The following is a 113782-nucleotide window of genomic DNA, read 5'->3' as shown; positions in this document are numbered from 1 at the left end:
CAACGCGCACCGCTCACGCAGCTCGGCCTCGGTCCCGGTGTCGACGACCCGGCCCTGGTCGAGCACCGCGATCCGGTCGGCCAGCGCCAGCGTCGAGCGGCGGTGCGCGACCAGCAGCGTGGTCCGCTCGGCCGTCAGCTCGTGCAGCGTCGCGTGGATCGCCGCCTCGGTGGCGGTGTCGACCGCCGACGTCGCGTCGTCGAGCACCAGCACCCGCGGCCGGGTGAGCATCGCCCGGGCGAGCGCGATCCGCTGGCGCTGCCCACCGGACAGCGTCAGGCCGCGTTCGCCGACCTCGGTGTCGAAGCCGTCGGGCAGGTCGTCGACGAACGCCGCGACCTGGGCGGCCTCGGCGGCGGCGCGGATCTCGTCGTCGCTCGCGTCCGGGCGGCCGTAGGCGATGTTGGCGCGGATGGTGTCGCTGAAGAGGAAGGCCTCCTCGAACACCACCCCCAGCTCGGCGCGCAGGTCGTGCAGCCGCAGCTCCCGCAGGTCCACCCCGCCGATCCGCAGCGCGCCGTCCTGCGGGTCGTAGAACCGGGGCAGCAGCAGCGACACCGTGGACTTGCCGGACCCCGACGGGCCGACCAGCGCCAGGGTCTCCCCCGGCTCGACGCGCAGGGACAGCCCGTCGAGCACCGGGTCGGGGGCGGCGTCCCCGTCAGGACCGGACCCGGCCGGCTCGTAGCCGAACCGGACCTCGTCCAGCTCGACGGTCAGCGGCCCCTCGGGGAGCGCCCGCGGCCGCTCGGGGTCGGTGATCTCGGGGGTGGCGTCGACGATGTCGTAGACCCGCTCGGCGGCGGCCCGGGTGAGCTGGGCGGTCACCACCAGGGCCCCGATCAGCCGGGCCGGGCCGACCAGCATCCCGACGTAGGCGGTGAAGGCCAGGAAGGTGCCCAGGTCGATGCTGCCCTGCGCGGCCATCCAGCCGCCCACGCCGATCACCGCGACCTGACCGAGCCCGGGCAGCGCGAGCAGCGCCGGGTTCAGCCGCGCGGTCAGCGCGGCCGCCCGCAGCCGCTCCCCGTAGAGCCGGTGCGCGCGGCGCTCCAGCGACGCGGTCTCCCGGGCCTCCTGACCGAAGCCCTTCACCACCCGGACACCGGTGACGGTCTCCTCGACCTGCTGGGCGATCTCCGCGGCCCGCTGCTGGGCCGACCAGGTCGCCGGGAACAGCGCCCGGCGGATCCGGTTGGTGGCGAAGAACGCCACCGGCAGCATCACCAGCGCGACGACGGTCAGCGCCGGGGAGAGCCACAGCATCGCCGACACCGCCACCACGACCAGCACCACGGTGCCGGCCGACAGCGGGACCATCGACAGGAACCCCTGCACGAGCTGCAGGTCCGAGATCGCGCGGGAGGCGACCTGGCCGGTGCGCAACCGGTCCTGGCGCACCCCGTCCATCCGCTGCACCGCGGCGAACACGTCCCGGCGCAGGTCGTGCTGGACGTCGAGCGCCATCCGCCCGCCGAGGTAACGGCGGACGAACGCGCCGACGAACTTGAACAGTCCCAGCACCAGCAGGCCGGCCACCACCGGGACCAGCACGCCCGGGTCGCCGTCGACCGCGCCGTTGACGCCTTCCCGGATCAGCAGCGGCCCGATCGCCTCCAGCCCGACCCCGACCATCGAGGCGCCGAGCGCACCGAGGGTGACGGCACGGTGGCGCAGGCACGCCTGGGTGAGACGGCGGACCCAGCCCGGCCGGTCGGGCTGTGGGGAGCGGGAGTCGGGCACGGATCCAGGCTATGCCCGCCCCCCGACAGTCCGCCCGGAGCGGGTGCGGCGCGGAAGCCGGGCCGCCGCGACCCCGGAGCCGCGCGGCCTCAGGTGATGTCGCGGCGGCCGCCGACGACCGCGGCCAGCGCCACCGCCGCCGTGGCCCAGGCGAGCAGCACCAGCAGGCCGACCCAGCCGGGCGGCGGCGCGCTCACCCCGGCGAGGAACTCCAGGACGGTGCGGTTGTCGGCGCCCGGACCGGCCACCCGGACCGGCACCTCGTAGAGCGCGAGGTCCCCGGCGTTGCCGGGCAGGAACGAGGTGAACCGGGCGAACACCGACGGGTCACCGAGGGCCGAGTCCCCCGACCGCAGCGCCCCTGCGACGAGGTTCTCACCGGCCAGCAGGTAGCCGACGGCGAGCGCGACCGCACCCGCCTGGTTGGGCACCAGCGTCCCGATCGCGACGCCGAGCGCGCCCCACAGCGCGCACGTGACGATCCCGAGCACGCCCAGTGCGGCGAGCGGGCCGATCCCGGGCAGCTGCTGCCCGCCGAGCACGGCCCCGCCGAGCAGCGGGCCGAGCACCGCCACGACCAGACCGTAGAACCCGGCGACGGCCGCGCCCACCATCACCTTCGCGCCGAGCACCTGGGTGCGCGAGCCGGTCAGGAAGGCCAGCGTCACCGTGCGGTACCGGTACTCGCCGGCGGCGAGCAGCGCGCCGAACACGGCGCCGACGATCGAGGTCATGCTCAGCACCGAGGCCAGGCCGGTGAGCAGCAGGATCGACGAGGCCCCGGTCGCGGCCGGCACCAGGAACCCGATCAGGCCGCCGAACAGGCTCATCGCCAGCGCGAGCAGCAGGACCGGGACCAGCAGCAGCCACCAGAGCCGCACCGAGACGGTGCGCCGGGCCTCCGCGCGCAGCATCGCGGCCCACCGGTCCGCGGACCCGAGCCGTCTCACGCCGCCTCCTCGCCGGCCAGCAGGCGCAGGAACATCTGCTCCAACCCGATCCGCTCCTCGGTCATCCCGTGCACCGCCACCCCGGCGGCCAGCGCCAGGTCCCCGACCCGCACCGCGTCCGCACTGGCGACGGCCAGCCAGCCGCCCTCGACGGCGTCGACCTCGGTCAGGCCGTCCGCGACCAGCGCCGCGGCGAGCCGCTCGGGATCGGCCGGCCGCACCAGCACCCGGGCGCCGTGCCCGTCGCGCAGCGCGGCGACCGTGCCGTCGAACCGGCACCGCCCACGGTCGATCACGACGAGTCGCTGGGCGGTCAGCTCCATCTCCGCGAGCTGGTGCGAGGACACCAGGACGCTGCGGCCGGACGCGGCGAACGCGTTCAGGAACGTCCGCAACCAGGCGATGCCGTCCGGGTCGAGGCCGTTGCCGGGCTCGTCGAGCACCAGGATCCGCGGGTCGCCGAGCAGCGCCGCGGCCAGCGCGAGCCGCTGGTGCATCCCCAGCGAGAAGCCGCCCACCGCGCGGTCCGCGGCCTCGGTCAGGCCGACCAGCTCGAGCACCTCGTCGACCCGGGCGTCCGGGACCCCGATCGCCGCGGCTGCGGCACGCAGGTGCGCCCGCGCGCTACGCCGCGGGTGCCCGCCGTGGGACTCCAGCACCGCACCGACGACCCGGCCCGGCGAGTCCAGGTCCGCGAACGGGAGCCCGTCGACCAGAGCGCGCCCGGTCGTCGGCGTGACCAGCCCGAGGATCATCCGCAGCGTCGTCGTCTTGCCCGACCCGTTCGGTCCGAGGAAGCCGGTCACCGCCCCGGGCTCGACGGAGAACGAGAGGTCGCGCACCGCCTCGACCGGGCCGAACCGCTTGCCCAGGCCCTCGACGGTGATCCGCCCGGACCCGGGCGGTAGAGCCTCCGGCACGTCTCGCCTCCCGCCGTCGGACCTGGTGCAGTCGTGCACGACCATCCTCGCCGACGGGCCCGCGCCACCCCACGCCGGGTGAGCACCGTCCGGAGATGGGACACCGGAGAAACTTGACCTGTTCCAGAAAAGTCGGCAGGCTCCGGGACCGTGTCGATCGCAACGGACGACGAGGGCAGGTTGCGCGCGGCCGGGCTGCGCGTCACGCGTCCTCGGCTGGCCGTGCTGCGGACCGTGCACGCCCACCCGCACGCCGATACGGATTCGATCATCCGGACCGTGCGGGCGGGCCTCGGGGAGGTGTCCCACCAGGCCGTCTACGACGTACTCCGGGCGCTCACCTCGGCCGGTCTCGTGCGGCGCATCCAGCCGTCGGGCTCGGTCGCCCGCTACGAGGCGCGGGTCGGTGACAACCACCACCACGTCGTGTGCCGGTCCTGCGGGGCCATCGCCGACGTCGACTGCGCCGTCGGCGACGCGCCCTGCCTCACCGCATCCGACGACAGCGGCTTCGTGATCGACGAGGCCGAGGTCGTCTACTGGGGCCGCTGCCCCAGCTGCTCTTCCACCACAGTCTCCGAAGGAGTTCCGAGTGTCTGACGAGAAGGTCACCGTCGAAGGCGAGATGAACCGGGAGGAGGACGGGGGCTGCCCGGTCAAGCACGGCGGCATCCCGCACCCCACCGAGGGCGGCGGCAACATCGACTGGTGGCCGAACCAGCTGAACCTGAAGATCCTGCGCAAGCACCAGGCCGTCGCCGACCCGTTCCACGGCGAGTTCGACTACGCCGCAGCGTTCGCGACCGTCGACCTCGACGAGCTCGCGCGTGACGTCGACGCCGTCATCACCACCTCGCAGGACTGGTGGCCCGCCGACCACGGCAGCTACGCCGGGTTCTTCATCCGGATGGCCTGGCACTCCGCCGGCACCTACCGGACCTACGACGGCCGCGGCGGCGCCGGCGCGGGCATGCAGCGCTTCGCCCCGCTGAACAGCTGGCCGGACAACGGCAACCTGGACAAGGCCCGCCGGCTGCTGTGGCCGGTCAAGCAGAAGTACGGCCGCACCGTTTCCTGGGCCGACCTGATGATCTTCGCGGGCAACCGCGCGCTGGAGGTCTCGGGCTTCACGACCTTCGGCTTCGCCGGTGGCCGCGCCGACGTCTGGGAGCCGGACGAGGACGTCTACTGGGGTGCCGAGACCACCTGGCTGGGCAACGAGGCGCGCTACGGCGGCAGCAAGGACTTCGCGAGCCGCGAGCTGGAGAAGCCGCTCGGCGCGTCGCACATGGGCCTGATCTACGTGAACCCGGAGGGCCCGGACGCCAGCGCCGACCCGGTCGCCGCGGCCCGCGACATCCGCGAGACCTTCGGCCGGATGGCGATGAACGACGAGGAGACCGTCGCGCTGATCGCCGGCGGGCACACCCTGGGCAAGACCCACGGCGCCGCCAACCCGGACGAGAACGGCCACGTCGGCCCCGAGCCCGAGGGCGCCGACATCACCGAGCAGGGCCTGGGCTGGAAGCAGAACTTCGGCTCCGGCAAGGGCCGCGACGCCATCACCTCCGGTCTCGAGGTCATCTGGACCCGCACCCCGAACCGGTGGAGCCACGACTTCTTCGAGCACCTGTTCGCCTACGAGTGGGAGCTGGAGAAGTCTCCGGCCGGCGCCTGGCAGTTCGTCGCCTCCGGCGCCGAGGCGATCATCCCGGACCCGGAGGAGGGCTACCCGGCGCGCAAGCCGACGATGCTCGTCACCGACGTCGCGCTGCGGATGGACCCGATCTACGAGCCGATCTCGCGCCGGTTCAAGGACAACCCGCAGGAGTTCGAGGACGCCTTCGCGCGCGCCTGGTACAAGCTGACCCACCGCGACATGGGCCCGCGCCAGCGCTACATCGGCCCGTGGGTGCCGACCGAGGAGCTGCTCTGGCAGGACCCGGTCCCCGCCGTGGACCACGCGCTGGTCGACGACACCGACGTGGCGTCGATCAAGGCGAAGGTGCTGGAGTCCGGCCTGTCGGTCTCCGAGCTGGTGTCGACGGCGTGGGCCGCGGCCTCGTCGTTCCGCGCCAGCGACAAGCGGGGCGGCGCCAACGGCGGCCGCATCCGCCTGGAGCCGCAGCGCAGCTGGGAGGTCAACGACCCGGCGCAGCTCAACACGGTGATCTCGAAGCTGGAGAGCCTGCAGTCCGAGATCAACGACGGGCTGTCCGGCGGCAAGAAGATCTCGTTCGCCGACCTGGTGGTGCTCGCCGGCGCCGCGGGCGTCGAGAAGGCCGCCAAGGACGCCGGGCACGACGTCACGGTGCCGTTCGTCGCCGGCCGCACCGACGCCACCCAGGAGCAGACCGACGTCGAGTCGTTCTCCTACCTGGAGCCGGCGACCGACGGGTTCCGCAACGTGCAGGGCAAGGGCGACCGGCTGCCGGCCGAGTACCTGCTCGTCGACCGGGCGAACCTGCTCGGGCTGTCCGCGCCGGAGCTGACCGTGCTGGTCGGCGGTCTGCGGGTGCTGGGCGCCAACACCGGCGGCAACACCGCCGGGGTGCTCACCGACAAGCCGGGCACGCTCACCAACGACTTCTTCACCACCCTGCTCTCGGCGGGCGTGGAGTGGAAGTCGGTGGCGGGTGACGACAACGCCTTCGAGGCCGTCGACACCGCGACCGGCGGGAAGCGCTGGACCGGCACCCGGGCCGACCTGGTCTTCGGGTCGAACTCCGAGCTGCGTGCCGTCGCCGAGGTCTACGCCTCCGACGACGCCCGTGAGAAGTTCGTCGAGGACTTCGTCGCCGCGTGGGACAAGGTCATGATGGCCGACCGGTACGACGTCTGATCGTCGTACCTTCCGCGACGCCCGGGCCGGTTCGCCGGTCCGGGCGTCGTGCGGGCAACGGCCCTACTTCGCGCCGGACTGCGCGGCCTTGAGCCGGGCGGCCTCGCGGTCGGCCTCGGCCCGGACGAGGCGTTCGCGGCGCAGCCAGTCGGGCTGCTCCTCCTTCAGCGCCGCGATCTGCTCGGTGGTCAGCGGCTCGTCGATCCCGGCCCGGGCCAGCCCGGAGATCGAGACCCCCAGCCGGTCCGCGACGACCGGACGCGGGTGCGGGCCGCTGCTGCGCAGCTCGCGCAGCCACTCCGGCGGGCCGGCCTGCAGCGCGTTGAGCTCGTCGCGCGAGACGACGCCGTCCCGGAACTCGGCGGGGGTGGCGTCGAGAAGGACACCGAGCTTCTTCGCCGCCGTCGCGGGCTTCATGGTCTGGCCGGTCTTCTGCGGTGCCATCCCACCAGCGTATCGAGGAGTGAGCGGCGGATAGCCTGGGCCGGTGACCGGCCCGGGAGACACCGCAGCGTTCCGGCTCGGCTACGTCCCCGGCGTCACTCCGGGCAAGTGGGCCCGGATGTGGGCCGAGCGCGTCCCCGACGTTCCGCTGGACCTGGTCACGGTGACCGCGGCCGATGCGGAGGACGCCGTCCGGTCGGGCGCGGTGGACGCCGGCGTCGTCCGGCTGCCGATCGACCGGACCGGCCTGCACGCGATCCCGCTCTACACCGAGACCACGGTCGTCGTCGTGCCGAAGGACCACGTGGTCACCGCGGCCGAGCAGGTCACGCCCGGCGACCTCGCCGACGAGATCGTCCTGCACCCCTCGGACGGGACGCTCGTGTGGGCCGGTGACCCGCCGGGTTCGGCGGCGGCACACACCCCGGCGACGACGGCCGAGGCGGTCGAGCTCGTCGCCGCGGGCGTCGGCCTGCTGGTCGTCCCGCAGTCGCTCGCCCGCCTGCACCACCGCCGGGACCTCACCTACCGGCCGCTGGTCGACGGCCCCGAGTCGAGCGTCGTGCTGACCTGGCCGGACGCGGAGACCAGCGACCTGATGGAGCAGTTCATCGGGATCGTCCGGGGCCGGACGGTGAACAGCTCCCGCACGCCCGCACGGGCTGCGGAACGGCGTCCGGCAGCACCCGCCGCCCGCCCGGCGAAGGCCGGGCGGCGACCGGCTCGCCGTGGGAGGCCGCGGCGCTGACCGCACCGCCGAAACCTGGCCAGGTCAGCTTGGCCAGGCTAGCCTGTCGGCGTGACCGTGCAGGTGAACGTCCAGGAGGCCAAGACGCGGCTGTCGCAGCTGCTGGCAGCCGCCGAGCGCGGTGAGGAGGTCGTCATCGCCCGCGACGGCCACCCGGTCGCCCGCCTGGTCCCCACCGGAGAACCCGCTCCGCGCCGGGTCGGCTTCGTCGCGGGCTCGGTCCCGGACTCGTTCTTCGACCCCCTGCCCGACGACGAGCTGGCCCGCTGGGAATGACCACCGCGCTGCTGCTGGACACCCACGCGCTGCTCTGGACACTGCTCGAACCCGACCGGATCCCGGGCCCGACCCTCGACCGGATCCGGGACCCGCGATGCGAGCTGATCGTGTCGGCGGCCAGCGCCTGGGAGATCGCGACGAAGGTCCGGCTCGGGAAGCTGGCCGAGGCCGAGGCCGTCGTGCACGGCTACTCCGGGCACCTCGTCGGGCTCGGCGCCCGGGAACTGCCCATCACCTCGGCCGACGCCCTCACCGCCGGTTCCCTGAGCTGGGGGCACCGGGATCCGTTCGACCGGATCATCGTTGCCCAGTGCATGACCCGTTCCTACCCCCTGGCCACGGCCGACGAGACGCTCACCGCGTTCCCGGCGGTCACGACGATCTGGTGAGCTCGCGGTCGAGGTGGTGCCACACCCGCTCGAGCGCCGGCACCCCGTACCGTCCACTGCGGACTGCATTGCCGACGGTCAGTGGCTGGGGTCGAACATCGTCCCGTCCGGTAGCGCGCCCCGGCTCCAGGTGACGGGCCCCGGGCGCGCACCCCGTGCGCCCCGGGTCCGGTGCTACCGGCTGCCGCCGGACGGGGTCCCGTTGACCAGAGCAGGAGCCGGGCCGCCGTCGCGGAGCTCGGCGGGCAGCAGCGACTGCGGCAGGTTCTGGAAGGCCACCGGCCGGAGGAACCGGGTGATCGCCGCCGTCCCGACCGAGGTCGTCCCCGGTGCGGTCGTCGCCGGGTACGGCCCGCCGTGCTGCTGGGCGTGGCTGACCGTGACCCCGGTCGGCCACTGGTTCCACAGCACCCGGCCCGCCCGGTCGGCGAGCCGCTCGAGCAGCGCGGGCGCGATGCGGTCGTCCTCCTCCCCCACGACGGTCGCGGTCAGCTGCCCGGGCAGCAGCTCGGCCAGCGCGAGGAGCTCGTCCTCGTCGTCGTAGGCGACGAGCAGCGAGGCGGGCCCGAAGACCTCGTCGAGCACCGCCGGGTTGTCGAGGACGTACTTCAGGTCGGTCGCGACGAGCGACGGCGCCGGCGGGTCGGCGAGCGCCCCGTCGTCGAACCGGAGGGGCTCGACGCCGTCGTTCCCGGCCAGCGTCCCGAGCCCGGCGACGTAGCCCTGCTGGATGCGATCGTTCAGCAGTGGTGCCGGTGCCGGGAGGTCGTGCGCCGCGAGCAGCTCCCGCAGGTCCGAGTCGCGGGGATGGACGAGCACGCCCGGCTTGGTGCAGAACTGCCCGGCCCCGAGGGTGAAGGACCCGACGAAGCCCGCGGTGATCTCCTCCGCGCGCCGGCGGGCGGCCTCCCGGGTCACGAAGACCGGGTTGACCGAGCCGAGCTCGCCGAAGAACGGGATGGGGTCCGGCCGCTGCTGGGCCAGGTCGAACAGCGCCCGCCCGCCGGCGATGGACCCGGTGAAGGCACCGGCCCTGATCTGCGGCGCGAGCAGCAGCTCCCGTCCCTCGTCGATCCCGCTGACCAGCTGGAACAGGTCCTGCGGGGCGCCGTCGCCGGCCAGCGCGGCGACGACGACCGCAGCGGTCGCGGCGGAGAGGTCCGGGTGCCCGGGATGCGTCTTCACGACGACGGCGTTGCCGGCGGCCAGCGCCGACGCCGAGTCGCCGCCGATCACCGAGAACGCGAACGGGAAGTTGCTCGCGGCGAACACGGCGACCGGCCCCAGCGGCACCAGGGTCCGCCGGATGTCGGGGCGGGGCCCCATCGGCCACTCGGGGTCGGCGGTGTCGATGCGGGCGTCGAGGTAGGAGCCGTCGCGCAGGACCTCGGCGAACAGCCGGAGCTGGAAGGTCGTCCGGCCGAGCTCACCCCGCAGCCGCGGCTCCGGCAGGTGGGTCTCGCGCATCGCCGTCGGGACCAGCTCGTCGGCCGCGGCGTCGAGCCGGGCGGCGACCGCGTCGAGGGCCGCGGCCCGGACGGTCCGGTCGGCGCGGGCCCACTCCCGGGACGCGGTGGCCGCGGCCTCGGCCGTCGCGGCGACCGAGCGGGCGGTCTGCGCGGCGTTCACGCGACCGACCCCGCGAGCTCGCCGGTGCGCGCCACGTCGCCGGCGATGCCCCAGCGGTCCAGGATCGTCGTGACCTGACCCTTCAGCTCCGGGCGCAGCTCGGAGAGCGGGGCGCGGACGGTCGACCGGCAGAGTCCCAGCTGGGCCAGGGCCTCCTTGACGACCGAGACGTTGTTCTCCGACGCGTTGTCGGCGCGCATCTTCTCGAAGTCCAGGATGTCGCGCTGCTCGGCGAACGCGCGGGGGAAGTCGCCCGCGACCAGCGCCTCGTGGATCCGCAGGCTGCGCCCCGGGTCCACGTTCACCAGCCCGGAGGTGAACCCCTGCGCGCCGGCCGCGGCGAAGTAGGGCGCCCAGTTCTCGGCCAGGCCGCAGAGCCAGGTGACCCGGCCCTCCGGCACCAGGGCGAGGGTGTGCGAGAAGACCTCGACGTCGTTGATCGCGAACTTGATCGCGGTCACCTGCGGGACCGCCTCCAGCAGTCCCGCGATGGCCTGCGGGGTGACCCGGCGGTCCTTGATGTAGGGCACGATCGCGATCTCCGGAAACGCCCGCGCCAGGGTGCGGTGACCCTCGATCCAGCCCTGCAGCGACCAGAACGGGTGCACGGGCTGGTGCAACATGAAGGCGTCGGCGCCGGCAGCCAGCTGGGCCTCACCGTCGGCCAGCATCGTGGCCCGGTCGTGGCTCACGCCGGTGAGGATCAGCGAGTCGGGGACGGTGGCCTTCGTCAGCTCGACCGAGCGGAGCCGCTCGGCGGGCGAGAGCGAGAAGAACTCCCCGGTGTTGCCGTTCGGGGTGAAGATCGTGGCGCCCCGGTCTGCCGCCCGGCGCAGTACGGCCGTGTAGGCGTCGGAGTCGATCGACTCCGAGGTGGCGTCGAACGGGGTCACGTTGATCCCGACGACCCCGCGGATCCGTTCCTTCACGTCGTCGAAGCGGTGAGCGCTCATCGATTCCTCTCTCGTGGACGTGGTGCGATCGTATACCAAGATACCAATCTTTCGGACGTCGTCGCGCCCGCGGGCGACGCGCTCGCTCCGCTCAGTCCCGGCCGGCGACGGCGATCCGGTCCCGCGCCTGCGTGATGTGGTCGGTCAGCGCCGCCTCGGCCGCGTCGGCGTCCCGCGCGGCGACGGCGTCCAGGATCGCCCGGTGCTGCTCGGACTCGACCCGCCAGCTCGGGCTCGCCTCCCACAGGAAGCGGGTCGCGCCGAGCGCCGCGACGTCCTGCAGGTCGACCAGGATCCCGACGACGACGTAGTTCGGGGTCCCCGAGAACAACAGCTGATGGAAGGTCCGGTTCTGCTCGCTCCGCCCGACGCTGTCCGAGCGGTCGGTCGCCTGCTGGGCGAGGTCGAGTGCCATCCGGGCAGCACTCACCCGCTGGTCGAAGCCGGGCGCGTGGTGCCGCACGCAGTCGGCGACGGCCTGCGGCTCCAGCAGCAGCCGCGTCGAGTACACGTGCAGCACGTCGGCGGTCGACAGCTCGCGGACCCGCGCTCCCCGGTTGCGGACGAACTCGACCAGGCCACGGCGGGTCAGGTCGATCAGCGCCTCGCGGACCGGGGTCTTGGACACGCCCAGCTGCTCGGCGATGCGCCGCTCGACCAGGGCCTCACCCGGCTTCAGGCTCCCGGCGAGGATCGCCTCGCGCAGCGACTCCACCACCAGGTCGGACGTCGAGGACGGCAGGCCGGCCAGGGTCAACGGCTTGGAGGCGGCGAGGTCCAGGGACATGGCGTGGCGACCTTTCACGTCGGGACGACCACGGCCGGCGACAGGACGCCGCAAGCGCGTGATGTGTCCAGCCTAGCGCTCACAGCGTGCTGGTATACCAATATCCGAGTGTGCTACGTTCCCGCCCGGTGCCGGACCGCACACCCCGGGGCGCGCGTCCCGCCACCACGGCAGCCGACTGTCCGGCGTTTCGGCCGACCCATCCCGTTCGGCGGCGCCCGTACCACGGGCCCGAGTTGTTCAAAGGAGAGTGACCGGTGAGTGAACGCGCGACAGTGAAGTCGGCCGAACCGGACGGAGATCCCTACGTCCTCGACCCGTCCGGCGTCGTCGATCCCCCGACGACGCTGCGCGGCCGGTTCCGCCACCTCGGCCCCGGCCTGCTGATCTCCGCGAGCGTGGTCGGCTCCGGCGAGCTGATCCTCACGACGACCCTCGGAGCGCAGGCGGGGTTCGCCCTGCTCTGGATGGTCGTCCTGGCCACCACGGTGAAGGTCTGGGTCCAGATGGAGCTGGCCACCTGGACGATCCTGACCGGGAAGACCGCGATCCAGGGCTACAGCCAGGTCGGCAGGCGCTGGCGCGGCGCGAGCTGGATCAACGTCGTGTGGATCCTGGCCGAGATCCCCAGCATCATGAAGCGCGGCGCGCTGATCGGTGGCTCGGCGGCCGCCGGCAGCCTGATGTACCCGATCGTCGGCGAGTCGCTGAGCGGCCGGTCCCTGGTGGCGTGGTCACTGCTGATCACCGGCGTGACGATCGTGCTGCTGCTGACCAACAAGTACAAGCTGATCGAGCGGTTCTCGACGGCATCGGTCGTCCTCTTCACGCTCGCGACCGTGGTGCTGGCACTCGCGCTCCCGCTCACCCCGTTCGGCTACTCGGGCGGCGACCTCGTCTCCGGCCTCCAGTTCGCCATCCCGGCGGGGACGCTGGGCATCGCGATCGCGATGTTCGGGATCACCGGCGTCGGCGCGGACGAGATGACCGCCTACACGGTGTGGTGCATCGAGAAGGGCTACGCGAAGTTCACCGGCCCGAACGACGGCACCGAGGCGTGGGCGGAGCGCGCCCGCGGCTGGATCCGGGTGATGCGGGTCGACATCCTGGTCTCCTGGCTCATCACCACCGGCTGCACGCTGGGCTTCTACATCATCGGCGCCGCCGTCCTGCACCCGCAGGCGCTGGTCCCCTCCGGCAACGAGGTGATCAGCACGCTGTCCCGGATGTACACCGACACCCTCGGGACTTGGGCCAACGGGCTCTTCCTGGTCGCGGCGTTCGTGATCCTGTTCAGCACCGCGTTCGCGGTCGGCGCGGCCAACACCCGGCTCTGGGCCGACACGCTCGCCCGGCTCGGCGTCTACGACTTCGCCGACCAGGCGATGCGCAACAAGGTGACCCGGATCCTCATCGCCGTCATCCCGACGCTGTGGATGGTCGCGTACCTGTTCGTCCAGTCGCCGGTGCTGATGCTGCAGATCGGCGGCACGGCGACCGCGGTGTTCCTGGTCGCCGTGGTGATCAGTGTCTGGAAGCTGCGCAGCACCGAGGTCCCGAAGGAGTTCCGGAGCAGCACCTTCCTGACGACGATGCTGGCGCTCAGCAGCATCGCGATCCTGCTGCTGGGTGCCTACACGCTCTACGACACCTTCAGCTGACGACCGCGCCCCGGTTCGACCGAGGGGTACACCAGCGCAGTCCGGCCGCCGCCGGGAGCGCTGGTGTACCCCTCGACGACGTCGTGGACCGGTCAGGGCTCGAAGAGACCGGGGGTCCACGAGGCGGCCCGGGGACGGAGAGCCCACCAGGCGCGGGCGTAGCCGCGGCGCACCGCGTGGGTCACCCTCCGGCGGGAGCGGACGCGGCGGCACAGCCGCTCGGCCGCGGCCTCCGCGTGCAGCTCCCGCATCCTGGCGCGGGCGAGATCGGCCCAGACGTGCTCGTTCACGACGTGCTCCCTCCGGTCTCCTCCGGCGCCGCCCCGGGCGTCGCGTAGTCCGGCGGGCGCGGCAGCCACGCCCCCATGAACATCTCGACCGGTCGCGCCCCGGCAGGGCGAGCGGCCGGATCGCGCGCCCGGTCCGCGAACCGGCGCGCGATCCCGACGAACTCCTGACTGAGCTCGGCCAGCTCCTCGTTCGTCATCCAGGTGGCCCCGCCGCTGAACCCGGCCGCATCCCGCCACGCCGCGGTCTCCTGGCTCGAGCGCCGGTACCAGCGCTTCATCTTCTCCGCGGCTCGATCCACGTAGACCTCGGACAGCGTCTCGGCGGCCATCGCCGTCTCCGGGTCCATGTCGTCCTGAACGCCCCAGGACTGGCCGTACTGCACGAGCCGCCACGGCTTCTCCCGCCCGCGCCCGCCCTCGGCCGGCTCGACGAACCCGTACTTGGCCAGGATCCCGAGGTGGTAGGCGCAGCTGGCGACGCTCTCCCCGGTCAGCTCCGCGCACCGGGTGGCGGTCGCGGTCCGCTCCAGACCGACCACCTCCAGGAGCTCCACCCGCAGCGGATGGGACAGCGCCCGCAGCCGGGCCGGATCGGTGAGCGTGTAGGGCTCCTTCGGCATGCGAATCAAGATACCTTGCTCAAGACTTCTTGAACAAGACTCCTTTCTCAACACTCCTTGATTCGATCACCGCAGCTCGGCGAGCACCCCCGCGAGCCGATCGGGCTCGGAGAACATCGGCCAGTGCCCCGTCGGCAGCTCCACGAACGACCACTCCGGCCCGCCCATCTCGGCGAACCCCGGCACCCCGGCGTCGATCATCGGGCGGACCTGGCCCGGGGTGAAGCTGCAGGCCACGACAGCCTTCGGCAGCGACGGGTCCGGCGTCCCGCGCCGGACACCGGTCAGCACCGCACCGGCGGGCTCGACCAGTGAGCGGGCGTGCACCTCGTCGAACCGCGCGTCCGAGATGCCCTCGGTGCTCGTGCCGAGCTCGGCGAACTCCGCGCGGGTGGGCATCGGCTGCCCGGTGCCGTCCTTCTCGACGGCGGCCCGGATCCACTCCTGCACCTCCGGCGGGGTGAACTCGACCTGGGCCACGCCGTCGGGCAGCGGTCCGGTGTCGACGAACACCAGCCGCGCCACCCTGTCCCGAGCCCGCTCGGCCGCCGCCGCGCAGACCGGCCCGCCGCCGCTGTGCCCGACGAGCACGGCACGGTCCACACCGGACAGAGCTCTCCGGACGTCGTCGACGTGGGTCTCCGCGGTGTCGCCGGGTGCGTGCCCGAGCTCGACCGCGACCACCTCGTGACCGCGGGCACGCACGTCCGCGGCCACCGCGTCCCATGCCCACGCTCCGAGCCAGAACCCCGGGACCAGCACGTATGTCGTCATGCCGGGGACTGTCCCACCGATCGCGGACAGCTTCCGCCCTTGACGCGGACGCCCGCCTCCGCGGCCGACGCGCGCTGATCCACGGTCCGCGCGGCCGGCGGATCAGCGCTCGTTCACCGGGTCGGCGCAGGCGGTGGGTCCGCGCGCGGGATCGGCCATCGGGCGATGCCGCGCCGACCTCCGAGGCCGGGAGAGGTCTGCGAGGTCGCACACGACGGAGCCCCGCACGGACATCGTCCGTGCGGGGCTCCGGGGCGTGCGACGCGGGAGGGAGGTCAGGCCGCCTTCGCCGAGAGCTTCTCCAGGCGGCGGGTGGTGGGCCAGCGGACGTTGGTCGCCCACCCGGCCTTCTCGAAGCCACGGATGACCACGGCCGAGATGTCGATCTGGCCCTTCTTCACGCCGTGCCGGGCGCAGGTCGGGTCGGCGTGGTGCAGGTTGTGCCAGGACTCGCCGAACGAGAGCACCGCCAGCCACCAGACGTTCGCGGACTTGTCCCGCGAGGCGAACGGGCGCTCGCCCCAGATGTGGCAGATCGAGTTGATCGACCAGGTGACGTGGTGCAGCACCGCGACGCGGACGATGCCCGCCCAGAAGAACGCGGTGAACGCGCCCCACCAGGACATCGTGAGCAGGCCGCCGAGCAGCGCCGGGCCGAGCAGGCTGGCCATGACGATGAGCGGGAACGCCTTCTGCAGGCGGAGCATGTCCTTGTCGGCGACCAGGTCCGGCGCGAACCGGTTCATGTTGGTGAGGTCGCGGTCGAAGATCCAGCCCATGTGCGAGTGCCAGAAGCCCTTGACCAGGGCCTTGGGTCCGGTGCCGTAGAGCCACGGCGAGTGCGGGTCGCCCTCCTTGTCGGAGAACGCGTGGTGCCGGCGGTGGTCGCCGACCCAGTCGAGGACACCGCCCTGCAGCGCGATGCTGCCCGCGATCGCCAGTGCGATCCGCAGCGGCCGCTTCGCCTTGAACGAGCCGTGGGTGAAGTACCGGTGGAAGCCGACCGTGATCCCGAGCCCGCTGATCAGGTAGAAGACCGCGAAGAGCGCGACGTCGACCCAGCCGAGCCCCCAGCCCCAGGCGAACGGGATGGCGGCGAGCAGCGCCAGCGTCGGGCCGGCCACGAACACCGCGATCAGGGCCATCGCGCCGGGCGGGCGGGTCCCCTCGGTGATCGGGGCGGGCCCCTTGCGGGTGCTGGTGCCGGGTGGAGCGGCCTCGAGCGTCATGACTCCATGAAACAGACGGGAGGCCCGTACGGGCAGTGCGGAATACCCCCGTATCGCTCTTCGGGTTCCGCGGCACCGGGAGACCCATGACACATGACCCGCGGGTAACTTGGCAAGGGTGAAGCTCTCCACGGTGCTCCCCTACGGCGACGACCCGATCCGGAACGCGGACGCGGTCACCGACATGGAGCGGGCGGGTCTCGACGTCGTCTGGGCCGCCGAGGCCTACAGCTTCGACGCCGTCTCGCTGCTCGGATACCTCGCCGCCCGGACCGAGCGGGTCGAGATCGGCTCGGCGATCCTGCCCGTCTACTCGCGCACGCCGACCCTCACCGCGATGACCGCGGCCGGCCTGGACGCGCTGTCCGACGGCCGGTTCAACCTCGGCCTCGGCGCGTCCGGCCCGCAGGTGATCGAGGGCTTCCACGGCGTCCCCTACGACAAGCCGGTCGGCCGGACGCGCGAGATCATCGAGATCTGCCGGACGGTGTGGCGCCGCGAGGAGAAGCTCGTCCACGACGGTCTCTACCCGATCCCGCTGCCCGAGGGCCGGGGTACCGGGCTCGGCAAGCCCCTGAAGATCATCAACCACCCGCGACGGCCGGACATCCCGGTCTGGGTGGCCGCCCTCGGCGAGAAGAACCTGGAGATGACCGCCGAGCTGGCCGACGGCTGGCTGCCGCACGTCGTGCTGCCGGAGAAGATCCGGGAGGTGTTCGGCCCGGCCCTGGACGCGGGGTTCGCGAAACGCGCGCCGGAGCTCGGGCCACTGCAGATCACCGGCGGCGGGATCTGCGCGCTGGAGGAGGAGTGGTTCGAGCCGGCGCGGCAGGCCGCGCGGGGTCTCTACGCGCTCTACATCGGAGGGATGGGCGCGCGCGGCAAGAACTTCTACAACACGGTGTTCGCCAAGCAGGGCTACGCCGAGGCCGCGCGCGTCGTGCAGGACCTCTACCTCGACGGACGCAAGGAGGAGGCCATGGCCGCCCTCCCGGACGAGTTCATCGACAAGGTCAGCCTGATCGGCCCGGAGGGCCACGTCCGGGAGCGGATCGCGGCGTTGCGCGAGAACGGGATCACCCACCTGCACGTGAGCCCGATGACCGGCGACGTGAACGGCATGTTCGACCGGCTCAAGACCTGGATCTCCTGAGGCGCAGCGGATTGCGCGACGCGGTGGTGCGAACGGCCCTGGCGGGATCTGCGCCGTTCGGCCCAACGCCGGGGGCCGCGTCACCGCTCGTATCCGGGCCGTACAGAATGTGTGACGTCGTCCACGGTCGCCGCGTCCCTCTCGGTGACACAACGAGGAGGAGCGCTGAGTTGTTGGAGCTGGCCATCCGGACCTCCGACGAGCCGATCTCCCCCGGTCAGTACCGGCACACCGCCACCCACGCCTGGTGGATGGGCACGTACCTCAGCGGTGACGAGTTCTGCGTGCACTACTCCGAGCACCTGCTCCAGCAGTGGACGCCGGTCGATCCGGGCGAGGACTGGCTGCTCGACCGTGAGCTGACCGGACGGCTGCAGTGGCTCTGCGGCGACGGTGCGGCGGCCGTCGAGAACGGCTTCCTGCTCGCCGACCAGTGGCCCACCGGCCGCTTCCGCGCGCCGCACGGCGACTTCTACGCCGCCCTGCACGGCCACCGGCCGGCGTCGAAGCCCGGGGCGTGGGCGAACCCGACCGCGGCGTTCCTGGCCGCGCTGCCCGGCGACCCGGACGAGATGCTGCGCCGGCTGGTCGCCGACAGCCCGCCCGGCCGCGGCTACACCGGACCGTTCCAGAGCGCGGTCGACGCGCTGCGCACCTGCCGCGTCCCGGCCGAGCTGCGCGCGGTGATCTACGACGCACTGCGCCGGCTGCCCACGGTGGAGCTCGGCGAGGCCACCGACCTGGACGGCCAGGTCCACCCGGCACTCGTGCACGACGACGGCCCGCTCCGCAGCGAGCTGCTGATCTCCCCGGTCGACGGCCAGTACGCCGGCGAGCGGGACACGGTCCGGCGTCCGGGCCGGGTCGGCCCGCCGGTCGGCACGGTCATCGCGGAGACGGCGGTGTCGACGTCGGTCGTCGACGTCCTCGGATCGCCGCCCGGCTTCTGAGAGTCCCGGCGGGACTCGTACTGAATCGAGAACGTGACCGATCGATCACGACAAGGTCACAGCGCGAACCCCGACACGCTGCCCCGCCGCGCCGTGTGGCGACTAACCTGGTAGGCGGTCGCGACAAATCGAGCAGCGAACAAGGCGGTTGACGCAGAGTGTCATCGAGCAGTACCTCCCATCAGGCGAGCGACTTCGGTCCCAACGAGTGGCTCGTCGAGGAGATGTACCAGCGCTTCCAGGAGGACCCGTCGGCCGTGGACCCGGCCTGGCACGAGTTCTTCGCCGACTACGTCAAGGACGGTGACGGGCAGTCCTCGGCGCCCGACGTCGAGGAGGCCGGCTCCGACGCCGCCACCCCGTCCTCGGCCGGGCAGAACGGCGCCGTGCCGTCCGGCGGGGTCACCCGCGGGTCGGCGACCGAGGACGACGAGAACGACGACGCGGAGGCGGCGCCGGCGCAGAAGCCCGTGCGGAACGGCACGGAGACCGCGGGCCGGGCCTCGCGGTCGTCGGCCGACGTCCCGCCCCCCGTGACACCGAAGGCCGAGCCGGCCCCCGCGGACACGAAGGCGCGCACGGCCGAGGTGCCGTCGCCGAACGGCACCGCCAAGACCGCCGCGAAGCCGGCCGCGGGCAGCGGCTCGAAGGCCGCCAAGCCGGCGCAGGACGGGGGTGGCGCGACCACCACCCCGCTGCGGGGTGCCGCGAACGCCATCGCCAAGAACATGACCGCCTCGCTGGAACTGCCGACGGCGACGAGCGTCCGCGCGGTCCCGGCGAAGCTGCTCGCCGACAACCGCATCGTCATCAACAACCACCTCAAGCGCACCCGCGGCGGGAAGCTGTCGTTCACGCACCTGATCGGCTATGCGCTGATCAAGGCGCTGGCCGACTTCCCGAACATGAACCGGCACTTCGCCGAGACCGACGGCAAGGCCTCGGTGGTCACCCCCGAGCACGTCAACCTCGGCCTGGCGATGGACATGCCGGGCAAGGACGGCAGCCGCACCCTGATCGTCGTGTCGATCAAGGGCACCGAGAACATGTCCTTCGGGCAGTTCTGGGCCGCCTACGAGGCGATGGTCCGCAAGGCCCGGGACGGCAAGCTGACCGCCGAGGACTTCTCCGGCACCACGATCAGCCTGACCAACCCGGGCACCCTGGGCACCAACCACTCGGTGCCGCGGCTGACCGTCGGCCAGGGCGCGATCGTCGGCGTCGGCGCGATGGAGTACCCGGCCGCCTTCCAGGGCGCGTCCGAGGAGCGGCTCACCGAGCTCGGCATCAGCAAGATCATCACGCTGACGTCGACCTACGACCACCGGATCATCCAGGGCGCCGAGTCCGGCGACTTCCTGCGCCGGGTGCACCAGCTGCTGCTCGGCGAGGACGGCTTCTACGACGAGGTCTTCGCGTCGCTGCGGGTCCCCTACGAGCCGATCCGCTGGGTCCAGGACTTCCCCGAGGGCGAGGTCGACAAGACCGCCCGGGTGCTCGAGCTGATCGAGTCGTTCCGCACCCGCGGCCACCTGATGGCCGACACCGACCCGCTGAACTACCGCCAGCGCCGGCACCCGGACCTGGACGTGCTCAGCCACGGGCTGACCCTGTGGGACCTCGACCGCGAGTTCGCCGTCGGCGGCTTCGGCGGCAAGACCCACATGAAGCTGCGCGACGTGCTCGGCCTGCTGCGCAACTCGTACTGCCGCACGATCGGCACCGAGTACATGCACATCGCCGACCCCGAGCAGCGGAAGTGGCTCGAGGAGCGGATCGAGATCCCGCACGTCAAGCCGGACCAGAGCGAGCAGAAGTACATCCTGTCCCGGCTCAACGCCGCCGAGGCGTTCGAGACGTTCCTGCAGACCAAGTACGTCGGGCAGAAGCGGTTCTCGCTGGAGGGCGGCGAGACCGTCATCCCGCTGCTGGACGCGGTCCTGGACAAGTCCGCCGAGCGCGAGCTCGACGAGGTCGTCATCGGCATGCCGCACCGCGGCCGGCTCAACGTGCTGGCCAACATCGTCGGCAAGCCGATCAGCCAGATCTTCCGCGAGTTCGAGGGCAACCTCGACCCGGGCCAGGCGCACGGCTCCGGCGACGTGAAGTACCACCTCGGCGCCGAGGGCAAGTACTTCCGGATGTTCGGCGACGGCGAGACGACCGTCTCGCTGACCGCGAACCCGTCGCACCTCGAGGCCGTGGACCCGGTGCTGGAGGGCATCGTCCGGGCCAAGCAGGACATCCTCGACAAGGGCGACGGCGGCTTCACCGTCCTGCCGGTCCTGCTGCACGGCGACGCCGCGTTCGCCGGCCAGGGCGTGGTGGCCGAGACGCTGAACCTGGCGCTGCTGCGCGGCTACCGCACCGGCGGCACCGTGCACGTCGTGGTCAACAACCAGGTCGGGTTCACCACGGCGCCGGAGCACTCGCGCTCGTCGCAGTACTGCACCGACGTCGCGAAGATGATCGGCGCGCCGGTCTTCCACGTGAACGGCGACGACCCGGAGGCCTGCGTCTGGGTGGCCAAGCTGGCGGTCGAGTACCGCGAGCGGTGGAACAACGACGTCGTGATCGACATGATCTGCTACCGGCGCCGGGGCCACAACGAGGGCGACGACCCGTCGATGACCCAGCCGTCGATGTACGACATCATCGACGCCAAGCGCAGCGTCCGGAAGATCTACACCGAGTCGCTGATCGGCCGCGGTGACATCACCATGGAGGAGGCCGAGCAGGCGCTCAAGGACTTCTCCAACCAGCTGGAGCACGTCTTCAACGAGGTGCGCGAGCTGGAGAAGACCCCGCCGGTCATCTCCCCGTCGATCGAGCAGGAACAGCAGGTCCCGAGCGACCTGGACACCTCGATCCCGCTCGAGATGATCCACCGGATCGGCGACGTGCACGAGAACCTCCCCGAGGGCTTCTCCGTCCACAAGCGGGTCGAGCCGGTGCTCAAGAAGCGGCACACGATGTCCCGTGAGGGCAACGTGGACTGGTCGTTCGCCGAGCTGCTCGCCATGGGTTCGCTGGCGATGGACGGCAAGCTGATCCGGCTGTCCGGTCAGGACTCCCGGCGCGGCACGTTCGTGCAGCGGCACTCGGTGCTCATCGACCGCAAGACCGGCGCGGAGTACTTCCCGCTGCGCAACCTGTCGGAGAACCAGGCCCGGTTCCTGCCCTACGACTCGGCGCTCTCGGAGTTCGCCGCGGTCGGCTTCGAGTACGGCTACTCGGTCGCCAACCCGGACGCGCTCGTCATGTGGGAGGGCCAGTTCGGCGACTTCGTCAACGGCGCCCAGTCGATCATCGACGAGTTCATCTCGTCCGGTGAGGCGAAGTGGGGGCAGCTCTCCGACGTCGCGATGCTGCTGCCGCACGGCCTGGAGGGCCAGGGCCCGGACCACAGCTCCGGCCGCATCGAGCGGTTCCTGCAGCTGTGCGCCGAGGGCTCGATGACGGTCGCGCTGCCGTCGGACCCGGCGAACTACTTCCACCTGCTGCGCCAGCACACCCTCGACGGTGTGCGCCGCCCGCTGGTGGTGTTCACGCCGAAGTGGATGCTGCGCGCCAAGCAGGTCGTCAGCCCGCTCTCGGAGTTCACCGACGGCCGGTTCCGTCCGGTGATCGACGACCCGGAGCACGCCGCGACCGACGGTCCGGTCACCGGCGTGAAGCGGGTGCTGTTCTGCTCCGGCAAGATCTACTGGGAGCTCGCGGCCGCGAAGGACAAGCGCCGCAAGAACGGCGACACCTCGGTCGAGGAGACCGCGCTGGTGCGGGTCGAGCGGCTCTACCCGGTGCCCACCGCGGAGATCGCCGAGATCCTCGAGCGCTACCCCGAGGCGGACGACATCCGCTGGGTGCAGGAGGAGCCGGCGAACCAGGGCTCGTGGCCGTTCTACGGCCTGGAGCTGCCGCAGAAGCTGCCGGAGCTGCAGGGCCGGTTCACCCGGGTGTCCCGGCGGCGGATGGCGGCCCCGGCCGCCGGGTCGTCGAAGGTGCACGAGGTCGAGCAGGCCGAGCTGATCGACAAGGCGTTCGCGAAGTAGGAGCGTCCCCCTCCCCCTCCCCCTCCCCCGGGCTTACTCATGACGCTTTGGTTCGGCCATACCGAACTAAAGCGTCATGAGTCGGGACGGGACGGGTCGGCCCGGGCGGGTGCGGTTGCGGGGCGGTCCGCTCAGCCGGGGTCGGTGAGCGGGAGCGCGGCGACGAGGCGTCCGAACTCCTCGCGCAGGCCGGGCGCGGCGCCGATCGTGAGCGCCGACGTCGGCGGGGCGCCGGCCGGACCGGTGAGCCGGACCCCGGCCTCGGTGGCGATCAGGTAACCGGCGGCGACGTCCCACGGCTTGGCGTCCAGCACGAGACCCGCGTCGACCCGGCCGGCGGCGAGGTAGGCGAGCTGCAGCGCCGACGGGTACCGGCGGAGATCACCGACCACCTCCAGCAGGGCGGGGATCACCGAGCCGAGCCGTTCCCGGGTGGCCTGCGACGGGTTGTAGCTCAGCGCGAGCAGGGCCCGGCCCAGCTCGGTGCACCCCGAGGCCCGGAGCGGGCGGTCGTTGCACCACGCGCCCGCGCCGCGTACGGCCGCGAACGTCTCGGCCACCGTGGGGTCGTGCACGACCGCGACCGTGGTCACCGGCCCGTCGGCGTCGTCGCGCACCTCCTCCAGCGCGAGACAGACCGACCACGGCCCGCTGCGGGAGACGTAGTTGCGGGTCCCGTCCAGCGGGTCGATCACCCATCGCCGGCTGCTGCCGCCCGCGAGGTCCGTGCCCTCCTCGGCGAGCACACCGTCGTCCGGGAACGCCGCGCGCAGCCCGTCGACCAGCAGACCCTCCGACGCGATATCCACATCGGACACCAGATCGTTGACGTGCGCCTTGGTGCCCTGCACGCGGAGGCCGTCCCAGCGCTCGAGCTGCAGCGCGCCCGCCTCGCGGGCCAGGCGCACGGCGACCGAGAGCTCCTCCGCCCCGGGGCCGACGATCGTGCCGGTCACCGGCCCGCGTCCGCTCCGGCCGGGTCGCTCGCCCGGTCCAGGCGCTCGACGGCGTCCGCCGGCAGCTCCAGGTCCGCCGCGGCCAGCAGCGGCGCGAGCTGGTCGGGGTTGCGGGCGCTCGCGACCGGCGCGACGACGTCGGGCCGGGTGCGCAGCCACGCCAGCGCGACCGACGCCGGCTCGGCCCCGAGCCCGTCGGCGACCTCGACGAGCGCACCGACGACGTCGAACGTGGCCTCGTGCAGGTAGGCCTTCATCTGGCGTTCCCGGTCGGTGCCGGCCACCTGCTCGGCGTGGGTGTACTTCCCGGTGAGCAGCCCGGCCGCGAGGCTGAAGTAGGGCAGCACGCCGATCCCGTGCCGGGCGGCCACCGGCGCGAACTCCCGCTCGTACCCGGCGCGGTGCAGCAGGTTGTAGTGCAGCTGGAACGCGACCGGCGGGGCGGCGCCGGTCGCCGTCGCCACCGCGACCCACTCCTCCAGCCGGTCGGGCGAGAAGTTCGAGAGCCCGACGTGGCGCACCTTCCCGGCCCGCACGAGCGCGTCGAAGGCGGCGACGGACTCCTCGATCGGCGTGTCCGGGTCGTCGTAGTGGGCGTAGTACAGGTCGATGCGGTCGGTCCCGAGCCGGCGCAGCGAGGCCTCGGCCGCGGCCGAGATCGTCTCCGGGACGAGCCCGGTGAACCCGGGGTGCGAGCTGACCTTGGTCGCGAGCGTGACCCGGTCCCGGTTCCCGCGGGCGAACCAGCGCCCGAGGACCTCCTCCGACTCACCGCCGGAGTTGCCGGGCACCCAGTGCGAGTACCCGTCGGCGGTGTCGACGTGGTTCCCGCCGGCCGCGGTGAACGCGTCGAGCACCGCGAACGAGCCGGCGTCGTCGCTGGTCCAGCCGAAGGTGTTGCCGCCGAGGACGACGGGGAAGGTCTCGAGGTCGGAGCGTCCGATCAGGGGCATGCGTCTCCTCGCAGAGGCTCGGTCGTCGGCCCGCCGGTGCACCGGCGGGCCGTTCCGCCCCCGCAACCTATCCGGGCCCCGCACGGCCGCGACGGCACCGGCGCCACCACCGGCGGCCGACCGTGGATAACCTGGCCGGCGTGTACTTCACCGACCGGGGCATCGAGGAGCTCGTCGACCGGCGCGGCGACGAGCAGGTCAGCGTCGAGTGGCTGGCCGACCGGCTGCGCGCGTTCGTCGACCTGAACCCGCAGTTCGAGACGGCCGTCGAGCGGCTGTCGAGCTTCCTGGCTCGCGACGACGCCGACGACGAATGACCCCTGCCGGCGGGTGAACGCGGCGGGGCCGGGAGGAGTCCTCACCGGCCCCGCCGCGAGTCGGGGAGCGGACGGTCCGTGCGGCGTCAGTGCGGTGCCGGGTCGGGCACCCCGTCGAGGATCACCGTCTTGGTCTCCAGGTAGGCCCGCAGTCCCTCGACGCCGCCCTCGCGACCGATGCCGGACTGCTTGAACCCGCCGAAGGCGATGCCGAAGTCGGTGCGGTAGGCGTTGTGCCCGACCGTGCCCGAGTGCAACCGGCGGGAGACCGCGTACGCCTTGTCGAGGTCGTCGGTGAACACCGAGGCGTTCAGGCCGTAGGGGCTGTCGTTGGCGATGGCGACGGCGTCGTCCTCGCCGTCGGCCGGGATCACGGTGAGCACCGGCCCGAAGATCTCCTCCTGGGCGATCACCGAGGAGTTGTCGACGCCGCCGAACACGGTCGGCTCGACGTACCAGCCGCGGTCGAGGTGGGCGGGCTTCCCGCCGCCGGTGGCCAGCCGGGCTCCGGCGGCCTTCCCCTGCGCGATGTAGTCGAGGACCGTGGTCTGCTGGCGCTCGATCGCCAGCGGACCCATCTGGGTGGCCGGGTCGAACGGGTCACCGACCTGCACCGCGGCGTAGCGGGCCGCGAGCGCCTCGACCAGCTCGTCGTGCCGGCGCCGGCTCACCACGACCCGGCTCAGCGACGAGCACACCTGACCGCTGAGGAAGCAGCCGGCGCCGGTCAGTGCCGCGGCGGCGGAGTCGACGTCGTAGTCGTCGAGCACGACCGCGGCCGACTTGCCGCCCAGTTCCAGGGTGACCCGGGCGACCCGCTCCCCGCACAGCGACGCGATCCGGCGCCCGGCGGCGGTCGACCCGGTGAAGGCGATCTTGTCCACCCGGGGGTCGCGGACCAGGGCCTCGGACGGTCCGCGGTCGGCGGTCAGCACGTTGAGCACGCCGGCCGGGAGCCCGACCGACTCGGCCACCTCGGCCAGCAGGTACGCGGTGCCGGGCGCCTCCGGCGAGGCCTTCAGGACGACGGTGCACCCGGCCAGCAGCGCGGGCGCGACCTTCCAGGACGCCAGCGACATCGGCACGTTCCACGGGACGATCGCGCCGACGACACCGACCGGCTCGCGCACCAGCAGGCCGTACTCGCCGCCCGCGGTCGGGGTGGCGGGTTCGGTGAAGGGGAACGTCTCCGCCAGGTCTGCGTAGAGGTCGTAGATGCCGGGGACCTTGCCGAGCAGCCCCAGCGAGTGCCGCTGCACGACGCCGGACTCCCGCGGCCAGATCCGGGAGGCGTCGGAGACCCGGGCCCGCAGTCCCTCGGCCATCGCGCGCAGGTACCCGGCGCGCTCGGCGTGGCTCATCCGCGGCCACGGTCCGTGGTCGAACGCCGCGCGGGCGGCCGTCACGGCGCGGTCGACGTCGGCCTCGACCGCCTCGCCCACCCGCAGGAACGTCTCGGTCGTCGCGCTGTCGACGACGTCGATGGTCGCCCCGGTCGACGGGGTGACCCACTCGCCCCCGATGTAGAGGCGGTCGGGCGAGCTCAGCGGCACCGCACCGCGCACGGCGGCGACGTCCACTACGGACACTGCGGGTCTCCTCGGATCGAAGGTCGGGTGTCGGGTGTCGGGGTCAGAGCAGGACGACGGAGCGGATGACCTCGCCGTCGCGCATCCGGGCGAAGGCGGTCTCGACGTCGTCGATCCCGATCTCCTCGGTCACCATGTCCTGCAACGGCAGCCGGCCGGTCAGCTGCAGCTCGACCAGCTTCGGGAAGTCACGCGAGGGCACGCACTCGCCGTACCGGCTGGAGCGGATCGCGCCGTCCCGCCGGAAGAAGTCGATCAGCGGGAGCTCTGGGACGGTGGCGCCCGGGCGCGGCACGCCGACCAGGACGAGCGTGCCGGAGGGGCGGCGGGCGTAGAAGGCCTGCTGCCAGGTCTGCGGCAGCCCGACCGCGTCGATGACGACGTCGGCCCCGGCCCCGCCGGTCAGCTCCCGGACCCGCTCGACGACGTCGGTGTCCCGGGCGTCGATCGTGTGGTCGGCGCCGAAGCCCTTCGCCCACTCCAGCTTCCGCGGGTCGGTGTCGATCCCGATGACCGTGGTCGCGCCGGCCGTCCGGGCGCCGGCGACGGCCGCGTCGCCGACCCCGCCGCAGCCGATCACGGCGACCGACTGACCGGGCCGCACGCCGCCGGTGGTGACCGCGGCTCCGAACCCGGTCATCACCCCGCAGCCGATCAGCCCGGCGACCTGCGGGCTGATCCGCGGGTCGACCTTCGTGCACTGCCCGGCGTGCACCAGGGTCTTCTCGGCGAAGGCGCCGATCCCCATCGCGGTGCCCAGCGGGGTGCCGTCGGTCAGCGTCATCGGGGTGCTCGCGGTCCGCGGGGAGGTGCAGAACTCCGGCTCGGAGTCCCGGCAGGGCCGGCAGACCCCGCAGACCGCGCGCCAGTTGAGGATCACGAAGTCGCCCGGCGCGACGTCGGTGACGCCCTCGCCCACCGACTCGACGACGCCGGCGGCCTCGTGGCCGAGCAGGATCGGGAACGTCCCGGGGATGCCGCCGTCGCGGAAGTGCACGTCGGTCTGGCAGACCCCGCAGGCCTGCACGCGGACGACCGCTTCGCCCGGCCCGGGGTCGGGTACGACGATCGTCTCCACGGTGACCGGCGTGCCCAGGTCGAGGGCGACGACACCGCGGACCTGCTGGCTCATGAGGAGCTCCTGTCGTGATCGGGTGTTCCGGCGGGAACCGTGTCCAGCCGGGGAAGGACGTGCTCGCCGAGCAGCGCGACCGTGCGGCGGGCGACGTCGGCCGGCACGCCGTGCGGTGCTGCCCGCACCTGGACCTGGGTGACGCCGGCCCGGCGGTGTGCCCGGAGCCGGGCGAGGACCTCGTCGGGACTCCCGACGAGCACCGGCTCCGGGTCACCGTCGGCCGCACCGACGTCCCACAGCCCGCGCGAGGTGTAGTAACGCCGCAGCGGGGCGAGGTGCTCGGCGGCGTGGTGGCGGGCCCGGTCGCCGTCGGTGTCGACGAAGCAGATCCGGTTGGCCGCGACGGTGCCGGTGCCACCGGCGGCGCGGTAGGCCGCGGCCTGCGCCTGCAACACCCGGTCGGAGTAGTTGGTGGCGGCGTAGTAGCCGGCAGCCGCGGACACCGCGCGATGGACGGCCGCGGCGCCGGAACCGCCGACGAGCACCGGTGGCCCTCCGGCCCGGTACGGCGCCGGGACCGAGCCGGCCCCGCCGCCCGCGCCGCCACCGCCGTCGTCCGCGCGGCCGGGGCTCGCGGGACCGGCGCTCGCCCCGCCGCGCCACAGGTCCCGCAGCCGGGCCAGCAGCGCGTCGAGCAGCGCCCCGCCCGCCCGGTCGGGCCCACCGTAGGTGCCGCGCAGCGGGGGCGGCCCGAGGCCGAGCCCGAGCGTCAGGCGTCCCTCGCTCAGCTGATCCACCAGCGCCGCCTCGACGGCGAGCCGGTCCGGGTCCTGCGCGCGGACCAGCAGCACGCCGGTCCCGAGGCCCAGACCGGTCAGCGCGGCCAGGTGCGCCAGTCCGAGCAGGGCCGACGGCAGGTGGAACGGCTCCGGGCTGCTGTGGAAGCTCTCGCCGAGCCACACCGAGTCGAACCCGGCCTGCTCGGCGGCGTCCAGCAGCGGCCGGGCGCGGCGGACCTGCGCGGCGACCGGCCCCATCGCGGGGTCGGAGCCGAGGTCGAGGGCCAGCCCCAGCCGCAGCCCCGCCGGCCCGGTCATGCCCGCTCCCGGACCTTGTCCACCAGGTCGGCGGCGGCCGTGGCGAGCAGGCTCGCGTCGTTGCCGCTGACGACGAAGTCGGTCCCGCGGTCGAACGCCGTCCGCACCGCCGCGGGCGCCGCGCCGTAGGCCAGCCCGAACACCTTGCCGGCGCCGTGCGCGGCCGCCCGGGCCGTCTCGATGTGCGCCAGGACGTCGTCGGCGGCCGGGGCGGACCCCATCGACAGGGCGAGGTCCGCCGCCCCGACGAACAGCCCGGCCACGGCCGGGAGCGCGGCGATCTTCTCCGCGTCGGCGATCCCGGACTCGGCCTCCAGCTGCAGGACCAGCATCGCCTCCTCGCGGCCGAAGCCGAGATAGTCCGGCGTCGGGCGCCGGCCCCAGTGCCCCGCCCGGCTGGTGCCGCCGGATCCGCGATGGCCGTCCGGCGGGAAGGAGAACGCCCGGGCGAGGGCCTCGGCCTGCTCGAACGAGTCCACCCGCGGCACGAACAGCCCGCAGGCACCCGAGTCGAGCATCAGCTGCACGGTCGACGGCCGGTGGTCCGGGATCCGGACGAACGGGACCAGCCCGTGCGCCCGCGCCGAGGACAGCAGCCACGCGGCGGTCTCGATCCCGATCGGGGCGTGCTCCAGGTCGACGACGACGAAGTCGAACCCGGCCCCGGCGACGATCTCCACCGGCTCCGGCGCGGCCAGTTTCAGCCAGGTGCCCAGCGCGCGGGCGCCCGGTCGCAGGACCTCGCGCGGCGACACCGGTCCGGGGCCGGTCACGCCGGGAAGTCCTCGGCGTTGCGCACCCAGCCCGGCTTGGCGGAGAAGTCGGCGCGCGGCGGGCAGAAGATGTCGATCAGGCGGTTCTCCCCCGGCCCGTCGGCCTCCGAGGTGTGCACGGTGGGCGGCGGGATGACCGTCAGCGACGGGCTGCCGACGCCGACGTGCTCGTCGGCCTTCCAGTGGTTCCGGTCGGTGACCCACGGCGTGCGGATGTGGTGCGTGTAGTGGCCGTGGGTCGCCAGCGAGTACTGCTCGAAGTCGTCGTGGTGGTGCGGGGAGAGCTTGTCCGCCGGCCGCGGCCCGTCGTGCGCGGCCAGCAGGTTGACCATGAACGAGCGGCTGCGGAAGATCCGGCCGAACCTCCCCTGCTCGAGGGGGTGCTCGTCGGCCTTGTAGAACCGCACCTGCTCCGGTCCGGGCGGGGCCGGCCAGGGCTCGGCCGGCGCGACCCGCGGGGACGGCTCGGCGAACGCGGCGGCGTTGCTCGCGCGCTCGGCCCAGCCGGGCTCGTCGCTGCGGACCAGCAGGGTCAGGTCCGCGGTGCCGGTGTTGTCGATCCGGACCGCCCCGGGCGGGAGGACCGCGACGCCGTGCCCGGCGAGCGCGCCGGTGGTGCCCTCCCACGTGACGTCGACGGCCGCGCCCGCGTCGGTCAGGATCAGCACCGTCTCGGACTCGAAGACGGTGTCGACCACGGTCCCCGGCCGGCGGGCGGCGACGTGGTGCACGACGGCGTTCTGCCCGCGCGTCGTCCAGGCGTCCCCGGCGTCGGTGCTGGTCGCGGGCAGCATCGTGAAGTCGAGGTACTGGGCGTCGGCGATCGCCTTCGTCCGGTCGATCCCGGCGGCCTGCGTGGCCAGCGACCGGCGCGGATCGGCGGTGGGGGTGAGCTCGGTGGGCACGGTGGGGCTCCCTTCGATGCGGTCGGCGCGGCTCAGTCGGTGATGTCGAGTAGGCGGGCCGGGTTGTCGACGACCATCCGGCGCAGGTCCTTCTCCGGCAGGCCCAGGTCGAGCAGCGCCTCGCAGGTGCCCAGCCACGCGTCCACCGGGGTGGGGTTGCCCCGCTGGCCGGCGTCGGAGGCCAGCACGGTGTGCTCCGGACCGATCCGGGAGATCCACTCGAACAGGGTCTCCGGCTCGAAGTGCCGGTTCTCCCGGTGCGGGTTGTACATCCCGACCTCGTGCTCGACGTAGGCGCCGAGCCGGACGAACTCCTCGCAGGTCTCCGGCTCGGCACCGATCACGAAGTTCGGGTGGCTGATCACCAGCTTGTCCATCCCGGCCGCCCGGGCCTCGGTGAACAGCACCCGGATCTGGTCGGGGTACATGTGCCCGGCGTTGAGCACCGCACCCGCCTCCTTGACGACCCCGACGACCTCGCGGGCCTCGGCGGTGAGCCCGCCGTCCGCGCCGACCGCGTCGATCCGCTCGGTCGTGGTGTGCACGGTCGAGGTCGGGAAGTGCCCGCCCTCGGGGTGGCAGTCGATGTGCCGGCCCGAGCTGATCGTCGGGAACCACACGACCTTGCCGCCCATCGACAGCGACAGCCGCACCGCGTGCGGGTTGATCCCGCCGACCGGGCTGTTCAGCGCGATCCCGCCGAACACCTCGGTCGGGATCGACGCCAGCTGGTGGGCCTGCGCGAGCACGTCCATCACGGTGTTGTGGTGGTGCGACTTGACCACCATCGCCCGCATCCCGAGCCGGTCCCAGCCGTCCTGCGCCGCCTCGTAGTGCAGGAGGCGCCGGGGGTAGGGGCTGGGGCCCGAGTGGACGTGCATGTCGATCACACCGCGCAGTGCGGCGAGGACGGCGTCGGACATGGGAGCGTGTCCTTCCTGCGTACCGCCGGGGCGGCACGGGTCGTGGGAGGCGGGTGTGGCTGCCGGGCGGTGCTCAGGACCCCGCGGACGGCTGCAGGTCGGCCGGGGTGAAACCGCCGATGCCGGTACCGAGGTTCGTGTCGAGGACGTCCTCGACCGGGGGCTTCCCGGTGATCAGCTCGGCCTGGAGCGCCCAGTCCGCGAAGCGGTCCACCGACGCCGGGTCGATCTCGGTCCACGAGGAGACCTGCGGGTCCGGGATCAGCGCACCGAGCCGGGTCTCGAGCATCGCGATCTGGTCCTGGACGGCCTTCTGCTCGTCCTGGTCGGGACCCGGACGGGTCTCCGGCTTGGCCTCCCAGACGGCGCGCACGGCGTCCTCGGGGTGCAGCCGGGCCCAGGCCAGCGACTTGGCGACGGCGCGGCCGAGCTTCTCGTACGCCTCGGGGTTCTCGGCGAGCGCGTCCTTCGGGGCGAGGAACCCGCCGCCGAACAGCTGGTCCAGCCCGGGGACCGGGATGTCGGTGACGTCGATGCCCTGGGTGCGCAGGCTGGTGTAGAGCGTGTCGTACATGGCGAGCGCGTCCACGTCGCCGTTGCGCACCGCGGTGATCTGCTGGGCGCCGACGCCGATCGGGACGATCGTGACGTCGTTCTCGGACATGCCCTCGGCCTTCAGCGCGGTGCGCAGCAGCGTCGCCCCGGTGCTGTTGGCGTTGGTGACGCCGACCCGCTTGCCCCGCAGGTCCGCGACCGAGCCGATGCCGGAGTCGGGCACCGCGGCGAGGCCGTAGATGACGTGGCCGTAGAAGGGCATGAAGTACTGCATGTCGGTGCCCTGCTGGGCGGCGATCATGACCGGCTCGGGGGTCGCGACGGCCACGTCGGCGTTGCCGCCGATGACCTGCTGGACCGCCTCGGTGCCGGACTTCGCGGTGGTGAAGTTCGCCTGTATGCCCTCCTCACGGAGGAAGCCGAGCTGGTCGGCGAGGGTGATGGAGCCGGTCTCGACACTCCACGCGGCCGTGGTGACCACGACGTCGAGGGAGGTGTCGCCGGCGGCGGAGTCGGCCGAGCCGCCGCAGGCGCTGACTCCGGCGGCCAGGGCCGCGGTGGTGACGAGGACGCCGAGACGACGCAGCACGGTGCTGCTCTTCATCAGATGCCTGCCTTCATGGGAGGTGTCTGTGGACGGGGCGGGCACCGTACGTGGCTCTGCACGCCCCGACGTCGCGCCGAGCCGGTGTGACCGCATGACGAACTATAAGTTCGCATCGCGGGGTGTCAAGTAGGCAACTGTGCGCATACGACCGACTCCGGAGCCGGTTCATGCTTGTGCCGAGCCGAGTCTTCGTTCTATCTTCGCAACACGCAGATCGCTATCCGATCAACGGAGGATCGAGAACTATGGGCGGCGACACAGTCCCCTTCGCGGGTGCGGGCTCCCGGTCGACCGGCGACATCCAGGCCGTCGCCCGTACCGCGCAGATCCTGGCGCTGTTCGGCCCCGCCCGGCCCACCATCACGGTCGCCCAGGGCGCGACGCTGCTCGGCCTGAACCGGACCACGACCAACCGCTACTTCATGTCGCTGGTGGCGGCCGAGCTTCTGGAGCGGTGCCCGGACCAGACCGCGGCGTTCCAGCCGTCGCGATTGCTCTACCAGCTCGGGGCGTTCGCCCTGGGCCGGCAGCGGGTCACCGAGATCGCGCCCCCGGTGATGCGGGAGCTCTCGGCGGACGCCCACCTCACCGTCGCGATGGCCCTGTGGGGCGCGAGCGGGCCGGTGGTCGTCCATGTCGAGCAGCACGTCACCTGGGGTGCCGCCGTCACCGTCCGGGTCGGCCACCAGCTGGCCAGCGACGCCGCGCAGACCCAGGTCTTCCTGGCCTTCCACCCGGACCGCTTCGCGGTCGAGCGCCTGCTCGGGGCCGTCCCCGGGACCCTGCGCGAGGACCTGCACGAGCGGGCCGCGCAGATCCGGTCCACCGGCATCGGCACCGCGACCACACCGGCGGGGGTGCGCATCCTGGCCGCGCCGGTGTTCGGCGCCCAGGGCATGGCCGCCACGATCGCGGTGATCGGCACCGCCACCGCGCTCGCCCCCGGGCTCGCCGCACGGGAGGAGTCGCTGCTCACCGCCGCCGCGGTGCACCTGACCGACCTGATGGGCGGGACGTGGCCGCTGCCCACCCCCGCACCGCTCCCCGAGGCGGAGTCCGGCACCGCCTGAGCCGTCACCTCCCCCGAGTCACGCACAGAGGAGTGCTACCGATGACCCTGGCCACGACCGACGCCGTCGCACTGACCGGCGTGCACAAGAGCTACACCAGCAAGCGCGGCGGCGAGGTCGTCGCGCTCGACGACGTCGACCTCGCGGTCCCGCAGGGACAGTTCCTGTCCATCGTGGGCCCCAGCGGCTGCGGCAAGAGCACTCTCCTGAAGATCATCATGGGGCAGACCCGCCTGTCGCGGGGCACGCTGAGCTTCGGCGGCGAGCTCCCCGAGGGCCGGCACCGGCTCGGTATGGTCTTCCAGCAGGCCCTGCTGCTGCCGTGGCGCACCGTCCGGCAGAACCTGCTGCTGTCGCACGACCTCAACGGCGCGCCGGCCGGGGGCTCCGACCGGATCGCGGACGAGATGCTGGCCAAGCTCGGCCTCACCGACTTCGCCGACAAGTACCCGAACGAGCTCTCCGGCGGTATGCAGCAGCGGGTCGGCATCGGCCGCGCCCTGGTGCACGACCCGCAGATCCTGATGATGGACGAGCCGTTCGGCGCGCTCGACGCGCTGACCCGCGACCAGCTCGGCATGGACCTGCTCGAGATCTGGGAACGAGACCGCAAGACCGTCCTGTTCGTCACCCACAGCGTCCCCGAGTCGGTGCTGCTCTCAGACCGCGTGGTCGTCATGACCGCCCGGCCGGGCCGGATCGCCGAGATCATCGACATCGACCTGCCGCGCCCCCGCGCCCTCGAGACGATCAACACCCCGGCCTTCGGTGAATACGTCACCCGCATCCGCCGGCTCCTCAACTCCGAGCACAGCGCGCACTGAGCCGCCACCCGCTCCCGCCCCTTCCGGAGAGAGACATGACGACGACGTCCGATCGCACCACTTCCGTCCCGGCCGGCGCCTCCGCGGGCCGTCCACCCCGCAAGCGCCTGGTCGACCAGCCCGGCTGGCTGCTCGCCACCGGTCTGGCGGTCCTGCTCCTGACGGCGTGGGAGGCCGCCGTCGTGGTCTTCGACGTCTCCCCGCTCATCGTCCCCGCCCCGTCGGCGGTCGCCCTGTCGCTGTGGAGCGGGCTGGCCGACGGCACCCTGCTCTCGCACGCGTGGATCACCCTGCAGGAGATCCTGCTGGGCTTCTCGCTGGCCGTGGTCGCCGCGCTGTCGGTGGCGTTCCTGGTCACCCAGTCCCGGCTGGTCGACAAGGCGGTCTTCCCGCTGGTGGTCGCCACCCAGACCATCCCGAAGGTCGCCATCGCGCCGGTGCTGCTGATCTGGTTCGGCACCGGGATGACCTCCAAGGTGGTGACGACCGCGCTGCTGGCGTTCTTCCCGCTGCTGGTCAACGCGATCCACGGGCTCCGCTCCACCGACCCCGACCAGGTCGCGATGTTCCGCTCGTTCGGCGCCACCCGCGGCCAGATCTTCCGCCGGCTACAGTTCCCCAGCGCACTGCCGAGCATCGTGGCCGGCCTGGACGTCGCCGCCATCTTCGCGGTGACCGGCGCGATCGTCGCCGAGTTCGTCGGCTCGACCGAGGGGCTGGGCTACGTCATCCAGGCCACCAACTTCACCCTCGACGTGTCCCGGACCTTCGCGGTGCTCGCCATGCTCTCGGCGATCGGCATCACGCTGCACTTCATCATCGTCACCATCGGCAAGCGGGTCGTGTTCTGGGCGAACGACGTGTCGCGCCTCGACCACTGAGGCGAGGGCTCCCATGATCGAACGCACCTCGAGTGCGGCGGCGTCCCCGGCCACGGTCCGGGCGAACGCCGCCGCGGGCGCGGCGCTGCCGCTGTCCGACCCCACCGACCGGCACCGGGCCGAGCGCGGCCTGCTGCGCCGCGCCGAACGCCTCGTCGTGCACGGTGACCGGACCGGGGCGGTGATCCGGGACAGCGAGGACTACACCTTCCTCGACGACGAGCAGGCACCGGAGTCGGTGCACCCGAGCCTGTGGCGGCACGCCCGGCTCAACAACTCGCACGGCCTCTACGAGGTGTGCGACGGGCTCTACCAGGTCCGCGGCTACGACCTGGCGAACCTGACGCTGGTCCGCGGCGAGGTGGGCTGGATCGTGATCGACCCGCTCACGGTCACCGAGTCGGCGCGGGCGGCGATGGCGCTCGCGACCGAGGTGCTCGGAGAGCGCCCGGTCACCGCGGTGATCTACACGCACAGCCACAAGGACCACTACGGCGGCGTCGCCGGCGTGATCTCGCCCGAGGAGGCCCGCGACCGCGGGGTCCCGATCATCGCCCCGGCGGGCTTCGTCGCCGAGGTCGTGTCGGAGTCGGTCATCGCCGGTCCGGCGATGGGCCGCCGGGCCACGTACCAGTTCGGCCGGGTGCTCGACCGCGGCGTGCTGGGGCAGCTCGACAACGGGATCGGCAAGGTCGTCCCGAACGGCGAGACGACCTTCCTCGCGCCGACGGTCGACATCACCCACACCGGACAGGAACTGGTCGTCGACGGCGTCCGGATCGTCTTCCAGATGACGCCGGAGGCCGAGGCGCCGGCCGAGATGATGTTCCACTTCCCGGACCTGAACGCGCTGTGCGTGGCCGAGAACTGCAACGCCACGATGCACAACCTCTACACGCTGCGCGGGGCGCAGGTCCGCGACGCGCTGGCCTGGAGCGGCTACATCCAGGAGGCGCTGGAGCTCTTCGGCGAGACCACCGACGTCTGTTTCGGCAGCCACAACTGGCCACGGTTCGGCCGCGACGACGTGCGGGAGTTCCTCGCCCACCAGCGCGACCTCTACCGCTGGCTGCACGACCAGACGATGCGGCTGGCCAACCACGGGCGCACCCCGGTCGAGATCGCCGAGGAGCTCACCCTGCCGGCCGCGCTGGCGTCGGACTTCTCCTGCCGGGGCTACTACGGCACGGTCAGCCACAACGTCAAGGCGGTCTACCAGCGCTACCTCGGCTGGTTCGACGGCAACCCGGCGCACCTCGACCCGCTCCCCGACGAGGAGTCGGCGGCGCGCACGCTGCGCTACATGGGCGGGATCGACGCCGTCGTGGAGCGGGCGCGGGAGGACTTCGACGCCGGCGACCTCCGCTGGGTGGCCGAGGTGCTCGGGCGGGCGGTGTTCGCCGAGCCGGAGCACTCCGGGGCGCGGCTGCTGCTGGCCGACACCTTCGAGCAGCTCGCCTACCGGGCGGAGGCCTCGATCTGGCGCAACTTCTACCTGACCGGCGCCGAGGAACTGCGGCACGGCATCCGGCCGGTACCGGCGCAGGCGGCCGCGGCGCAACGCTCCATCCTCGCCGCCCTGCCCACCGCCGAGCTGCTCGACTGGGTCGGGGTGCGGATCGACGGGCCACGTGCGGACGGGACCGACCTGCGGACCGAGCTGACCTTCCCGGACCGCGACGAGCGGTGGGCGGTCGGCGTACGCAACGGGACGATCCACTACTGGCCGAAGGCCGACCCGGGCGCGGCCCTGCTGCTCACGCTGCCGCGCACGGTGTTCGAGGAGCTGCTGGTCGGCAGCCTCACGGTCGCCGGTCTCGACGGCCGCGCGGACGTCCGGGCCGAGGGGGACCTCGACGTCCTCGAGGGGCTCCTCGACGTGCTCGACACCTTCACCGGGGACTTCGCGATCGTCGAGCCGTAGGTCGGTCAGTCCCCGTTCCCGCGGCGCGGCAGCCGGAACAGCCGCCGGGTGCCGGACTCGCGCAGGCCGTCGAGGGCCTCGTCGGCCTCGCGTTCCAGCTGTTCGTGCCGGGCGGGGTCGGCGCGGTGGTCGGCGCGCGGCCGGGGCTTCCCCGGCTCCTCGGCCGACCACAGCACCTGCAGCGCCGCCTCCCAGCGCAGCTCGAACATGCCGCGGGCCAGGGTGAGACCGTCGGCGGCGCCGTGCAGGTCGCGCTCGGTGCTCCGCAGCCGGCGGCGCAGCTCCTCGGCCCGCTCGGCGTCGCGTTCGCGCAGGTCCCCGACCGCCGAGGCGAGCCCGGCGACCACCTCCCGGTAACGGTCCACCGCGGCGGGCCGCGCACTCGGTCCTGCGGCGGGCCGCGGGTCGTCCGGAGTGGTCACTGCGTCCCCTTCCAGTCGGCGAGGATCACCAGCTGCGGGCGGGCGTGCCGCGCCCGGTCCAGCAGCAGCCCGCGACCGGGCGACGGTGTCCAGGTCGGCGGCGCCCCGCTGACCAGGCCGGAGAGCTCGCCGCCCTGCACCCCGGTCGCGATCCACGCACCGAGGTCGTCGACCCCCGAGCCGAGCCCGGACAGCAGCGCCTTGGCCCGCTGCGGGCTGCGCCACCAGCCGAGCACGTGCACCCCGACCTCCGGGCCGTGGTGCAGCACCGCGCGCAGCGCCTCCAGCCCGGCGCGGTCCAGCATGGACTCCGCGGCGTCCACACCGAACAGCACGACGACGACCGGGTCGCGTTCCGGGGCCCCGGCGCGGGCGCGGACCTCGGCGGCGAGCTCGGCGACCCGGCCGGCGAACCCGTCGGCGACGACCTCGCGGACCGGGTGCGGCAACCGCGGGACGAGCGTGCCGGCCGCGGCGAGGGCGTCGCCGGTCAGCGCGCACAGCTCGAAGCGGGCGCTCACCTCGCGCGCGGCGAGCTGGGCGCCGAGCGCCTCGGCGGCCGAGCAGAGCAGGGTCGCGGCGGCGTCGGTGTCGGGACCGATCACCCCGAGGTTGCGGCCGGGAGCGTCGGCGAGCGCGATCGCGGCCGGGCTGCCGTCGACGTCGACGAACTGGCCGGCCAGCGCGTGCGGCGGCCCGGTGTCGGGCAGCCGGCCGGCGAGCGAGGCGTGCGTCGGGGCCCGGGCGCCGTCGAACACGACGGGCTCGGACTTGGGCGGGTGGTCGGTGAACACCGCCTCCTGGACCTCGCGCACGAGCGGGCCGCCGGCCTCCGGGATCCGCACGACCAGGTTGCCGTGGGTGACCCCGGAGTCGTGGTTGACCACCGCGTGCCAGCGCGGGATCTCCATCGGCAGCTCGTTGAGCTGGGCCAGCACCCGCCGCGCCCGGGGCAGCGCGATCCGCAGCACGAACTGCTCGAAGATCGCCGGCCGGCCCCAGAAGGCCTCGATGCCGGAGACGTCCTGGCTGGCCAGGACCAGGTGCACGCCCTGCGAGCGGCCGCGCCGGGCGACGTCCTCGAGCAGCGCGGTGGCCTCGGTGGTGACGGCGTCGCGGCCGGTGAACAGGAACTGGAACTCGTCGATCACCGCGACGATGCGCGGCAGCCGGGCCGTCTCGTCGTCGATCCCGCGGGCGGCGAGCTCGTCGCGCAGCTCGGCGAGCTTGGTGGCGCCGTACCTCCGCGCCAGCTCGGCGCGCGCCCGCATGGTCTCGGCGAGGTGGCGCAGCAGCGCGAGCCCGAACTCGCGGTCGGTGTTGATGTTGACGCCGATCAGCCGGGCCTGCGGCAGCCAGTTCCGGCGCTCGCCGTCCGGGTCCGGTGCGAACTGCGCGAACGACACGCCCTCCTTGAAGTCGAGCAGGTAGAGCTCGAGCTCGTCGGGCGGGTACTGGGCGGCGAGCGCGGAGATCCACGCGAGCAGCAGGTTCGTCTTGCCCGAGCCGCTCGGTCCGCCGACCAGGGCGTGCGGGGCGTGGTCGTCGAGGACCAGATCGGCCCCGATGCCGTCGGAGAACCCGATCGGCGCGGTCAGGCCGTCCCGGGAGACGCCGGTGCCCCGGGCGTTCGGAGGGGGGAGCAGGTCGGCGAAGGCGCCGAGCCGGCCCCGCCAGCGCTCGTGCGCGTCGGCGAGCACGTGACAGGTGTCGCTGACCAGGTCCTGGGGCAGCGGCGGGTCGGGGACGACACCCACGTGCGGCCCGGTCAGCGAGGTCCGGACGGGACCGTCCGCGCCGTCGTCGGGGAAGGTCACCGTCTCGACCGGGTTGCGCAGCGCGACCGGCACGTCGAGCAGCACCAGCACGACGCCGGCCGCGATCCCGCCGCGGGCGACCCGCTGCAGCGCGCGGTGCTCGGCCTCGGGCAGCGGCTGCCCGTTCCCGGCGAGCACGGCGACCAGCCACGGCTCGGGCCGGCCCTTGCCCTTGTCCGCGAGCTCGCGCAGCGAGGTGTGGCCCTCGGCGAGCACCCGGGTCTGCACCCGGCGGATCCGGTCGGCGAGCTGGCCGAGCAGCGCCGCGAGCCGGGTGGGGTCGTGCACGGTCAGCAGCCCGGTGCGGGTCAGCGGGTAGAGCCCGGGCAGCGCGCCGGCGAGCTGCCCGACGTCCCAGACGTGCACGCCGACGACGCCGGGCCGGAAGTGCCGCAGCACCCGCAGCAGCAGCCGCTCGACCATGGCCTCGGCGCGTTCCCGGGTCGCGGGGGTGGAGGTGATCTGCAGGTGCGCGCCGTCGAGCAGCGGGACCGCGACCCGGAACTCCTCGCCGCCCTCCACCGAGCCGGTGCCGAGCTGCCACAGCTCCGGGACGACGCCGGTCGCCTCTGCGTCCCCGGCCTCGGCCCGCCAGTCCCGGGGATCCGAGCCGGCCACGCCCGGTGCGGCCGCGTCCACGATCGCCGAGAGCGTCTCGGGCGAGCCGCCCTGCCAGCCGTCGAAGGCGTGCGCCCGGTCGGCCCGGACCCGGTCGACGGCGCCGGTCAGCGCGGGGTTCTCCAGGACCGGGGCGAGCGCGGGGTCGCGCAGGGCGGCGTCGTAACCGGTCTCGCGCAGCCAGAGCTCGGCCATCACCTCGGCGTGCGCGGCGGCGGCCGCGTCGAGCCTGCGTTCGGCGGCACCGAGGGCGACGGCGGAGGCGAAGTGGAACCGGTCGAACGCGGCGCGGATCCGCTCGCGACGCCCGGTGCGGCGGGCCATCGCCGCTACAGCCGGGCGTCGAGGTCGGCGACGGCACCGGAGGCCGTCGCGATCACCGAGAGCAGGTCGTCGAGCTCCCGGCGGGCGCGCTCGACCTGCGGGGCGGGCAGGGTCTCGCGGCTGGACGCGGACAGCTCGGTGTAGATCCGGCCGATCTCGTCGAGCCGGTGCCGGGCGGTCTCGACGTGCCCGCGCGCGAGGTCGGTACGCTCGGTGACCGTCGCCAGCGCCGAGCGGAGCTCGCCCAGCGAGGTCACAGCCGGGTGGCGATCTCTTCGGCGGCCTGGGTGGCGGCGTGGACGGCCTTCTCGACGTCGTCGACCTTCTCGGCGGCGTCGCTGTAGTAGGCGCGCGCCTGCTCGACGTCGGACTGGCTGCTGCCCTCGACGACCTGGGCGAGCAGCGAGCGGGCCTCCTCGATGGCGAGCCGGGCCTGGCGGAGCGCGCCGAGACTCTCGGTGGCCTTCTGGTTGGCCTGCCCGATCCCGGCCCGGACCTCGTCGATGCTCGCCATGATGGCCCTCTCTGATTCGTGCGGATGCCCGGCGCCGCAACGGCTGGGCGCCGCAGTGCGCAAGTATGCCGGTCGGTCGTCACTGTGGTGGTACGGGTGGTGACGACGCGGCAGGACTCGCCGTACGACGCGGGCGGGTCCGCGAACGGTCCCGGGTGCGCTCCGTGACCGATTCGTTGTGGGACGAACCGTTGCGGTCGCTTACCGTGCTCCGAACGGTCGACGTCGGATCGGCCACCGCCCCTGACACGGAGTGTGACGATGGCCTCCCCCGGCTCGTCCGGACCCCCGACGGAGTTCCTGGAACCCCCCACCGGTTCGGCGAAGATCAGATCGATCGGACCCGGACTCGTCGCCGCGGCGACCGGCGTCGGGGCCGGCGACCTCGTCGCGACGATGGTCGCGGGCGCGAGCTTCGGGACCGTGCTGCTCTGGGCGGCCGTCGCCGGGACCCTGGTCAAGCTGGCCCTCGGCGAGGCGGTGGGCCGGTGGCACCTCGCCTCCGGCGCCACGATGCTCGACGGCTGGCGGCGGCTCGGCCGCTGGGCGACGATCTTCTTCGGCATCTACATCGTCATCTGGGGCTTCGTCTACGGCGCCACCGCGATGTCCGCGGTCGGGCTGCCGCTCAACGCGATGTTCGACGTCCTGTCGGTGCGCTACTGGGGCATGATCGCCGGCGTCGCCGGTCTGGCGATGGTCTGGTTCCAGCGCTACCAGGCCTTCGAGAAGGTCATGACCGTCGGCGTCGCGGTCATGTTCGTGTCGGTGATCGGGATCGCGGTGCTGGTCGGCCCGGACCTCCCGGCCCTGGCCTCCGGGCTGGTGCCGCGGCTGCCGGAGGGCTCGACGGTCTACGTGCTCGGCCTGATCGGCGGCGTCGGCGGGACGATCACCATGTCGTCCTACGGCTACTGGCTCTACGCGAAGGGCTGGAAGGGCCCGAAGTGGCTGTCGATGATGCGGCTCGACAACGCCGTCGGCTACGTGCTCACCGGCATCTTCGTGATCGCGATGCTGGTGATCGGCTCCACGATCCTGTTCGGCGAGGAGATCACCGACTCCGACTCCGGCCTGCTGACCCTGGGCGACCGCCTCGGCGAGGAGTACGGCGGGGGCGTCCGGATCCTGTTCCTGGTCGGCTTCCTCGCGGCGTCGATCACCTCGCTGCTCGGGGTCTGGAACGGCGTCTCGCTGCTGTTCACCGACTGGACCCGGGCGATCCGGCTGCCGCACGGGCGCAAGGCCGCGGTCGGCACCGAGGCCGACTCGCCGAACGCGGTGGTCGCCGCCGAGGGGACCGACGAGCGGGGCGAGGGCCCCGGCCGCGCCGGTGCCTACGAGGCCCGCGCGGCCGAGAAGTCCTGGGCGTTCCGGGGCTACGCGCTGTGGCTGACGTTCCCGCCGATGGTGCTGCTGCTGCTCGACCGGCCGTTCGCGCTGACCCTGGCCTACGGCGTGCTGGGCTCGTTCTTCATGCCGTTCCTGGCGCTCACCGTGTTCCTGCTTCTCAACACGAAGCTGGTGCCGCGCGAGGGCCGCTCGGGCTGGCTGTCGAACACGATGCTGGTCGTCGCGTCGGTCCTCTTCGCGATCCTGCTGGTGACCGACATCCAGGAACGCCTGTTCTGAGCCGGTCCGGTGACCGCGCGCGTCACGGCGCGCGCGTCCGCTCGATCGGCGCACGGATATCGGATCACCGCGCGACGGACAGCGTCCGAGGCGTAGTGCGCCGTCCGGCGGAGATCGGGGGACGGATCCGGGGCGGGACCGCCGTCCTCGGGCAGGTCGGCATCGACGGCGAACTCCGGTAGGCACCGGTCCGGGAGTCGAGCCATGGCGGCATGGTGGATCGCGCCGGTCCGGCACCGGCGCGATCCAGGGAGCCCGTTCGCTGTCGCATGCGGCTCCGCCACCCGTGAGGCACCTAGAGGTTCTGGGCGTCCAGCCAGTTCTTCGCGACCGTCTCCACCGACGGCTTGTCCGGCGCGGCGGCGGCCTCGTTGAGGCCCAGCAGCTCCTGGGTGGTGAGCTTCGCGGTGACCGCGTTCAGCGCCTCGGTGACCTCCGGCGTCACCTTCGCCTTGTTGATCAGCGGCAGCACGTTCTGCGCGGCGAAGTTCTGCTCCGGGTCCTCCAGCACGACGAAGTCGTTCTCCGGGATCGCCGCGTCGGTGGTGAACAGGTCCGCGGCCTGGACGTCACCGTTGCGCAGGGCCGTGACGGTCAGCGGGCCACCGGCGTCGAGCGAGCGGTACTCACCGAACGTGCAGTTGTAGGTCCGCTCGATGCCGGGGATGCCGTCCGGCCGGGTCTGGAACTCCGGCGGACCGCCGAAGGTCAGCTCGCCGCACCGCGGCGCGAGGTCGGCGATGCTGGTGAGGCCGAACTGCTGCGCGGTCTCCCGGGTGACGACGACGGCGTCCTTGTTCTCCGCCTCGGCCCGGTCCAGCACGGTCAGCGTCGGGTCGTCGGCCTCGAGCGTCTGCTGCAGCGCGGTGTAGACCTGCTCCGGCTCCCGGTCGGTCGCCTCCGGGTTCAGGTACTGCAGCAGGGTGCCGCTGTACTCCGGGATGAGGTCGATCGAGCCGTCCTTGAGCGCCGGCACGTAGGCCTCACGGGACCCGATGGGCGGCCGGGTCTCGACCGTCACGCCCTTCGCCTCGAGCGCCTGGGCGAAGATCGAGGACAGGATCTGGCTCTCGGTGAAGTTCGCGGCGCCGACGACGATGGTGTCCTGGTCGTCGCTGCCGCCCGAACCGCCGCCGGCCAGCGGGTCCTCGCCGCCACCGCAGGCCGACAGCAGGAGACCGGTCGCGATCGTGGCCGCGACGGCGGTGAGCAGACGGGAACGTCTCATGAGGGGTCCTCTCGGCGGAGGTCGTGGGGACGACGGGTGGGGTCGGGATCAGGCGGCGTCGCGGTCGGCGGCGGGACGCGACGGGACGGCCCGCAGGCGTCGCACGCCGGGCGAGCCGGCCGCCGGGCGCCCGGCCTGCAGACCGGGCGAGACGATGAGCTTCTGGAGGCCGCCGAGCAGCAGGTCGGCGAGGATCGCCAGCAACGCCACCAGGATCGACCCGCCGATCATCATCCCGAAGTCGCGCTGGCCCAGGCCGTCGATGATGAACCGGCCGAGCCCGCCGAGGGAGACGTAGGCGGCGATCGTCGCCGTCGCGATGACCTGCAGGGTCGCGCTGCGCAGGCCGCCGATGATCAGCGGCAGCGCGTTGGGCAGCTCCACCTTCCACAGCACCTCGGGACCGCGCATGCCCATCCCGGTGGCGGCGTCGACGATCGAGGCGTCGACGTTGCGGATGCCGGCGTAGGTCCCGGCGAGCACGGCCGGGACGGCGAGGATGATCAGGGCCAGGACCGGCCCGACCAGCGAGAGCCCGGTGAGCGTGGCGAGCAGGACGAGCAGGCCCAGGGTGGGCAGCGCGCGCAGCCCGTTCGCGAGACCGACGACGAGGAACCCGCCGCGCCCGGTGTGCCCGATCCACGCGCCGAGCGGCACCGCGATCACCACCGCGATCAGGAGCGTCAGCGCGGTGTAGCCGAGGTGCTCGGCCAGCCGCGCGACGATGCCGGTCGAGCCGGTCCAGTTCGCGCCGTCGAGGAGCCATCCGAAGTACGTCACGTCGTCCTCCCGACGGCGCGGCGGGCCCGTTCCCAGGGCGTGAGGAGCTTGCCGGCGAGCAGCAGGGCCGAGTCCACGACCAGTGCCAGCAGCAGGACGAGCACGATGCCGGTGACGATCTGGGCGTCGTTGCTGCGGTTGAAGCCTTCGGTGAACATCAGGCCCAGCCCGCCGAAGCCGATCACCGCACCCACCGTGACCAGGCTGATCGTGGACACCGCGGCCACCCGGAGGCCCGCCACGATGACCGGCACCGCGAGCGGCAGCTCGACGCCGACGAAGCGGCGCAGCGGGGTGTAGCCCATCGCGTTCGCGGCGTCGACGACGTTGCCGGACACCGCGGTCAGCGCGTCGGACACGGTGCGGACGAGCAGCGCGACCGTGTAGATCGTCAGCGCGACCACGACGTTGACCGGGTCGAGGATCTGGGTGCCGAGGATCGCCGGCATGAACACGAACACGGCCAGCGACGGGATCGTGTAGAGCAGACCCGCCGCGTTCGTCATGACGGTGCGCAGCGTGGCGGTGCGGTTGGCCACCCAGCCCAGCGGGATCGCCAGCAGCAGCCCGAGCGCCACCGGGACGAGCGAGAACACGAGATGCTCCCGGAGCAGGCGGAGCACCACGTCGAGGTTGCCGAGGAACCAGGTCATCGTGCGTGCACCCTCACGCGGCGGCGTCGTCGCGAGCGGCGGGCAGCGCGGCCAGTACCGCGTCGGCGGTCACCGAACCGGCGACCCGGCCCTCGGCGTCGACCGCCACCCCCAGCCCGGAGGGCGAGGACAGGGCGGCGTCGAGCGCGCCGCGCAGCGAGCCGGAGCCGACGTCGTACAGCGATCCGCCGGGCACGATGCCGTCCTCGGTGACCTGCCCGTCGCCGGCCTCGACCCAGCCCAGCGGGCGGCCGCCGGTGTCGAGCACCACCGCCCAGCCGTCGCCGGGCCGGGGGTCGCCGACCGACACCATCGGCAGCGACCCGAGCGCGATCGTGTCCGAGGACAGGAAGCCGAGCCCGCGGTAGCCGCGGTCCCGGCCGACGAAGTTGTCCACGAAGTCGTCGACCGGGCGGGACAGCAGCACGCCGGGCTCGTCGTACTGGGCGAGCTTCCCGCCGACCCGGAACACCGCGACCTTGTCGCCGAGCTTGATCGCCTCGTCGATGTCGTGGGTGACGAACACGATCGTCTTGCCCAGTTCGGACTGCAGCCGCAGCAGCTCGGACTGCAGGCTCTCCCGGACGATCGGGTCCACCGCGGAGAACGGCTCGTCCATCAGCAGCACCGGCGGGTCGGCGGCGAGCGCGCGGGCCACGCCGACCCGCTGCTGCTGGCCGCCGGAGAGCTGCGCCGGGTAGCGCTTGGCCATCGCGGTGTCCAGGCCGACGGTCTCCATCAGCTCCATCGCCCGGTCCCGCGCGGCCTTCTTGCCGCGGCCGATCAGCATCGGCACGGTGGCGATGTTGTCGACGATGGTCCGGTGCGGGAAGAGCCCCGCGTGCTGGATGACGTAGCCGATCCCGCGGCGCAGCTGGGCCGGGTCGGCGGCCAGGACGTCCTGGCCCTCGACGCGCAGCTCGCCCTCGGTCGGCTCGATCATCCTGTTGATCATTCGGAGGGAGGTCGTCTTCCCGCAGCCGGACGGGCCCACGAAGACCGTGATCCGCCCCTGCTCGGCGACGAGGTCGAGCCCGTCGACCGCGACCGTCCCGTCCGGAAAGCGCTTGGTGACGCCCCGGAACTCGATCATCCGGGCTCTCCCTGCCCTCGGCGGCCGTCCGTGCGCGGCCGCGGTCGGAGCACCGTAACCCGTTCGGCCCCTACCGGCGACTCGTCCGGAGTGGGGTGGACACCTGTCCGGACCGGATCCGCGGCGGCGCCCGATCGGGGCCCACTCCTTGACCTGAAGTCGGCTTCACCGCGGAGCATGCGCGACCATGACCACCACGACGCCCCTGGTCCCGGTCGGCTTCGCCACCGGGACCGACCCCGGCGAGGCCGCCGCGGCCGAGGCCGCCGGAGCCCGCGCGCTCTGGCTCGCCGGCGGCGCGCTCGACCGGCTCGACCGGATCGCCGGCGTGCTCGACGCCACCCGGGACGCCACTGTGATCCCCGGCATCATCTCGGCCGGGGTGTTCCCGGCCATCGATGTGAGTGCGCTGCACCGTGATCTCGCAGTGCGGCACCCGGGGCGGTTCCTCGTGGGCCTCGGGGCCGCGCAGCAGCCGCGGGCGATGGCGGCGCTCGGGTCCTACCTCGACGCGCTCGACGCCGCCGAGCCCCCGCTGCCGCCCGGGGAGCGGATCCTGGCCGCGCTCGGACCGCGGAAGCTGGAGCTGGCCCGGGAACGCTTCGCCGGCGCGGTGACGCTGCTGGTCACGCCGGAACACACCGCGGGCGCGCGGGCGGTGCTCGGCGCGGACCGTCTCCTGGCCGTCACGCTGCCGGTCGTGCTGACGACCGACGCCGCCCGGGCGCGGACGGCCGTCCGCCCGATGCTGGAGTTCCTCCTGGGCGTGCCGGGGTACCGGGACAACGCCCGGCGCCTGGGCTTCGCCGACGACGAGATCTCGGGCATCGCCGACCGGCTGGTCGACGGGTTCGTCGCGTGGGGCACCCCCGACGACGTCGCCGCCCGGGTCGCCGAGCACCGTGCCGCGGGTGCGGACCACGTCGCGCTGAGCGTGGTCGGGGACGACGACGTGCTCCCCGCCGGCGCCGACGCGGTGGGCCGGCTCGCGGGGATCGCTTGACCTGAAGTCCGGTGCAGCTCCGAGCATGGGGCGATGCCGACGACGTCACCCGCCCTCCGCCCGCACCGCAGGTCCACACAGGACGCGCCCTCGGAGGCCGGCCCGTGAACGGCGACGTCTGGGCCGCACTCCATGCGGCGCGCGACCGGGACCTGCGGGTCGACGCCGCCGCGGAGCGGATCCGGCCGCGCCGCGGACGTGGGCTCCGGACCCTGCGCTGCTGGTACGCGCGTGCCTGGTGGGCGCTGCGTCCGCGCGCGGCGTCCTGGATCCCGGGGCTGTTCGAGACCTGAGACCGGCGAGGGCCGCAATCCCGCCGAGATGCAGCTCAGGGTCGCCGGGGAGCGCCTCCGGCGACCCTGAGCTGCATCTCGGTGGACCCGGGCGGATCGATCCGGCTCCCGGAACGCGCCCGGGTCACCAGACCTCGGGCGCGCCCCCGGCCGGGGTCACGGTGGCCGCCGGGGTCGGCAGTCCGCCGCCGCGCAGCACCCGGTGCAGGTCCTCCGGACGCAGCGACCGGGCGAACAGCCAGCCCTGGAACGCGTTGACCCCGAGCCCGCGCAGCACGTGGAACTGCTCGGCGGTCTCGACGCCCTCGGCGACGGTCGCCCGCCCCATCGCCTTCGCCACCTCGACGACCGCGCGGGCCAGCGCGAAGTCGGCCGGGTCGGTGCCGACGCCGGTGACGAACGCGCGGTCCACCTTCACCGTCTGCGCGGGCAGCTCCTTGAGCCGGGCCAGCGACGAGTAGCCGGTGCCGAAGTCGTCGACGGCGAACCGGACGCCGCGGTGCACCAGCTCGCTCATCGCCGCCAGCGCCGGGGCCGGGAGCGCGACGAGGCTGGTCTCCACGAGCTCGAGCACCAGCTGGTCCCAGCCCAGCCCGGAGCCGTCGACGACCGCGGTGACCTCGTCGAGGAAGGCCGGGTCGGCCGGCAGCAGCCCGGCCAGGTTGACCGCGACGGCGATCCGCTGCCCGTGCTGCGGCCAGGTCGCGGCCTCGGCGGCCGCGGTACGCAGCACCCAGAGGTCGAGCTCGCGCTGCAGCCCGGAGCGCTGGGCGACCGGCAGGAACTCGCCCGGCGAGATCTCCCCGTGCACCGGGTGCGACCAGCGCAGCAGCGCCTCGGCCGAGAGCACCGTGCCGTCCGGCCCGACGACCGGCTGGTACTCCAGGCGCAGCGCGTCGGCGGCGATCGCGGCGCGCAGCTCGGCCTCGAGCTCCAGCTGCCGCTGGGCCGGGCCGACGGTGCCGCTGTCGGCGACGGCGACGACGCCGCGGCCCCGCTGCTTGGCCTGGTGCATCGCGACCTCGGCCGAGCGGAGCAGGTCGTCGCCGCGCGGGGCGTGCGTCGGCACGGACTCGGGGGTGGCGACGCCGACCGAGGCGGTCAGCGTGACCGGGCTGCCGGCGACGGTGACGCTGCCGCGCAGCAGGTCCGCGACCGTCGCGGCGAGCATCTGCGGGCCGCCCACCTCGGTCACGTCGGCACACACGACGGCGAACTCGTCGGCGGACAGCCGGCCCGCGACGCAGCCGTGCGGCAGCTCCCGCTGCAGCCGGGCGGCCAGCTCGACGAGCAGGGTGTCGCCGGCCTCGTGGCCCAGCCCGGTGTTGACCCGGGCGAAGTCGTCGACGTCGCCGCAGACGACGGCGACCCGGCGGGAGTCGGCACCGGCGAGCAGCCGGTCGGCGTGCTCCAGCAGGCCCGCCCGGTTCGGCAGCCGGGTCAGCGGGTCGACGCTGTTCGCCTCACGGAGCACGTCGGCCGCGCGCCGGCGCTCGCCGACGTCGGTGACCACCAGCAGCCAGAACGGGCGGCCGTCGTCGGACGGCGCGGCGTTGACGACGACCTCGCAGTCCACCCGGGTGCCGTCGGCGCGCAGCAGCGGCAGCGACTCGATCCGGTAGGTCGGCTCCGGGTGCGACGGGTCGCGCAGCCAGTCGGGCAGCCCGCCCTTCGTGTTCGACTGCGGCTCGGCGGACAGCGCGCGGGCCGGGACGCCCCGCAGCACCTCGAGGTCCGCGTCGAGCAGCTGGCACAGCGCCGGGTTCGCGTCGACGATCCGGCCGCGGCCGTCGAGCATGGCGACACCGGTGGTGATGGTGGCGACGAGGTCGGCGAACCGCTGCCCGGAGCGCTGCGCCCGGGACTCGGCGCGGCGCCGGTCGCTGACGTCCTGCACGGTGCCGATCAGCCGCAGCGGCGCGCCGCCGGGGGTGCGGTCGATCCGGGTCCGGCAGGACAGCACCGGGCCGGGCGCGCCCGGGGTGCCGGTGCCGGGACGGATCTCCGACGCGTGCGCGGCCTGGACCGCCGACAACGCCTCGTCGGACACCTCGCCGGGTCCGCGGCGCAGCATCCGGCAGACCCGTTCCACCTGCTCGCCCTCGATCGGGCCGTCCGGGCCGTCCGGGCGCACGCCCAGTCCCTTGTAGAGCTCGACCAGGCCCTCGCTGCGGGTCAGTGTCCCGGCCTGCAGATCGAACGTCCACGTCCCCGAGCGGGTGGCCCGCTCCAGGTCCAGCGCGGGCGCCTCGTCGGACGGCGCCGGCGCGGCGTCCGGGAACGCGGTGAGCAGGACGACGGTCCGCTCCCCCTGCGGCCAGCGCACGACGCGGACCCGGGCCAGCCGCCGGTCGGCGCGGACCAGCCGGGCGTCGGAGTCCGGGCCGACGAGCAGCTGCGGCAGCTTCATGCCGGTCGGGTCGGCGGACCCGGCCAGCCGGCGCAGCGCCGCGTTGGTGTGCAGCACGATGCCCGACGAGTCGCAGACCAGCGCCGGCGAGGGCGGGAGCTGCACCGCGAAGTGGTCGGCCCGCGGGGTGTCCTCGGTGGACTCCGGCCCGGCGTGCCGGCCGGCGGCCTCGGTGGGGGCGCCGGGACCGATGGTCCCCGGCCCCGCCGGGTCGGGGTCGGCCGGGGCATGGGCGAGCCGGCGGTCGATCGGGTCCTCCCGGACGGTGTCGGGGGCGGCCGGGGCGTCGGGCAGCCCGGGACCCGCGGTCGCGGCACCGGCGGTCCGCGCCACGGGTGACGGGCGCGGCCGGGTCCCCTTGGTGCCGCCCGGCCCCGCGAACGCCCGCGCGAGGTCGTCGGCGAGGTGGCCGGCGCGGTGCGCGGCGTCGATGCGCTCACGTGCGGCGACCGTGTCGGCCGGCGCCTCGGTGTGGCCCTGCGGGTGCTCGCCCCGCTCGGCCTCCGGGTCGTCGAAGACGCCACGGGACGCACCGCCCTGGCGGTGCCCCGCCGGTTCGATCTCGCCCACGCCGACCTCCGTTCTGTGCGGCAGTTCCACCCGGCCCAACGAGCCACCGGGGCGAGCGATCCGGCGCGGTAACCCGATCGAGCCACAATGCACAGTGGGTGATGAGGCCGTTCAGCGCAAGATCAATACTCCGGGTCGCGCCCGTCGTTGGCGAGACACCCTCGCCGGTGGACGAAGGGTGCCCCGCGGACGCCGAGCGGCCTCCGAGAAGTTGACCGACAGTATTCGACCGCTCACAGCGTGACGCGCCGTTCGGCGCACCACCCTGTCGCACACGTTTCGTGACCGGCTCTGCGGCGCGCGTGACACCCGGGCGTGTCTCACGCCGGGGGCGCGACACCCTCGTCGACCGCGGCGCGTGCCACCGCGGCGGCCACCGCGGGGGCCACCCGCGCGTCGAAGGGCCCCGGGACGATCGCCGACGGGGACAGCCCCTCGCTCGCGACGTCCGCGATCGCGCCGGCGGCGGCGAGCAGCATCCGGTCGGTGATCCGCCGGGCGCCGGCGTCCAGGGCGCCCCGGAAGATCCCCGGGAACGCCAGCACGTTGTTGATCTGGTTCGGGAAGTCGCTGCGCCCGGTGGCCACGATCGCCGCGTGCCGGGCGGCGACGTCCGGGTGGACCTCCGGGTCCGGGTTGGACAGCGCGAACACCATGCCGTCCGGGGCCATCGTGGCGAGCAGCTCCGGCGGCACCGTGGACCCGGACAGCCCGACGAACACGTCCGCCCCGGCCAGCGCCTCGGCGATCCCGCCGGTCACCCCGCGCGGGTTGGTCACGGCGGCCAGCTCGGCCTTCACCCCGCCCCGGCCGGCGTCGACGACACCGCGGGAGTCCAGCAGGACCACGTCCGCCGCACCGGCCGCGAGCAGGATCCGCGCGCACGCGATCCCGGCCGCGCCCGCCCCGGAGATCACCACCCGCAGGTCGGGCAGCGCGCGCTCCTGCACCGCACAGGCCCCGCGCAGCGCCGCCAGCAGCACGACGGCGGTGCCGTGCTGGTCGTCGTGCATGACCGGGCAGTCCAGCGCCTCGATCAGCCGGCGTTCCAGCTCGAAGCAGCGCGGCGCGGAGACGTCCTCCAGGTTGACCGCACCGAAGGTCGGCCGCAGCCGCACCAGGGTCTCGACGATCTCGTCGACGTCGGTGGTGTCGAGCACCAGCGGGATCGAGGCCAGCCCGGCGAACGAGGAGAACAGCGCCGACTTGCCCTCCATGACGGGCAGCGCGGCGCGCGGGCCGATGTCGCCGAGCCCGAGCACCGCGGTCCCGTCGCTGACCACCACGACCAGCCGGTGTGCCCAGGTGTAGCGGGCGGCGAGGGCGGCGTCGTCGGCGATGGCGCGGCAGACGTCGGCGACACCGGGGGTGTAGGCGATCGACAGGTCCCGGGCGTCGGCCAGCGGGGTCGTCGTGCGGGTGGCGAGCTTGCCGCCCTCGTGCGCCTCGAACACCTCGTCCCGGGTGGGGGTGGTGGTCCGGTCCTGGGCGAGCGTCATCCATGACTCCTGCGGGAGAAGGTGCGGGGTCGGCGCCGTACGCGGCGCCTGCCGTTGCACCGGAGGTGACGGGTTGTCGTCGACCGGATCGCGGTGCCTCCACGGCCATCCCGCCTGAGGTACGGGCCGGATGCGGCGCCGCGGCGGGACTCGGCTGTCGGGTGCGCGGGGAGTCTAACCAGGAGATCGACTCCGCCGGCCGTCCCCGGGCCCGCCAGTGGTGGCCGGCACAGAACGGGCGTACTGCGCTCCCTACCGCAACGGGGAGGGCGTCATCGTCGGCAGCGGCGCGCTCGTCGCCGGGTCGCGCGGCGCCTCGGTCCTCGGCTGCGCCCCGGGGGTGAAGGGCGCCGTGCCGGGCACCAGCTCGACGTCGCCGACCGCGTCGGACTCCGCGGCGTAGCGCAGCGCGGTGGCGATGTCGGCGACACCGTTGGTGTTGGTCGGCAGCATCAGGCTGGACAGGACACCGAACGCGCGACCGTCTGCGTCCAGGTAGCCGGCGCCGGAGTCGCCCGGGACGCCCGGCGGGACGGTCGCGACGACGTGGCTGAACGGCCCCTCGGTCCGGCCGAAGCTCACCCCCTCCTTGTAGGGCGTCTCGGTGAGCTGGTTCGGCTGGTAGCTGTAGACCGGCTCGCCGCCCGAGGTGCCGCCGGTCGCCAGCCCGGTGGGACCGCCGAAGCCGGGCACCGTCGGGTCGGCGACGGCCGCCGCCGCGGCGTCCAGCTCGATCAGCGCGAAGTCGTTGTACTGGCACACCCGGGGGTCGGTCTCGCCCCGGGCCTGCATCTCCGCCCACGAGTTGTAGGCCAGCGTGCCGCCGTAGGCGACCCCGTCCCGGCCGCGGATCGCGATCTCGGTGCCCAGCGGCAGCACCTGCTCGGTGCAACCGTCCACCGAGGACCGGTTCGACGCCGCGGAACAGTGCGCGGCCGTCCCGAGGTAGACCGGCGCGGCCGGGTCGGCGACCTCCGCCCCCGCGCCGTCCCCGCCGTCGTCCACACGGCCGTCGGACCGTGCGGTCCCGGTGTAGAGGAAGTTCGCGGTGCAGAGCTCGAGCGCGTCCACCCCGACCGGCGTCACCACGAGCACGCCGGGCCCGATCGCCCCGAGGTCCTGCAGCTCCGCGGCCGTCGCCACCGTCTCCGACCCGTCCGGGGCCGGGCCCGGAGCCGCCGGGGCCGGGGTGGCTCCGTCGGCCGTCCCCGTCCCGGCCGATGCGGCGCCGGCGACCGGGGCGAGCAGCGCCGCGGTGACCGCCAGGCCGACGGCGGCGCCGAGCCCGGCGAGACGGCGGCCGGTGCGGCGGGTGGCGGGCACGGCGAACGGGCGCGACATGGCACTCCTCGGGAAGCGGGCGGGCTCTACGCGTCGGGCGACCGCTGCGATCAGACCCGACGGCGCGACCAACGAGGCCGTATCGCAAACGGTGATGCCCCGGGCGGGTGGAAGGTCGACCCGGCCGGGCGACCCGGCGCCGGTCCGGTCTCGCGGACCCCGGCGCGGCCGTGCGGCCGCTAACGTCGCCGATCGTGACCATCGATCCCGAACACACCCCGTCCGGCCGGATCATCCTGCTCCGGCACGGCGAGACCGAGTGGTCGGCGAACGGGCGCCACACCGGGCGCACCGACATCGAGCTCACCGACGACGGCCGGGCCACCGCCCGCCGGGTCCCCGCCTCGCTCGCGCTGGTCCGGCACGACGCCCCGCCCGCCCGGGTCCTCTGTTCCCCGCGCACGCGCGCGAGGGACACCGCCGCGATCGCCGGGCTGGCCGTCGACGCCTACGACGAGCGGCTCGGCGAGTGGGACTACGGCGAGCAGGAGGGCCTGACCACCCCGGAGATCCGGGAACGCCTGCCGGGCTGGACGATCTGGACCGGCCCGTGGCCGGGCGGCGAGACACCGGACGAGGTGTCGGCCCGCGCGGACGCGGTGCTGACCGAGGTGCGCGCCGACCTGGAGCGCGGCGACGTGATCCTGGTCGGGCACGGGCACTTCTCCCGGGTGCTGACCGTCCGGTGGATCGGGCTGGCCGCCACCGCCGGGGTGCACGTGCGGTTGGATCCGGCCGGGGTGACGGTGCTCGGGTTCGAGCGCGGTGTGCCGCGGCTGGACCACGTCAACCAGCGCCCCACCCGTGACTAGAGGAGGAGACACCCCGTGACCGGCGTCCGTCCCGCCCGCCCCGACGACGTGCCCGCGATGGTGCGGCTGGTCCACGAGCTCGCCGACTACGAGAAGGCCGCCGACGAGTGCGGCCTCACCGAGGCGCAGCTGCACGCCGCGCTGTTCGGCCCGGACCCGTCGGCCGGTGCCCTGGTGGCGACGGCGGACGCCGCCGTCGTCGGCGTGGCCATCTGGTTCCGCACCTTCTCCACCTGGGAGGGCGTCGCCGGGATGCACCTGGAGGACCTCTACGTCTCCCCCGCGCACCGCGGCGACGGGCACGGTGCCCGGCTGCTCGCCGGGCTGGCGGCCGAGTGCACCCGCCGCGGCTGGGCCCGCCTGGAGTGGAACGTGCTGGACTGGAACACCCCGGCGATCGGCTTCTACCGGTCGATCAGCGCCGCCCCGGTCGACGGCTGGACGACCTACCGGCTCACCGGCGGTCCGCTCGCCGGCCTGGCCGCGCGAGCGGGCGCCCAGGGCACGCCCTAGTCCTCCGGGTACTCGTCGCCCATCGACCAGCGGCGGGACTGCTCGCTGATCAGCAGCAGGAACGTCAGCACCACGAACAGCCCGCAGACGATGCCCCACAGCAGCTGGCCGGACGGCCCGATCACGCTGTAGACCACCGGGAGCAGCAGCAGCTGCACGACGATCGCCGGGGTGCGGCACCCGTGGACGCCCCGGAACAGGCCGTACCCGAGACCGACGACGGCCCCGCCCAGCAGCAGGAAGATGCCCGACTCGGCCAGGCCGTAGTACACCCGGGCGCCATCGGCACCGACCGCCCGCACCCCGAGCACGACGGCGACGACCACCCCGGTCAGCCCCTGCAGCCCGACCAGTACCCCGGCCACCCGCACGTTCTCCGGCACCGGCTCCCGGGTCGGCGTGCCCTTCTCCCGCTCCTCGGCCACGGGACCGAGGATAGGCGGGGTCGGGGACCGGCCCGCACCCGATCGTTAGAGTCGGCGCGTGCGCGCGCTGCTCGTGGTCAACCCGCAGGCCACGTCCACCACCGCCGCCGGACGGGACGTGCTGACCAAGGCCCTGGCCAGCGAGCTGAAGCTCGAGGTGCTGCAGACCCGCTACCGGGGGCACGCCGCGGAGGCCACCGCGGCGGCCGTCGCCGACGGCGTCGCCCTGGTCGTGGCGCTCGGCGGCGACGGCACGGTCAACGAGGTCGTCAACGGCCTGCTCGCCGCCCAGACCGGCACCGGCAGCGGCGCGCCCCGGCCGGACCCGGACGGCACGGCCATGCTCGCCGTCGTCCCCGGCGGGTCGGCGAACGTGTTCGCCCGCGCGCTGGACATGCCCCGCGACCCGGTCGAGGCGACCGGCCAGGTGCTGACGGCGCTGGCGCAGCGGCGACGCCGGCTGGTCGGCCTCGGGCACGCCGACGACCGCTGGTTCACCTTCAACGCCGGGATGGGGTGGGACGCCGAGGTCGTCGCGGCGGTGGAGCGGGCCCGGGCGCTGGGGTACGAGGCCAGTCCCGGCCGGTACGCGATGACCGCGTTCGCCCAGTACGTCGCCCAGCTGCGCCGGCCGCCGTCGATGACGGTCGAGCTGCCCGGCGCCGCGCCGCTGGAGGGCGTGCGGCTGGCGTTCGTCTCCAACACCGACCCGTGGACCTACCTGTCGGGCCGGGCGGTCCGGACGAACCCGCGCTCGTCGTTCGGCAGCGGGCTGGGGCTGTTCGCGCTGACCGGGCTCGGACCGCGGACCATCGCGACGACATTGCGGCAGATGCTCGCTCCGGACGGTGACCCGCACGGCCGGCACGTCGTGCGGCAGGACGCGGTATCGCAGGTCAGGATCACCTCGGACCGGCCACTGGCACTGCAGCTCGACGGTGACCACCTGGGTGAGCGGACCGATGTGGAATTCCTCTCCGTGCCCGGAGCGTTACGGGTCGTCGTGTGAAAGGTGCTGTTCGTCGCACCCCGTGCGGGCGCTCTCACACGCCGGAGTGAGCAACCCCGCCATTCACCGATGTGAGCGGACCGTCGGTCCCGTTGGGGCTTACACGACTCCGAAGCGGTGATCCAAGGTGGTCCCTACGCAAGCAGCTAGATCACGGGCGACGGAGCCCGGGTGTTCGGTGCGACACACGATTCGGGTGGCCGGATCGGTGTCGGACGGGGACACTGGTCGGCGGGGCACACCGGCCGGGGCTTCGAGAAGTCCCGGGCTTCCGGCTGCCGTGGGCGGATGTAAGAGCGCTCACGGATCCGACGAGCAGTTTCCCATTGAGGACCGCGCGGGCTCGTGAAAGTATTCACAAGCTCTGCGAAACACCAGCGAAACATGACGATCGGCGCGACCCCGATCGCGCACCAGAGGAGTAAGCAATCATGGACTGGCGTCACGACGCGATCTGCCGCGACGAGGACCCCGAGCTCTTCTTCCCGGTCGGCACCAGCGGCCCCGCGCTGATGCAGATCGCGGAGGCCAAGAGCGTGTGCCGGCGTTGCCCGGTCACCGAGTCCTGCCTCCAGTGGGCTCTCGAGTCCGGTCAGGACGCGGGAGTCTGGGGCGGTATGAGCGAGGACGAGCGGCGCGCCCTGAAGCGGCGCAGCACCCGTCCGCGCGCACACACCGCCTGAGGAGCCTCCGGGCACCTCGCCGCCGCAGCGGAGAGACAGAAGAAGTAACAGCTCCCCCGACCTCGGGCCCGTAGCCGGACGCCACCGGATACGGGCCCGAGGTGTGTCCGGGGTGATCTGCCACCCCGGGTGCGACCGTCCACCACGGTGCCGGCGCGACCACGGCACCGGGATCAACGGTCACGGATCGAGCGTATCCCCTGCCCCTCGGGCCTCTCCCCACGCCCCGGGTCACCCGCAGTGACGGCTGTGTGCGCTCCGCCGCACCGGGCCGACCGCCCAGGGACGAACGCACCACTCGCCCGTCACCCCGGGCTCCCGCCCGACCGGCCGCCCGCAGCGGCTCAGGAACCGCCCAGCGGTACCCGGACGGCGGCGACCGTGCCGCCGCCGTCCCGCGCCGAGACCGCGATCGTCGCCTCCAGCTCCGAACGCAGCAGCGTGCGCACGATCTGCAGCCCGAGCCCCTTCGAGGTCTCGAAGTCGAAGTCCGCCGGCATCCCGTGACCGTCGTCGGCCACCGACACCTCCAGCCGGCTCGCCGAGCGCTTGGGGCTGACCAGCACCTCGCCGGCCGCGCCCGGGTCGTAGGCGTGCGCCAGCGCGTTGTGCACCAGCTCGGCCAGCACCAGCACCAGCGGCGTCGCCTTCTCCGCCGGCAGCGCGCCGAACCCGGTCCGCACCCGGACCCGGGCCCGGGACTCCGCGGTCGCCCCGTCCCGGATCGCCGGCAGCACCTTGGGCAGCAGCTCGTCGAGCTCCACGACCTCGGCGACCGAGTAGGCCAGCGCCTCGTGCACGTGCGCGATCGAGGTGACCCGACGGACCGACTCCTCCAGGGCCCGGCTCGCCTCCGGGTGCTCGCTGCGGCGGGCCTGCAGCCGCAGCAGCGCCGCCACCGTCTGCAGGTTGTTCTTCACCCGGTGATGGATCTCCCGGATGGTGGCGTCCTTGGACAGCAGCGCCTCGTCGCGGCGGCGAAGGTCGGTGACGTCGCGGACCAGGACCAGCGCCCCGGCGGCGTCCCCGCGCGGGCGCAGCGGCATCGCCCGCACCAGCATCGTCGCCCGGCGCCCGCGGATCTCCATCCGGGTCGACGGGCTGCCGCCGAGCGCGTCGGTGATCCGGGTGGCGACCTCCTTGGCGTCGAACGGGTCGAGCACCAGCGCCTTGGTCGTCGCCGCCAGGTCCCCGCCGGCGACGTCGCTGGCGTGCCCCATCCGGTGGTAGGCCGACAGCGCGTTGGGGCTGGCGTAGGCCACGTTGCCGTGCACGTCGAGCCGGACCAGGCCGTCCCCGGCGCGCGGGCTGCCCTCGGCGCTGCCGGGCGGTCCGGACTGCGGCGGGAACGTCCCGTCGACGATCATCTGGCACAGGTCCGACGCGCTGCCCAGGTAGGCGATCTCCAGCGGGCTCGGCACCCGGGGCGTCGACAGGTTGGTGTCGCGGGACAGCACCGCCACCGTCCGGCCCTTGTAGCGCACCGGGATCGTCTCCCGGCGGACCGGCACCTCCAGGTGCCAGCGCGGGTCGTCGTCGCGGCAGATCCGGCCCTCCAGCACCGCCCGGCGCAGCTGCCCGACCTCGACGGGGACCGCGCGGCGGCCGACGACGTCGTCCGGGTGCGCGGTCGGCGCCGTCGTCGGACGGGCCTGCGCGACGCAGAGGAACTGCGCGGTCGCCGCCCGCGGGGCGCCGTCGTCGGGGTGGTCCGGGGCGTGCAGGTCGTCGAGCGGCACCCACAGCAGGAAGTCGGCGAACGACATGTCCGCCAGCAGTTGCCACTCGCCCACCACCCGCTGCAGGTGGTCGGCGGTCTCGCCGTCCATGGTCGTGTGCTCGGCGAGCAGCTCGCTCAGCGTGGTCACGATCGCCCATCCCATCACATGCGAGAATCGACGCCACGCGCTCCCGTGAACCGGCGGGCCTGCGCGCGAAGCCGAGTGAGACAAGGAGGCCCAGCATGTCGAAGCGTGCCCGCAAGCGCCGCGACCGCGGGAAGAACAAGGCGAACCACGGCAAGAAGCCGAACACCTGAGTCGCCGCACCAGACGCCGAGAGGGCGGGCACCGGATCCCCGGTGCCCGCCCTCTCGCACGTCCGGTTCAGGCCTCGCGGCGGTGGACCTCGGTGCGGCGGTGGGACACCGACACGCTGGTTCCCTCCGGCCCGGACTCGACCGTCACCTGCGCCTGTTCCAGCACCGCGGAGCGGATCTGCGTGCGCAGCCGGTCCTTGAGCGACTCCGGCGCGGCCTCGCCACCGCACTTGCGGGCCAGCAGCGCCTTGAGCTTCTCGTCGATGCCGTACTCGGCCAGGCACGGGGCGCACTCGTCGAGGTGCTGCTGCAGCACCTGGCGGCGGTCCGGGTCGCACTCGCGGTCCAGGAACATCCAGACCTCGGCCAGCACCTCGCCGCAGCCGGTGGTGTCGCCGGCGAGCGGGTTCTGCTCGTGCGTGCTCACGACGCGGTCACCTCCTGCTCACCCCGGTCGCCGCCGCGGGCGAACCCGCGCTCGCGCGCGACGTCGGTCAGCATGTCGCGCAGCTGCCGACGGCCCCGGTGCAGCCGCGACATGACGGTGCCGATCGGGGTGCCCATGATCTCGGCGATCTCCTTGTAGGCGAACCCCTCGACGTCGGCCAGGTACACCGCCATCCGGAAGTCCTCCGGCAACGCGGACAGCGCCTCCTTGACCTGGTCGTCCGGCAGCGCGTCCAGCGCCTCCACCTCGGCCGAGCGCAGCCCGGTCGAGCTGTGCTCGCCGGCCTGGGAGAGCTGGTAGTCGGTGATCTCGTCGGTCGGCGCCTGCAGCGGCTGACGCTGCCGCTTGCGGTAGCCGTTGATGTAGGTGTTGGTGAGGATCCGGTACAGCCACGCCTTGAGGTTCGTGCCGCGCCGGAACGACCCGAACGCCGAGTAGGCCTTCAGGAACGTCTCCTGCACCAGGTCCTCGGCGTCCGACGGGTTGCGAGTCATCCGCAGCGCCGCGCCGTAGAGCTGGTCGAGCAGCGGCATCGCGTCCCGCTCGAAGCGGGCGGTGCGCTCCTCGACGCCTTCGTCGGTGGGCGCGCGGTTGCCCTCGGCGTCGGCCGCGCCGACGTCCTGCACCGGCTGTCCGTCCGCGTCGCGGGTGGCGCGAGCCTCGTCCTGCTCCGGCTGCTGCTCCGGCAAGGGTCCCCTCTCCAGTGACACGAGCCGCCCGCCGGTGCGGTTCACCGGCGCGAACGACCCGTCGGAGAGTACGCGTTCCCGCCGGCGACGGCCGGTCGCGGACCCGGCGGGCGCGTCCATCACTGCTGTGCACACGGTCGGAACAACGGTGCGGGCGGGGAGCGCATTCCCGTAGGTTCCGCCCGGACGGCGCAGGAGAAGAGGACGACGACGATGGCAGGCAAGGGGACTCCGGCGACGGCCCTGCTGAGCAGGCGGAAGGTCCCGCACGAGATCCACACCTACCCGCACGGGGAGGGCCGGGGCCCCGGTTCCGGCTACGGCGCCGAGGCCGCCGAGGCGATGGGCCAGGACCCGCGGCGGGTCTTCAAGACGCTGATCGCCCTGGTGGACGGCGTCATGACGGTCGGGATCGTCCCGGTCTCGACGCAGCTGGACCTCAAGGCGCTCGCCGCCGCGGCCGGTGGCAAGAAGGCCGTGCTCGCCGTCGTCGCCGACGCGGAACGCACCACCGGCTACGTCGCCGGCGGGATCTCCCCGCTGGGCCAGCGCACGCGGCTGCCGACCGTGCTCGACGCGTCGGCCCGCGAGCACCCCACCGTGTTCTGCTCCGGCGGGCGCCGGGGCCTGGAGATCGAGCTCGCCCCCGCCGACCTGGTGACGCTCACCGGCGCGGTCGTCGCGCCGATCGCGAGGCCGGAGTCGCCCGGCTGATCGACACCCGCCCGCGTGACCCCCGGACCGAGGCCGCGCCCAGTAGGGTCGGGCCTTCGGGGTTCGTCGAGGAACGGTTGCGGGGGAACGGAAATGGAGAGGCCTGCATGGGCTCCCGAGGAGGTCGACATGACCCGGCCGAGCGTGGCCCGGGTCTACGACTACTACCTCGGTGGATCACACAACTTCGAGGCCGACCGGCGCTTCGCCGGCCAGGTGCTCGAGGTGCTGCCGGAGATGGCGTCGGTCGCGCAGGCGAACCGCGCGTTCCTCCGGCGGGCGGTGCGCTACCTCTGCGCACAGGGCGTGACCCAGTTCCTCGACCTCGGCTCCGGCATCCCGACCGCGGGCAACGTGCACGAGATCGCCGCGGCCGAGGTGCCCGACTCGCGGGTGCTCTACGTCGACAACGACCCGATCGCCGCCGTCCACAGTCGTGCGCTGCTCTCCGGTGACGACCGCACCGAGGTCGTGGCCGCGGACCTGACCGACCCCGCACGCCTGCTGGCCGACCCCCTGCTGCGTGCCCACCTCGACCTGGACCGGCCGGTCGCCGTCCTGCTGGTGTCGGTGCTGCACTTCGTGCAGGACTCCCAGGACCCCGCGGGGATCATCCGGTCCTACATGGACGCCACCGTGCCGGGCAGCCACCTGGTCATCAGCCACGCCAGCAACGAGGGCAACACCGCGGCCGACAGCGCCCAGTCGATCTACAACCGGGACCGGTCGCCGAACGCGATGCGGATGCGGTCGGTCGAGGAGGTCCGCACGCTGTTCGGGGACCTGACGCTGCTCGACCCCGGCGTGGTGCGGATCCCGGCGTGGCGGCCCGAGTCCCCGGTCGGGCCGGAAGCGGAACGCTATCCCGGCGTGGCCGGGGTCGCCCGGCTCTGATCTGCGACACGTAGCAGTGGCTGCGACCCCACTCCCCCGGCCCGGTGACCCGCCCCGGGCCGGTGCCCCCGCGCCCGCGGCGCCGTCCGGGGACGTCGAACGCCTCGCGGAGGCGTGGACGGCGGCGATCGTGCACGGGGGCTTCGTGTCGACCGCGCGGGCCGAACTGCGCCGGTTCCTCACCGGCACGGCCGGCCGGGTCGTCGCGACCGTCGACGGGGACGCCGATCCCGGGCTCGCCGCGGGCATCGGCGCCGACCTCGTGGCCGCGCACCTGACCGACCCCGCCGCGCTGCGCTGCTCGCTGGACGTGCTCGCCGAGCACTTCGCCGACCGCGCCCGGACCCCGGACGGCCTGCGCAGGTTCACGGCCGTGGTCGGCGCGCTGTCCGACGGCTACGCCCGCACCCTGCAGGAACGGACCCGTATCGAGCAGGAGCGGATCAGCGCGGCCGCGTTCTCCGCGCGCGGCGTCGCCGAGGCGGCCCGGTGGGCCTCCGAGGCCCGCTACGGCGCGGTGTTCGCGCACGCCCTGATCGGGATCAGCGTCGCCGACGTCGACGGCCGGATCCTGGAGGTGAACGCCGCGCTGTCCGACATGCTCGGCTACGACGCCTCCGAGCTGCTCGACCGCTCGATCTTCGACTTCATCCACCCCGACGACACCCCCGACGCCTGGCCGCGGATCCAGGCGATGACCGCGGGCGAGGTCGACCACGTCCGGCTGGAGAAGGCCTACTTCCGCAAGGACGGCTTCCAGATCTGGACCGAGCTCGTCGTCACGCTGGTGCGGGATCCGGGCGGCTCGCCGCGCTACCTCGTCGCGATGGTCGAGGACGTCACCGAGCGGCACCACCTGCAGTCCCGGCTGCAGCACCAGGCCGAGCACGACCCGCTGACCGGGCTGCCGAACCGGGCACTGTTCTTCCGGCACCTGACCGCCGCGCTCGACGCGCTGAACCGGGTCCCGCCGGACACCCCGGCCGCGGTCGGCGTCTGCTACCTGGACCTGGACGGGTTCAAGGCGGTCAACGACACACTCGGCCACGACACCGGCGACCAGCTGCTGACGACCGTCGCGCACCGCCTCGAACGCGGCCTCTCCCCGGACGGCCACATCGTCGCCCGGATGGGCGGCGACGAGTTCGTGGTGCTCGTGGACCAGTGCGCCGGCGACGACGACCTGGCCGCCGTCGCGCAGCGCGCCCTCGAGGTGGTCCGGACACCGGTGCCGCTGCGCGGGCGCGACGTCGTCGTGTCGGCCAGTATCGGCATCGTCGCCCGCCCGCGTTCGGGCTGCGGCGACTGCCCGGCCGGGCGGTGCGGCTGCGGCGCCGCCGAGCTGATGCAGGCGGCGGACACCACGATGTACTGGGCCAAGCGGGACGGCCGGGACCGGGTCGCGGTGTTCGACCCGCGCCGGCACCGCGCCGACGTCGCACTCTTCGAGATGGCCGGCCGGATGCCCAGCGCGCTGGAGAACGGTGAGTTCGAGCTGGACTACCAGCCGCTGGTGTCACTGAGCGACGGCCGCGTCCGCGGGGTGGAGGCGCTGGCCCGCTGGCGCACCGCCGACGGCGAGCGGCTCGGCCCGGACGTGTTCATCCCGCTCGCCGAGCAGACCGGGCTGATCGTGCCGCTCGGGCTGCACCTGCTGCGGCGCGCCTGCCTCGACGCACGCTCCTGGCTCGACGGCCGCTCGGGCGTCGAGGCCGACGGTTCCCGGGAGTTCGTGCTCAGCGTGAACGTCTCCGGACGCCAGCTCCGCCAGCCCGACGCCGTCGACCGCATCGCCGCGGTGCTCGCCGAGACCGGCTGGCCGGCCGGCTCGCTGCAGCTGGAGCTGACCGAGAGCGACCTGATGTCGTCGGGCGGGCGGCCGATCGCGGCGCTCGACGCGCTCGCCCGGCTCGGCGTGCGGATCGCCATCGACGACTTCGGTACCGGCTACTCGAACCTGTCCTACCTGCACCGGCTGCCGGTCGACGTGCTGAAGCTGGCCGGGTCGTTCGTGAGCGCCCGGGGCACCTCCGACGCGGAGACCGACACCGCGGACGGCCGCGACGTCGACAACCCGGTGATCCTCTCCGCGATGATCGACCTCGCGCACACGCTCGGGCTGGTCGCGGTCGCCGAGTCGGTCGAGACCGCGGAGCAGGCCGCCCGGCTGCGCGTGCTGGGGTGCGACGTCGGCCAGGGCTACTACCTGGCCACCCCGGTCACGCCGGCGGAGATCCCGGCGCTGCTGGACCGGCCGGTGCCGCTGGGGTGAGTGTCGCCGGGGTGAGGTCGAGGGAGGCCAGCCAGGTCCCGACGGTCCCGGTGAGCGCCGCGTGCTGCTTCTTCAGCCCGTGGTCGCCCTCGAGCAGCACCACCCGCCGGCCCGGGCCGTCGCCGGGGACACCGAACCGGTCGCCGCGGCCCTGGATCACGAGCACCGGCACGCCGGCACCGTCGAGCTCGGGCTGCCGGGTCCGCTCCGGCTTCCCCGGCGGGTGCAGCGGGAACGCGAGGCAGAGCACCGCGACGGCGCCGGTCGCGGCCGCCGTCCGGCAGGCGACCCGGGCCCCGGAACTGCGCCCGCCCTGCACCAGCGGCAGGTCGCCGCGCACCGCGTCGGCGACGGCCGTCCAGGCCTCGTCGAGGTGCCCGGCCGGGGCCGGGGCGCGCCGGCCCGCCACCCGGTAGGGCTGCTCGACCAGCCCGACGTCGAACCCGGCGGCGGTCGCCGCGCCGGTGGCCGCGACCAGGTCGGGCGCGCCGATCCCGCCGCCGGCACCGTGCCCGAGCAGCAGCAGCCCGCGCGGGGCCGGGTGGGTGGGCGACGAGGCCGGATGCCGGGTCACCCGGGCCGTCCCGCGCGGGGTGTCGATCTCGAGGACCGTGTCGCTCCCCGGCCCGCCCGGGCTCACGAGAGCAGGTCGAGCTGGATCGGCTCGAGCACCTGGTCGTCGGGGATCCGGTCGAGCAGCTCGGGGCCGTTGTTGCGGACGTTGTTGACCTGCGGTGACACCGGGCGGATGTCCAGGGTGGACACCAGCTCGGGCGACGGCGGGGCCAGCAGCCGGGCCACCGGGACGTCGGACGCCGAGGAGTCCGGCGCGAGCCAGGCGTCCCAGTCCGACGGGGCGAGCACCAGCGGCATCCGGTCGTGCACCTGGGTCAGCGCGCCGACCGCCCCGGTGGTGAGCACGCAGGCGGTGACCAGGCCGTCCGGGTACTTCTCGGCGAGCTCACCGTCCTTGGGCTTCCAGAACTCCCAGATCCCGGCCATCGCGAGGGTGGCGTCGTCGGTGTAGTGCGTGAAGTAGGGCTGCTTGGTCGGCTTGCCCGAGCCGCCCTGGCTCTTGGGCCGGTGCCGATTCTCGCTCCGCAAGCTCCGCTCGGTGTCGTGCCGCTGCCACTCGTACCAGCCGTCCATCGGGAACAGGCAGCGCCGCGACGCCACGGCCCGGCGGAACGCCGGCTTCTCGGTGATCGTCTCCGAGCGGGCGTTCACCATCCGCGCGCCGGCCGAGGGGTCCTTCGCCCAGAACGGCACCAGGCCCCAGCGCACCGTGCGCAGCGAGCGCTCGACGCTGTCGGTGTCGGCGTTCCCGTCCTCGTCACGGGGATGACGCTCGACGACGACGGTGATGTCCTTGGTCGGCGCCACGTTGTAGTCCGCGCGCTGCGCGGACTCGGCGGTGGCGTCGACGGCGCGGAACTCGTCGGCGAGATCGGCGGGGGCCTTGGTGGAGGCGTAACGGCCGCACATGCGTCCCAGTCTTCCACGTGCGGAAAGATGGGGCCGTGAGCAACTGGAGCGCCCCCACCGCCGCAGCCCCGGTGACCGGCACGGTGTCCGTGCCCGGGTCGAAGTCGGTGACCAACCGGGCACTGCTGCTCGCCGGGCTGTCCGGCGGCGCGTGCCGGGTCGACGGCGCCCCGCCCACCCGGGACACCGCGCTGATGACCGGCGCGCTCGCCGCCCTCGGCGTTCCGGTCACGGCCGAGGGCGACACCGTGCTCGTCGACGCGCACGGCGGGCTGCGCGGCGGCACCCCCGAGTTCCCGGCCGAGGTCGACTGCGGGCTGGCCGGCACGGTCATGCGGTTCGTGCCCCCGGCCGCCGCGGCGGCCTCCGGAGCGGTCCGGTTCGACGGCGACCCGCGCGCCCGGGAGCGCCCGATGGGCACCGTGCTCGGCGCGCTGCGCGACCTCGGGGCCCGGGTCTCCTTCTCCGGCGCCGCCGACGCCCTGCCGTTCCTGCAGGACGGCGGCCCGGTCCGCGGTGGTGAGGTGACGATCGACGCGTCGGCGTCGTCCCAGTTCGTGTCCGGGCTGCTGCTGTCCGGCGCGCGCTACGAGCAGGGGGTGACGGTCCGCCACCGCGGCGCGGCCCTGCCCTCGATGCCGCACATCGCGATGACCGTCGACATGCTGCGCGCGGCCGGGGTCGTCGTCGACGACTCGACGGCGGACGTCTGGCGGGTCGAACCGGGCCCGGTCGCCGTACGGGACTGGACGATCGAGCCGGACCTGTCGAACGCGTCGGTGTTCCTCGCCGCCGCCGTCGTCACCGGCGGGCGGGTCACCGTGCGCGGCTGGCCGGAGACCACCACCCAGCCCGGCGCCGACGTGCTGCCGGTGCTGGAGCGGTTCGGCGCGACCGTCACCCGCGACGCCGCCGGCCTGACCGTCACCGGCCCGGACCGGATCGCCGGGATCGACGTCGACCTGCACGACGCCGGCGAGCTCGCGCCCACGGTCGCCGCGATCGCCGCGCTCGCGGGGGGTGCGTCCCGGCTGCGCGGCATCGGGCACCTGCGCGGCCACGAGACCGACCGGCTCGCCGCGCTCGCCACCGAGATCAACGCGCTCGGCGGCGCCGTCACCGAGACCGACGACGGGCTGGTCGTCGAGCCGACGCCGCTGTCCGGGCGGGCCGACCGGCCGTGGGGCGCCTACGCCGACCACCGGATGGCCACCGCCGGGGCGATCGTCGGCCTCGTCGTGCCCGGGGTCGAGGTCGACGACGTGCACAGCACCGACAAGACCATCCCGGACTTCCCCGGCCGCTGGGCCGCCCTGCTCGGCGCCCCCGAGGGACGCTGAGGAGTGCCCCGCCGCCGCGACGTCCACGCGCTCGACGAGACCGACGTCCGGGTCCGCCCCGGCCGGCGCGGGACGCGGCCGCGCAGCAAGCGCCGGCCCGCGCACGCCGACGCCGTCCGCGCGATGGTCACCGCCGTCGACCGGGGCCGCTGGACGTGTGCCGTGGACGCCGACCCGGACCTGCCCCAGGTCGTCGCGATGCGGGCGCGCGAGCTCGGCCGCACCCCGGTCGTCGTCGGGGACCGGGTCGACCTGGTCGGCGACCTGTCCGGGGAGCCCGACACGCTGGCCCGCATCGTGCGCGTCGCCGACCGGGACACCGTGCTGCGGCGCACCGCCGACGACACCGACCCGTACGAGCGGATCGTCGTCGCCAACGCCGAGCGGCTGCTCGTGGTCACCGCGCTGACGGACCCGCCGCCGCGCACCGGGTTCGTCGACCGCTGCCTGGTCGCGGCCTACGCCGGGGGGCTGGAACCGGTGCTGTGCCTGACCAAGTCCGACCTCGCCGACCCCGGACCGTTCGCCGCGCAGTACCGCGAGCTGAACGTGCCGATCGTGGTCACCGGGCGCGGTGCCGACGGCGCCCCCACCGGGCTCGACGAGCTGCGCGCGGTGCTCACCGGCGGGCTGTGTGCGCTGGTCGGGCACTCCGGCGTCGGCAAGTCCACGCTGGTCAACGCGGTCGTCCCGGACGCCGGCCAGGCCACCGGGCGGCTGTCGGGCGTCGGCAAGGGCCGGCACACGACGGTCGCGGCGCTCGCCTTCCCGCTCGACGACGGCTGGGTGGTCGACACCCCCGGCGTCCGGTCGTTCGGCCTCGCGCACGTCGGGCCGGACGACGTCGTCGCCGCGTTCGGCGACCTGGCCACCGCGATCGACGACTGCCCCCGCGGCTGCGGTCATCTCGGGCCGCCCGCCGACCCGGAATGTGCACTGGACGACCTGGTCGCCACCGGCGCGCTGCCCGGGGGCAGACTCGGGGCGTTGCGCCGGATCCTGGTGGCGCTGCACGCGGGATGAGGGGGACCGACAGGTGCGGGAACGGCGAGCGCTGCCGCGCACCCGGTTGCTCCGGTCACTGACCCCGCTGCTGCTCTGCGCAGCGCTGCTGACCGGGTGCGCGTGGGGCGGACCGCCCGGCGCGGACCGGCCGCCGGACGCGGTGTCACTGCCCAAGTACTACGACCCGGCCCCGCTGCTGACCGACGTCACGAACCGCATGCGGACCGACGTCGGCGCGGTCGTCTCGGTGGCCGGCACCCTCGACGGGCCGGGCGGCCCGACCCCGGTGACCGGCGACGGCGCGCTCCGGTACGACGGCAGCGGGCCCGACGCCGGACCCGCCGTGCGCCTCACGCTGCGCCGGGGCCCCGAGGGCGACGGCGGCCGCAGCACCGGGGTCGTGCGCGCCGCGGCCCGCACCTGGCTGCAGCCGCCCGGCGCGGACTGGGCCGAGATCGGCCGGGCGCCGCTGCCCCCGGACGCCGTCGTCGACGCCACCGTCGCCACGAACGTCGCCGCGGGCGCCGACCCGCTCGCCGCCGTCGCCCGCTACCCGGACGCGGTCCTCGTCTCCGACGCCGTCGACGACCAGGTCGACGGCGAGCCCGCGGTGCACTACACCCTGCTGGTCGACCTGGGCCGGGCGATCGAGGCCGAGCCCGACGAGGCGCGGCGGGACGCGCTGGCCGCTCAGCAGCGGGCCGGCAGCACCCGGCTGAGCGCCGAGCTCTGGCTGGACGCCGACCAGCGGCCGATCCGCGGCCGGATCCGCCAGCAGCTGCCCGACGCGGGGACGGTCGACCTGCTGACCCGCTACCGGGACTGGGGCGAGCCGGTGGTCGTCGAGCCGCCGGTGGTCGAGGGCTCCTAGCCCAGCTCGACCAGGAACGCCAGCTCGGACGGGGCGTACCAGGCCAGGTCGTGGTCCTCGGCCTCGCCGACCAGGAACTCGGCGTCCAGGTCGCCCAGGTCCGCCTTGTCCACCGCGCCCGCGGCCTCCCGGACGGCGTGCTCGGCCTCCGGCAGGTCGACGTGCACCGCGGCGATCTTCGCGACCGGCACCGGACCGCTCACCCGGACCGCGCCGTCGTCCAGGTCCGGGCGCAGCGTGACATCGTCGGTGTCGGCCGCGACGACCACCCGCCGGGGCGGGGTGCCGTCCTCCCCGAGCCCGAACTCGACGGCGAGCAGCCGCAGCGAGGCGCGCGCGGCCTCGCTCATCGCGGCGTACTCCAGCTCCTCGTCGTCGCCCGCGGTGTAGGACTCGCGCAGCTTCGGGGTCAGCGCGAAGCCGGTGCCCCCGAGCGGCTCGAAGCTCCCGGTCGACACCGTGCGTGCCAGCATCGGCCACGTCGCGGGAAGGTAGATCCGCACGTCTCGTCGCGTCCTCTCTCGCGGGCCCAGCGCGCAGCTAGGCCCGCAGCGTCTCGAGCAGCTCGTCGAGCGACTCGTTCACCATCCCGGCGAGCACCTCGATGTCACCCATCGCGGCCCGGTCGCCGTTGAGTCCGTAGTAGACCCCGCCGTCGTAGCTGGTCAGGCCGATCGAGACCGCCTGGCCCTTGGCCAGCGGCACGACCGGGAACATCTCCAGCATCCGGGCCCCGGCCGCGTAGAGCGGGAACTGCGGGCCCGGCACGTTGGTGACGACCAGGTTGAAGAAGTGCCGGGACATCCCGGACGCCGCCCGCGCGCCGACCGCGTGCAGGGTCGGCGGGGCGAACCCGCCGATCCGGACCAGCGCGTCGGCACCGACGGCGTCGCCGGTGTCGGTGTGCTCGCGCATCTGGTGGGTCACCTGGTGCAGCCGGACCAGCGGGCTGGGCTCGCCCACCGGTAGGTCGACCAGGAACGACGCCACCCGGTTTCCCAGCGAGCTGCCGGTCGCCGAACTCGGGACGTCGCCCTCGCCGCGCACCGACAGCGGCACCAGCGCCCGCACCGTAGACGACCCGCCGACCGGCTCGCCGCGCGACATCAGCCAGGGCCGCAGCGCACCGGCGATCACCGCGAGCACCACGTCGTTGACGTCGCAGCCGTAGGCGGCCCGGACCTTGCGGTAGTCCTCCAGGTCGGTGCGGGCCAGCCCGAACCGGCGCTGGGTGGAGATCTCGGCGTTCAGCGGCAGGCCGGGTGCCCGGCGGCCCGCGGTGCGGGCCATCGTCAGCACCGTGCCGGCCGCCCGGCCCAGCTTGCCGACGGTGGCCAGCGCGTCCCCCGCGGCGACGCGGACGTTCTCCACCGCCTCGGTCGGCCGGGTCACCGCCTCGCCGATCGCGTCCAGTACGAGCTGGCCGTCGGTCGGCTCCGGCCGCGGCATCCACAGCTCGTCCGGGGTCTCCCGCGGCTCGGCGGACACGTCCAGGATGACCTGGCCGATGTCGATCGCGGAGATGCCGTCGACCATCGCCTGGTGGGTCTTGGTGAGGATCGCGACCCGGCCGTCGCTCCTGCCCTTGTCCCGCGGGCCCGCGGGAGCCAGCCCCTCGATCAGGTACATCTCCCAGAGCGGGCGGGAGTGGTCCAGCGGCCGGGACATCAGCCGTCCGACCAGGTCGGTCAGCTGGTCCTCGCTGCCCGGGCGGGGCAGCGCGGAGCGCCGCACGTGGTAGGTGACGTCGAACTCCGGGTCGTCCACCCACACCGGCCGGGCCAGGTTGCCCGGGACGTGCCGGACCTTCTGCCGGTAGCGCGGCACCAGGGACAGCCGCTGCTCGATGAGCTCGACGAGGCGGTCGTAGTCGAAGCCGTCGCGGGGACGGTCGAACACGGCCAGCCCACCGACGTGCATCGGTGTCGTGGCCTCCTCGAGATAGAGGAAGGAGGCGTCGAGCGCGGAGAGCCGGGACGGCATGGCCGCGATCCTACGTGCGCGTGGGATCGTGACCGCCGTGACCGACCCGGTTGTGTCCCCCAAGGATCGCTTCATCACCGTCTACGGCCGCAAGCCCGTCCTGGAGGCACTCGCCGACGACGGGCTGGACGTCGACAAGGTGGTGCTCGCCGACACCGTCCGCGGGCCGGGCGAGCGCGAGATCACCGGGGCGGCCCGCCGGCGCGGGGTGACCGTGCAACGGGCCACCGCGCAGCGGGTGAAGGTGCTGGCCGGGAACGGGCGGCACGACCAGGGGGTGCTCGCCGACGTCGTCGCCCCGAGAATGTCACCGCTGGCGCCGTTCCTCCGCGACCTCGGAACCCGCCGGCCGGCCGCGGTCCTGGTGCTCGACGCCGTCACCAACCCGTCGAACGTCGGGATGCTGCTGCGCAGCGCCACCGCCGCCGGGCTCGACGGCGTGCTGCTCCCCCGCCGCGGGGTGCCGGCGATCGACCCGCTGGTGATCAAGGCGTCGGCCGGGGTGGCGTTCGCCGCGCCGGTGCTGCGCTGCGCGACCGCGGCCGAGGGGATCGACCTCATGCACGGGGCCGGGTTCTCGGTGTTCGGCCTCGACGCCGGCGGCGACTCGCTGCTCGACGCGCCGCTGGCGCACCGGACCGCGCTGGTGCTGGGCAACGAGACCGACGGGCTCACCGACGCCGTGCGGGAACGCTGCGACGGCATCCTGTCGCTGCCGATGTTCGGCGGGGTGGAGTCGCTGAACGTCGCCTCGGCCGGCGCGGTCGCGGCCTACGAGATGCTGCGACGCCGCTGAGTCGATCGCTGCGCCGGGCCGGCCGTCGTCCACGCGACGACGCCGCAGGCCAGCAGCAGCGCCGGGGCGAGGACCAGCGACTCCGTGCTGCCGCCGACGAGCCCGCCGAACACCGTCGCCCCGACCATGGTCAGCGCCAGCACCCCGGCGACGATCCGGGTGCCCACCGCCCCGCCTGCCGCGACGGCCAGCGCGATCCCGCCGAGCACCTCGACCGCCCCGGTGGCGTAGACCAGCAGCGACGACTCGGGCAGCCCGAACGTCCCGAACCCGGCGACCCAGCCCGCGTGGTCGGTGAACTTCGGGATGCCGAAGTACACGAACAGCACGCCGGTGATGATCCGCACCAGGGACGCGATGACCGGGACGCGCGGGTGCGCGCCCGTTCGCAGGATCGACATCCCTGCACGGTACGTGCCTACCCTGACGTTCATGGTGCGACGTCGCATTCCTCGCCCGTCCGAGCTGGCGCCGCTGCTGCGGCCGGCCCCGTTCACCCTCGACCGGACGGCGGCCGCGCTCGCCCGGGCGGCCAGCATCTCCGACCTGCGACGGCTGGCCCGGCGGCGGGCGCCCCGGGCGGTGTTCGACTACACCGACGGCGCCGCGGAGGACGAGGTGAGCCTGCGCCGCGCCCGTGAGGTGTGGTCCTCGGTCGAGTTCGCGCCGAGCGTCCTGCACGACGTGTCGAAGGTCGACACCGGGCGCGATGTCCTCGGCGCCCGGTCGGCGCTGCCGCTCGCGCTGGCCCCGACCGGGTTCACGCGGATGATGCACACCGCCGGCGAGCGTGCGGTCGCCACCGTCGCGGCCGGGGCCGGGATCCCGTACGCGCTGTCCACGATGGGGTCGACGTCGATCGAGGACGTCGCCGCCGCCGGTCGCGGCGGGCGGCACTGGTTCCAGCTCTACCTGTGGCGGGACCGCTCGGTGGCCCGCGACCTGGTCGCCCGGGCCGAGGCCGCCGGGTACGACACGCTGATGCTGACCGTGGACACCCCGGTGGGCGGCAACCGTCTCCGCGACGCCCGCAACGGGCTGTCCATCCCGCCCGCGCTGTCGCTGCGCACCCTGGCCGACGGTGCCCGGCACCCGCGCTGGTGGTTCGACCTGCTCACCACCGAGCCGCTGACGTTCGAGAGCCTCACCGCCGGCGGCGGCACCCCCTTCGAGCTGATCAACAGGGTGTTCGACCCGGCGCTGACCATGGACGACGTCGCGTGGCTGCGGGAGACCTGGCCGGGCAACCTGGTGATCAAGGGCGTGCAGTCGGTGGCCGACGCCCGGCGGGTCGTCGACGCGGGCGCCGACGCCGTCCTGCTGTCCAACCACGGCGGCCGCCAGCTGGACCGGGGCCCCGTCCCGGCCGAGCTGATCACGCCGGTCGTCGACGAGCTCGGCGACGACGCGGAGGTGCTGGTCGACACCGGCATCCTGCACGGCGGGGATGTCGTCGCCGCCGTCGCGCTGGGGGCCCGGGCGGCGCTGGTCGGGCGGGCCTACCTGTACGGCCTGATGGCCGGCGGCGAGGCCGGGGTACGGCGCGCGGTGGAGATCCTGCGGGGCGAGATCGAGCGCACCCTGCAGCTGATCGGGGTGACCCGGGTCGACGACCTCCGTCCGGAACACGCCCGGCTCCGTGGAGTGACGGACGCATCCCTTCACCCGACCGGAGGACCGTCCCGTCGTGCACGACTGGACTGAGCGGTCCACCATGGCCGCCATGAGTTTCCTGGACAAGGCCAAGGACATGCTCGGCAAGCACGACGACAAGGTCGACCAGGCGGTCAACAAGGCCGGGGACGCGGCGAAGGGCAAGTTCGCCGGTCACGAGGACAAGGTCGACGCCGCGACGAAGTTCGCGCGGGAGCGGACCGGCGAGGGTGACACCACCGCCCAGCAGGGGCAGCCGGGCCAGGGGCAGCCCGGCCAGAACCCGCCGCCGCAGGGTGGGCAGGCTCCGCCGCCGCAGGGCGGGCAGCCGGGCCAGAACCCGCCGCCGCAGCGCTGAGAGAAGCGCAGCGGAACGTGAATCCGCGCTGACAGCGCGCCGGTCCCCTACCGGACCGGCCGAGATCTGACACGAGGCGCCGTCCGCACCCCGCGGGCGGCGCCTCGGCACGTCACGGCCTCGACGGCCGCGCCAGCCACCGCGTGGGGCGGGTCAGCCCGCGGCCGGGACCCCCAGCAGGATCTCCAGCTCGGCGAGCGTCATCCCGGCGGTGACGTGCTGGACGCCGACCGCGCCGGCGGCCACGGCACCGCGGACGCAGACCCCGGTGTCGTCGACGACGACGCAGTCCGCCGCGGTCAGGCCGATCTCGGCGGCCGCCGCGGCGAAGGCCTCCGGGCTGGGCTTGCGGGCCCCGCGCACCGCGCCGAGCAGCACCGTGCCGAACGCCTCGGCGCACTCGTCGGGCACCGCGTGCGCGCCGGAGAACAGCGCCGTCCGCACCCCCGCCCCGGCCGCGCGCCGGGCGTAGTCGAGCAACCGCTCGGTGCCACCGGGCTCGTCGAGGACCCCGCCGTAGTCGACGATCAGGCCGCGCAGGGTGCGTGTCTCCGCCACCCCGGCGACGCTACCGCCCGCCCCGGCCCGGCAGGGTGATCACGCCGCAATCCTGATCCGGAGCGAGAAGTCCCCCAGGCGTCCGGCCTGCTGGACCAGGACGAGCCCCATCCCCTCGAGCCAGTGCGCCTCCGTCAGCTCGCCGGCGTCGAGCGGGCGCAGCCCCAGGCTCGAGACGAGGGACGAGACCGCGGCCTTCGCGTCCGCGTCGTCACCGGCCACGAACACGTCGACCGGGGGCTCGGCGCCGGGCGCCGCGGCGAGGACACCGGCGAACATCGTGTTGAACGCCTTCACCACCCGCACGCCGGGGGCCGCGGCGGCGGCGATCTCCTGCGCGCCCGAGCTCTCCCGCGGGGTCACCAGCCCGGCGAAGGACGGGGCGAACGGGTTCGTGAGGTCGACGACGACCCGCCCCACCAGCGCCTCCCCGTACCCGGCGACGACCTCGGCGGCGCTCGGGTAGGGCACCGCGAGGACGACGATCCCGCCGTCCACCGCGCCGTCGCCGACCGCCGCGGCAGTGGCCCGGCCGGTCCCGGTCCCGCCGTCGAGCTCGGCGGCCACCGCGGCGGCCCGGCCGGCGTCGCGGCCGAGGAACTGCACGTCGTGGCCGGCCCCGAGGGCGAGCGTGCCCAGTGTCCGGGCCATGGTGCCCAACCCGATGATGCTGATGGCTGTCATGGAGGCTCCGAACCCGCCGGCAGCCGGGTTCATTCCCTAGTCGAGAGCCCGCCTCAGGAACCCGCGGATGCCCAGCAATGTGAACAGCGCGATCGCCCCCACCGGCACGAGCAGGCAGATCCACAGCGGCAGGTGCGGGACGTGCGGCACCAGCGCGGCCCGGATCCCCTCGCTGACGTAGGTCAGCGGGTTCAGCGCGGACAGCACCTGGAACCAGCGCAGGTCGTCCAGGCTCAGCCACGGGTACTGCACCGAGCCGGTGAACAGCAGCGGTGTGAAGACCACCGCGAACATGACCGTGATCCGCCGCGGCGGCACGATGGTGCCCAGCGTCAGCCCCACCGAGGCGCCCACCAGCGCGCCCAGCACCATCATCACGAACGCGACGGCCATCCCGGCCGCCGACCAGTCGACGTCGACCATCGCCATCCCGATGGGCACCATCAGCACGCTGGCCAGCAGACCACGCAGCGCGGCGAACACGATCTTCTCGACGGCGACCGCCCAGACCGGCATCGGGGCGAGGATGCGGTCGTCGATCTCGCGGGTCCAGGACAGCTCGAGCACCAGCGGCAGCGTGACGCTCTGCAGGGCGCCGAACATCGCGTTCAGCGCGATCAGGCCCGGGAGCATGATCTCCCCGTAGCCCTCGGCGATGAACCCGCCCCGGCCCAGGACGACCACGAACACCAGCAGGAAGAAGAACGGCTGCACCAGCACCTGGGCGAGGAACGACGGCAGTTCCTTGCCGGTGACGTAGATGTCGCGGCGCAGTACCGCGAGGAACGCGCGCCCGCTCACCGCAGGTCCCGGCCGGTCAGGTCCATGAAGACGTCCTCGAGGGTGGCGCGGCCGAGCCGGACGTCGCGGGCGAGCGCGCCGTGCCGGCCGAGCACGTCGACGACGGGGGCGAGCAGCGTGGCGGGATCGCAGGTCGCCGACAGCCGCAGGGCGACGGCCGGGTCCAGGCCGTCGTCGCCGACGTCGTCGCTCCTGCCCGGTGGGCTCTCGACCCGGACGACGCCGGCCAGCCCGGCCAGCCCGTCCCGCACCGGGTCGATGCCGCCGGGCCCGGGGACCGCGAGGACCTCGACGGTCGCGCTGCCCGGCAGCGCGCGGACCAGCTCGTCCGGGGTGTCCAGCGCGAGGAGCCGGCCGTGGTCGACGATGCCGATGCGGTCGGACAGCTTGTGTGCCTCGTCCATGTCGTGCGTGGTGAGGACGACGGTGACGCCCTCGTCACGCAGGCTGCGGATCTGGTCGTGCACGAACAGCCGCGCCTGCGGGTCGAGGCCGGTGGAGGGCTCGTCGAGGAAGAGCACCTCGGGCTTGTGCATGAGCGAGCGGGCGATCATCACCCGTTGTGCCTGCCCGCCGGACAGGTTGTCCGCGATCGCCTTCGCCTTGTCCGCCAGGCCCATCCGGTCGAGCAGGGTGTCGGCGCGCGCGTTGCGCTCGGCCCGGCCGACACCGTGGTAGGCGGCGTGGAAGACCAGGTTGTCCCGGACGCCGAGCGCGCGGTCGAGGTTCTGGATCTGGGGTACGACGGCGAGCTTCGCGCAGACGGCCACCGCGTCGGCGCGCACGTCGAGCCCGGCCACCCGCGCGCTGCCGGAGGTGGGGATCACCCGCGTCGTCAGCACGCCGACGGTGGTGGTCTTCCCGGCACCGTTCGGGCCGAGCAGTCCGAAGACCTCGCCCTCCGCGACCTCGAACGACAGCCCGTCGACGGCGTTGCGGTCCGCCTTCGGATAGCGCTTGACGAGGTCGACGACCTCGACCGTGGCTCGTCCCATCTCCGTCCCCCCTCGCGCGTCACCCGCCCCGGTGATCCTGCTCCAGCCCGGCGATCACCGCGAGGAGATACTCGCGGACGGCCGCGGCGTGCGCCGGAGGAGGGTCGGGTAACAGGGGGTCGCATCCGGCGGTCCCGGTCACGGTGGCGCGCACGCGGTCCCGCCCGGCGTGGGTGATCGTCACCCGGCGGACCCGCCGGTCACCCCGGTCGACCCCGCGGCGGACGAGCCCGTCGCCGGCCAGGGCGTCCAGCACCGGGGTCAGGGTCGCCGGGCCGACTCCGGCCCGGGCGGCCAGCTCGCGCTGGGCGAGACCGTCGGTGCGGGCGAGCACGCACAGCACGCTCAGCGCGGTCAGCCCCAGCCCGTGCGCGGCCGCGCGACGACGGCGGTCGGCGAGCACCGCGGCCCCGGCCCGGGCGAGCAGGTCGGGCAGGGCGGTCCGCGGTCCCGGCGACGCGGCACGTGGTCCCTCCTGGTCGCCGGGCGCCGGGACCAGGCGGGGCGGGGTGAGCGGCAGCGGCGCGGAGGGCGGGACCGGCCGCGGCGAGATCGGCGGGACCGACGGGATCGACGCGGATCCCGGCAGCCGGCGCGGCGAGTTCAGGGGCACCGACGCGGAATCGGGCAGCGGGCGGCGGGCCGGGTCCAGGCGGACCGACGCGGAATCCGGCACCGGGGGCGGCATCGGTGGCACCGACCCGGAATCCGGCAGCGGGCACGGCGAGTCCAGCGGCGCGGAGACGGGGTCCGGGCGCGGGGCGGCGGGCATCGCGGCAGGTTAGACGCGCGCACGGCCCGGCACGGGCGAGCCGGGCGCGGAACGCTGCGGCTGCGAACGATGCGGCTGCGAACAGTGTGCCGCCGTACGGTGTGCGCGCGCACGGAGGCGCGTCCGATCGCCTCCGGATCCGGCCCCGGCACCACGACGGACCGGACGCTGGACCGGTGACGACGACCGCCGCCCCCGCACCGACCCGCCCGGACGCCACACCGCACCACGGCCCCGACGTCGCGGAGACGCCTCCCGGCCCGGTCGTGGTGCTGGCGGGATGCCTCGACGACGTCCCCCGCGAGCTCGCTCCCGGCACCGTCGTCGTGCTGCCGGGTGGTTTCCGGATGCGGGCGCCCGGCGGCGCCGAGCCGCCCGGCGTCGTCCGGCCGCCCGCGGATCTGCCGATCCCGGTCACCGAGCCGGCGGACGCCGAGCGCGCCCGGGCCCGCGCGGCGGAGCTCGTCCGGCTGGTGGGCGAGGTCCTCGCCGGGCGACGGACACCGGCACAGCTCGACGGTGTCGCCACACCGACGGTGGTCCGCTACCTGCAGGCCGCGCGCCCCGGCTCCCCCGTCGTGCGGCGCGGTCCGGGCGGACCGGCGGGAACGTCTCCGGGCCGGGCCACGCGCCTCGGCTCGACGGCACGCGCCGGGCGGGTGGGTGCGCCGGGCTGTGGCGTGGCCCCGGAGCGACGGACCCGGGTGCACGTGGCACACCCACACCCGGACGCCGCCGAGGTCTGCGCGACCGTCCCGGTCGCCGGACGGCCGCGGGCCCTCGCCCTACGCCTCGACCGCACGGGCCCGGCGGAGCCGTGGCGGATCACCGCGACCCGGTTGCTGTGACGACGGACGCCGGCGCCGCGACGGGCGCGCGCTCGTCTCGTGGAGATCGTCGCCGCGGCACCGCCCGGTGCCAGGGATGGCACCGATCAGCACCCGGGCGATGATCACCGGACGCGCCGCCCCCGCATGGGGACCGCGCGACGCGGCGACACGCCGCCGGGGTCTCGCCGGGGAGCTGCCGCACCCCGTCGGCCATCGCCGCGATCTCCGCGGAGGTCGCGGCAGCGGTCGGCCGGTCGCGGCAGCCGCGTGGCAGGGCGGCGCGGGGCGCGGCGGCCGCAGGGCGCGGCGGCCGCGGGGCGCGGCGGCCGCGGGGCGGACGCTCCGGGTCAGCGGCGGCGGCGGTTCTTGTCCGCGCGGCGGCGCTCCGCCCGGTTCACACCGGCCGGCCCGCCTCCGTTGCCGGCGGGGCCGCCCGTGCCGCGCGGGGCGCCCTGAGGTGCCGCCTGCGGAGCACCCTGAGGTGCGCCCTGCGGGACCGCCTGCTGACGGCCGGTGCGGGAGGCCCCGCCCGGTCCCGGGGCCCCGTTGCCCCCGCGGCGGGCGACACCGCCACCCTCCTGCGGGCCGCTGTACTGCAGGTTCTGCGGTGCGGGGGTGCGGAACAGGTTCGGCAGCACGACGGTGCTCTCGGCCGGTTCCTCGGCGGGAGCCCGGCGCACGATCGGGATCTCGGTCGTCTCGGGCTCCGGCTCCGGCTCCGGCTCCGGCGTCGCGGCGGGCGCCGGCACCTGCTGGACCTGGACCTTGACGTTGAACAGGTGCCCGATCGTCTCCTCCTTGATGCCCTCGAGCATCGCGGAGAACATGTCGAAACCCTCGCGCTGGTACTCGATGACCGGGTCGCGCTGGGCCATGGCGCGCAGCCCGATGCCCTCCTTGAGGTAGTCCATCTCGTAGAGGTGCTCGCGCCACTTGCGGTCGATGACCTGCATGAGGACCTGGCGCTCGAGCTCACGCATCCCGCCCTGCGGCCCGATCAGCGCGTCGATCTCGGCCTCGCGCCGGGCGTAGGCCTGCTCGGCGTCGGCGAGGATCGCCTTCTCCAGGTCCTCGGCGGAGAGCTCGCCCTCGGCGTCGGCGAGGTGCCGCCAGCTGATCGAGATCGGGAAGACGTGCTCGCGGAGCCCGTTCCAGAGCTTCTCCAGGTCCCAGTCCTCGGCGTAGCCCTCCGCGGTCGCACCGCCGACGTAGCCGCGCACGACGTCCTCGAGCATGTTCCGGGTCTGACGCTGCACGTCCTCGCCGTCGAGCACCCGGCGGCGCTCGTCGTAGATGACCTTGCGCTGCTTGTTGAGGACCTCGTCGTACTTGAGGACGTTCTTGCGGATCTCGAAGTTCTGCTGCTCGACCTGGGTCTGCGCGCTCCGGATGGCGCGGGTGACCATCTTGGCCTCGATCGGCACGTCGTCGGGCAGGTTGAACCGGTTCATGATGGATTCGACGACGTGGCCGTTGAACCGGCGCATCAGCTCGTCGCCGAGCGAGAGGTAGAACCGGGACTCGCCAGGGTCGCCCTGCCGGCCGGACCGGCCGCGGAGCTGGTTGTCGATCCGTCGTGACTCGTGCCGTTCGGTGCCCAGCACGTAGAGCCCGCCGGCGGCGCGGACCTCCTCGGCCTCGGCCTTGACCTGCGTGCGCATCCGCTCCAGGACGTCGTCCCAGGCGGCCTCGTACTCCTCGCGGGTCTCGACCGGGTCGAGCCCGCGGTGGCGCAGCTCGTTGTCGGCGAGGAACTCGGGGTTGCCGCCGAGCATGATGTCGGTACCGCGACCGGCCATGTTCGTCGCGACGGTGACCGCCCCGGCGTGCCCGGCCTGCGCGATGATCGCGGCCTCGCGGGCGTGGTTCTTCGCGTTGAGGACCTCGTGCGGTACGCCCTTGGTCAGCGCGCCCGGCACCTTCACCTGGCTGAGCAGCTTCGACAGGTACTCCGACTTGTCGACGCTGGTGGTGCCGACCAGGACCGGCTGGCCCCGGGAGTACTTCTCGGCGATGTCCTCGGCGACCGCCTGGAACTTCGCGGGCTCGGTCTTGTAGATCTGGTCGGCCTGGTCGGCGCGCACCCGCGGCCGGTTCGGCGGGATCGACACCACCGACATCTTGTAGATCTCGTGGAGCTCGGCGGCCTCGGTCTGGGCCGTACCGGTCATCCCGGCGAGCTTGTCGTAGAGCCGGAAGAAGTTCTGCAGCGTGATCGTCGCCAGGGTCTGGTTCTCCGGCTTGATCTCGACGCCTTCCTTGGCCTCGATCGCCTGGTGCATGCCCTCGTTGTAGCGGCGGCCGGCCAGCACGCGGCCGGTGAACTCGTCGACGATGACGACCTCGCCGGAGGTGACGATGTAGTCCTTGTCCTTCTTGAACAGCTCCTTGGCCTTGACCGCGTTGTTCAGGTAGCCGACCAGCGGGGTGTTCGCGGACTCGTAGAGGTTGTCGATGCCGAGCTGGTCCTCGATCAGCGCGACGCCCTCCTCGGTGATGCCGACGGTGCGCTTGCGCTCGTCGACCTCGTAGTGGACGTCCTTGGAGAGCATCGGCGCGAGCCGGGCGAACTCCTGGTACCAGCGGCCGCTCTGCTCGGCCGGGCCGGAGATGATCAGTGGCGTACGGGCCTCGTCGATGAGGATCGAGTCCGCCTCGTCGACGATCGCGAAGTTGTGCCCGCGCTGCACCATGTCGGCGGCGTTCCACGCCATGTTGTCGCGCAGGTAGTCGAACCCGAACTCGTTGTTCGTGCCGTAGGTGACGTCGCAGGCGTACTGCTCGCGGCGCTGGACCGGGGTCATCTCGGAGAGGATCACGCCGACGGTCAGGCCGAGCCAGCGGTGGATCCGGCCCATCGTCTCGGAGTCACGCTTGGCGAGGTAGTCGTTCGTCGTGATGACGTGCACGCCGTCGCCCGGGATCGCGTTCAGGTAGACCGCGAGCGTCGAGGTCAGGGTCTTGCCCTCACCGGTGCCCATCTCGCTGACGTTGCCCATGTGCAGGGACCCGGCGCCCATCAGCTGGACGGTGAAGGGGCGCTGGCCCAGCGTGCGCTGCGCGGCCTCCCGCACCGTGGCGAAGGCCTCGGGCAGCAGCGCGTCGAGCGACTCGCCGTCGGCGTGACGCCGGCGGAACTCGTCGGTCTTGGCGCGCAGCTGCGCGTCGGTGAGGCCCTCGAACTCGGGCTCCAGACCGTCGATGTGCGCGGCGATCTTGCCGAGCCGCTTCACCAGCTTGGTCTCGCCGGCCCGGAGGAGTCGACTCAGGAAGGGCACTGCCGACCTCATTCACGTCGCGGTCTCAGGTCACGGGGCGGGCGTCACGCCACCTGGAGGATGGCTCGGGCCCAGGAGATGACACAGCGAGGTGACACCGCCCCGAGGCCATGGTACGGACCCGCGCCGGGCCGTTCGCGGCGCGGCGGGGGCTCCCCCGCACAGGGGCGCCCCCGCCGCGGCCGGCACGGCGCCCTCGGCGCCGCGGCCCGTGCGCTCCTCAGCCGCCCAGACGGATCACCCCGTAGTCGTAGCCGTGCCGCCGGTAGACCACCGACGGCCGGCCGGTCTCGTTGCAGGAGAACAGGTAGAAGTCGTGGCCGACGAGCTCCATCCGGGAGAGCGCCTCGTCCACCGTCATCGCCATCGCCACGTGGGTCTTCTCGCGGACGATCCGGCCCAGGACGCGGTCACCGTCGTCCACCCCGGCGCCGTCGAACCCGCTCCCGTTCTCCGGGAGGGACTCGTGGTGACCTCTCGGCTCGGGGACCAGGTCGGTGAGCGGCGGAGCCTGTTCCATGAGCGCGACGGCCGAGGCGTCCGCGGCCACCCGCGACGCGTGCACCCGGTCACGGCGGCTGGGCTTGCGCCGGTCGTGGGAGCGACGGAGCCGCTCGGCGAGCTTGCCCGTGGCGAGGTCGAGGGCGGCGTAGAAGTCCGCCGCCGAGGCCTCCGCCCGGGCGACCGCCCCGCATCCACCGCGCCCGGTGATCTCGATGCGCTGACAGGACTTCTGCTGCCGGCGGTTCGGCTCGTGGAGGAGGACGACCTCCATCCCGACGATCTTGTGGTCGTGGCGCTCCAGACGCGTGAGCTTCTCCTCGACCAGACCACGGAAGTGGTCCGGCACCTCGACGTTCCGGCCGGTGACGACGATCTCCACTCGGACATCCCTCGCTTCAGTCGTGCGAAACCCGGGACTCGACGACGGCCCCGGGGGTGGCTGTCGGTCGCTCTCTCTGGTGTGGTAATGCGGTCGAAGTTCAGCGGACGTTAGCGGGAAATCCACCCGTCCGACAGGCCGCTCGCCGACCCGCCGGAGGGACACCCCCTCACCTTCGACCACGCTCCGCGACGACCGATCGGCATCCGGGTGACCCGCTTCCGCGCGGCCGAGTGGCTCACCGGCGGATCGTGACGATCACCGGGAATGCGATCGGGCCACTCGAGACCATGATCGATCCGGTGCCGACACGATCGTGAGTGACAGCGATCACATCTCGCGCGGCCGGGCGGGCCGGGACCCAGTCGACGTCGTCGCGTCGGCGAGCACCACCGCACCCGCCACGTCGACGCCGGAGCCCTCCAGCACCGCACGGCACACCCGCAGCGTGGCCCCGGTGGTGACGACGTCGTCGACGAGCAGCACCGGCTCGTCGGCCGGCGGGAGCTGGGCCGGGCCGCCCGACCGCCGGGGCCCCGCGAGATGCATCGCGGCGGTGAGGTTCGCCGCGCGGGCCGCGGTCCCCAGCCCCACCGAGTCCCGCGCCCGGCTGCTCAGCGCCAGCACGGGCGCGGTCCGCGCGGGCAGCCCCGCCGCGGCGAGCCGGCCCTCCAGCGCCCGGCACAACGCCACGACGTGGTCCCCGCCGCGGGCCCGCGCCGCCCGGGGACGGGACGGCGCGGGCACCAGCCAGAGCCGGTCCGGATCGGCCTGCGGAGGCAGGACCGCGGCGACCACCGGGACGAGCAGGGCGGCCAGATCGGGCCCGAGGTCACGACGGCCGCGCTCCTTGTGCACGACGACGGCGCGGCGCAGCGGGCCGCGGTACCGGCCGGCGGCCGCGACCCGCCCGACGCCGGGGACCCGGACGACGTGCGGTCCACCCGTCGCCTCGGCGCAGGCCGGGCACCATCCACCGCTGCCCGGCGGGCCGGCGGTGCCGGCGCACCCGCCGCAGGTGCGGGGCAGCAGCAGGTCCACGAGTGCCGCGATCGGTCGGGTCGTCATGGCGACGATCCTGACCGCCCGGACCGACGACTCACCGCCGCCGACGGCCTCGCGGCCCGGGTTGTCCACAACCGCGCGAGTTGTCCACAGCCCCGGGTTCCGCCCCTTCCCCCGGAACGCCGGCCCCGGCAGTCTCGACGAGGAGCGGCACGGGGCCGGTGCGGGCGTCAGCCGGGGTAGAAGGGCCGCGCCGCGTTCGACGAACCGAAGGTCTGCCGCCAGGCGTCCAGGTCACCGTCGGAGAAGCTCCACAGCCCCGTCCGGTCCGTCACGAAGATCGGCCGCCCGGGTGCGGCACTCACAGCACGCAACGGGGAGGTGAGGTTCGTGCCCGGCATCTGGTCCAGTACGAGACCGTCGACGGTCACCAGCGAGACGGGACGTTCCGAGTCGGTGGCGACCACGAGCCGTTCGCTGGAACGCCAGTCCACCGCGACGACGTCGTCGAGTTCGTTCGGCCGGAGCTCGCGCAGCGGGCCGAGGGCGACCTCGCCGTCGGCGCCCGGCACGACCGGCCCGACCATCGCGCGGCCGTCGACGACCAGCGCGATCCGGCCACCCTCACGGGACAGCGCGAGATCGCCGATCTCCTCGGCGTCGTCCAGGCGGGCGCTGTCCACCGGGGCCTCGCGCGGCTCCCCCTCGGCCGGCACCGCGACCCGGCGGATGCGGCCGTCGGCGATCGACCAGATCTCGTCGCCGGCGGCGTTCCAGCTCAGGGCGGTGACCTCCGGACCGGAGACCGGCGTGGCGGTCAGCTCACCCCCCAGCGGGCCGGTGAGCAGCCGCTGGGTCCCGGTCTCCTCCCGGGACACGACCGCGATCCGGTTCTCCCGTGGCGATGCGGCGGCGTCGACCACGACGAAGGAGCCGTTGCCCGCCTGCCCGGCGACCGGCTCGATGCGGCCGGCCTCGTCGATCCGGCGGACCCGGCCGTCGTCGACCACGAGCGGGAGCGCGGGCATCCCCTCCGGGCCCGCGACGAGGGCGGCGAAGTCCTCCCGGGCCACCTCCGGCTCGCCGGGGAGCAACGGCTCGCCGTCGGCGAGCAACCGCACCCGGGGAACACCGACCCCGGACAGCGTCATCGCGGTCTGCGCCGCCAGCAGCCGTCGCTCCTGTTCGGACAGCCCGGAGACACCGGCGAGGTCGACCGTGACCACGCCGTCCGTCGACTCGGTGACCGCCGAACGCAGCCGCGTGGTCTCCGGGAACCGCGTCACCGCCGCCCCGGCGAGCCCCGGCGACGGACCGCGCAACAGCACGTCGGTGGCCCGGGCGGCCAGCTGGTCGGGTTCGGCGCTCGGGATGTGGTGCGGATCCGGTACGAGGGTGCCCCGCTCCGGGTCGACGAACCAGGCCGGTAGCGAGCGGTAGTTCGCCCGGAAGTCCGAGAGCCGCATCATCACGCCGGGAGGCAGCCGGTCGATGCGCCAGGTGCCGTCGCTCCGGACGACCCCGATGTCGAGCTCGACCGGGCGTGGGGAGGACTCGAACGCCCCGGCCGGATCGACCGTCCCCAGGCGGGTCCCGCGCACCCGCACGACCTCCCGGTCCGGGCCGTGCTCGTTGGTGTTCGGCGCGAACACCGTGTCGAAGCGCTCGGAGAGCACGGTGAGCGAGGTGCCGTCGTCCCAGGCCGCGGCGGTGGGCGCGAGATAGCGGCGGGCGGAGGCGTGGCGCTCGTCGGGGCGGCCCGAGGCGTAGACGAACCCGCGCACCAGCCCGAGCGGATCGGCGTCCTCGATCGGCCCGTCCGCCACCGCCGCGCCGGCCTCGGGGGTCTGGCGCAACACCTGAACCGACGAGTACTCCGGGACGCTGGCGCACCCGGCCAGCACCGCGCTCCCCGCCAGCAGCGCGGCCAGCACGGTGCGCAGACGGTGCCGGCTCACCGGTCGCCGCCCGGGTCGATCAGGGCCCGCTCGGCCGGGAGCAGCGGTGCGTCCTCGCGGGTCGGCGCCGAACCGCCCCGGAACGGCGGGTCCGGGTTCTCCGCGCGGCCGTCCTCCCGGCGGGAGGTGACCCCGCGCGGCGGGGTGGGTACCGACGACCCGGGACGTCCGCCGCGGGCGCCGCTCTCGTCGGCGGCGGCCGGCGGCCCGAGCGGCAGCGGGGAGGCGGAGATGTGCCCACCGACCAGCCGGGGCAGCGTGAGCCGGAACGCCGACCCGTTGCCGGGCTCGCCCCACGCCTGCAGCCAGCCACCGTGCAGCCGGGCGTCCTCGATGCTGATCGACAGCCCGAGCCCGGTGCCGCCGCTGCGGCGGGCCCGGGACTCCTCGGCCCGCCAGAACCGGTTGAACACCAGGTCGGCCTCCCCCGGGCGCAACCCGACTCCGTGGTCGCGCACCACCACCGCGACCGAGGCGGGGTCGCCGGCCATCGTCACCTCCACCGGACGTCCTTCGCCGTGATCGATCGCGTTCGCCACCAGGTTCCGCACGATGCGCTCGACCCGGCGGGGATCGGCCTCGACCAGCTCGCCGTCGGGCAGGTCCAGGACCAGGTCGGTGCCGGCGTCGGAGGCCAGCCCGCGGACGGCGTCCGCGGCCCGGCGCACCACCGCCGACAGGTCGATCCGCTCGGCACCGAGCTCCGCGACGCCCGCGTCCAGCCGGGAGATCTCCAACAGGTCGGCGAGCAGCTCCTCGAACCGGTCCAGCTCGGTGACCAGCAGCTCCGAGCTGCGGCGCAGCGCGGGGAGCAGCTCGTCGCGGGAGGCGTAGAGCACGTCGGCGGCCATCCGCACCGTCGTCAGCGGGGTGCGCAGCTCGTGGCTGACGTCGGAGGTGAACCGCCGCTGCAGCGCCCCGAACTCCTCCAGCTGCGCGATCTGCGCCGCGAGGCTGCCCGCCATCTCGTTGTACGACTCGGCGAGCCGGGCGACCTCGTCCTCGCCGCGAACGGCCATCCGCTCGTCGAGATGCCCGCCCGCGAACCGTTCCGCCACGTCGGCGGCCTCCCGGATCGGCCGCACCACCTGCCGGGTCACCAGGCTCGCGATCGCCGCGAGCAGGACCAGCAGCACCAGACCGCCGACGACCAGGGTGCTCTGCACCAGGTACAGCGTCAGCTGCTCGCCGTCCAGCGGGAACAGCAGGAAGAACTGCAGGTTGCGCCCGGGCGTGATGATCGTCTGACCGATCACCAGGTTCGTCTGGCCACCGACGGTGTGGTACTGCCGGCTCATCATCCCGGGAGCGAGCTCGGAGCGCTGCTCGTTGGTGACCTCGTCGATCGGGCCCGCGGAGACCACCGGCCCGTTGCCGATCTCGGTCGCCAGCGCGGCCCGGAACTCGCCCACCGCCGAGGAGGCCGCGCCGGAACGATCGGTGTTGGTCAGGTGCTGCAGCGCCAGGTCGAGGGTCTCCTGGGCGCCTTCCCGGTCCGGGTCGAAACCGGAGAGCTCGCGCTCCAGCACGACCCGGCTCACGTCGGCCTGGGCCCGTGCGGCCTCCATCTTGCTCGACAGCAGCCGCTCGGCGATCTCGCTCTGCAGCACCAGGCCGAGGACCAGCACGACCGCCGACGACAGCGCGAGCGTCGACACCACGACGCGCAGCTGCAGCGACCGCCGCCACGACGCCGCGATCAGCGCGCCGAGCTCGTGGGCCTGGGCGCGCAGCGGCCCGAGCGCACGCCCGGCCCGCCGGACGCCGGGCAGCCGGGCGAGGCGGCGGCGCAGGCCGAGCCGGCTCACGGCTGCGTCCCGGCGATCACGGAGGACCGGCCTTGTACCCCACCCCGCGGACGGTCAGGACCACCTCGGGACGCTCCGGGTCACGCTCCACCTTGGACCGCAGTCGCTGCACGTGCACGTTCACCAGCCGGGTGTCGGCGGCGTGCCGGTAGCCCCAGACCTGCTCGAGCAGGACCTCGCGGGTGAACACCTGGCGCGGCTTGCGCGCGAGCGCGACCAGCAGGTCGAACTCCAGCGGGGTGAGCGCGATCGGCTTGCCGTCCCGGGTGACCTGGTGGGCCGGCACATCGATGTCGATCTCGCCGATGGCCAGCTGCTCCGCCGGCTCGGCCTCGTTGCGCCGCACCCGGGCCCGGATCCGCGCCACCAGCTCCTTGGGCTTGAACGGCTTCACGACGTAGTCGTCGGCACCCGACTCCAGGCCCAGCACCACGTCCACCGTGTCGCTCTTCGCGGTGAGCATCACGATCGGGACGCCCGACTCCGCGCGAATCGCACGGCAGACGTCGATGCCGTTCATCCCGGGCAGCATCAGGTCGAGCAGCACCACGTCGGGCTGGGTGTCCCGGACGGCGGGCAGCGCCCGGGTCCCGTCGGAGACGACGGCGGTCTCGAACCCCTCGCCCCGCAGCACGATGGTGAGCATCTCGGCCAGGGCCGGGTCGTCGTCGACCACCAGTACGCGCGACTTCATGCGATCCAATATCCCACCCTCGGTTCACGGACCGACCCGGGGATGTCCGTTCCGGAGGTCAGCCGGGGTCACCGAGCAGCCCTACGGCCAGCTTCGACGCGGACAGGCCGGCACTCCCGGTCGCGTCGAGCACGGTCCACGGGCTCAGCCAGGACGCGGTGGCGAGCGCCCGGTAGGCGACGTCGGTGCGTTCCTGCAGGCCGTCGTCGCTCTCGTAGGCGTCGCGGGCCCGCCCGGGTTCGGCGGCCTCCCGGCGGCGGGCACGCTCCGCGGCGACCGCCCGCGGCGGCGCGAGCAGCAGCTGGTGGTCCGGGACCGGGATCCCGAACCGGTCGATCTCCAACCGGCGCACCCACTCGACGATCTCGCCGTCGGCGGGCTGCGCGGTGCGGGCGGCGCTGTAGGCGGCGTTCGAGGCGACGTAGCGGTCCACCAGGACGACGTCGTGGGCCACCAGCAGCTCGCGCAGCCCCGGCGCGGCGTCCCGGCGGTCCAGCGCGAACAGCACGGCCATGGCGTGCACCGAGGAGGACAGGTCGCCCAGCCGGCCGTAGAGCGCGTCGCGGGCCAGCTCGGCGTGCACGTCGTCGTCGTAGCGCGGGAACGCCGTCCCCGCCACCGAGGCGCCCGCCGCACGCAGGGCCGTGGTCAGCGCCCCCGCGAAGGTGCGCTTGCCCGCGCCGTCCAGACCCTCGATGACCACCAGCCGTCCCACGGCGGCGACCCTAACGAGCCGCGTCACGTGACGGCGCCGACCCTGCGGTCCTGCTCGTGCGCGGGTACCTGGGGCACCATCACGGGTGGCGAGGATCACGACGTCGGGCGATCAGGAGGAATGCGTGAGCGAGGACCAGTTGCACCCGGGCCTGCCGCCGTCCCGTGCGGTGGGGGCGGCCGCGGTCGAGTTCCTGGCCGGCGCCGGCGTGCGGCGCTTCTACACCGTCCCCGGGGAGAGCTTCCTCCCGATCCTCGCCGCGGTGGCGGCCGACCCGCGGCTCACGCTGGTCTCCACCCGCCACGAGTCCGGTGCCGCGTTCATGGCCGAGGCCGACGCGAAGCTCACCGGCGTGCCCGCGGTCGCGATGGCGACCCGCGGGGTGGGCGCCGCCAACCTGGCCATCGGGGTGCACACCGCCTTCCAGGACAGCACGCCGATGATCGTCCTGTTGGGACAGGTCGAGACCGACCACCTCCACAAGGAAGCGTTCCAGGAGGTCGACCTGACGGCGTTCTTCGCCCCGATCGCGAAGTGGGCGGTCACCGCGCACCGCGCCGACCGGGTGCTGGACCTGCTCGAACGCGCCTGGGACCGGGCGGTCTCGGGCCGCCCGGGGCCGGTCGTCGTCGCCCTTCCCGCCGACCTGCTCGACGAGCGGACCCGGCAACCGGTGGTACCGCCCGCTCCCGCCACGTCCGGCGAGACCCTGCCGCCCGCGGCGCCCGACGCCGTCGCCCGGCTCTCCGGGCGGATGCTCGCCGCCCGGTCGCCCGTGATCATCGCGGGGAGCGGTGCCCGCGGCGCCCAGGAGGCTCTGCGGACCGTCGCCGAGCGCCACTCCTGCGGTGTCTACACGGGATTCCGGCGCCAGGACGTGTTCCCCGACGACCATCCCCTCCTCCTGGGCCATCTCGGGCTGGGTGGCGGGCCGACCACGCAGGCGCTGCGCGAGGCGGACCTGGTCGTGCTCGTCGGCAGCCGGCTCGACGAGGTCACCAGCCAGGGCTACACGCTCCCGGCGCCCGGGACCGACCTGGTGCAGCTCGACAGCGAACCGTCGACGCCGGGGACGGGGGCCGTCCCGGTGCAGCGGCTGCGCGCCGACGTCCCCGGCACGCTGCGCGCCCTCGCCGAGATCGCCGTGACCGGCGGGCGTCGGGACTGGTCGGTGGCCCGTGCCCGCTACCTGGACGCGGTGGCCGAGCCCCCGGCCGCGGACACCCCGGACGGCGGGCTGGACCCGGCCCGGGTCGTCACCGCGCTACGGCGGGCGCTGCCGGACGACACCGTGGTCACGAACGATGCCGGGAACTTCGCCGCCTTCGTGCACCGCTACTGGCGCTTCACCCACCCGCACTCGCAGCTGGGGCCGGTGAACGGGGCCATGGGGTACGCCGTGCCCGCGGGGGTGGCCGCGGCGCTGGCCGAGCCCGGGCGATCGGTGCTGGTGACCGTCGGCGACGGCGGGTTCCTGATGACCGGCGCGGAGGTGGAGACGGCCGTGCGGACGGGTGCCGGCCTGACGGTCGCGGTGTTCCGGAACGGCCTCTACGGCACGATCGCGATGCACCAGGCCCGGACCTACGGCGCGCTGGCCGGGGTCGACATCGGCCCGGTGGACGTCGCCGCGGTGGCCCGCGGTCTCGGCGCGCACGCGATCACCGTGACCACCGAGAAGGAGCTGCACGCCGCCGTGGAGGAGGTGGCGGCGCGGGGACCCGGCGTGACCGTCCTGGACATCGTCACCGACCCCGACCTCATCGCCCCCGGCCGCCGGCTCTCGGACGACCTGACCTGAGCCCCGGGACCGGTCAGCGGGCGCCGAGCGCCCCCACCCGGGGCCAGGTCGCCGCGAACCCGGGGTGCAGGTCGAGCTCGTCGAACAGGTCGGTCCGGACCCAGCGCAGCTCGGTGCTCTCCGCCCCGCGCACCGCGACCGGCCCGGACCGCGCCGCCCGCGCGACGACCGTCGTGTAGGCCCAGCCGCCGTGGTCGTCGACGAACTCGTCGACGACGCGCAGCGCGCCGGTGTCCAGGTCGCTCTCCTCGGTCGCCTCCCGCAGCGCCGCGACCCGGGCGGTCTCGCCCCGGTCGCGGGCGCCGCCGGGGATCCCCCACGTGCCGCCGTGGTGGCTCCAGCCGGCGCGGTGCTGCAGCAGCACCCGGTCCACGCCGGCCGGGTCGGCGCCGTCGCAGTGCCGGACGAGCAGCCCGGCCGCGCCGAACAGACCCCAGTGCCGGTGTCCCAGCGCGCAGTGCACCCAGCCGTCGCCCGACAAACCCGTCACTCGTGAGTGGTTATCACGGCTGGAGCCGCGACAACCACCCACGAGCACTGCGTGCCGTCAGTACCGGTAGTGCTCCGGCTTGTACGGGCCCTCGACGTCCACGCCGATGTACTCGGCCTGGTCCTTGGAGAGCTTGGTCAGCTCGCCGCCGAGCGCCTGCACGTGGATCCGGGCGACCTTCTCGTCGAGGTGCTTCGGGAGCCGGTAGACGTCGGAGTTGTACTCGTCGGCCTTGGTGAACAGCTCGATCTGCGCGATCACCTGGTTCGAGAAGCTGTTCGACATCACGAACGACGGGTGGCCGGTCGCGTTGCCCAGGTTCATCAGCCGGCCCTCGGACAGCACGATGATCGAGTGCCCGTCCGGGAAGATCCACTCGTCGACCTGCGGCTTGATGTTGATCCGGCGGATGCCCTCGACCCGGGCCAGGCCGGCCATGTCGATCTCGTTGTCGAAGTGGCCGACGTTGGCGACGATCGCCTGGTGCTTCATCCGCTTCATCAGCTCGACCGTGACGATGTCCTTGTTGCCCGTCGCGGTGACCAGGATGTCGGCCTTCTCGATCACGTTGTCGAGAGTGTTGACCTCGTGGCCCTCGAGCAGCGCCTGCAGCGCGCAGATCGGGTCGACCTCGGAGACGATGACGCGCGCGCCCTGGCCCGCCAGCGCCTCGACCGAGCCCTTGCCGGTGTCGCCGTAGGCGGCCACCACGGCGACCTTGCCGCCGAGCAGCACGTCGGTGGCCCGGTTCAGGCCGTCGATCAGCGAGTGCCGGATGCCGTACTTGTTGTCGAACTTCGACTTGGTGACCGAGTCGTTGACGTTGATCGCCGGGAACAGCAGCTCGCCGCGCTCGGCCAGCTGGTACAGGCGGTTGACGCCGGTGGTGGTCTCCTCGGTCACGCCCCGGATGTCGGAGTTGATCGTGGTCCAGCGCTGCGGGTCCTCGGCGAGGCTGCGGCGCAGGGTCTCGAAGACGACGCGCTCCTCGTCGGAGACGGTGAGGTCGTCGTCGGCGAACGTCGGCACGACGCCGGTCTTCTCGAACTCGACGCCCTTGTGCACCAGCAGGGTGGCGTCACCGCCGTCGTCGAGGATCATGTTCGGGCCGACGACGTTGCCGTCGGCGTCGCGGAACTTGAACAGCTGCTCGGTGCACCACCAGTAGTCCTCGAGGGACTCGCCCTTCCAGGCGAAGACCGGGACACCTTGCGGGTTCTCCGCGGTGCCGTTCGGGCCGACGACGGTCGCGGCGGCGGCGTAGTCCTGGGTGGAGAAGATGTTGCAGGACACCCAGCGCACGTCCGCGCCCAGGCTGACCAGGGTCTCGATGAGGACCGCGGTCTGCGTGGTCATGTGCAGCGAGCCGGCGATGCGGGCGCCCGCCAGCGGCTTGGCCTCGGCGTACTCGCGGCGCAGGTCGATCAGGCCCGGCATCTCGTTCTCGGCCAGCCGGATGTCCTTGCGGCCGTACTCCGCCTCGGCGATGTCGGCGATCGCGAAGTCCAGGCCGCCTGCGTTCTGCAGCTTCGGGTGATCGGTCATGGGGTGGGTGCGCCTCCTCGGGCGATCATGTCGGACTCGTCCGTGCGGACGGGATGGACGCTCCGCGGGGAGGGAATGCGATCAGGACCCGGACGGGTCACGTCGGCCCTCCCTCCTCTCGGAGACAGGCGCCCTTTCCTCGTCCGTGTCGGGCCGGGCCCCGAGCGTGGCGATCCCCCGCGCCCGCACTGGCGCGGCGACCGCTGCAGCGCCTCTCGGCGCCCGGCTTCTCGCGTCCTCCATCGTTCCCACCGGGGCCGGTGGGTGTCAACCGGGCGGCCGCCCCGGTGATCACCCGGCGAACCGCTCCCGGAGCAGCTCGCGCGCGGCCGCCTCGCGGCCGTGCCGGGCCAGCAGCCCGGCCGGGGCGAGCACCGACTCGACGTCGATCCGGACCTCGGCCGCGGCGAGCGCGACGGCCAGCGCGGGGTCGTGCCGGACGGTCGCGGCCGCCGCCGCGAGACCGGCGGCGTCCCGCTGCCGGAACACCCCTCCGGTGAGTACGACGAGACCGATCTCACTGCGTTCCCGATCGAGCGGGTGCTCGTGCCCCAGGAGGCCGCGGTGCCGCAGGTGCCGGCGCAGCGCGACGACGGCGGCGACCGCGGCCAGCCGGCGCTCCTCGGCCGCCTCGCCCCGGTCCGCGGGCACGGACGGGCCCGCCGAGGCGAGCGCGGCCGCGGCCGGACCGAGCAGGTCGGCCTCGACCGGGTCGACGACGCCCTCGGTCTGCGCGCCGACCAGCACGCCCTCGGCGGCCGCGCGGATCCCGAGATCGCCCTCGACCGTCGTCGCGTACGGGTCCCCGGCGTGCACGTCGGTCGTCTCCGAGCCGACGTCGACGACCAGCACACCGGTACCCGCCCCGCGGGCCAGCACCGCCGCACCGGCGGCCACCGCCTCCGTGGTGCGGGTCGGGGCCGGCTCGCCCTGGCGCGCCGGCCCGGGAACCTGCCGCGCGTAGAGGTCGGCGACGGCGTCGCGCACCGGCCCGGCGACGATCTCGCCGCGGCGCGGGGTCACGTTCGGGCACGGGGTGACGGTGCGCCCGCCGGCCCGCAGCAGGCCGAGCGCGTCGTCGCGGGCGGCGGCGTCCACGGCCAGCAGCACCGTCCACGGGCCGCGGCCGCGGGCGAGCCGGCCGGCGTTGTGCAGCAGCACCCCGGGATCACCGCCGTCGGGGCCGCCGAGCAGCAGCACCGCGCCGGGGCGGGCACGGGCCAGCGCCCGCACCGCGTCGGTGTCCAGCGGCCCGTCGTGCACGCTCACCACCCGGGCCCCGGCCGAGTGGCACACCCGGTGCCCGGCCTCCTCGGTGGTCAGCCGCTCGGTCCCCACCACGGCCAGCCGCAGCGGGCCGCCCGCCGACGAGCAGGACAGCACCTCGGGGGCGGCGGCACCGGACCCGGCCGAGGCCGCCGCCGCGGCGACGGCGGCCTCGATACCGGAGCGGACGTCCGGCGTCGTCGGGTGCTCGGCGAACCCGGCGGGCGTGCCGTCCGGGCGGACCAGCACCGCCTTCGTCCAGCAGGAGCCGACGTCCAGGCAGACCGCCGGGGCGGTCGGCTCGGCGGCCCCGGGCCGCGGATCGGTCATGGACGGCGAGCGTACTGCGGCCGGGGCGGTTCCATGGCCGTCCGACCCCCGAACCCAGCCAAATGATCATCCGGCCGGGTCGCGGGCCTCGGCCTGCGCCGGCAGCTCCCCCCGCTCGCGGCGCCCGAGGATCGAGTGCGCCCGCGAGTAGCCGAAGTACACGATCACCCCGACGATCATCCAGATCACGAACCGCAGCCAGGTCTCCACCGACAGGTTCAGCATCAGCCAGACGCACGCCAGCACCGACAGGATCGGGACCAGCGGGACCAGTGGCGTGCGGAACCCGCGCGGCAGCTCCGGCCGGGTCCGGCGCAGGATCACCACACCGATCGAGACCAGCACGAACGCGAACAGCGTGCCGATGTTGACCATCTGCTCGAGGTCCTGGGCCGGGAAGAACGTCGCGACCAGCGCGATCACCGCGCCGATCAGGAAGGTCGCCCGCCCGGGCGTCCCGAAGGTGTTGGTCCGCGCCAGCCCGGTGGGCAGCAGGCCGTCCCGCGACATCGCGAACAGGATCCGGATCTGACCCAGCATGAGCACCATGACCACGGTGGTCAGGCCGAGCAGCGCACCGAGCGCGATGATCGTCGCCGCCCAGTTCACCCCGAGCGTGGCGAACGCGGTGGCCAGGGTGGCCCGGGTGCCGTCCGGCTTCGTGGCCAGGTCGGTGTAGGGCACCATCCCGGTGATCACCAGCGCGACCGCGACGTAGAGCACCGTGACGATCGCCAGCGAGCCGAAGATGCCCCGCGGCAGCGCCTTCGCCGGGTTGCGGGTCTCCTCCGCGGTGGTGGCGACCGTGTCGAACCCGATGAAGGCGAAGAACACGATCGCGGCCGCGGCGAAGACGCCGTAGAGCCCGTACACCGACGACGACGCGCCACCGAAGAACGACAACAGCGACTGCTGGATGCCACCGCCCTCCTCGACGGTGCCCGGCGTCGGCGGCGGGATGAACGGCGTGTAGTTCGCGGCCCGGATGTAGAAGAAGCCCAGCACGATCACGAACAGCACGATCAGGACCTTGATCCCGGTGATCACCATGCTGACCCGGCTGGACAGCTTGGTCCCGCGGTAGAGCAGGAACGCGAGCACGACCACCAGCAGCAGCGCGCCCCAGTCGAACGAGAAGAAGCTCCCGAGCGCGAACGAGGTCGGCACGTCCGCGCCGAGCAGCCCGAGCACCTGCTGCAGGTACTCCGACCAGCCCTTGGACACGTACGCCGAGCCGACCGCGAACTCCAGGACCAGGTCCCAGCCGATGATCCAGGCGATGAACTCGCCGAAGGTGGCGTAGGAGAACGTGTACGCGCTGCCCGCGACCGGCACGGTCGAGGCGAACTCGGCGTAGCAGAGCGCCGCCAGCCCGCACGCGATCGCGGCGAGCACGAACGACAGCGACACCGCCGGGCCCGAGATGTTCCCGGCGGTGCTCGCGGACAGCGTGAAGATGCCGGCGCCGATGACGACGGCGACCCCGAAGACGATCAGGTCCAGGGCCCCGAGTTCCTTCTTCAGCCGGGTCGACGGTTCGTCGGTGTCCCGGATGGACTGTTCTATCGTCTTGGTCCGGAACATCCCAGCGTTGCGGTGCGCAACTGTCATGAGCAGACGTTACGACTGCAACGATCTCCGCGCCAGAGCGCCGGTACGACTCCCGAGGGATTTGCGACGCAGTGTCCGATTCCCGGTCGTCAGACGGTCCCGTACTCCATCCCGTGCGCCTCGGCCACCTCTTCGGACAGCAGCACACCGCCGTGTGTGGACAGGCCGCCGGCGAGCACCGGGTCGGCGTCGGTCGCGGCGCGCCAGCCCTGGTCCGCCAGCCGCTTCACATACGGCAGCGTCGCGTTCGTCAGCGCCCGGGTCGAGGTGTGCGGCACCGCACCCGGCATGTTCGCGACGCAGTAGAAGACGGTGTCGTGCACGGCGTAGGTCGGTTCGGCGTGCGTGGTGGGCCGCGAGTCCTCGAAGCAGCCGCCCTGGTCGATGGCGATGTCCACCAGCACCGCGCCCGGGCGCATCTGCGCCACGAGCTCGTTCGGGACCAGGGTGGGAGCCTTCGCCCCGGGCACCAGCACCGCACCGATCACCAGGTCGGCATGGGTCACCGCCTCACGGACCGACAGCTTCGTGGAGTACTCGGTGCGGACCCGGCCGGCGTAGCGGTCGTCGATCGCGCGGAGCTTGTCCACGTCGATGTCGAGGACGGTCACCTGCGCCTGCATGCCGGCCGCGATCGCGATCGCGTTCGCGCCGGAGACCCCGGCCCCGAGCACGACGACGTCGGCCCCGGGCGCGCCGGGGACGCCGCCCATCAGCACGCCGCGACCGCCGGCGGAGCGCATGAGGTGGTAGGCACCGGCCTGCGGCGCCAGCCGCCCGGCGACCTCGCTCATCGGGGCGAGCAGCGGCAGCCGGCCGTCGGCGGTCCGGACGGTCTCGTAGGCGATCGAGGTGGCGCCCGAGGTCAGCAGCGCCTCCGTGCACGACCGGGACGCGGCCAGGTGCAGGTAGGTGAACAGCGTGAGGTCGGAGCGCAGGAACCCGTACTCGGACTCGATCGGCTCCTTGACCTTGAGCAGCAGCTCCGCGGAGCCCCACACCTCGGCGGCGTCGGACAGGATCTGCGCGCCGGCCTCCTTGTAGTCGGAGTCGGCGATCGCGGAGCCGGCGCCGGCGTCGTGCTCGACGAGGACCTCGTGCCCGCGCGCCACCAGCTCGTGCGCACCGGCCGGGGTCAGCGCGACCCGGAACTCGTTGTCCTTGGTCTCCTTCGGCACTGCCACGCGCATGTCGTTCTCCTCGCACTCGGGGTCGACACCCATCATGAAGATACCGCTGTAGTCTGCCAATCTCACCGACGATCATTCTCCGAGATGGCGACATGACCGACAGATCTTCACGTGATGGTGCCGTGCGGTCCGCCGCGTCGAACGACGTTCGACCGGCCCCGGCGCTGGACCCGACCGACCGCGCGCTGCTGCGGCTCCTCGAGCAGGATGCCCGCACGCCGAACAACGCACTCGCCGAGCAGGTGGGGATCGCCCCGTCGACCTGCCTGGGCCGGATCCGGGCGCTGCGCGAGCGCGGCGTGATCCGCGGCTACCACGCCGACGTCGATCCCGCGGCCACCGGGCACCCGCTGCAGGCGATGATCTCGGTCCGGCTGCAGGCCGACGCCCGCAGCCGGCTCGCCGAGTTCGTCGACCGGGTGTCCCGGCTGCCGGAGGTGCGCGACGTCTACTTCCTGGCCGGCGACGACGACTACATGCTCCGCGTCGCCACCGCGGGCACCGTCGCGCTGCGGGACCTGGTCGGCGCGCTGAACTCGTACCGGGACGTGGCCGGCACCCGCACCGCGCTGATCTTCGAGCACCACCGGGCGCCGGACACCTACTGACCCCCGCCCGTCCCGACCGGGGTCCGGTCCAGGTCCGGCTCCAGGTACATCAACCGGACCTCGGGGACCGCGGCGCGGACGCGGGCCTCGGCGTCGTCGATGGCCCGGGCGACCCGTTCGACCGGCAGCCCGGGGCTCAGCGCGATCTTGGCCGCGACCAGCAGCTCGTCCGGGCCGAGGTACTGGGTACGCAGGTGGATGCACCTGCGGACGTCCGGCACCGCCTCCAGCTCGGCCACGATCCGGTCCACCACCGGGGGCAGCGCACCCTCCCCGATCAGCAGGCTCTTCATCTCGACCACCAGCACGATCGCGATCACCGCCAGCAGCAGCCCGATGCCGATCGTGCCGACCGCGTCCCACACCGGATCGCCGGTGAGCACGGTGAGCCCGATCCCGCCGAGGGCCAGCACCAGACCGATCAGCGCACCGAAGTCCTCGAGCAGCACCACCGGCAGCTCGGGCGCCGTGGCCTGCCGGATGAACCGCCACCAGCTGCGGTCCCCCTTGAGCGGGCGGGACTCGCCGACCGCGGTGCGGAACGAGAAGCCCTCCAGTCCGATCGCCACCAGCAGGATGACGACGGCGACGAGCGGGCTGGTCAGCGGCTCCGGTGCGGCCAGCTTGTGCAGGCCCTCGTAGATCGCGAAGACCGCGCCGAGGGTGAACAGCAGCAGCGCGACGACGAAGGCGTAGAAGTAGCGGTCCCGCCCGTAGCCGAACGGGTGCTCCCGGGTCGCCGCGCGGCTCGCCCGCTTCCCACCGAGCAGCAGCAGGCCCTGGTTGGCCGTGTCGGCGACCGAGTGCACCGCCTCGGCCAGCATCGACGACGCCCCGGTGACCGCGAAGCCGATGAACTTGGCCACCGCGATCCCGAGGTTCGCGAGCAGCGCCGCGATGATCGCCTTCGTCCCGCCCCCGCCTGCCGACACTCGCCCACCCCGCTCCGCGACCGTTGCGCGATGCAGCGTAGCGGGGAGCCGGCGGGCTCTACCGGATCAGAGCCCGTCGCCGGCCAGGAAGACGGTGGCCCCGCGCTCCCCGGTGCGCAACGTCGCGCCGGAGTCCGCCGCGGCCAGGTACACCGCGCGCCCGCGGGGCAGCTCCAGTGGCGGCGCTCCCGGCGCGTCCACGACGACGTCGCCGTCGGTGCACAGCAGGATCCGGGCGCCGCTGCCGGGGACGTCCAGCTTGTCCCGGGCCCCGGCGTCGGCCCGGCGGAGCAGGAACTCCTCGACCGGCACGTCGTAGCGCTGCCAGCCGTCGGCGTCCGGGTCGGCGCCGGGGCGGCGCACCGGGGGCGGCGGGGCGTCGAAGTCCAGCACCCGCAGCAGCTCCGGCACGTCGACGTGCTTGGGCGTCAGCCCGCCGCGCAGCACGTTGTCCGAGTTCGCCATGAGCTCGATCCCGGCGCCCGACAGGTAGGCGTGCAGGTTCCCGGCCGGCAGGTAGAGCGCCTCCCCCGGGGACAGCACGATCCGGTTGAGCAGCAGCGCGGCCAGCACCCCGGCGTCGTCCGGGTAGCGCTCGGAGAGGTCCAGCAGCATCCGGACCTCACCGGTCCACTCACCGGGGCCCGCGGCCAGCAGCCGGACGGCGCCGTCCTGCAGGGCCGGGACCAGCCCGTCGAGCACCGACTGGGGCAGCGTGATCCAGGTGGTGAACAGCGCGCGCAGGCCGTCCGGGCCGGGCTGGCCGGCGAGCAGCTCGGTGTAGGACGCCAGCTCCGGCACGTCGAGCGCGCGCAGCAGCTGCACGGTCCGGGCCGGCTCGCGGAACCCGACCAGCGCGACGAACTCGGTCAGCGCGCAGATGAGCTCCGGCTTGTGGTTGGCGTCGCGGTAGTTGCGGTTCGGCGCGTCGACCGCGATCCCGGCGGAGTTCTCCCGGGCCCAGCCCTCGCGGGCCTGGTCCAGGCTGGGGTGCGCCTGCAGGCTCAGCGGCTCCTCGGCCGCCAGCACCTTGAGCAGGAACGGCAGCTTCCCCGCCCAGCGGTCCCGGCCCGGGCCGAGCGCCGCGGACGGGTCGGCGGCGATGAGCTCGTGCAGCGGTCGTGGCGCGCCGCCGGACCGCACCGTCGAGGGCGCGGCCGGGTGCGCGCCCAGCCACATCTCGGCCTGCGGGTGCGGTGACGGGACGGCCTCGCCGAGGAGATCGGCGATCACCGTCCGCGAGCCCCAGGCGTAGGTCCGGATCGGGTTCTCGAGCAGTTCCACGGGTCTTCGCAAGTCCTCAGGTGCTCAGCGGGGCCCGGGTGGCAAGGCCCAGGTAGACGGCGGCGATGTCGGTACGCAGGGCGAGCACACCGGCACGCAGCAGGACGGCGTCGCGGGTGCCACGCGGAACCTCCTCGACCGGGTGCGCCAGGTCGGCGTTCGGCCACTCGCGGCCGAGGAGCAGGCGGCTGACCTGCTGCGGGTCCTCCTCACCGGCTCCCAGCAGGACCAGCCGCACCGGCGGGGCCGCGGCGCCGGGCTCCGGGTCGTCGAACGGGTCGCGGAAGATGTCGCTCTCCCGCTCGGAGAGGTCGACGGCGAGCCGTAGGCCGGGCAGCGTGCCCGCCTGCCCCAGGTCCGCCGCGTGCGCGACGACGCCGGCGTGCGCGGCCAGCGCGCTCGCCCCGTGCCCGGCGACGGCGGTCGCGGCGGCGTCGGCGCCCCACAGCAGCGGGGTCCGCTCGGCCAGCCGCAGGGCCAGCGACTTCGCCGGGTTCACGAACGGTTCGTGGCCGGGCTGGCTGCGCTCCGCCTCGGCGTCGAGCGCGTCGGCGAGCGCGTCGAGATCACCGCCGCCGGGTACCGGCGAGATCAGCTCCAGCTCCATCACGGTGGTCAGCACGACGGCCAGTGCCTGCGCGAACCCCAGGCCCTCCGGCAGCGGGATGCGCGGCTCCACCAGGCGGGCCCGCCCGGCACCGGCCTGGGCCACCGGCCCGGCGTCCGGCGCGGACAGCACCACCTCGGCCCCGCGGCGGACCGCGACGGCCACCGACTCGGCCAGCTCGGCGTCGGCCGGGTCGGCGGTGTGCGCGACGACGACGTCGAGCGGCCCGATCCAGCCCGGCACCCGCTCGGCCTGCACCACCGGGACCGGGCAGCGGTCCCCGAGCAGGGCGGTCACCAGGTCGGCGACCGCGCCGGAGACCCCCGGCCGGCGCAGCAGCACCAGCGCCCGCGGCCGGTGGCCGCGCAACCGTTCGAGGCCGGCCTCCCGGCAGGCGTGCGTCGCGGAGCGCACCTGGGCCCCCGCGGTCGCCGCCGCCCGCAGGACGCCGGTCGTGTCCCGCGCGGCCAGCGACTCCGGATCCGCCAGCAGCGTGTCGTCGAGCACCGCGGTCACCCGTCGTTCCCGCCGGTGGGATCGGCCGGCCCCGTCCCGGGCAGCACCTCGTCGAGCAGCAGGACCGGGATCCCGTCGGTGACCCCGAAGCTTCGACCGCACGCCTCGCAGGTGAGGACGTCGGCTCCGGGGTCGGCGGCGGTGCCCGGGCGCAGCGGGGCGTGCGCGTCGCACGGGCAGGCCAGGATCTCCACCAGCTGGGGGTCGAGCTGTAGTGCCACGGTTCTCCTCGTCGTCAACTCTCGCAGCCGATGCTGCCATCGCGGGCCACCTGCGCGCGGCAGCCGACCGGGGTACCCCGGGTGGGCGGGCGGCAGGAACGCGGGCGGGCCCGGCTCAGGCCCGGACGACCGCGAGCACCTCGTCGCAGAGCGCGCGGACCCCTGCCTCGTCGGCCGCCTCGACGTTGAGCCGCAGCAGCGGCTCGGTGTTGGAGGCCCGCAGGTTGAACCACGACCCGTCCGGCAGCGAGACGGTGAGCCCGTCGAGGCGGTCCAGCTCCACGCCGGGCCGGGCGCCGTAGTCCCTCTCGATCTCCGCGACCGTCGCGGCCTGGTCGGCCACCGTCGAGTTGATCTCACCGGACGCGGCGTAGCGGTCGTAGTCCGCCATCAGCCCGGACAGGAGCTGGTCACTCTCGGCAGCGCGGTGCTCGCCGGGCGCGCCTCCGGCGCGGTGCTCGCCGGGCGCGCCTCCGGCGCGGTGCTCGCCGAGAGCGGCCAGCAGGTGCAGCGCGGCCAGCATCCCGGAGTCGGCCTTCCAGAAGTCCCGGAAGTAGTAGTGCGCGGAGTGCTCCCCGCCGAACACCGCCCCGGTCTCGGCCATCGTCTGCTTGATGAACGAGTGCCCGACCCGGGTCCGGACCGGGCGGCCGCCGTGCTCGGCGACCAGCTCGGGCACCGCCCGGGAGGTGATCAGGTTGTGGATGACGGCGACGCCGTCCTCGCCGCGGGCCCGCGCCTTGCCCAGCTCGCGGACGGCGACCAGCCCGGTGATCGCGCTCGGGCTCACCGCCTCACCGCGCTCGTCGACGGCGAAGCAGCGGTCGGCGTCGCCGTCGAAGGCCAGGCCGAGGTCGGCCCCCTCCGCGACGACGGCCTTCTGCAGGTCGACGAGGTTCGCCGGGTCCAGCGGGTTCGCCTCGTGGTTCGGGAAGGTGCCGTCGAGCTCGAAGTACAGCGGCACGACGCGCACGTTCAGCCCGTCGAACACGGTCGGGACGGTGTGCCCGCCCATCCCGTTGCCGGCGTCGACGACCACGGTCAGCTCGGGCCCGGCGTCCAGCGACGAGAGGTCGACCAGCGAGCGCAGGTAGGCCGCGTACGCGTCGAGCATGTCCTCGGATCGGACGGTGCCCGTGGTCCCGGCAGCGGCGGGGACACCGTCGGAGAGAAGACGCCCGGCGTCGTCCCGGATCGTCGCCAGCCCGCTGTCCTGTCCGATCGGCACCGCACCGGCCCGGCACAGCTTGACGCCGTTGTAGCGGGCCGGGTTGTGACTGGCGGTGAACATCGCGCCCGGCAGGTCGAGCGACCCGGAGGCGAAGTAGAGCATGTCGGTGCTCGCGAGTCCGATGTCGACGACGTCGAGTCCCTGGGAGGTGACGCCCTCGGCGAACGCGGCCGCCAGCGCCGGCGAGCTGTCCCGCATGTCCCGCCCGACGACCACCGCCCCGGGCGCCGGGGAGTCGCCTGCGACCAGACGGGCGGTCGCCGCGCCGAGCGCGCGGGCCGTCGGTTCGTCCAGCTGGTCGCCGACGACACCGCGGATGTCGTAGGCCTTCACGATCGCCGAGAGGTCGGGCACGACGCCTGACCCTAGCGCAGCGCCGTCACCCGTCGGCGCAGGTCTCCCCGCACGATGCGCCGGGTGACCGGCCGTGCACGTCCGGTCGAGAACCGGTGTCCCGGCTAGTCGTCCTCGCCGGGCGTCGGCAGCACCCGCAGGTGCCCGCGCCGCCCGGTACCGCCGGGGCGGGCCACCACCTCGACCGGCCGGTCGACCCGGCCCGCCTCGCGGACGGCGTCGGCGAGCGCGGTCAGGTCCTCGCCGGTGTGCTGCGGCGGGGCGAACTCCCCCTCGAACCGGACGACCTCCCAGCCGCGCGGGGCCGTGAGGTTGTGCGCATGAGGGGTGCACAGGTCGTAGGAGTGCGGTTCGGCCTGCGTGGCCAGCGGGCCGACGACGGCGGTCGAGTCGGCGTAGACGTAGGTGAGCGTGGCGACGGCGAGCTCGGTGCAGCCCGTCCGTGAACATCTCCGCACACTCAACACGCCCCCGACGATATCCCGTCGCCCGCACTCCGCCGCGCTGCGACGCGCACCCCACTCGGCGACGGTGTCCCGCACCCGGGCGCGGTGTTGGCCACGGGCATGGTGGGCGGGCCTAGAATGCACCGGTGTCCACCGCCCACCGACTGCTGCGCCGAGCACCTCGCCGCCGGGACCGCCGGGGCCGTGGCCTGCGCGGGTTGATGTATCCGGTGTCGACCCCCGCCTTCCGCACCCGGGCCGAGCGGTTCGACGCGAAGGTCCTGGAGGCGCTCGAACCGATCGAGGCCAAGTGGGGTCCGGAGCTCGCGGACCTGGACCTGGCCGTCGACGACGTCCCGACCGTCGACCGGACCTCGCCCGACGAGGTCGTGTGGAGCACCGGGGTGCTCGCTGACACCGGGGTTCCGCTGGCTCACCTGGTCCCCGCCGGCGTGGACCGGGAGGGGATGCCGACCCGTGCGCGGATCGTGCTCTACCGCCGGCCGCTCGAGGCGCGGGCGCGCAACGGCGAAGACCTGGCCGACCTGGTGCACGAGGTGCTGGTCGAGCAGGTCGCGGAGTACCTCAACATCGAGCCCGACGCCGTCGACGGCGGCTGAACCGTCCCGTGAACGACGACGCCCGGGTACCCCTCAGGGTCCCGGGCGCTCGTACGTGTCCGACCTCAGACCGCGGCCCGGCGCAGGCGCCGGCGCTCCCGCTCGGAGAGCCCGCCCCAGATGCCGAAGCGCTCGTCCTGGGCCAGGGCGTACTCCAGGCACTCGGCCCGGACCTCGCACCCGGAACAGATCCGCTTCGCCTCGCGGGTCGAGCCGCCCTTCTCCGGGAAGAACGCCTCCGGATCGGTCTGCGCGCAGAGCGCGCGTTCCTGCCAGTCGGGCACCTCGTCGCCGGGCGCCTCGGCCACCAGCAGGCTCTTCAGGTCCAGTACCTGCGCGTCCAGCTCCTGCGCGCTCCGGTCACCATTCATGACCGACGACTGCGGAGCCGGCTCGGCCTCCACCGGCCGCAGCATCCGCATGAACCCCTCGACGTCGTCCACTCGCCCACCTCCCCGACACGTACCGGCGAATGACACCTCTGTAAGTACAGCGCTGACATTCGCCGTGTGCAAGCCAGCTCTGCCGAACGAGTGAAGCCCCACGCGCGTCTGTTTGGGACGGCGGGGAGGATGGGTACGTGCCTGCCCTCGCCCGTCGCGTCAGCCCCTGGTTCCTGCTCCTGCTCGGCGTCACCGCGCTGGGCGGCGTGCTCGCGGCGCTGGCCGAATCGGCGCGGTCCCCGGTGCTGGCGACGGCCGGGATCTTCGTGCTCGTGCTCGCCGGCTGGGTGGTCTCGCTGTGCCTGCACGAGTACGGGCACGCGATCACCGCCTACCGCGGCGGCGACACCTCGGTGGCCGCGAAGGGCTACCTGACCCTCGACATCCGCCGCTACACCGACCCCGGTCTCTCACTGGTGCTGCCGCTGATCATCCTGCTGATCGGCGGCCTGCCGCTGCCCGGCGGGGCGGTCTGGATCAACCAGTGGGCGCTGCGGTCGCGGGCCCGGCGGTCCGGGGTGTCGCTGGCCGGACCGGCGATGAACCTGCTGGTCGGCATCGTGTTGATCATCACGGTGGCGGCGTTCCCGGCGATGCCGGTCCCGCTCGCGGCGGGCCTGTCCGCGCTCGCGCTGTTCCAGATCGTCGCGTTCGTGCTGAACATGCTCCCGGTCCCCGGACTCGACGGCTGGGGCGCGCTCGAGCCCTACCTGTCGCCGCAGGCGCAGCGGTTCGGGGCGAAGGTGCGGCCGTGGGCGCCGCTCGCGCTGCTGGCCCTGCTGCTGTTCGTGCCGGGCGTGAGCGCGCTCTTCTGGGCCGGCTGCCAGCTCCTCTACGGGGCCGTCGGGGGGAACGCCGGACTGGCCTCCGCCGGGTTCCAGGCGCTGTTCTTCTGGCGCTACCTGTAGCCGCCGGCGCGGGCCGCGGTGATCATCGTCGCGACGGTGTCGCTGTCGTCGGGCAGGGCGTCGACCGGCCACCAGCGCAGGTCCAACGACTCGTCACTGATCCGGGGTTCGGCTCCGGCCGGAGCCCGTACCAGATAACGCACGTCCAGGTGACGCGTCGGGACGCCCAAGGAACACACCACCGGGTGAACATCGACATGCAGCGGATGCCGGTCGATCTCCAGCCCGTCGATCCCGGACTCCTCGGTCGCCTCGCGCAGCGCCGCCGCGCGCAGCGAGCCGTCACCGGGCTCGCAGTGCCCGCCGAGCTGGATCCAGCGGCCCACCCGCGGGTGCAGGGTCAGCAGGGTGTGCTCGCCGGTCGCGTCGAGCAGCAGGGCCGACGCGGTCAGGTGGCCCGGGACGCAGGAGCGGTCGCAGGCGTCGTCCGGGCGGGCGTCGAGGAACGCCAGCAGGGCGTGCTTGAGCGCCCGCTGCGCCTCGCGCTGCGGACCCACCCCGCCAGGCTCCCAGGCGCCGAGCTCGCGGGCGGCGGTCGCCGCGGCTACCACCGGGCGCTCACAGCTCGACCAGCCCGCCGGCCGGATCGCGCGGTTCCCGCGGCCCGATCGGCTCCGCGGGCACGCCGACGGCGACCGCGCCGAGCGCCTCCCAGTCCTCGGGGAGCCCCAGCACCCGCAGCGCCACGTCCGGCGCGAAGATCGTCGACCCGACCCAGCAGGACGCCAGCCCCTCCGCGGCCAGGGCGACCAGCAGTGCCTGCACCGCGGCCCCACCGGCGACGGTGAACATGTCCCGTTCGGCGGCGTCCCGCGGGTCCGGACCGGGGTCGCCGTAGGTGTGCATCCCCTCCCGGGTCCGGAAGGCCAGCACCAGCTCGGGCGCCCGGCGCAGCAGGTCGCCGCGGGCCAGCCGGCGCTCGATCTCGTCGTCCGGACGCCCGTCGGCGGCCAGGTCGGCCCGCCAGCGATCGCGCAGCGCGTCGAGCAGCGCGGCCCGGCGGGCCGGGTCCCGCAGCCAGACGAACCGGAACGGGGTGCTGTGGTGCGGCGCGGGCGCGGTGAGCGCGGCCGCGACGGCCCGGCGCAGCGCGTCCTCCTCGACCGGCTGGTCGTCGTCGAAGGTCCGGGTGCTGCGCCGCAGCAGCACCGCCTCGCGCCGCCCGCGCGCGATGGCCTCCTCGGTTCCGAGCCAGAACAGGTCCTCGGCGACCGGGCGCACCAGGTCGCGGGCGGACGAGCCGTCGTCGGGCAGCGTCATGCCGCGCACCACCGCGACCGGCTGCCCGCCGAGCTTGCCCTTGACCAGGTCCGCGGCCGCGGCCAGCTCGTCGGCCAGCGCGATCTCGGTGACCAGCAGGTCGTTGCCCTGGGGATCGACGGCGCCGCCGTAGCGGTGCAGCACCGGCACCCCGGCCGACCCGATCGCGACGTCGGTCTGACCGATCCGCCAGGTCCGGCCGAGCGTGTCGGTGACGACCACCCCGACGTCGACGCCGAGGCGCTCGCGCAGCGCGGCGCGCAGCCCGGCGGCGCTGGCGTCGGGGTCGGCGGGGAGCAGGGCGAGCTCGTCCCGCCGGACGTTGGAGCCGTCGACGCCGGCCGCGGCCTGCACGATCCCCAGCTTCCCGGCGACGATCAGCGTGCGTCCGCGACGGGCGAGGACCCGCTCGGTCTCGGCGTCGACCAGGGTGCGGCGCAGCGCGTCGCGCTCCTCTTCGTCCTCCGGCGCGGGGACCAGCCGGCCCTCGACCTTGGAGAACACCTTGCTGGTGACGACGACGACGTCGCCGTCGCGCAGCCAGGGCGCCGCCGCGGCGAGCGCGCCGGGCAGGTCGTCGCCGGGCCGGAACTCGGGCATCCCGGGGACCGGGAGGATCTCCAGGCGGGTCGACGCGTGGTCGGCGAACTCCGCCATCTCAGGAGACCCGCTGCCCGGCCAGCTCGAGGGCGGCGCGGGCCATCTCCGCGGTCGCCTCGACGTCGGTCATCAGCAGCGGCACCTCCCGCACCGTCGCCCCGGGCAGCTCGTGGCCGTCCCCGGTGTGCACCAGCCAGCCGTCCAGCAGCCCGCCCTCGCCGCGGCCGCCGTAGTGCCGGCCGACCGCCTCCGCGCTGGTCCCGACGCCGATCGCGGACAGGCAGGCGTCGGCCATCCCGCGCACCGGGCGGCCGCCGACGATCGGGGAGAGCCCGACCACCGGCGCGGGCGTCGCGGCGAGTGCCTGCGCGACGCCGGGCACCGCGACGACCGTCCCGATGCTGACGACCGGGTTGGACGGCGCGACCAGCACGACGTCGGCCCCGGCGATCGAGGCCCGCGCCGCGGGCAGGATCGCGGCCTGGTCGGCACCGACCGAGGCGAACCGGTGCGCCTCGGGCTTGGCGCCGTGCCGGATCCACCACTCCTGGAAGTGGATCGCGACCTGCGGCGCCTCCTCGGAGCCGTCCGCGTCCGGGTTGTCGATCACGACGTGCGTCTCGACCCGGTCGTCGGTGGCGGGCAGCAGCCGCACGCCGGGCCGCCAGCGGTGGCACAGCGCCTCGGTGACCTGGGAGAGCGGGTAGCCGGCGCGCAGCATCCGGGTGCGCACCAGGTGGGTGGCGACGTCGCGGTCCCCGAGCCCGAACCAGGTGGGCTCGGCCCCGTAGGCCTCCAGCTCCTCCCGGATCGACCACGTCTCCGACGACCGGCCCCAGCCCTTCGCGGTGTCGATGCCGCCGCCGAGGGTGTACATGCAGGTGTCGAGATCGGGATTGACCCGCAGGCCGTGCAGCCAGATGTCGTCGCCGACGTTGACCACGGCGTCGATCGAGTGCGGGTGATCCTCCGGACCGGGACCGACCGGGGGCAGGCCGAGCGCGGCCTTGACCCCCTGCAGGAAGCGGGCCCCACCGACGCCGCCGACGAGAACGGTGACCTTCACATGCCGGACCCTACGTCCGTCACAGCGACCGGTAGTCGCGCGGGGAGAACCGGGGCCCGAAGCGGGGGCGGCGGAACCCGGAGAGCTCGATGTAGCGGACCGCCCGCTGGCGCTGCGGCGCGTACGGGGCGAGCACCTCGAGCAGCCCGGCGTCGTCGAGATCCCGGCCGAGCAGCGCCCAGCCGACGGTGTTCGGGATGTGGAAGTCGCCGAAGCTGACCGCGTCGGGGTCGCCCCAGGCCCGCTGCGCGATCTCGGCCGCGGTCCACACCCCGATCCCGGAGACCCGGCGCAGCAGGATCCGGCCCTCCTCGCCGCGCAGCTCGGCGGCGCGTTCCAGCCGGTGCGCGACGACGGCCGCGTGCAGGATCGCCCGGCGCCGCGCGTGGTCCACCCCGGCGCGGTGCCACTCCCAGTCCGGGATCGCGCGGACCTGAGACGGCGACGGCGGGACCCGCATGCCGTGCGGCACGACGCCGGCCGGGCCGGGGGCGGGGTCGCCGAAGCGGCGGGCCAGCTCGCGGAACGAGCGTCGCGCCTCGGTGCCGGTGACCTTCTGCTCCAGCACCGCGGGCAGCAACATGTCCCAGACCCGGCCGGACGAGCCGAGCCGGATCCCGGGACGCCGCCGCACCGCGTCGGCGACGACCGGGTGGTGCGCGACGAACGCCGCCGGGTCGTCGTCGGCCCCGAGCAGCGACGGCAGCCGGTCGATCTCCCACGCTGCGCCGCCGCCCCAGCCGGTGGCCCGGACCGTGCCGTCGGCGCGACGGCGGTAGGCGACCGTCGCGGGGCCGTGCGGGGTGGTCGAGACCCGCCAGATCACCCCGCCGTCGCCCGCGGTGTGCCAGGTCGGGTCGCCGCGGCCGCGGCGCAGCGGGGCCAGCACGCCGTAGAGGTCGAGCGGGAACGGCGGGCGCCACTCGCGGTCGACGGGCGCGCGGGTCCGGGCGGAGGTGTCGGCCGGGTCGGCGCCCACGGGGTCGACGGTCCCGGTGTCGCCGGTCACCCCGTCCCCGTCCACGCCGCCCATCGCCGTGCCCGCCCGCGGGCTCACACGTCCGGCGAGAACCGGACGCCGTGCGGGGGCAGGGTCACGTCCGGCCAGACACGCATGTCGTGGCGCAGCTCGCAGTGCGCGCCGACCACGGCCCGGTCACCGATCACGGTGTCGCGCACGTGCGCGCCCTCCCCGACGGTCGCACCCGCGCCGACCACCGAGTTCTCCACCACCGCACCCGCCTCGACCACGGCCCCGTCGAACAGCATGGAGCCCTCGACCTTCGCCCCGGCGCCGATCCGCGCACCGCGCCCGACGGTCGAACCGCCGAACACGAACGCGTCCGCGGACACCTCGGCACCGGAGAGGATCATCGCCTCGCCGGTCGGCCCGGGCAGCGCGGCCGAGGGCGCGACCCCGCGGACCAGGTCCGCCGAGCCGTGCACCAGGTCGCCCGGGGTGCCCATGTCCCGCCAGTAGGCGACGTCGACGTGGCCCTGCACGTGCGCGCCGGAGGCCAGCAGGTCCGGGAACGTCTCCCGCTCGACCGACACCGGCCGGCCCTCCGGGATGGTGTCGATCACCTCGCGGCGGAAGACGTAGCAGCCGGCGTTGATCTGGTCGGTCGGCGGGTCCTCGGTCTTCTCCAGGAACTCCAGCACGCGACCGGACGCGTCGGTCGGCACGCAGCCGAACGCCCGCGGGTTCTTCACCCGCACCAGGTGCAGCGTGACGTCGGCGCCCGCGTCGCGGTGGGTGGCCGCCACGGCACGCAGATCGGTGCCGGCCAGCACGTCCCCGTTGAAGATCATGACGTGCTCGGCGGAGAGCTTCGCGGCCACGTTGCGGATCCCGCCGCCGGTGCCCAGCGGCTCCGTCTCGGTCACGTAGCTCAGGTCGAGCCCGAACCGGGAACCGTCCCCGAAGTGCTCCTCGAAGGTCTCGGCCAGGTAGCTGGTGCCCAGCACCGCCTTCTTGATGCCGGCCTCCCGGATCCGGGACAGCAGGTGGGCCAGGAACGGCACCCCCGCCGTCGGCAGCATCGGCTTGGGCGCCGACAGCGTCAGTGGCCGCAGCCGGGTTCCCTTGCCCCCGACCAGCACGACCGCTTCGACGTCCTGCACGCGGTCTCCCCTCAGATATCTCTCGTCAGCTCGGCATGGATGTTCGCGTCGCTCAGCGCGCCGAGCGGGCGGTCAGGCCCGACCGCACGGCCAGGCCGGCCCGGAACGCCACACGCAGCGGTGCGCGGTGCGGGCCGGGGTGCCGGTCGGCCAGGTAGCGGTAGGCGCTGCGATGGTGCTCGGCCAGCATCCGGGCCGAGACCTCGGGCTTCCCGGTGGACACCCCGCCCACGTGCACCACTTCGGCCGAGGGTACGTAGACGTTTCGCCATCCGGCGAGAGTGAGACGTTCGCCAAGATCGACGTCCTCGAAGTACATGAAGTACCGCGGGTCGAAACCGTCGACCGAGTCGAACGCCGTCCGCCGCAGCAGCAGGCAGGATCCGGACAGCCAGCCGGCGTCCCGCTCGGTCAGGTCCTCCCGGGAGCGCCGGTAGGCCGTCGACCACGGGTTACCCGGCCAGACCTGCCCGAGCGCGGCGTGCCCGGCCCCCGCCACCAGGGACGGGACCTCGCGCGCCGACGGGTAGATCTCGCCCGACGGTTCCCGGATCAGCGGGCCGAGCGCGCCCGCCCGGGGGTGCCGGCGGCCGGCGTCGAGCAGCGTGTCCAGTGATCCGGGCCGCCACTCCAGGTCCGGGTTGGCGACGACGATCCAGCCGTACTCCGGCCCGAGCGCCGCGACGCCGCGATTGGCCCCGGCGCCGTAGCCGACGTTCTCCCCGATCGGCAGGAAGGTGACGTCGGAGCGGTCGCGGGCGGCACGCTCGGGCGCGCCGTCGGTCGATCCGTTGTCGGCCAGCACCACCGGCACGGACGATCCGGTGGTCGCCTCCTGCAGCGAGTCCAGGAACGTGTCCAGGGTGCGGCCGGGCGAGTAGGTCACGGTGACGACGGCGAGGCCGTCGCCGTAGCTCCGTTCGCGTGGCTGCACGGGGCGAACCTAGCGAGACCGGCACCCCGGCGGCGCGGGGGGATCTCCCCGGTTCCCCCGATCGCGGATGCGAACGTCACACCGCGTGATCGAGACCCCCGGGCGGAGCCCCTGTCCCGAACCCGCTCCGGCCTCCCCAGCAGCGGCGACGGCTCTCGTCGCCACGTCACCCTCAAGTACGGAACGGGTACGACGACCGGGCGAGGGTGCCGACACGCACCCCGCTACGGCCCGCGGCGGGGGTGCCGATGCTGCACCCTGAACGCGACCGGGGCGCCCGGTAGCCAGACGCGTGGCCGCTCCCCGGGTTCGTCCGAACCCCCCGGACGGGTGGTCCCGACGCCGGCCACCGCGCCCCACCGCAGTCCGTGCCACCCGGGCACCCGGCGCTGCGCGGCACCGGACGAGGTAGAGGGGGCGAGCGTGACCGATCGGCGCGATCCGTGGTCCCGGTCGTCCTCCTCGTACTCCCGGCCCGGCGCGGGCCGGGGCTCGAGCGGGCCGGGCGGCCGGCCCGGCGCGGGCCGCTCGTCCGCCGGCGCCCGCACGAGCGCCTCGTCCGGCCGCCTCCCCGCGGTGTCGGGCCGGGCCGCCGGGCCGTGGGGACCGGAGACCGAGGGGCCGACGCGGACCGGCGGTCACCGCCCGCAGGGGGGCGCCGGGCGGCGGTGGCTGCACCGGTTCCGGGTCGCCGTCGCCGCGACGTCCGCGCTGACGGTGCTGCTCACCGGCGCGGTGTGGACGCTCTACCGCGACGTCACCGGCGGCATCACCACCACGAACGTGATCTTCGGGGGATCGTCCGGCGGGGACCGCAACATCCTGCTGGTCGGGGTGGACAGCCGCACCGACGCGCAGGGGAACCCGCTGCCCGACGAGGTGCTGGCGCAGCTGCGCAGCGGCGCGGAGGACGGCGTCCTGAACTCGGACACGATCATCGTCGTGCACGTGCCGGCGGACGGCAGCGGCGCGACCGCGTTCTCCGTGCCGCGCGACTCCGAGGTGCGGATCGCGGGCCTGGGCCGCAACCGGATCAATGCCGCCTACCCGCAGACGAAGGCCGAGACCGCCTCGCGGCTGGTGTCCGAGGGCGTGGCCGACCACGCCCGGATCGAGCAGGAGTCCTCGCAGGCCGGGCGGCAGGCCCTGATCGGCGCGGTGCAGGACCTCACCGGGCTCGGCATCGACCACTACGCCGAGGTCAACCTGCTGGGCTTCTACAACCTGACCCAGGCCGTCGGCGGCGTCGACGTCTGCCTGAGGGCGCCGGTCCAGGACGCGTTCTCCGGCGCCGACTTCGACGCCGGGCCGCAGACGATCTCCGGCGGCGACGCGCTCGCCTTCGTCCGGCAGCGGCACGGCCTGGTCGGTGGCGACCTGTCCCGGATCAACCGGCAGCAGGTGTTCCTGGCCGCGGTCGCGAACAAGGTGCTGTCGTCGGGCACGCTCGCCGACCCGGCGAAGCTGACCGCGCTGGTCGACGTCGTGCAGCAGTCGGTGGTCATCGACAGCGGCTGGGACATCCTGGCGTTCGCGAACGAGGCCTCCCGGATCGCCGCCGGGGACATGAACTTCCTGACCATCCCCACCGGTGCCCCGAAGTCCACCGACCGCGGCGACGTGCTGTCCGTCGACCCTGCCGAGGTGCAGGAGTTCGTCACCCGGCACACCGAGCCGGGGCCGGAGCCCGACGAGGAGCCGGAGCCGCCGGTGCCGGCGGTGACCGCGGACGTCGCCAACGGGTCCGGCACGACCGGACTCGCCGCCCGCGTCGCGGGGGTGCTCGGCGAGAACGGGATCGCCACCGGCGACGTCGGCAACGCCCCGGACCGCTCCACCTCGGTCGTCCGGTACAGCCAGGCCGACGGCGACGCGGCCGCCCGCGCCGTCGCGGACGCGCTCGGCGGGATCGGCGTCGAGCAGTCCGACGCCGTCGCCCAGGGCCGGGTGCAGGTGATCATCGGCACCGACTTCGACGGCCCCGGACGTCCCGGAGATCACCGCCGAGGGCGTGCCCTGCATCGACTAGCGTCGGCGGGCGATGACTCCCGTGTTCGGCTCCGATCTCCACCTCACCGACGCCCTGCTCGGCCCGGCGCTCGGCGCGGCCGCCGCCCGGCCGCTGCTCACCCACTACGACGACGCCACCGGTGAGCGGATGGAGCTCTCGGGCACCACGACCGCGAACTGGACGGCGAAGGCGGCGAACCTGCTGCGCGACGAGCTCGACGTCGAGCCCGGCCGCCGGGTCGCCGTGCTGCTGCCCGCGCACTGGCAGACCGCCGCGGTACTGCTCGCGGTCTGGTCGTGCGGAGCCGAGCTGGTCGGGGACCCGGTGTCGGCGGACCTGGTCCTGGCCGACGCGGCCCGGCTCGACGTCGCGCTGGCCGCCGGCGCGGACGGCGTCGTCGCGTTGTCGCTGGACGCGTTCGGCCGCGGGCTGACCGGGCTGCCCTCCGGCGTCGTCGACTTCGCCACCGAGGTGCGGGTGCACGGCGACGACTTCGTGCCGTGGGAACCGGTGGACGCCGGCTCCACGGCATGGGACGGCGCGTCCGGTGCCGAGGTGCTGGCCGCGGCCCGGGAGCGGGCCGGCGAGCGGGGACTCGACGCCGGGGCCCGGGTGCTGTCGACCGCGGCCTGGGACTCCCCCGACGGCCTGCGGGACGGTCTGCTGGCGGTGCTCGCCGCGGGGGCGTCGCTGGTGCAGACGGTCAACCCGTCGTCCGACCCGGCGGTGCTGGACCGGCGCGCCGAGACCGAGCGCTGCACGGTCCGCCTGGGCCCCGGCGCGGCCTGATCCGGTACTGACCTGCACCGGTGCAGGTCGCGAACCGGCGTCGTGAGACGCTGGGCGATCGTGAACCCCAGCACCTCCCCCGCGCCCGGCACCCGGGTGAGCGCCGCGGACGTCGATGACGCGGCGGCCCGGCTCCGCTCCGTCATCGGCCCGACCCCGCTGCAGCTCAACCCGAGGCTGTCCGACGAGCTCGGCGGCGAGGTCTGGATCAAGCGCGAGGACCTCCAGCCGGTCCGCTCGTACAAGATCCGTGGCGCGTACAACCTGATCGCCCAGCTCTCCGACACCGACCGGGCCGCCGGCGTGGTGTGCGCCAGCGCCGGCAACCACGCGCAGGGTGTGGCCTTCGCCTGCCAGCGGCTCGGCGTGCGCGGCCGGGTCTACCTGCCGAGGACGACGCCCCGGCAGAAGCGCGACCGGGTCGCCCGGCTGGGCCGCGACGCCGTCGAGGTCCGGGTCGTCGGCAACACCTACGACGAGGCCGCGGCCGCGGCGCGCGCGGACGCCGAGTCCACCGGCGCGACCCAGGTCCCGGCGTTCGACGACCACCGGACGGTCGCCGGCCAG

At 74.0% G+C, this 113782-nt stretch carries 109 protein-coding genes (2 of these 109 only partly in view); 39 read left to right on the top strand and 70 right to left on the bottom strand.

Annotated elements, in window-relative coordinates; genetic code table 11:
* The 3 genes from WIS52_RS10075 to WIS52_RS10065 all read right to left on the bottom strand — a co-directional run.
* Positions 1-1743: the beginning of an ABC transporter ATP-binding protein gene (locus tag WIS52_RS10075; RefSeq protein WP_349297865.1), read on the bottom strand. It extends 2112 nt beyond the left edge of the window; only the first 1743 of its 3855 coding nucleotides appear in the window; it begins with the start codon at positions 1741-1743; its stop codon lies off the left edge, out of view.
* Positions 1744-1832: 89 nt separating this feature from the next.
* Complete coding sequence (locus WIS52_RS10070) at positions 1833-2693, bottom strand: hypothetical protein (RefSeq protein ID WP_349297864.1); 861 nt, start codon at positions 2691-2693, stop codon at positions 1833-1835.
* Positions 2690-3613: an ATP-binding cassette domain-containing protein gene (locus WIS52_RS10065; protein ID WP_349297863.1), complete on the bottom strand. Its 924-nt coding sequence runs from the start codon at positions 3611-3613 to the stop codon at positions 2690-2692. The genes WIS52_RS10070 and WIS52_RS10065 overlap by 4 nt, the downstream gene beginning before the upstream one ends.
* A gap of 150 nt (positions 3614-3763) precedes the next feature.
* Between WIS52_RS10065 and WIS52_RS10060 the strand changes: the two genes are divergently transcribed.
* Positions 3764-4213, top strand: a complete 450-nt coding sequence (locus WIS52_RS10060) for a Fur family transcriptional regulator (protein ID WP_349297862.1) — start codon at positions 3764-3766, stop codon at positions 4211-4213.
* The gene (gene katG / locus WIS52_RS10055; RefSeq protein ID WP_379612023.1) at positions 4206-6455 is read left to right on the top strand and encodes a catalase/peroxidase HPI; all 2250 of its coding nucleotides are present in this window, start codon (positions 4206-4208) and stop codon (positions 6453-6455) included. Before WIS52_RS10060 ends, katG begins: the two co-directional genes overlap by 8 nt.
* 63 nt (positions 6456-6518) lie before the next feature.
* On the opposite strand, the gene WIS52_RS10050 is transcribed toward katG, so the two are convergent.
* A complete protein-coding gene (locus WIS52_RS10050; RefSeq protein WP_349297861.1) occupies positions 6519-6899 on the bottom strand; it encodes a DUF5997 family protein in 381 nt (126 codons plus the stop codon).
* A 43-nt stretch (positions 6900-6942) separates the two neighbouring features.
* On the opposite strand from WIS52_RS10050, the gene WIS52_RS10045 reads away from it, so the two are divergent.
* The 3 genes from WIS52_RS10045 to WIS52_RS10035 are packed head-to-tail and all read left to right on the top strand — an operon-like array spanning position 6943 to position 8315.
* Positions 6943-7647 carry a LysR substrate-binding domain-containing protein gene (locus tag WIS52_RS10045; protein ID WP_349297860.1) on the top strand — a complete coding sequence of 235 codons (705 nt, stop codon included), beginning with the start codon at positions 6943-6945 and terminating at the stop codon, positions 7645-7647.
* A gap of 51 nt (positions 7648-7698) precedes the next feature.
* Positions 7699-7923 (top strand): type II toxin-antitoxin system Phd/YefM family antitoxin, encoded by a 225-nt coding sequence (locus WIS52_RS10040; RefSeq protein WP_349297859.1) that lies wholly within the window; start codon positions 7699-7701, stop codon positions 7921-7923.
* A complete protein-coding gene (locus WIS52_RS10035) occupies positions 7920-8315 on the top strand; it encodes a type II toxin-antitoxin system VapC family toxin (protein ID WP_349297858.1) in 396 nt (131 codons plus the stop codon). The genes WIS52_RS10040 and WIS52_RS10035 overlap by 4 nt, the downstream gene beginning before the upstream one ends.
* A gap of 174 nt (positions 8316-8489) precedes the next feature.
* Here the strand turns inward: WIS52_RS10035 and WIS52_RS10030 are convergent, their stop codons facing one another.
* The 3 genes from WIS52_RS10030 to WIS52_RS10020 form a co-directional block, all read right to left on the bottom strand.
* A complete protein-coding gene (locus tag WIS52_RS10030; protein ID WP_349297857.1) occupies positions 8490-9944 on the bottom strand; it encodes an aldehyde dehydrogenase (NADP(+)) in 1455 nt (484 codons plus the stop codon).
* On the bottom strand, positions 9941-10897 hold the full coding sequence (locus WIS52_RS10025; RefSeq protein ID WP_349297856.1) for a dihydrodipicolinate synthase family protein: 957 nt from the start codon (positions 10895-10897) through the stop codon (positions 9941-9943). Before WIS52_RS10025 ends, WIS52_RS10030 begins: the two co-directional genes overlap by 4 nt.
* A 91-nt stretch (positions 10898-10988) precedes the next feature.
* Complete coding sequence (locus tag WIS52_RS10020; protein WP_349297855.1) at positions 10989-11684, bottom strand: GntR family transcriptional regulator; 696 nt, start codon at positions 11682-11684, stop codon at positions 10989-10991.
* Between the two features lie 257 nt (positions 11685-11941).
* Here WIS52_RS10020 and WIS52_RS10015 point away from each other — a divergent pair, with 257 nt between their 5' ends.
* Entirely contained in the window at positions 11942-13345 is a 1404-nt protein-coding gene (locus tag WIS52_RS10015) for an Nramp family divalent metal transporter (RefSeq protein ID WP_349297854.1), read from the top strand.
* A 92-nt stretch (positions 13346-13437) separates the two neighbouring features.
* On the opposite strand, the gene WIS52_RS10010 is transcribed toward WIS52_RS10015, so the two are convergent.
* The 4 genes from WIS52_RS10010 to WIS52_RS09995 all read right to left on the bottom strand — a co-directional run bounded on the left by WIS52_RS10010 (position 13438) and on the right by WIS52_RS09995 (position 16258).
* Entirely contained in the window at positions 13438-13635 is a 198-nt protein-coding gene (locus WIS52_RS10010; RefSeq protein ID WP_349297853.1) for a hypothetical protein, read from the bottom strand.
* Positions 13632-14255: a winged helix-turn-helix domain-containing protein gene (locus WIS52_RS10005; protein ID WP_349297852.1), complete on the bottom strand. Its 624-nt coding sequence runs from the start codon at positions 14253-14255 to the stop codon at positions 13632-13634. Before WIS52_RS10005 ends, WIS52_RS10010 begins: the two co-directional genes overlap by 4 nt.
* Before the next feature lie 66 nt (positions 14256-14321).
* Entirely contained in the window at positions 14322-15029 is a 708-nt protein-coding gene (locus tag WIS52_RS10000; RefSeq protein ID WP_349297851.1) for an alpha/beta fold hydrolase, read from the bottom strand.
* Between the two features lie 275 nt (positions 15030-15304).
* Positions 15305-16258: an acyl-CoA desaturase gene (locus WIS52_RS09995; protein ID WP_349297850.1), complete on the bottom strand. Its 954-nt coding sequence runs from the start codon at positions 16256-16258 to the stop codon at positions 15305-15307.
* Between the two features lie 118 nt (positions 16259-16376).
* Here WIS52_RS09995 and WIS52_RS09990 point away from each other — a divergent pair, with 118 nt between their 5' ends.
* The 3 genes from WIS52_RS09990 to WIS52_RS09980 all read left to right on the top strand — a co-directional run bounded on the left by WIS52_RS09990 (position 16377) and on the right by WIS52_RS09980 (position 22413).
* A complete protein-coding gene (locus tag WIS52_RS09990; protein WP_349297849.1) occupies positions 16377-17411 on the top strand; it encodes an LLM class F420-dependent oxidoreductase in 1035 nt (344 codons plus the stop codon).
* A 170-nt stretch (positions 17412-17581) separates the two neighbouring features.
* Positions 17582-18361 carry a hypothetical protein gene (locus tag WIS52_RS09985; protein WP_349297848.1) on the top strand — a complete coding sequence of 260 codons (780 nt, stop codon included), beginning with the start codon at positions 17582-17584 and terminating at the stop codon, positions 18359-18361.
* A 158-nt stretch (positions 18362-18519) separates the two neighbouring features.
* Positions 18520-22413 carry a multifunctional oxoglutarate decarboxylase/oxoglutarate dehydrogenase thiamine pyrophosphate-binding subunit/dihydrolipoyllysine-residue succinyltransferase subunit gene (locus WIS52_RS09980; RefSeq protein WP_349297847.1) on the top strand — a complete coding sequence of 1298 codons (3894 nt, stop codon included), beginning with the start codon at positions 18520-18522 and terminating at the stop codon, positions 22411-22413.
* Between the two features lie 131 nt (positions 22414-22544).
* Here the strand turns inward: WIS52_RS09980 and WIS52_RS09975 are convergent, their stop codons facing one another.
* Positions 22545-23369, bottom strand: a complete 825-nt coding sequence (locus WIS52_RS09975; protein ID WP_349297846.1) for an inositol monophosphatase family protein — start codon at positions 23367-23369, stop codon at positions 22545-22547.
* Positions 23366-24322, bottom strand: coding sequence for an aldo/keto reductase (locus WIS52_RS09970; RefSeq protein ID WP_349297845.1), 957 nt, complete (start codon positions 24320-24322; stop codon positions 23366-23368). Before WIS52_RS09970 ends, WIS52_RS09975 begins: the two co-directional genes overlap by 4 nt.
* 140 nt (positions 24323-24462) lie before the next feature.
* Here WIS52_RS09970 and WIS52_RS09965 point away from each other — a divergent pair, with 140 nt between their 5' ends.
* A complete protein-coding gene (locus WIS52_RS09965; RefSeq protein WP_093340837.1) occupies positions 24463-24639 on the top strand; it encodes a DUF6104 family protein in 177 nt (58 codons plus the stop codon).
* Between the two features lie 86 nt (positions 24640-24725).
* Here WIS52_RS09965 and WIS52_RS09960 read toward each other — a convergent pair whose 3' ends face one another.
* The 7 genes from WIS52_RS09960 to WIS52_RS09930 form a co-directional block, all read right to left on the bottom strand.
* Positions 24726-26228 carry an aldehyde dehydrogenase gene (locus tag WIS52_RS09960; protein ID WP_349297844.1) on the bottom strand — a complete coding sequence of 501 codons (1503 nt, stop codon included), beginning with the start codon at positions 26226-26228 and terminating at the stop codon, positions 24726-24728.
* A gap of 43 nt (positions 26229-26271) precedes the next feature.
* The gene (locus tag WIS52_RS09955) at positions 26272-27360 is read right to left on the bottom strand and encodes an S-(hydroxymethyl)mycothiol dehydrogenase (RefSeq protein ID WP_349297843.1); all 1089 of its coding nucleotides are present in this window, start codon (positions 27358-27360) and stop codon (positions 26272-26274) included.
* Positions 27357-28400 carry an LLM class flavin-dependent oxidoreductase gene (locus WIS52_RS09950; protein WP_349297842.1) on the bottom strand — a complete coding sequence of 348 codons (1044 nt, stop codon included), beginning with the start codon at positions 28398-28400 and terminating at the stop codon, positions 27357-27359. The genes WIS52_RS09955 and WIS52_RS09950 overlap by 4 nt, the downstream gene beginning before the upstream one ends.
* Positions 28397-29173, bottom strand: a complete 777-nt coding sequence (locus WIS52_RS09945) for an HpcH/HpaI aldolase family protein (protein ID WP_349297841.1) — start codon at positions 29171-29173, stop codon at positions 28397-28399. Before WIS52_RS09945 ends, WIS52_RS09950 begins: the two co-directional genes overlap by 4 nt.
* Complete coding sequence (locus WIS52_RS09940; protein WP_349297840.1) at positions 29170-30078, bottom strand: cupin domain-containing protein; 909 nt, start codon at positions 30076-30078, stop codon at positions 29170-29172. The genes WIS52_RS09945 and WIS52_RS09940 overlap by 4 nt, the downstream gene beginning before the upstream one ends.
* Positions 30079-30110: 32 nt before the next feature.
* Entirely contained in the window at positions 30111-31001 is an 891-nt protein-coding gene (locus tag WIS52_RS09935) for a DUF6282 family protein (protein ID WP_349297839.1), read from the bottom strand.
* 73 nt (positions 31002-31074) lie between these two features.
* Positions 31075-32160, bottom strand: a complete 1086-nt coding sequence (locus WIS52_RS09930) for an ABC transporter substrate-binding protein (protein ID WP_349297838.1) — start codon at positions 32158-32160, stop codon at positions 31075-31077.
* A 248-nt stretch (positions 32161-32408) separates the two neighbouring features.
* Between WIS52_RS09930 and WIS52_RS09925 the strand changes: the two genes are divergently transcribed.
* Genes WIS52_RS09925 through WIS52_RS09910 form a run of 4 tightly spaced genes read left to right on the top strand, consistent with a single transcriptional unit; the run spans position 32409 to position 36862 of the window.
* Positions 32409-33233, top strand: a complete 825-nt coding sequence (locus WIS52_RS09925) for an IclR family transcriptional regulator (protein ID WP_349297837.1) — start codon at positions 32409-32411, stop codon at positions 33231-33233.
* Positions 33234-33274: 41 nt separating this feature from the next.
* Positions 33275-34057 carry an ABC transporter ATP-binding protein gene (locus tag WIS52_RS09920; protein WP_349297836.1) on the top strand — a complete coding sequence of 261 codons (783 nt, stop codon included), beginning with the start codon at positions 33275-33277 and terminating at the stop codon, positions 34055-34057.
* Between the two features lie 35 nt (positions 34058-34092).
* A complete protein-coding gene (locus WIS52_RS09915; RefSeq protein ID WP_349297835.1) occupies positions 34093-34938 on the top strand; it encodes an ABC transporter permease in 846 nt (281 codons plus the stop codon).
* 13 nt (positions 34939-34951) lie between these two features.
* Positions 34952-36862 (top strand): alkyl/aryl-sulfatase, encoded by a 1911-nt coding sequence (locus tag WIS52_RS09910; RefSeq protein ID WP_349297834.1) that lies wholly within the window; start codon positions 34952-34954, stop codon positions 36860-36862.
* Between the two features lie 5 nt (positions 36863-36867).
* Here WIS52_RS09910 and WIS52_RS09905 read toward each other — a convergent pair whose 3' ends face one another.
* The 4 genes from WIS52_RS09905 to WIS52_RS09890 are packed head-to-tail and all read right to left on the bottom strand — an operon-like array spanning position 36868 to position 40557.
* The gene (locus WIS52_RS09905) at positions 36868-37284 is read right to left on the bottom strand and encodes a hypothetical protein (protein ID WP_349297833.1); all 417 of its coding nucleotides are present in this window, start codon (positions 37282-37284) and stop codon (positions 36868-36870) included.
* On the bottom strand, positions 37281-40043 hold the full coding sequence (locus WIS52_RS09900; RefSeq protein WP_349297832.1) for an FtsK/SpoIIIE domain-containing protein: 2763 nt from the start codon (positions 40041-40043) through the stop codon (positions 37281-37283). Before WIS52_RS09900 ends, WIS52_RS09905 begins: the two co-directional genes overlap by 4 nt.
* 5 nt (positions 40044-40048) lie before the next feature.
* The gene (locus WIS52_RS09895) at positions 40049-40300 is read right to left on the bottom strand and encodes a hypothetical protein (protein ID WP_349297831.1); all 252 of its coding nucleotides are present in this window, start codon (positions 40298-40300) and stop codon (positions 40049-40051) included.
* Positions 40297-40557 (bottom strand): hypothetical protein, encoded by a 261-nt coding sequence (locus tag WIS52_RS09890; RefSeq protein ID WP_349297830.1) that lies wholly within the window; start codon positions 40555-40557, stop codon positions 40297-40299. Before WIS52_RS09890 ends, WIS52_RS09895 begins: the two co-directional genes overlap by 4 nt.
* A gap of 261 nt (positions 40558-40818) precedes the next feature.
* Here WIS52_RS09890 and WIS52_RS09885 point away from each other — a divergent pair, with 261 nt between their 5' ends.
* Entirely contained in the window at positions 40819-42189 is a 1371-nt protein-coding gene (locus tag WIS52_RS09885; protein ID WP_349297829.1) for an Nramp family divalent metal transporter, read from the top strand.
* Between the two features lie 295 nt (positions 42190-42484).
* Here the strand turns inward: WIS52_RS09885 and WIS52_RS09880 are convergent, their stop codons facing one another.
* From WIS52_RS09880 to WIS52_RS09865, 4 genes are read right to left on the bottom strand one after another with little or no spacing between them, the layout of a single operon-like run.
* Complete coding sequence (locus tag WIS52_RS09880; RefSeq protein WP_349297828.1) at positions 42485-43417, bottom strand: ABC transporter substrate-binding protein; 933 nt, start codon at positions 43415-43417, stop codon at positions 42485-42487.
* A 48-nt stretch (positions 43418-43465) separates the two neighbouring features.
* Positions 43466-44197, bottom strand: coding sequence for an ABC transporter permease (locus WIS52_RS09875; RefSeq protein WP_349297827.1), 732 nt, complete (start codon positions 44195-44197; stop codon positions 43466-43468).
* The gene (locus tag WIS52_RS09870; protein WP_349297826.1) at positions 44194-44850 is read right to left on the bottom strand and encodes an ABC transporter permease; all 657 of its coding nucleotides are present in this window, start codon (positions 44848-44850) and stop codon (positions 44194-44196) included. The genes WIS52_RS09875 and WIS52_RS09870 overlap by 4 nt, the downstream gene beginning before the upstream one ends.
* A gap of 13 nt (positions 44851-44863) precedes the next feature.
* Positions 44864-45943, bottom strand: a complete 1080-nt coding sequence (locus tag WIS52_RS09865; RefSeq protein ID WP_349297825.1) for an ABC transporter ATP-binding protein — start codon at positions 45941-45943, stop codon at positions 44864-44866.
* A gap of 187 nt (positions 45944-46130) precedes the next feature.
* Here WIS52_RS09865 and WIS52_RS09860 point away from each other — a divergent pair, with 187 nt between their 5' ends.
* Both WIS52_RS09860 and WIS52_RS09855 read left to right on the top strand, forming a co-directional pair.
* Positions 46131-46946 (top strand): TIGR03620 family F420-dependent LLM class oxidoreductase, encoded by an 816-nt coding sequence (locus tag WIS52_RS09860; RefSeq protein WP_349297824.1) that lies wholly within the window; start codon positions 46131-46133, stop codon positions 46944-46946.
* Between the two features lie 104 nt (positions 46947-47050).
* A complete protein-coding gene (locus tag WIS52_RS09855; RefSeq protein ID WP_349297823.1) occupies positions 47051-47239 on the top strand; it encodes a hypothetical protein in 189 nt (62 codons plus the stop codon).
* Positions 47240-47363: 124 nt separating this feature from the next.
* Here the strand turns inward: WIS52_RS09855 and WIS52_RS09850 are convergent, their stop codons facing one another.
* The 3 genes from WIS52_RS09850 to WIS52_RS09840 form a co-directional block, all read right to left on the bottom strand.
* A complete protein-coding gene (locus WIS52_RS09850) occupies positions 47364-50219 on the bottom strand; it encodes a putative bifunctional diguanylate cyclase/phosphodiesterase (protein WP_349297822.1) in 2856 nt (951 codons plus the stop codon).
* Positions 50220-50539: 320 nt separating this feature from the next.
* A complete protein-coding gene (locus WIS52_RS09845) occupies positions 50540-51718 on the bottom strand; it encodes an NAD(P)-dependent malic enzyme (protein WP_349297821.1) in 1179 nt (392 codons plus the stop codon).
* Between the two features lie 252 nt (positions 51719-51970).
* Positions 51971-53059, bottom strand: a complete 1089-nt coding sequence (locus WIS52_RS09840) for a serine protease (RefSeq protein WP_349297820.1) — start codon at positions 53057-53059, stop codon at positions 51971-51973.
* 194 nt (positions 53060-53253) lie between these two features.
* Between WIS52_RS09840 and WIS52_RS09835 the strand changes: the two genes are divergently transcribed.
* A complete protein-coding gene (locus WIS52_RS09835; protein WP_349297819.1) occupies positions 53254-53871 on the top strand; it encodes a histidine phosphatase family protein in 618 nt (205 codons plus the stop codon).
* A 15-nt stretch (positions 53872-53886) separates the two neighbouring features.
* Positions 53887-54384 carry a GNAT family N-acetyltransferase gene (locus tag WIS52_RS09830; RefSeq protein ID WP_379612041.1) on the top strand — a complete coding sequence of 166 codons (498 nt, stop codon included), beginning with the start codon at positions 53887-53889 and terminating at the stop codon, positions 54382-54384.
* On the opposite strand, the gene WIS52_RS09825 is transcribed toward WIS52_RS09830, so the two are convergent.
* Entirely contained in the window at positions 54381-54809 is a 429-nt protein-coding gene (locus WIS52_RS09825; RefSeq protein ID WP_349297818.1) for a hypothetical protein, read from the bottom strand. The two genes, WIS52_RS09830 and WIS52_RS09825, sit on opposite strands and share 4 nt — an antisense overlap.
* 58 nt (positions 54810-54867) lie before the next feature.
* Between WIS52_RS09825 and WIS52_RS09820 the strand changes: the two genes are divergently transcribed.
* Positions 54868-55818, top strand: a complete 951-nt coding sequence (locus WIS52_RS09820) for a diacylglycerol/lipid kinase family protein (protein WP_349297817.1) — start codon at positions 54868-54870, stop codon at positions 55816-55818.
* Positions 55819-56249: 431 nt separating this feature from the next.
* Positions 56250-56501, top strand: coding sequence for a WhiB family transcriptional regulator (locus tag WIS52_RS09815; protein ID WP_010225812.1), 252 nt, complete (start codon positions 56250-56252; stop codon positions 56499-56501).
* A 344-nt stretch (positions 56502-56845) separates the two neighbouring features.
* Here the strand turns inward: WIS52_RS09815 and WIS52_RS09810 are convergent, their stop codons facing one another.
* Positions 56846-58369 (bottom strand): sensor histidine kinase, encoded by a 1524-nt coding sequence (locus tag WIS52_RS09810; RefSeq protein WP_349297816.1) that lies wholly within the window; start codon positions 58367-58369, stop codon positions 56846-56848.
* A gap of 95 nt (positions 58370-58464) precedes the next feature.
* Here WIS52_RS09810 and WIS52_RS31675 point away from each other — a divergent pair, with 95 nt between their 5' ends.
* Complete coding sequence (locus tag WIS52_RS31675; protein ID WP_379612052.1) at positions 58465-58539, top strand: 50S ribosomal protein bL37; 75 nt, start codon at positions 58465-58467, stop codon at positions 58537-58539.
* 67 nt (positions 58540-58606) lie between these two features.
* Here WIS52_RS31675 and rsrA read toward each other — a convergent pair whose 3' ends face one another.
* The gene (rsrA, locus tag WIS52_RS09805) at positions 58607-58966 is read right to left on the bottom strand and encodes a mycothiol system anti-sigma-R factor (protein WP_349297815.1); all 360 of its coding nucleotides are present in this window, start codon (positions 58964-58966) and stop codon (positions 58607-58609) included.
* Positions 58963-59613 carry a sigma-70 family RNA polymerase sigma factor gene (locus WIS52_RS09800; protein ID WP_349297958.1) on the bottom strand — a complete coding sequence of 217 codons (651 nt, stop codon included), beginning with the start codon at positions 59611-59613 and terminating at the stop codon, positions 58963-58965. The genes rsrA and WIS52_RS09800 overlap by 4 nt, the downstream gene beginning before the upstream one ends.
* 276 nt (positions 59614-59889) lie before the next feature.
* On the opposite strand from WIS52_RS09800, the gene ybaK reads away from it, so the two are divergent.
* From ybaK to WIS52_RS09785, 3 genes are all read left to right on the top strand, one after another.
* On the top strand, positions 59890-60390 hold the full coding sequence (gene ybaK, locus WIS52_RS09795; RefSeq protein WP_349297814.1) for a Cys-tRNA(Pro) deacylase: 501 nt from the start codon (positions 59890-59892) through the stop codon (positions 60388-60390).
* 93 nt (positions 60391-60483) lie between these two features.
* Positions 60484-61284 carry an SAM-dependent methyltransferase gene (locus WIS52_RS09790; RefSeq protein WP_349297813.1) on the top strand — a complete coding sequence of 267 codons (801 nt, stop codon included), beginning with the start codon at positions 60484-60486 and terminating at the stop codon, positions 61282-61284.
* 16 nt (positions 61285-61300) lie between these two features.
* Positions 61301-63556, top strand: a complete 2256-nt coding sequence (locus WIS52_RS09785; protein ID WP_349297812.1) for a putative bifunctional diguanylate cyclase/phosphodiesterase — start codon at positions 61301-61303, stop codon at positions 63554-63556.
* Here WIS52_RS09785 and WIS52_RS09780 read toward each other — a convergent pair.
* Both WIS52_RS09780 and WIS52_RS09775 read right to left on the bottom strand, forming a co-directional pair.
* Positions 63504-64196 (bottom strand): alpha/beta hydrolase family protein, encoded by a 693-nt coding sequence (locus WIS52_RS09780; RefSeq protein WP_379612046.1) that lies wholly within the window; start codon positions 64194-64196, stop codon positions 63504-63506. The two genes, WIS52_RS09785 and WIS52_RS09780, sit on opposite strands and share 53 nt — an antisense overlap.
* Positions 64193-65041: an SOS response-associated peptidase gene (locus tag WIS52_RS09775; RefSeq protein ID WP_349297811.1), complete on the bottom strand. Its 849-nt coding sequence runs from the start codon at positions 65039-65041 to the stop codon at positions 64193-64195. Before WIS52_RS09775 ends, WIS52_RS09780 begins: the two co-directional genes overlap by 4 nt.
* A 35-nt stretch (positions 65042-65076) precedes the next feature.
* Between WIS52_RS09775 and aroA the strand changes: the two genes are divergently transcribed.
* The 3 genes from aroA to WIS52_RS09760 are packed head-to-tail and all read left to right on the top strand — an operon-like array spanning position 65077 to position 68257.
* Positions 65077-66381: a 3-phosphoshikimate 1-carboxyvinyltransferase gene (aroA, locus tag WIS52_RS09770; protein ID WP_349297810.1), complete on the top strand. Its 1305-nt coding sequence runs from the start codon at positions 65077-65079 to the stop codon at positions 66379-66381.
* A gap of 3 nt (positions 66382-66384) precedes the next feature.
* A complete protein-coding gene (gene rsgA, locus WIS52_RS09765) occupies positions 66385-67404 on the top strand; it encodes a ribosome small subunit-dependent GTPase A (RefSeq protein WP_349297809.1) in 1020 nt (339 codons plus the stop codon).
* 13 nt (positions 67405-67417) lie between these two features.
* Positions 67418-68257, top strand: a complete 840-nt coding sequence (locus tag WIS52_RS09760) for a hypothetical protein (RefSeq protein WP_349297808.1) — start codon at positions 67418-67420, stop codon at positions 68255-68257.
* Here the strand turns inward: WIS52_RS09760 and WIS52_RS09755 are convergent.
* Both WIS52_RS09755 and WIS52_RS09750 read right to left on the bottom strand, forming a co-directional pair.
* Complete coding sequence (locus WIS52_RS09755) at positions 68254-68760, bottom strand: DUF6912 family protein (RefSeq protein ID WP_349297807.1); 507 nt, start codon at positions 68758-68760, stop codon at positions 68254-68256. The genes WIS52_RS09760 and WIS52_RS09755 overlap by 4 nt on opposite strands.
* Positions 68761-68797: 37 nt before the next feature.
* Positions 68798-70240: a WS/DGAT/MGAT family O-acyltransferase gene (locus WIS52_RS09750; RefSeq protein ID WP_349297806.1), complete on the bottom strand. Its 1443-nt coding sequence runs from the start codon at positions 70238-70240 to the stop codon at positions 68798-68800.
* Here WIS52_RS09750 and WIS52_RS09745 point away from each other — a divergent pair.
* A complete protein-coding gene (locus tag WIS52_RS09745) occupies positions 70239-71036 on the top strand; it encodes a TrmH family RNA methyltransferase (RefSeq protein WP_349297805.1) in 798 nt (265 codons plus the stop codon). The two genes, WIS52_RS09750 and WIS52_RS09745, sit on opposite strands and share 2 nt — an antisense overlap.
* Here the strand turns inward: WIS52_RS09745 and WIS52_RS09740 are convergent.
* Complete coding sequence (locus WIS52_RS09740; protein WP_349297804.1) at positions 71012-71437, bottom strand: DoxX family protein; 426 nt, start codon at positions 71435-71437, stop codon at positions 71012-71014. The genes WIS52_RS09745 and WIS52_RS09740 overlap by 25 nt on opposite strands.
* Positions 71438-71468: 31 nt before the next feature.
* Between WIS52_RS09740 and WIS52_RS09735 the strand changes: the two genes are divergently transcribed.
* Both WIS52_RS09735 and WIS52_RS09730 read left to right on the top strand, forming a co-directional pair.
* Positions 71469-72740, top strand: coding sequence for an alpha-hydroxy acid oxidase (locus WIS52_RS09735; protein WP_349297803.1), 1272 nt, complete (start codon positions 71469-71471; stop codon positions 72738-72740).
* A gap of 19 nt (positions 72741-72759) precedes the next feature.
* Complete coding sequence (locus WIS52_RS09730; protein WP_349297802.1) at positions 72760-73047, top strand: antitoxin; 288 nt, start codon at positions 72760-72762, stop codon at positions 73045-73047.
* A gap of 153 nt (positions 73048-73200) precedes the next feature.
* Here the strand turns inward: WIS52_RS09730 and WIS52_RS09725 are convergent, their stop codons facing one another.
* Genes WIS52_RS09725 through WIS52_RS09705 form a run of 5 tightly spaced genes read right to left on the bottom strand, consistent with a single transcriptional unit; the run spans position 73201 to position 76857 of the window.
* A complete protein-coding gene (locus tag WIS52_RS09725; protein WP_349297801.1) occupies positions 73201-73605 on the bottom strand; it encodes an HAD-IA family hydrolase in 405 nt (134 codons plus the stop codon).
* A gap of 39 nt (positions 73606-73644) precedes the next feature.
* Complete coding sequence (locus WIS52_RS09720; protein WP_349297800.1) at positions 73645-74289, bottom strand: NADPH-dependent F420 reductase; 645 nt, start codon at positions 74287-74289, stop codon at positions 73645-73647.
* 36 nt (positions 74290-74325) lie between these two features.
* Positions 74326-75090, bottom strand: a complete 765-nt coding sequence (locus tag WIS52_RS09715; RefSeq protein ID WP_349297799.1) for an ABC transporter permease — start codon at positions 75088-75090, stop codon at positions 74326-74328.
* Positions 75087-76085, bottom strand: a complete 999-nt coding sequence (locus WIS52_RS09710; RefSeq protein WP_349297798.1) for an ABC transporter ATP-binding protein — start codon at positions 76083-76085, stop codon at positions 75087-75089. The genes WIS52_RS09715 and WIS52_RS09710 overlap by 4 nt, the downstream gene beginning before the upstream one ends.
* A 19-nt stretch (positions 76086-76104) precedes the next feature.
* The gene (locus WIS52_RS09705; RefSeq protein WP_349297797.1) at positions 76105-76857 is read right to left on the bottom strand and encodes a MarR family transcriptional regulator; all 753 of its coding nucleotides are present in this window, start codon (positions 76855-76857) and stop codon (positions 76105-76107) included.
* Between the two features lie 176 nt (positions 76858-77033).
* On the opposite strand from WIS52_RS09705, the gene WIS52_RS09700 reads away from it, so the two are divergent.
* Entirely contained in the window at positions 77034-77705 is a 672-nt protein-coding gene (locus WIS52_RS09700) for an Rv3235 family protein (protein WP_349297796.1), read from the top strand.
* A gap of 329 nt (positions 77706-78034) precedes the next feature.
* On the opposite strand, the gene secA is transcribed toward WIS52_RS09700, so the two are convergent.
* The 7 genes from secA to WIS52_RS09665 form a co-directional block, all read right to left on the bottom strand.
* Complete coding sequence (secA, locus tag WIS52_RS09695; RefSeq protein ID WP_349297795.1) at positions 78035-80965, bottom strand: preprotein translocase subunit SecA; 2931 nt, start codon at positions 80963-80965, stop codon at positions 78035-78037.
* Positions 80966-81185: 220 nt separating this feature from the next.
* The gene (gene hpf, locus WIS52_RS09690) at positions 81186-81848 is read right to left on the bottom strand and encodes a ribosome hibernation-promoting factor, HPF/YfiA family (protein ID WP_349297794.1); all 663 of its coding nucleotides are present in this window, start codon (positions 81846-81848) and stop codon (positions 81186-81188) included.
* A gap of 330 nt (positions 81849-82178) precedes the next feature.
* Positions 82179-82916: a ComF family protein gene (locus WIS52_RS09685; RefSeq protein ID WP_349297793.1), complete on the bottom strand. Its 738-nt coding sequence runs from the start codon at positions 82914-82916 to the stop codon at positions 82179-82181.
* Between the two features lie 167 nt (positions 82917-83083).
* Positions 83084-84811, bottom strand: coding sequence for an LpqB family beta-propeller domain-containing protein (locus WIS52_RS09680; RefSeq protein WP_349297792.1), 1728 nt, complete (start codon positions 84809-84811; stop codon positions 83084-83086).
* Positions 84808-86619: an MtrAB system histidine kinase MtrB gene (mtrB, locus tag WIS52_RS09675; protein ID WP_349297791.1), complete on the bottom strand. Its 1812-nt coding sequence runs from the start codon at positions 86617-86619 to the stop codon at positions 84808-84810. The genes WIS52_RS09680 and mtrB overlap by 4 nt, the downstream gene beginning before the upstream one ends.
* Before the next feature lie 16 nt (positions 86620-86635).
* Entirely contained in the window at positions 86636-87313 is a 678-nt protein-coding gene (mtrA, locus tag WIS52_RS09670) for an MtrAB system response regulator MtrA (RefSeq protein ID WP_349297790.1), read from the bottom strand.
* A gap of 58 nt (positions 87314-87371) precedes the next feature.
* On the bottom strand, positions 87372-88028 hold the full coding sequence (locus WIS52_RS09665) for a dTMP kinase (protein WP_349297789.1): 657 nt from the start codon (positions 88026-88028) through the stop codon (positions 87372-87374).
* Between the two features lie 124 nt (positions 88029-88152).
* On the opposite strand from WIS52_RS09665, the gene WIS52_RS09660 reads away from it, so the two are divergent.
* Positions 88153-89829: a thiamine pyrophosphate-dependent enzyme gene (locus tag WIS52_RS09660; protein WP_349297788.1), complete on the top strand. Its 1677-nt coding sequence runs from the start codon at positions 88153-88155 to the stop codon at positions 89827-89829.
* A gap of 13 nt (positions 89830-89842) precedes the next feature.
* Here WIS52_RS09660 and WIS52_RS09655 read toward each other — a convergent pair whose 3' ends face one another.
* The 5 genes from WIS52_RS09655 to ald all read right to left on the bottom strand — a co-directional run bounded on the left by WIS52_RS09655 (position 89843) and on the right by ald (position 96261).
* Positions 89843-90319, bottom strand: coding sequence for an NUDIX hydrolase (locus tag WIS52_RS09655; protein WP_349297787.1), 477 nt, complete (start codon positions 90317-90319; stop codon positions 89843-89845).
* A gap of 57 nt (positions 90320-90376) precedes the next feature.
* Entirely contained in the window at positions 90377-91864 is a 1488-nt protein-coding gene (gene ahcY / locus WIS52_RS09650; RefSeq protein WP_349297786.1) for an adenosylhomocysteinase, read from the bottom strand.
* A 291-nt stretch (positions 91865-92155) separates the two neighbouring features.
* Complete coding sequence (locus WIS52_RS09645; protein WP_349297785.1) at positions 92156-93460, bottom strand: glutamate mutase L; 1305 nt, start codon at positions 93458-93460, stop codon at positions 92156-92158.
* Positions 93461-93526: 66 nt separating this feature from the next.
* A complete protein-coding gene (locus WIS52_RS09640) occupies positions 93527-95071 on the bottom strand; it encodes an amino acid permease (protein WP_349297784.1) in 1545 nt (514 codons plus the stop codon).
* An 89-nt stretch (positions 95072-95160) separates the two neighbouring features.
* Positions 95161-96261: an alanine dehydrogenase gene (gene ald / locus WIS52_RS09635; RefSeq protein WP_349297956.1), complete on the bottom strand. Its 1101-nt coding sequence runs from the start codon at positions 96259-96261 to the stop codon at positions 95161-95163.
* Positions 96262-96383: 122 nt separating this feature from the next.
* On the opposite strand from ald, the gene WIS52_RS09630 reads away from it, so the two are divergent.
* Positions 96384-96869 (top strand): Lrp/AsnC family transcriptional regulator, encoded by a 486-nt coding sequence (locus tag WIS52_RS09630; RefSeq protein ID WP_349297783.1) that lies wholly within the window; start codon positions 96384-96386, stop codon positions 96867-96869.
* On the opposite strand, the gene WIS52_RS09625 is transcribed toward WIS52_RS09630, so the two are convergent.
* The 6 genes from WIS52_RS09625 to WIS52_RS09600 all read right to left on the bottom strand — a co-directional run bounded on the left by WIS52_RS09625 (position 96863) and on the right by WIS52_RS09600 (position 102472).
* The gene (locus tag WIS52_RS09625; RefSeq protein WP_349297782.1) at positions 96863-97801 is read right to left on the bottom strand and encodes a cation diffusion facilitator family transporter; all 939 of its coding nucleotides are present in this window, start codon (positions 97799-97801) and stop codon (positions 96863-96865) included. The two genes, WIS52_RS09630 and WIS52_RS09625, sit on opposite strands and share 7 nt — an antisense overlap.
* Positions 97802-97867: 66 nt before the next feature.
* Positions 97868-99085, bottom strand: coding sequence for a mannose-6-phosphate isomerase, class I (gene manA / locus WIS52_RS09620; protein ID WP_349297781.1), 1218 nt, complete (start codon positions 99083-99085; stop codon positions 97868-97870).
* Between the two features lie 16 nt (positions 99086-99101).
* Positions 99102-100208: a hypothetical protein gene (locus tag WIS52_RS09615; protein ID WP_349297780.1), complete on the bottom strand. Its 1107-nt coding sequence runs from the start codon at positions 100206-100208 to the stop codon at positions 99102-99104.
* On the bottom strand, positions 100205-100429 hold the full coding sequence (locus WIS52_RS09610) for a Trm112 family protein (RefSeq protein ID WP_349297779.1): 225 nt from the start codon (positions 100427-100429) through the stop codon (positions 100205-100207). The genes WIS52_RS09615 and WIS52_RS09610 overlap by 4 nt, the downstream gene beginning before the upstream one ends.
* A gap of 115 nt (positions 100430-100544) precedes the next feature.
* A complete protein-coding gene (manB, locus tag WIS52_RS09605; RefSeq protein ID WP_349297778.1) occupies positions 100545-102014 on the bottom strand; it encodes a phosphomannomutase/phosphoglucomutase in 1470 nt (489 codons plus the stop codon).
* A 104-nt stretch (positions 102015-102118) separates the two neighbouring features.
* On the bottom strand, positions 102119-102472 hold the full coding sequence (locus tag WIS52_RS09600) for a DUF3499 domain-containing protein (RefSeq protein ID WP_349297955.1): 354 nt from the start codon (positions 102470-102472) through the stop codon (positions 102119-102121).
* A 134-nt stretch (positions 102473-102606) separates the two neighbouring features.
* On the opposite strand from WIS52_RS09600, the gene WIS52_RS09595 reads away from it, so the two are divergent.
* Positions 102607-103080, top strand: coding sequence for a metallopeptidase family protein (locus tag WIS52_RS09595; protein WP_349297777.1), 474 nt, complete (start codon positions 102607-102609; stop codon positions 103078-103080).
* A gap of 65 nt (positions 103081-103145) precedes the next feature.
* Here the strand turns inward: WIS52_RS09595 and WIS52_RS09590 are convergent, their stop codons facing one another.
* Complete coding sequence (locus WIS52_RS09590; RefSeq protein ID WP_349297954.1) at positions 103146-103451, bottom strand: WhiB family transcriptional regulator; 306 nt, start codon at positions 103449-103451, stop codon at positions 103146-103148.
* A 209-nt stretch (positions 103452-103660) separates the two neighbouring features.
* Here WIS52_RS09590 and WIS52_RS09585 point away from each other — a divergent pair, with 209 nt between their 5' ends.
* Positions 103661-104431, top strand: a complete 771-nt coding sequence (locus WIS52_RS09585; protein WP_349297776.1) for a site-2 protease family protein — start codon at positions 103661-103663, stop codon at positions 104429-104431.
* Here the strand turns inward: WIS52_RS09585 and WIS52_RS09580 are convergent.
* From WIS52_RS09580 to WIS52_RS09555, 6 genes are read right to left on the bottom strand one after another with little or no spacing between them, the layout of a single operon-like run.
* Complete coding sequence (locus WIS52_RS09580) at positions 104422-104982, bottom strand: NUDIX hydrolase (protein WP_349297775.1); 561 nt, start codon at positions 104980-104982, stop codon at positions 104422-104424. The two genes, WIS52_RS09585 and WIS52_RS09580, sit on opposite strands and share 10 nt — an antisense overlap.
* 7 nt (positions 104983-104989) lie before the next feature.
* Complete coding sequence (locus WIS52_RS09575) at positions 104990-106348, bottom strand: coenzyme F420-0:L-glutamate ligase (RefSeq protein ID WP_349297774.1); 1359 nt, start codon at positions 106346-106348, stop codon at positions 104990-104992.
* A gap of 1 nt (position 106349) precedes the next feature.
* Entirely contained in the window at positions 106350-107357 is a 1008-nt protein-coding gene (gene cofD, locus WIS52_RS09570; protein ID WP_349297773.1) for a 2-phospho-L-lactate transferase, read from the bottom strand.
* Between the two features lie 19 nt (positions 107358-107376).
* Positions 107377-108414: a DNA-3-methyladenine glycosylase family protein gene (locus tag WIS52_RS09565; RefSeq protein ID WP_349297772.1), complete on the bottom strand. Its 1038-nt coding sequence runs from the start codon at positions 108412-108414 to the stop codon at positions 107377-107379.
* Positions 108411-109481, bottom strand: coding sequence for a mannose-1-phosphate guanylyltransferase (manB, locus tag WIS52_RS09560; protein WP_349297771.1), 1071 nt, complete (start codon positions 109479-109481; stop codon positions 108411-108413). The genes WIS52_RS09565 and manB (WIS52_RS09560) overlap by 4 nt, the downstream gene beginning before the upstream one ends.
* A gap of 52 nt (positions 109482-109533) precedes the next feature.
* Entirely contained in the window at positions 109534-110415 is an 882-nt protein-coding gene (locus WIS52_RS09555) for a glycosyltransferase family 2 protein (protein WP_349297770.1), read from the bottom strand.
* A gap of 423 nt (positions 110416-110838) precedes the next feature.
* Between WIS52_RS09555 and WIS52_RS09550 the strand changes: the two genes are divergently transcribed.
* The 3 genes from WIS52_RS09550 to ilvA form a co-directional block, all read left to right on the top strand.
* Positions 110839-112569, top strand: a complete 1731-nt coding sequence (locus WIS52_RS09550; protein WP_349297769.1) for an LCP family protein — start codon at positions 110839-110841, stop codon at positions 112567-112569.
* A complete protein-coding gene (locus tag WIS52_RS09545; RefSeq protein WP_349297768.1) occupies positions 112457-113215 on the top strand; it encodes a TIGR03089 family protein in 759 nt (252 codons plus the stop codon). Before WIS52_RS09550 ends, WIS52_RS09545 begins: the two co-directional genes overlap by 113 nt.
* 96 nt (positions 113216-113311) lie before the next feature.
* A protein-coding gene (gene ilvA, locus WIS52_RS09540) for a threonine ammonia-lyase IlvA (RefSeq protein ID WP_349297953.1) crosses the window boundary here: on the top strand, positions 113312-113782 show its beginning. It continues 765 nt past the right edge of the window; 471 of the gene's 1236 nt are visible here — the first part of the coding sequence; it begins with the start codon at positions 113312-113314; the stop codon falls past the right edge of the window.

The sequence above is a fragment of the Pseudonocardia nematodicida genome, assembly GCF_040105385.1.
Taxonomy (GTDB): domain Bacteria; phylum Actinomycetota; class Actinomycetes; order Mycobacteriales; family Pseudonocardiaceae; genus Pseudonocardia; species Pseudonocardia nematodicida.
The sequence above is the reverse complement of the archived record's forward strand: the minus strand, read 5'-3'. Positions and strand labels throughout refer to the sequence as shown.

What these genes read in the sequence shown, in the direction of transcription:
- WIS52_RS10050 (WP_349297861.1), bottom strand. Translation starts at nt 6,899, where the DNA reads ATGGCACCGCAGAAGACCGGCCAGACCATGAAGCCCGCGACGGCGGCG.
- WIS52_RS10035 (WP_349297858.1), top strand. Translation starts at nt 7,920, where the DNA reads ATGACCACCGCGCTGCTGCTGGACACCCACGCGCTGCTCTGGACACTG.
- WIS52_RS10025 (WP_349297856.1), bottom strand. Translation starts at nt 10,897, where the DNA reads ATGAGCGCTCACCGCTTCGACGACGTGAAGGAACGGATCCGCGGGGTC.
- WIS52_RS10020 (WP_349297855.1), bottom strand. Translation starts at nt 11,684, where the DNA reads ATGTCCCTGGACCTCGCCGCCTCCAAGCCGTTGACCCTGGCCGGCCTG.
- WIS52_RS10005 (WP_349297852.1), bottom strand. Translation starts at nt 14,255, where the DNA reads ATGCCGAAGGAGCCCTACACGCTCACCGATCCGGCCCGGCTGCGGGCG.
- WIS52_RS10000 (WP_349297851.1), bottom strand. Translation starts at nt 15,029, where the DNA reads ATGACGACATACGTGCTGGTCCCGGGGTTCTGGCTCGGAGCGTGGGCA.
- WIS52_RS09995 (WP_349297850.1), bottom strand. Translation starts at nt 16,258, where the DNA reads ATGACGCTCGAGGCCGCTCCACCCGGCACCAGCACCCGCAAGGGGCCC.
- WIS52_RS09970 (WP_349297845.1), bottom strand. Translation starts at nt 24,322, where the DNA reads ATGCCCCTGATCGGACGCTCCGACCTCGAGACCTTCCCCGTCGTCCTC.
- WIS52_RS09955 (WP_349297843.1), bottom strand. Translation starts at nt 27,360, where the DNA reads ATGAGCCAGCAGGTCCGCGGTGTCGTCGCCCTCGACCTGGGCACGCCG.
- WIS52_RS09950 (WP_349297842.1), bottom strand. Translation starts at nt 28,400, where the DNA reads ATGACCGGGCCGGCGGGGCTGCGGCTGGGGCTGGCCCTCGACCTCGGC.
- WIS52_RS09935 (WP_349297839.1), bottom strand. Translation starts at nt 31,001, where the DNA reads ATGTCCGACGCCGTCCTCGCCGCACTGCGCGGTGTGATCGACATGCAC.
- WIS52_RS09930 (WP_349297838.1), bottom strand. Translation starts at nt 32,160, where the DNA reads ATGAAGAGCAGCACCGTGCTGCGTCGTCTCGGCGTCCTCGTCACCACC.
- WIS52_RS09925 (WP_349297837.1), top strand. Translation starts at nt 32,409, where the DNA reads ATGGGCGGCGACACAGTCCCCTTCGCGGGTGCGGGCTCCCGGTCGACC.
- WIS52_RS09920 (WP_349297836.1), top strand. Translation starts at nt 33,275, where the DNA reads ATGACCCTGGCCACGACCGACGCCGTCGCACTGACCGGCGTGCACAAG.
- WIS52_RS09915 (WP_349297835.1), top strand. Translation starts at nt 34,093, where the DNA reads ATGACGACGACGTCCGATCGCACCACTTCCGTCCCGGCCGGCGCCTCC.
- WIS52_RS09910 (WP_349297834.1), top strand. Translation starts at nt 34,952, where the DNA reads ATGATCGAACGCACCTCGAGTGCGGCGGCGTCCCCGGCCACGGTCCGG.
- WIS52_RS09900 (WP_349297832.1), bottom strand. Translation starts at nt 40,043, where the DNA reads ATGGCCCGCCGCACCGGGCGTCGCGAGCGGATCCGCGCCGCGTTCGAC.
- WIS52_RS09890 (WP_349297830.1), bottom strand. Translation starts at nt 40,557, where the DNA reads ATGGCGAGCATCGACGAGGTCCGGGCCGGGATCGGGCAGGCCAACCAG.
- WIS52_RS09885 (WP_349297829.1), top strand. Translation starts at nt 40,819, where the DNA reads ATGGCCTCCCCCGGCTCGTCCGGACCCCCGACGGAGTTCCTGGAACCC.
- WIS52_RS09880 (WP_349297828.1), bottom strand. Translation starts at nt 43,417, where the DNA reads ATGAGACGTTCCCGTCTGCTCACCGCCGTCGCGGCCACGATCGCGACC.
- WIS52_RS09870 (WP_349297826.1), bottom strand. Translation starts at nt 44,850, where the DNA reads ATGACCTGGTTCCTCGGCAACCTCGACGTGGTGCTCCGCCTGCTCCGG.
- WIS52_RS09865 (WP_349297825.1), bottom strand. Translation starts at nt 45,943, where the DNA reads ATGATCGAGTTCCGGGGCGTCACCAAGCGCTTTCCGGACGGGACGGTC.
- WIS52_RS09860 (WP_349297824.1), top strand. Translation starts at nt 46,131, where the DNA reads ATGACCACCACGACGCCCCTGGTCCCGGTCGGCTTCGCCACCGGGACC.
- WIS52_RS09845 (WP_349297821.1), bottom strand. Translation starts at nt 51,718, where the DNA reads ATGACGCTCGCCCAGGACCGGACCACCACCCCCACCCGGGACGAGGTG.
- WIS52_RS09840 (WP_349297820.1), bottom strand. Translation starts at nt 53,059, where the DNA reads ATGTCGCGCCCGTTCGCCGTGCCCGCCACCCGCCGCACCGGCCGCCGT.
- WIS52_RS09815 (WP_010225812.1), top strand. Translation starts at nt 56,250, where the DNA reads ATGGACTGGCGTCACGACGCGATCTGCCGCGACGAGGACCCCGAGCTC.
- ybaK (WP_349297814.1), top strand. Translation starts at nt 59,890, where the DNA reads ATGGCAGGCAAGGGGACTCCGGCGACGGCCCTGCTGAGCAGGCGGAAG.
- WIS52_RS09790 (WP_349297813.1), top strand. Translation starts at nt 60,484, where the DNA reads ATGGAGAGGCCTGCATGGGCTCCCGAGGAGGTCGACATGACCCGGCCG.
- WIS52_RS09775 (WP_349297811.1), bottom strand. Translation starts at nt 65,041, where the DNA reads ATGTGCGGCCGTTACGCCTCCACCAAGGCCCCCGCCGATCTCGCCGAC.
- WIS52_RS09745 (WP_349297805.1), top strand. Translation starts at nt 70,239, where the DNA reads ATGGCCGCGATCCTACGTGCGCGTGGGATCGTGACCGCCGTGACCGAC.
- WIS52_RS09750 (WP_349297806.1), bottom strand. Translation starts at nt 70,240, where the DNA reads ATGCCGTCCCGGCTCTCCGCGCTCGACGCCTCCTTCCTCTATCTCGAG.
- WIS52_RS09740 (WP_349297804.1), bottom strand. Translation starts at nt 71,437, where the DNA reads ATGTCGATCCTGCGAACGGGCGCGCACCCGCGCGTCCCGGTCATCGCG.
- WIS52_RS09735 (WP_349297803.1), top strand. Translation starts at nt 71,469, where the DNA reads ATGGTGCGACGTCGCATTCCTCGCCCGTCCGAGCTGGCGCCGCTGCTG.
- WIS52_RS09730 (WP_349297802.1), top strand. Translation starts at nt 72,760, where the DNA reads ATGAGTTTCCTGGACAAGGCCAAGGACATGCTCGGCAAGCACGACGAC.
- WIS52_RS09720 (WP_349297800.1), bottom strand. Translation starts at nt 74,289, where the DNA reads ATGACAGCCATCAGCATCATCGGGTTGGGCACCATGGCCCGGACACTG.
- WIS52_RS09710 (WP_349297798.1), bottom strand. Translation starts at nt 76,085, where the DNA reads ATGGGACGAGCCACGGTCGAGGTCGTCGACCTCGTCAAGCGCTATCCG.
- WIS52_RS09705 (WP_349297797.1), bottom strand. Translation starts at nt 76,857, where the DNA reads ATGCCCGCCGCCCCGCGCCCGGACCCCGTCTCCGCGCCGCTGGACTCG.
- WIS52_RS09685 (WP_349297793.1), bottom strand. Translation starts at nt 82,916, where the DNA reads ATGACGACCCGACCGATCGCGGCACTCGTGGACCTGCTGCTGCCCCGC.
- mtrA (WP_349297790.1), bottom strand. Translation starts at nt 87,313, where the DNA reads ATGAAGTCGCGCGTACTGGTGGTCGACGACGACCCGGCCCTGGCCGAG.
- ahcY (WP_349297786.1), bottom strand. Translation starts at nt 91,864, where the DNA reads ATGACCGATCACCCGAAGCTGCAGAACGCAGGCGGCCTGGACTTCGCG.
- WIS52_RS09645 (WP_349297785.1), bottom strand. Translation starts at nt 93,460, where the DNA reads ATGACCGATCCGCGGCCCGGGGCCGCCGAGCCGACCGCCCCGGCGGTC.
- WIS52_RS09640 (WP_349297784.1), bottom strand. Translation starts at nt 95,071, where the DNA reads ATGACAGTTGCGCACCGCAACGCTGGGATGTTCCGGACCAAGACGATA.
- ald (WP_349297956.1), bottom strand. Translation starts at nt 96,261, where the DNA reads ATGCGCGTGGCAGTGCCGAAGGAGACCAAGGACAACGAGTTCCGGGTC.
- WIS52_RS09590 (WP_349297954.1), bottom strand. Translation starts at nt 103,451, where the DNA reads ATGAATGGTGACCGGAGCGCGCAGGAGCTGGACGCGCAGGTACTGGAC.
- WIS52_RS09575 (WP_349297774.1), bottom strand. Translation starts at nt 106,348, where the DNA reads ATGGCGGAGTTCGCCGACCACGCGTCGACCCGCCTGGAGATCCTCCCG.
- WIS52_RS09545 (WP_349297768.1), top strand. Translation starts at nt 112,457, where the DNA reads ATGACTCCCGTGTTCGGCTCCGATCTCCACCTCACCGACGCCCTGCTC.